Annotated in this window: 103 protein-coding genes (1 of these 103 only partly in view); 41 read left to right on the top strand and 62 right to left on the bottom strand. The window is 63.5% G+C overall.

The window, feature by feature from the left end; genetic code table 11:
- Positions 1-338, bottom strand: partial view of an aminotransferase class I/II-fold pyridoxal phosphate-dependent enzyme gene (locus tag P3T16_RS09985; RefSeq protein WP_429342279.1) — the beginning only. Its footprint begins 928 nt before the window's first position; only the first 338 of its 1,266 coding nucleotides appear in the window; its start codon is at positions 336-338; its stop codon lies off the left edge, out of view.
- 68 nt (positions 339-406) lie between these two features.
- Between P3T16_RS09985 and P3T16_RS09980 the strand changes: the two genes are divergently transcribed.
- Entirely contained in the window at positions 407-1,258 is an 852-nt protein-coding gene (locus P3T16_RS09980) for a LysR substrate-binding domain-containing protein (protein ID WP_429342132.1), read from the top strand.
- A 15-nt stretch (positions 1,259-1,273) separates the two neighbouring features.
- On the opposite strand, the gene P3T16_RS09975 is transcribed toward P3T16_RS09980, so the two are convergent.
- From P3T16_RS09975 to hutH, 8 genes are all read right to left on the bottom strand, one after another.
- On the bottom strand, positions 1,274-1,942 hold the full coding sequence (locus tag P3T16_RS09975) for a hypothetical protein (protein WP_429257225.1): 669 nt from the start codon (positions 1,940-1,942) through the stop codon (positions 1,274-1,276).
- Positions 1,943-2,256: 314 nt separating this feature from the next.
- A complete protein-coding gene (gene hutG, locus P3T16_RS09970; RefSeq protein WP_429257080.1) occupies positions 2,257-3,072 on the bottom strand; it encodes an N-formylglutamate deformylase in 816 nt (271 codons plus the stop codon).
- Between the two features lie 80 nt (positions 3,073-3,152).
- Positions 3,153-4,547 (bottom strand): formimidoylglutamate deiminase, encoded by a 1,395-nt coding sequence (locus P3T16_RS09965; protein WP_429342131.1) that lies wholly within the window; start codon positions 4,545-4,547, stop codon positions 3,153-3,155.
- 37 nt (positions 4,548-4,584) lie between these two features.
- Positions 4,585-5,805, bottom strand: coding sequence for an imidazolonepropionase (gene hutI, locus P3T16_RS09960; protein WP_429342130.1), 1,221 nt, complete (start codon positions 5,803-5,805; stop codon positions 4,585-4,587).
- Positions 5,806-5,867: 62 nt separating this feature from the next.
- Positions 5,868-6,518, bottom strand: a complete 651-nt coding sequence (locus P3T16_RS09955; protein WP_429342129.1) for a HutD/Ves family protein — start codon at positions 6,516-6,518, stop codon at positions 5,868-5,870.
- A gap of 3 nt (positions 6,519-6,521) precedes the next feature.
- Positions 6,522-8,210: a urocanate hydratase gene (gene hutU, locus P3T16_RS09950; RefSeq protein ID WP_429257084.1), complete on the bottom strand. Its 1,689-nt coding sequence runs from the start codon at positions 8,208-8,210 to the stop codon at positions 6,522-6,524.
- A 32-nt stretch (positions 8,211-8,242) separates the two neighbouring features.
- Complete coding sequence (hutC, locus tag P3T16_RS09945; RefSeq protein WP_429342128.1) at positions 8,243-8,938, bottom strand: histidine utilization repressor; 696 nt, start codon at positions 8,936-8,938, stop codon at positions 8,243-8,245.
- Positions 8,939-8,950: 12 nt separating this feature from the next.
- Positions 8,951-10,471, bottom strand: a complete 1,521-nt coding sequence (gene hutH / locus P3T16_RS09940; protein ID WP_429257086.1) for a histidine ammonia-lyase — start codon at positions 10,469-10,471, stop codon at positions 8,951-8,953.
- A gap of 375 nt (positions 10,472-10,846) precedes the next feature.
- On the opposite strand from hutH, the gene P3T16_RS09935 reads away from it, so the two are divergent.
- The gene (locus P3T16_RS09935) at positions 10,847-11,749 is read left to right on the top strand and encodes an NAD-dependent epimerase/dehydratase family protein (RefSeq protein ID WP_429342127.1); all 903 of its coding nucleotides are present in this window, start codon (positions 10,847-10,849) and stop codon (positions 11,747-11,749) included.
- 136 nt (positions 11,750-11,885) lie between these two features.
- A complete protein-coding gene (locus tag P3T16_RS09930) occupies positions 11,886-12,068 on the top strand; it encodes a hypothetical protein (protein WP_429257088.1) in 183 nt (60 codons plus the stop codon).
- 135 nt (positions 12,069-12,203) lie between these two features.
- Here P3T16_RS09930 and P3T16_RS09925 read toward each other — a convergent pair whose 3' ends face one another.
- The 4 genes from P3T16_RS09925 to P3T16_RS09910 form a co-directional block, all read right to left on the bottom strand.
- On the bottom strand, positions 12,204-12,917 hold the full coding sequence (locus tag P3T16_RS09925; RefSeq protein ID WP_429342126.1) for a DUF899 domain-containing protein: 714 nt from the start codon (positions 12,915-12,917) through the stop codon (positions 12,204-12,206).
- Between the two features lie 21 nt (positions 12,918-12,938).
- Complete coding sequence (locus P3T16_RS09920; protein ID WP_429342125.1) at positions 12,939-13,367, bottom strand: SRPBCC family protein; 429 nt, start codon at positions 13,365-13,367, stop codon at positions 12,939-12,941.
- On the bottom strand, positions 13,277-13,696 hold the full coding sequence (locus P3T16_RS09915; protein ID WP_429257091.1) for an ArsR/SmtB family transcription factor: 420 nt from the start codon (positions 13,694-13,696) through the stop codon (positions 13,277-13,279). Before P3T16_RS09915 ends, P3T16_RS09920 begins: the two co-directional genes overlap by 91 nt.
- A 140-nt stretch (positions 13,697-13,836) precedes the next feature.
- Entirely contained in the window at positions 13,837-15,219 is a 1,383-nt protein-coding gene (locus P3T16_RS09910) for an NCS2 family permease (protein ID WP_429257092.1), read from the bottom strand.
- A gap of 566 nt (positions 15,220-15,785) precedes the next feature.
- On the opposite strand from P3T16_RS09910, the gene P3T16_RS09905 reads away from it, so the two are divergent.
- On the top strand, positions 15,786-16,856 hold the full coding sequence (locus P3T16_RS09905) for a PRC-barrel domain containing protein (RefSeq protein ID WP_429342124.1): 1,071 nt from the start codon (positions 15,786-15,788) through the stop codon (positions 16,854-16,856).
- On the top strand, positions 16,853-18,097 hold the full coding sequence (locus P3T16_RS09900) for an MFS transporter (RefSeq protein ID WP_429257094.1): 1,245 nt from the start codon (positions 16,853-16,855) through the stop codon (positions 18,095-18,097). Before P3T16_RS09905 ends, P3T16_RS09900 begins: the two co-directional genes overlap by 4 nt.
- A gap of 46 nt (positions 18,098-18,143) precedes the next feature.
- Here the strand turns inward: P3T16_RS09900 and P3T16_RS09895 are convergent, their stop codons facing one another.
- Entirely contained in the window at positions 18,144-19,037 is an 894-nt protein-coding gene (locus tag P3T16_RS09895; RefSeq protein ID WP_429342123.1) for a LysR family transcriptional regulator ArgP, read from the bottom strand.
- 98 nt (positions 19,038-19,135) lie between these two features.
- On the opposite strand from P3T16_RS09895, the gene P3T16_RS09890 reads away from it, so the two are divergent.
- On the top strand, positions 19,136-19,756 hold the full coding sequence (locus P3T16_RS09890; protein ID WP_429342122.1) for a LysE/ArgO family amino acid transporter: 621 nt from the start codon (positions 19,136-19,138) through the stop codon (positions 19,754-19,756).
- A 12-nt stretch (positions 19,757-19,768) separates the two neighbouring features.
- Here the strand turns inward: P3T16_RS09890 and P3T16_RS09885 are convergent, their stop codons facing one another.
- The 9 genes from P3T16_RS09885 to bcsB are packed head-to-tail and all read right to left on the bottom strand — an operon-like array spanning position 19,769 to position 34,636.
- Positions 19,769-19,966 carry a hypothetical protein gene (locus P3T16_RS09885; RefSeq protein ID WP_429342121.1) on the bottom strand — a complete coding sequence of 66 codons (198 nt, stop codon included), beginning with the start codon at positions 19,964-19,966 and terminating at the stop codon, positions 19,769-19,771.
- Positions 19,963-21,513 (bottom strand): cellulose biosynthesis protein BcsG, encoded by a 1,551-nt coding sequence (gene bcsG / locus P3T16_RS09880; protein WP_429342120.1) that lies wholly within the window; start codon positions 21,511-21,513, stop codon positions 19,963-19,965. The genes P3T16_RS09885 and bcsG overlap by 4 nt, the downstream gene beginning before the upstream one ends.
- Positions 21,514-21,566: 53 nt before the next feature.
- A complete protein-coding gene (gene bcsA, locus P3T16_RS09875) occupies positions 21,567-24,131 on the bottom strand; it encodes a UDP-forming cellulose synthase catalytic subunit (RefSeq protein ID WP_429342119.1) in 2,565 nt (854 codons plus the stop codon).
- Positions 24,128-24,898 carry a cellulose biosynthesis protein BcsQ gene (gene bcsQ, locus P3T16_RS09870; protein ID WP_429342118.1) on the bottom strand — a complete coding sequence of 257 codons (771 nt, stop codon included), beginning with the start codon at positions 24,896-24,898 and terminating at the stop codon, positions 24,128-24,130. Before bcsQ ends, bcsA begins: the two co-directional genes overlap by 4 nt.
- Positions 24,895-25,101, bottom strand: a complete 207-nt coding sequence (locus tag P3T16_RS09865) for a hypothetical protein (protein ID WP_429342117.1) — start codon at positions 25,099-25,101, stop codon at positions 24,895-24,897. Before P3T16_RS09865 ends, bcsQ begins: the two co-directional genes overlap by 4 nt.
- Positions 25,101-27,056: a cellulose biosynthesis protein BcsE gene (gene bcsE, locus P3T16_RS09860; RefSeq protein WP_429342116.1), complete on the bottom strand. Its 1,956-nt coding sequence runs from the start codon at positions 27,054-27,056 to the stop codon at positions 25,101-25,103. Before bcsE ends, P3T16_RS09865 begins: the two co-directional genes overlap by 1 nt.
- 57 nt (positions 27,057-27,113) lie before the next feature.
- Positions 27,114-31,016 (bottom strand): cellulose synthase subunit BcsC-related outer membrane protein, encoded by a 3,903-nt coding sequence (locus P3T16_RS09855; RefSeq protein WP_429342278.1) that lies wholly within the window; start codon positions 31,014-31,016, stop codon positions 27,114-27,116.
- Positions 31,016-32,209 (bottom strand): cellulose synthase complex periplasmic endoglucanase BcsZ, encoded by a 1,194-nt coding sequence (gene bcsZ, locus P3T16_RS09850; RefSeq protein ID WP_429342277.1) that lies wholly within the window; start codon positions 32,207-32,209, stop codon positions 31,016-31,018. The genes P3T16_RS09855 and bcsZ overlap by 1 nt, the downstream gene beginning before the upstream one ends.
- 36 nt (positions 32,210-32,245) lie before the next feature.
- On the bottom strand, positions 32,246-34,636 hold the full coding sequence (gene bcsB / locus P3T16_RS09845; RefSeq protein WP_429342115.1) for a cellulose biosynthesis cyclic di-GMP-binding regulatory protein BcsB: 2,391 nt from the start codon (positions 34,634-34,636) through the stop codon (positions 32,246-32,248).
- 392 nt (positions 34,637-35,028) lie between these two features.
- Here bcsB and P3T16_RS09840 point away from each other — a divergent pair, with 392 nt between their 5' ends.
- The 3 genes from P3T16_RS09840 (at position 35,029) to P3T16_RS09830 (ending at position 36,516) form a co-directional block, all read left to right on the top strand.
- A complete protein-coding gene (locus P3T16_RS09840; RefSeq protein WP_429257105.1) occupies positions 35,029-35,442 on the top strand; it encodes a diacylglycerol kinase in 414 nt (137 codons plus the stop codon).
- 246 nt (positions 35,443-35,688) lie between these two features.
- A complete protein-coding gene (locus P3T16_RS09835; protein ID WP_429257106.1) occupies positions 35,689-35,850 on the top strand; it encodes a DUF1328 family protein in 162 nt (53 codons plus the stop codon).
- A 279-nt stretch (positions 35,851-36,129) separates the two neighbouring features.
- Positions 36,130-36,516: an SgcJ/EcaC family oxidoreductase gene (locus tag P3T16_RS09830; RefSeq protein WP_429342114.1), complete on the top strand. Its 387-nt coding sequence runs from the start codon at positions 36,130-36,132 to the stop codon at positions 36,514-36,516.
- Between the two features lie 107 nt (positions 36,517-36,623).
- On the opposite strand, the gene mctP is transcribed toward P3T16_RS09830, so the two are convergent.
- Positions 36,624-38,117 carry a monocarboxylate uptake permease MctP gene (mctP, locus tag P3T16_RS09825; RefSeq protein ID WP_429257108.1) on the bottom strand — a complete coding sequence of 498 codons (1,494 nt, stop codon included), beginning with the start codon at positions 38,115-38,117 and terminating at the stop codon, positions 36,624-36,626.
- Entirely contained in the window at positions 38,114-38,311 is a 198-nt protein-coding gene (locus P3T16_RS09820) for a DUF3311 domain-containing protein (protein ID WP_429257109.1), read from the bottom strand. The genes mctP and P3T16_RS09820 overlap by 4 nt, the downstream gene beginning before the upstream one ends.
- 491 nt (positions 38,312-38,802) lie before the next feature.
- On the opposite strand from P3T16_RS09820, the gene P3T16_RS09815 reads away from it, so the two are divergent.
- From P3T16_RS09815 to P3T16_RS09805, 3 genes are read left to right on the top strand one after another with little or no spacing between them, the layout of a single operon-like run.
- Positions 38,803-39,207, top strand: coding sequence for a heme-binding protein (locus P3T16_RS09815; protein ID WP_429342113.1), 405 nt, complete (start codon positions 38,803-38,805; stop codon positions 39,205-39,207).
- 38 nt (positions 39,208-39,245) lie between these two features.
- The gene (locus P3T16_RS09810) at positions 39,246-41,423 is read left to right on the top strand and encodes a malate synthase G (RefSeq protein ID WP_429342112.1); all 2,178 of its coding nucleotides are present in this window, start codon (positions 39,246-39,248) and stop codon (positions 41,421-41,423) included.
- A 23-nt stretch (positions 41,424-41,446) separates the two neighbouring features.
- Positions 41,447-42,184 carry an SDR family oxidoreductase gene (locus P3T16_RS09805; protein ID WP_429342111.1) on the top strand — a complete coding sequence of 246 codons (738 nt, stop codon included), beginning with the start codon at positions 41,447-41,449 and terminating at the stop codon, positions 42,182-42,184.
- Between the two features lie 121 nt (positions 42,185-42,305).
- Here the strand turns inward: P3T16_RS09805 and P3T16_RS09800 are convergent, their stop codons facing one another.
- From P3T16_RS09800 to P3T16_RS09790, 3 genes are all read right to left on the bottom strand, one after another.
- On the bottom strand, positions 42,306-42,614 hold the full coding sequence (locus tag P3T16_RS09800) for a hypothetical protein (protein WP_429257113.1): 309 nt from the start codon (positions 42,612-42,614) through the stop codon (positions 42,306-42,308).
- Between the two features lie 75 nt (positions 42,615-42,689).
- Entirely contained in the window at positions 42,690-43,070 is a 381-nt protein-coding gene (locus P3T16_RS09795) for a DUF5594 family protein (RefSeq protein WP_429342110.1), read from the bottom strand.
- A gap of 46 nt (positions 43,071-43,116) precedes the next feature.
- Positions 43,117-43,509: a hypothetical protein gene (locus P3T16_RS09790; protein WP_429257115.1), complete on the bottom strand. Its 393-nt coding sequence runs from the start codon at positions 43,507-43,509 to the stop codon at positions 43,117-43,119.
- Positions 43,510-43,707: 198 nt separating this feature from the next.
- Between P3T16_RS09790 and P3T16_RS09785 the strand changes: the two genes are divergently transcribed.
- Complete coding sequence (locus tag P3T16_RS09785) at positions 43,708-44,610, top strand: LysR family transcriptional regulator (RefSeq protein WP_429342109.1); 903 nt, start codon at positions 43,708-43,710, stop codon at positions 44,608-44,610.
- Positions 44,611-44,827: 217 nt separating this feature from the next.
- Positions 44,828-46,921 carry a pyridoxamine 5'-phosphate oxidase family protein gene (locus P3T16_RS09780; protein WP_429342108.1) on the top strand — a complete coding sequence of 698 codons (2,094 nt, stop codon included), beginning with the start codon at positions 44,828-44,830 and terminating at the stop codon, positions 46,919-46,921.
- A gap of 149 nt (positions 46,922-47,070) precedes the next feature.
- On the opposite strand, the gene P3T16_RS09775 is transcribed toward P3T16_RS09780, so the two are convergent.
- The 3 genes from P3T16_RS09775 to P3T16_RS09765 are packed head-to-tail and all read right to left on the bottom strand — an operon-like array spanning position 47,071 to position 49,663.
- Positions 47,071-47,508: a nuclear transport factor 2 family protein gene (locus tag P3T16_RS09775; protein WP_429342107.1), complete on the bottom strand. Its 438-nt coding sequence runs from the start codon at positions 47,506-47,508 to the stop codon at positions 47,071-47,073.
- A 15-nt stretch (positions 47,509-47,523) separates the two neighbouring features.
- Complete coding sequence (locus P3T16_RS09770) at positions 47,524-47,910, bottom strand: c-type cytochrome (protein WP_429342106.1); 387 nt, start codon at positions 47,908-47,910, stop codon at positions 47,524-47,526.
- 16 nt (positions 47,911-47,926) lie between these two features.
- Positions 47,927-49,663: an FAD-dependent oxidoreductase gene (locus tag P3T16_RS09765; RefSeq protein ID WP_429342105.1), complete on the bottom strand. Its 1,737-nt coding sequence runs from the start codon at positions 49,661-49,663 to the stop codon at positions 47,927-47,929.
- 400 nt (positions 49,664-50,063) lie between these two features.
- On the opposite strand from P3T16_RS09765, the gene P3T16_RS09760 reads away from it, so the two are divergent.
- A complete protein-coding gene (locus tag P3T16_RS09760; protein WP_429257121.1) occupies positions 50,064-50,921 on the top strand; it encodes a helix-turn-helix transcriptional regulator in 858 nt (285 codons plus the stop codon).
- Positions 50,918-51,775, top strand: coding sequence for a 3-keto-5-aminohexanoate cleavage protein (locus P3T16_RS09755; RefSeq protein WP_429257122.1), 858 nt, complete (start codon positions 50,918-50,920; stop codon positions 51,773-51,775). The genes P3T16_RS09760 and P3T16_RS09755 overlap by 4 nt, the downstream gene beginning before the upstream one ends.
- Positions 51,776-51,938: 163 nt before the next feature.
- Here the strand turns inward: P3T16_RS09755 and ahpF are convergent, their stop codons facing one another.
- On the bottom strand, positions 51,939-53,534 hold the full coding sequence (gene ahpF, locus P3T16_RS09750) for an alkyl hydroperoxide reductase subunit F (RefSeq protein ID WP_429342104.1): 1,596 nt from the start codon (positions 53,532-53,534) through the stop codon (positions 51,939-51,941).
- A 156-nt stretch (positions 53,535-53,690) separates the two neighbouring features.
- Positions 53,691-54,254, bottom strand: a complete 564-nt coding sequence (gene ahpC / locus P3T16_RS09745) for an alkyl hydroperoxide reductase subunit C (protein WP_429342103.1) — start codon at positions 54,252-54,254, stop codon at positions 53,691-53,693.
- Between the two features lie 258 nt (positions 54,255-54,512).
- Here ahpC and P3T16_RS09740 point away from each other — a divergent pair, with 258 nt between their 5' ends.
- Complete coding sequence (locus P3T16_RS09740) at positions 54,513-54,935, top strand: cupin domain-containing protein (protein WP_429342102.1); 423 nt, start codon at positions 54,513-54,515, stop codon at positions 54,933-54,935.
- Positions 54,936-54,954: 19 nt separating this feature from the next.
- Positions 54,955-55,917 (top strand): aldo/keto reductase, encoded by a 963-nt coding sequence (locus P3T16_RS09735; RefSeq protein WP_429342276.1) that lies wholly within the window; start codon positions 54,955-54,957, stop codon positions 55,915-55,917.
- Between the two features lie 49 nt (positions 55,918-55,966).
- Here the strand turns inward: P3T16_RS09735 and P3T16_RS09730 are convergent, their stop codons facing one another.
- The 3 genes from P3T16_RS09730 to P3T16_RS09720 form a co-directional block, all read right to left on the bottom strand.
- Positions 55,967-56,911 (bottom strand): recombination-associated protein RdgC, encoded by a 945-nt coding sequence (locus P3T16_RS09730; RefSeq protein WP_429342101.1) that lies wholly within the window; start codon positions 56,909-56,911, stop codon positions 55,967-55,969.
- Positions 56,912-57,054: 143 nt separating this feature from the next.
- Positions 57,055-58,308, bottom strand: coding sequence for a YbfB/YjiJ family MFS transporter (locus P3T16_RS09725; RefSeq protein ID WP_429342100.1), 1,254 nt, complete (start codon positions 58,306-58,308; stop codon positions 57,055-57,057).
- Between the two features lie 351 nt (positions 58,309-58,659).
- Positions 58,660-59,517 carry a PA4780 family RIO1-like protein kinase gene (locus P3T16_RS09720; protein WP_429342099.1) on the bottom strand — a complete coding sequence of 286 codons (858 nt, stop codon included), beginning with the start codon at positions 59,515-59,517 and terminating at the stop codon, positions 58,660-58,662.
- Positions 59,518-59,952: 435 nt separating this feature from the next.
- On the opposite strand from P3T16_RS09720, the gene P3T16_RS09715 reads away from it, so the two are divergent.
- From P3T16_RS09715 to P3T16_RS09695, 5 genes are all read left to right on the top strand, one after another.
- Complete coding sequence (locus tag P3T16_RS09715; RefSeq protein WP_429257129.1) at positions 59,953-60,663, top strand: SDR family NAD(P)-dependent oxidoreductase; 711 nt, start codon at positions 59,953-59,955, stop codon at positions 60,661-60,663.
- A 59-nt stretch (positions 60,664-60,722) separates the two neighbouring features.
- Positions 60,723-60,959: a tautomerase family protein gene (locus tag P3T16_RS09710; protein WP_429257130.1), complete on the top strand. Its 237-nt coding sequence runs from the start codon at positions 60,723-60,725 to the stop codon at positions 60,957-60,959.
- Positions 60,960-61,377: 418 nt separating this feature from the next.
- The gene (locus P3T16_RS09705; RefSeq protein WP_429257131.1) at positions 61,378-62,481 is read left to right on the top strand and encodes a mandelate racemase/muconate lactonizing enzyme family protein; all 1,104 of its coding nucleotides are present in this window, start codon (positions 61,378-61,380) and stop codon (positions 62,479-62,481) included.
- 117 nt (positions 62,482-62,598) lie between these two features.
- Positions 62,599-63,540 (top strand): AEC family transporter, encoded by a 942-nt coding sequence (locus tag P3T16_RS09700; RefSeq protein ID WP_429342098.1) that lies wholly within the window; start codon positions 62,599-62,601, stop codon positions 63,538-63,540.
- A 133-nt stretch (positions 63,541-63,673) separates the two neighbouring features.
- Entirely contained in the window at positions 63,674-64,690 is a 1,017-nt protein-coding gene (locus tag P3T16_RS09695) for a D-cysteine desulfhydrase family protein (RefSeq protein WP_429342097.1), read from the top strand.
- 224 nt (positions 64,691-64,914) lie between these two features.
- On the opposite strand, the gene P3T16_RS09690 is transcribed toward P3T16_RS09695, so the two are convergent.
- A complete protein-coding gene (locus tag P3T16_RS09690) occupies positions 64,915-65,547 on the bottom strand; it encodes a DsbA family protein (RefSeq protein WP_429257134.1) in 633 nt (210 codons plus the stop codon).
- A 482-nt stretch (positions 65,548-66,029) separates the two neighbouring features.
- Here P3T16_RS09690 and P3T16_RS09685 point away from each other — a divergent pair, with 482 nt between their 5' ends.
- From P3T16_RS09685 to P3T16_RS09675, 3 genes are all read left to right on the top strand, one after another.
- On the top strand, positions 66,030-66,590 hold the full coding sequence (locus tag P3T16_RS09685; protein WP_429342096.1) for a thioredoxin family protein: 561 nt from the start codon (positions 66,030-66,032) through the stop codon (positions 66,588-66,590).
- A gap of 209 nt (positions 66,591-66,799) precedes the next feature.
- The gene (locus P3T16_RS09680) at positions 66,800-67,072 is read left to right on the top strand and encodes a hypothetical protein (RefSeq protein WP_429342095.1); all 273 of its coding nucleotides are present in this window, start codon (positions 66,800-66,802) and stop codon (positions 67,070-67,072) included.
- A 175-nt stretch (positions 67,073-67,247) separates the two neighbouring features.
- A complete protein-coding gene (locus tag P3T16_RS09675; RefSeq protein WP_429342094.1) occupies positions 67,248-68,582 on the top strand; it encodes an acetamidase/formamidase family protein in 1,335 nt (444 codons plus the stop codon).
- Positions 68,583-68,674: 92 nt separating this feature from the next.
- Here the strand turns inward: P3T16_RS09675 and P3T16_RS09670 are convergent, their stop codons facing one another.
- The 3 genes from P3T16_RS09670 to P3T16_RS09660 all read right to left on the bottom strand — a co-directional run bounded on the left by P3T16_RS09670 (position 68,675) and on the right by P3T16_RS09660 (position 71,869).
- Positions 68,675-69,133 carry a MarR family winged helix-turn-helix transcriptional regulator gene (locus P3T16_RS09670; RefSeq protein WP_429342093.1) on the bottom strand — a complete coding sequence of 153 codons (459 nt, stop codon included), beginning with the start codon at positions 69,131-69,133 and terminating at the stop codon, positions 68,675-68,677.
- Between the two features lie 130 nt (positions 69,134-69,263).
- Positions 69,264-70,040, bottom strand: coding sequence for a hypothetical protein (locus P3T16_RS09665; RefSeq protein WP_429342092.1), 777 nt, complete (start codon positions 70,038-70,040; stop codon positions 69,264-69,266).
- A 191-nt stretch (positions 70,041-70,231) separates the two neighbouring features.
- Entirely contained in the window at positions 70,232-71,869 is a 1,638-nt protein-coding gene (locus tag P3T16_RS09660) for a peptidoglycan-binding domain-containing protein (RefSeq protein WP_429342091.1), read from the bottom strand.
- Between P3T16_RS09660 and P3T16_RS09655 the strand changes: the two genes are divergently transcribed.
- Entirely contained in the window at positions 71,868-72,344 is a 477-nt protein-coding gene (locus P3T16_RS09655) for a lysozyme (protein WP_429342090.1), read from the top strand. The genes P3T16_RS09660 and P3T16_RS09655 overlap by 2 nt on opposite strands.
- Positions 72,345-72,391: 47 nt before the next feature.
- Positions 72,392-72,778, top strand: coding sequence for a lysozyme inhibitor LprI family protein (locus tag P3T16_RS09650; protein WP_429257142.1), 387 nt, complete (start codon positions 72,392-72,394; stop codon positions 72,776-72,778).
- A 24-nt stretch (positions 72,779-72,802) separates the two neighbouring features.
- Here P3T16_RS09650 and P3T16_RS09645 read toward each other — a convergent pair whose 3' ends face one another.
- The 17 genes from P3T16_RS09645 to P3T16_RS09565 form a co-directional block, all read right to left on the bottom strand.
- Positions 72,803-74,971, bottom strand: a complete 2,169-nt coding sequence (locus P3T16_RS09645) for an ATP-binding protein (RefSeq protein ID WP_429342089.1) — start codon at positions 74,969-74,971, stop codon at positions 72,803-72,805.
- 10 nt (positions 74,972-74,981) lie between these two features.
- Positions 74,982-76,001 carry a hypothetical protein gene (locus tag P3T16_RS09640; RefSeq protein WP_429342088.1) on the bottom strand — a complete coding sequence of 340 codons (1,020 nt, stop codon included), beginning with the start codon at positions 75,999-76,001 and terminating at the stop codon, positions 74,982-74,984.
- The gene (locus P3T16_RS09635) at positions 75,976-76,638 is read right to left on the bottom strand and encodes a phage tail protein (RefSeq protein WP_429342087.1); all 663 of its coding nucleotides are present in this window, start codon (positions 76,636-76,638) and stop codon (positions 75,976-75,978) included. The genes P3T16_RS09640 and P3T16_RS09635 overlap by 26 nt, the downstream gene beginning before the upstream one ends.
- Complete coding sequence (locus P3T16_RS09630) at positions 76,631-77,719, bottom strand: hypothetical protein (protein WP_429342086.1); 1,089 nt, start codon at positions 77,717-77,719, stop codon at positions 76,631-76,633. The genes P3T16_RS09635 and P3T16_RS09630 overlap by 8 nt, the downstream gene beginning before the upstream one ends.
- 5 nt (positions 77,720-77,724) lie before the next feature.
- Positions 77,725-80,634: a putative baseplate assembly protein gene (locus P3T16_RS09625; protein WP_429342085.1), complete on the bottom strand. Its 2,910-nt coding sequence runs from the start codon at positions 80,632-80,634 to the stop codon at positions 77,725-77,727.
- The gene (locus tag P3T16_RS09620) at positions 80,631-81,041 is read right to left on the bottom strand and encodes a GPW/gp25 family protein (protein ID WP_429257148.1); all 411 of its coding nucleotides are present in this window, start codon (positions 81,039-81,041) and stop codon (positions 80,631-80,633) included. Before P3T16_RS09620 ends, P3T16_RS09625 begins: the two co-directional genes overlap by 4 nt.
- Before the next feature lie 67 nt (positions 81,042-81,108).
- On the bottom strand, positions 81,109-81,756 hold the full coding sequence (locus P3T16_RS09615) for a phage baseplate assembly protein V (protein WP_429342084.1): 648 nt from the start codon (positions 81,754-81,756) through the stop codon (positions 81,109-81,111).
- On the bottom strand, positions 81,753-82,823 hold the full coding sequence (locus P3T16_RS09610) for a phage late control D family protein (protein WP_429342083.1): 1,071 nt from the start codon (positions 82,821-82,823) through the stop codon (positions 81,753-81,755). The genes P3T16_RS09615 and P3T16_RS09610 overlap by 4 nt, the downstream gene beginning before the upstream one ends.
- Positions 82,820-83,524, bottom strand: coding sequence for a CIS tube protein (locus P3T16_RS09605; protein ID WP_429257151.1), 705 nt, complete (start codon positions 83,522-83,524; stop codon positions 82,820-82,822). The genes P3T16_RS09610 and P3T16_RS09605 overlap by 4 nt, the downstream gene beginning before the upstream one ends.
- Complete coding sequence (locus P3T16_RS09600) at positions 83,515-86,283, bottom strand: hypothetical protein (protein ID WP_429342082.1); 2,769 nt, start codon at positions 86,281-86,283, stop codon at positions 83,515-83,517. Before P3T16_RS09600 ends, P3T16_RS09605 begins: the two co-directional genes overlap by 10 nt.
- A complete protein-coding gene (locus tag P3T16_RS09595) occupies positions 86,280-86,735 on the bottom strand; it encodes a phage tail protein (protein ID WP_429257153.1) in 456 nt (151 codons plus the stop codon). Before P3T16_RS09595 ends, P3T16_RS09600 begins: the two co-directional genes overlap by 4 nt.
- Positions 86,736-86,738: 3 nt before the next feature.
- On the bottom strand, positions 86,739-86,966 hold the full coding sequence (locus tag P3T16_RS09590; RefSeq protein ID WP_429257154.1) for a DUF6760 family protein: 228 nt from the start codon (positions 86,964-86,966) through the stop codon (positions 86,739-86,741).
- The gene (locus P3T16_RS09585; protein ID WP_429257155.1) at positions 86,909-87,277 is read right to left on the bottom strand and encodes a phage tail assembly protein; all 369 of its coding nucleotides are present in this window, start codon (positions 87,275-87,277) and stop codon (positions 86,909-86,911) included. The genes P3T16_RS09590 and P3T16_RS09585 overlap by 58 nt, the downstream gene beginning before the upstream one ends.
- Positions 87,274-87,720, bottom strand: a complete 447-nt coding sequence (locus tag P3T16_RS09580) for a phage tail protein (RefSeq protein ID WP_429257156.1) — start codon at positions 87,718-87,720, stop codon at positions 87,274-87,276. The genes P3T16_RS09585 and P3T16_RS09580 overlap by 4 nt, the downstream gene beginning before the upstream one ends.
- Positions 87,721-87,736: 16 nt before the next feature.
- Complete coding sequence (locus P3T16_RS09575) at positions 87,737-89,029, bottom strand: phage tail sheath family protein (RefSeq protein WP_429342081.1); 1,293 nt, start codon at positions 89,027-89,029, stop codon at positions 87,737-87,739.
- Positions 89,030-89,049: 20 nt separating this feature from the next.
- A complete protein-coding gene (locus P3T16_RS09570; protein ID WP_429342080.1) occupies positions 89,050-91,014 on the bottom strand; it encodes a phage tail sheath C-terminal domain-containing protein in 1,965 nt (654 codons plus the stop codon).
- Between the two features lie 62 nt (positions 91,015-91,076).
- On the bottom strand, positions 91,077-91,676 hold the full coding sequence (locus tag P3T16_RS09565; protein WP_429342079.1) for a DUF4255 domain-containing protein: 600 nt from the start codon (positions 91,674-91,676) through the stop codon (positions 91,077-91,079).
- A 748-nt stretch (positions 91,677-92,424) separates the two neighbouring features.
- Here P3T16_RS09565 and P3T16_RS09560 point away from each other — a divergent pair.
- From P3T16_RS09560 to P3T16_RS09520, 9 genes are all read left to right on the top strand, one after another.
- Positions 92,425-94,035: an FHA domain-containing protein gene (locus P3T16_RS09560; protein WP_429342078.1), complete on the top strand. Its 1,611-nt coding sequence runs from the start codon at positions 92,425-92,427 to the stop codon at positions 94,033-94,035.
- Positions 94,036-94,134: 99 nt separating this feature from the next.
- Positions 94,135-95,364, top strand: a complete 1,230-nt coding sequence (locus P3T16_RS09555) for a protein phosphatase 2C domain-containing protein (RefSeq protein ID WP_429342077.1) — start codon at positions 94,135-94,137, stop codon at positions 95,362-95,364.
- Between the two features lie 217 nt (positions 95,365-95,581).
- Entirely contained in the window at positions 95,582-96,229 is a 648-nt protein-coding gene (locus P3T16_RS09550) for an FHA domain-containing protein (protein WP_429257162.1), read from the top strand.
- A gap of 6 nt (positions 96,230-96,235) precedes the next feature.
- Complete coding sequence (locus tag P3T16_RS09545) at positions 96,236-97,180, top strand: serine/threonine-protein kinase (protein ID WP_429342076.1); 945 nt, start codon at positions 96,236-96,238, stop codon at positions 97,178-97,180.
- Positions 97,181-97,231: 51 nt separating this feature from the next.
- Positions 97,232-97,849: a hypothetical protein gene (locus P3T16_RS09540; protein WP_429342075.1), complete on the top strand. Its 618-nt coding sequence runs from the start codon at positions 97,232-97,234 to the stop codon at positions 97,847-97,849.
- Positions 97,850-97,883: 34 nt separating this feature from the next.
- On the top strand, positions 97,884-98,336 hold the full coding sequence (locus tag P3T16_RS09535; protein WP_429257165.1) for a hypothetical protein: 453 nt from the start codon (positions 97,884-97,886) through the stop codon (positions 98,334-98,336).
- Positions 98,337-98,361: 25 nt separating this feature from the next.
- Positions 98,362-99,492, top strand: a complete 1,131-nt coding sequence (locus P3T16_RS09530; RefSeq protein WP_429342074.1) for a S41 family peptidase — start codon at positions 98,362-98,364, stop codon at positions 99,490-99,492.
- Positions 99,493-99,495: 3 nt separating this feature from the next.
- Complete coding sequence (locus tag P3T16_RS09525; protein WP_429342073.1) at positions 99,496-100,830, top strand: serine/threonine-protein kinase; 1,335 nt, start codon at positions 99,496-99,498, stop codon at positions 100,828-100,830.
- Between the two features lie 35 nt (positions 100,831-100,865).
- The gene (locus tag P3T16_RS09520) at positions 100,866-101,255 is read left to right on the top strand and encodes a DUF4280 domain-containing protein (RefSeq protein WP_429257168.1); all 390 of its coding nucleotides are present in this window, start codon (positions 100,866-100,868) and stop codon (positions 101,253-101,255) included.
- A 14-nt stretch (positions 101,256-101,269) separates the two neighbouring features.
- Here P3T16_RS09520 and P3T16_RS09515 read toward each other — a convergent pair whose 3' ends face one another.
- The 4 genes from P3T16_RS09515 to P3T16_RS09500 all read right to left on the bottom strand — a co-directional run bounded on the left by P3T16_RS09515 (position 101,270) and on the right by P3T16_RS09500 (position 106,254).
- Positions 101,270-101,878, bottom strand: coding sequence for a hypothetical protein (locus tag P3T16_RS09515; RefSeq protein ID WP_429342072.1), 609 nt, complete (start codon positions 101,876-101,878; stop codon positions 101,270-101,272).
- A 7-nt stretch (positions 101,879-101,885) separates the two neighbouring features.
- Positions 101,886-102,602, bottom strand: a complete 717-nt coding sequence (locus P3T16_RS09510) for a PASTA domain-containing protein (RefSeq protein ID WP_429342071.1) — start codon at positions 102,600-102,602, stop codon at positions 101,886-101,888.
- A gap of 550 nt (positions 102,603-103,152) precedes the next feature.
- The gene (locus P3T16_RS09505; RefSeq protein ID WP_429342070.1) at positions 103,153-104,037 is read right to left on the bottom strand and encodes a DUF4157 domain-containing protein; all 885 of its coding nucleotides are present in this window, start codon (positions 104,035-104,037) and stop codon (positions 103,153-103,155) included.
- A 180-nt stretch (positions 104,038-104,217) separates the two neighbouring features.
- Positions 104,218-106,254, bottom strand: a complete 2,037-nt coding sequence (locus P3T16_RS09500) for a hypothetical protein (RefSeq protein WP_429342069.1) — start codon at positions 106,252-106,254, stop codon at positions 104,218-104,220.
- A gap of 560 nt (positions 106,255-106,814) precedes the next feature.
- Between P3T16_RS09500 and P3T16_RS09495 the strand changes: the two genes are divergently transcribed.
- Together P3T16_RS09495 and P3T16_RS09490 are read left to right on the top strand one after the other, a co-directional pair.
- Positions 106,815-107,957: a porin gene (locus tag P3T16_RS09495; RefSeq protein ID WP_429342068.1), complete on the top strand. Its 1,143-nt coding sequence runs from the start codon at positions 106,815-106,817 to the stop codon at positions 107,955-107,957.
- A gap of 265 nt (positions 107,958-108,222) precedes the next feature.
- Positions 108,223-108,951 carry a hypothetical protein gene (locus P3T16_RS09490; RefSeq protein ID WP_429342067.1) on the top strand — a complete coding sequence of 243 codons (729 nt, stop codon included), beginning with the start codon at positions 108,223-108,225 and terminating at the stop codon, positions 108,949-108,951.
- A gap of 163 nt (positions 108,952-109,114) precedes the next feature.
- Here the strand turns inward: P3T16_RS09490 and P3T16_RS09485 are convergent, their stop codons facing one another.
- Complete coding sequence (locus tag P3T16_RS09485) at positions 109,115-110,404, bottom strand: hypothetical protein (protein ID WP_429342066.1); 1,290 nt, start codon at positions 110,402-110,404, stop codon at positions 109,115-109,117.
- A gap of 594 nt (positions 110,405-110,998) precedes the next feature.
- Here P3T16_RS09485 and P3T16_RS09480 point away from each other — a divergent pair.
- Both P3T16_RS09480 and P3T16_RS09475 read left to right on the top strand, forming a co-directional pair.
- A complete protein-coding gene (locus P3T16_RS09480) occupies positions 110,999-113,890 on the top strand; it encodes a hypothetical protein (protein WP_429342065.1) in 2,892 nt (963 codons plus the stop codon).
- Positions 113,891-113,986: 96 nt separating this feature from the next.
- Positions 113,987-114,529 carry a hypothetical protein gene (locus P3T16_RS09475; RefSeq protein ID WP_429342064.1) on the top strand — a complete coding sequence of 181 codons (543 nt, stop codon included), beginning with the start codon at positions 113,987-113,989 and terminating at the stop codon, positions 114,527-114,529.
- Positions 114,530-114,774: the final 245 nt, after the last annotated feature.

The raw sequence follows: 114,774 nt of genomic DNA, 5'->3' as shown, positions 1-114,774 counted from the left end.
AACATCGCGAAGGCCAGCGCATCGTGCATCAGTTCGAGACTGGAGTTGCCGCCCGCGACGACCTGCGCAGCCGGCACGTCCAGCAGTTCCGCGCCGAACTCGCGCGCCTCGGGCAAGCCCAGACCGTGTCCGTAGTTACGGCAATCGATGCCGTCACGCGATAAAAATCCCACCGTGCCCGCTTCATCGAGCAATGCGCGCGACAGATCCAGTTGCTCAGGCGCTGGTTTGCCGCGCGACATGTCGAGGCGCATTCCCAGTTTTTTGAAGTCGTCGTAAGTCATCGGCATGACGTCGGTCTCCGGCCGCGCAGCGGCACGTGGTTGAAGTGTCGCCAGTATGCCGACCACCCTGCGTTCAGACAAACGCGTTATATTGAACGTTTCGATCAGATTTTCTGATACCGATGAAAGCACTCGATCTCGATGTTCTCTCGATGGTAGTCGCGATCGCCGACGCCGGCAGCTTCGTGCGCGGTGCGGCGCTCGTGCATCGCTCGCAGTCGGCCTTGAGCATGCAGATCCGTTCGCTTGAAGAAGCGCTTGGCAAGCCGCTCTTCGTACGTGGCCCACGTAACGTCACGCCGACGCAGGACGGCCTCGTGCTGATCGCGTACGCGCGTCAGATGCTCGCATTGCGCGACGAAGCGTGGGCTTCAATGGTTCATCCCGAGGTGAAGGGCCGCGTATCGATCGGCGTGCCGGATGACTATGCTGCGTCGCTGCTGCCTGCGGTGCTGCGGAAATTTTCGGCTACGTATCCGAAGGTCGAGATTCAGGTGATGGGTCTGCCGAGCAGCGCGCTCGCGCCACTGGTACGCGACAACAAGATCGATCTTGCGTGCATGACGCGTGTGAAAGGCCTGAACGGCGATTTCATCCGCTTCGAGCCGATGGTGTGGGCAGGCGCCGCGAGTGGACGCGAGATCTGGAAGGAACGGCCGTTGCCGATTGCGGTATTTGGTGTGGGCAGCGTGGCGCGCGCCAATGCGATCCACGCATTGCAGCGCGCGAAAATCGCCTATCGCACGTCGTATGAAAGTCCGAGTCTGATGGGGCTTTTCAGCATGGTCGAAGCCGGCCTTGCGGTCGCACCGCTTGCGCGCTGCGCGGTGCCGCAGCATCTCGTGCAGCTAGGGCGACTGCACGGCTTGCCGAAGCTGCCCGACCTCGAAATCGTGCTGGCGCGCAGCGCACGTTCGAACAGACCGCCCTGCGACTTTCTCGCTGGGCAGATCCTGACTGAACTGCACAGGTAGCACCCAGCCCGGCGTTTATTCACCCCCTTCGCCCAGCAGCGCCAGCAATTCCTGCAGTTTTTCGACATGCCGCAGCAACAGATGCCGATGCTTCTCGATCTGTTCGAGCCGCCCTGCGAGATCGGCATGCACGTGGCCATCGATATCGGTCGCGGCCAGTACGTCTTCCACTTTCGCGCGGACAGCGGCCAGTTCAATGGGCGGATGGCTCAGGTAACGCTCGAAACGCCGTACGTCCTGCATCGCCAGATCACGCACCTTGCGAAAATGCGCCTGGCGACGATGCACTTCCGCGTCGAGCGCTTCCTCTTCGACGCGTTTCGAAGGCGCCGGTTGCCCGAAGATCGGTTCGGGTGGACGCAGCACCGACTTCTTGCGTACCGGATGCGCGGTGCCGCGAAAGCGCGCGAGCGGCGATTCGTTGTCGATCGCCGAGCGCGCGCCGGCAGGAATATCGCCTGCCGCGTGCGGCGAATCCATCCAGCCGGATGGCAGGCCAGTCACGGCTTCGACACCGCGCACGAATTCCTCGCTGAATTCGCGCTGGCCGGCCAGCATCAGTTTCAGATAGCTCGCGGAAAAGGTCATCATCCGCGCGAGACGCGACGCTGCGCCCACTTCGCGGGTCAACAGAACCAGGTTGGCCCGCCAGACCGTGAGCTGAGCTTCGTCAGAATCTTCCATCGCCGGGTCATCCATCTTTTCTCCCCCGATGTCGTCGTCACGCCACCGCGCGGCCAGTGCCGCGCGCGTCATCTTCCTGAAGGGTAGTCGCTTCGCCGTGCTGCGCGCAACCCGCGTGCGGGCGGGCGTTGCACTTATGCATTGCATCCCGACCCGGGACGCATGACGTTTTGTGTTGACCCACGCGATGGGACGGCGTTCCTTGCGCGTGAAAATGAAGCCTCGAGGAACCGCGCGAACGCGCACGAGGCCTGACAGCGCCAGGCGTAGATGCCTGGCGCGTTATATGCTTGATTTTTAACTGTAGAGAGCGCTCAGGTCGCGGCCAGCACACGCGCCAATGCGGCTTTCATCAGCGTTTCAAGCAGGGGTTCGACCTTTGCGGCAAGTGCTTCGTCATACGAATACGGCATCTCTTCCTGCATGTACGTGATCTGCGTCAGTTCAAGCTGGATCGCGTGCACACCCTTCTCGGGCTGCCCGTAGTGACGGGTAATGTAGCCGCCCTTGAACCGCCCATTTGCAATGCCTGTATAGCCCCCGTGCTTCCCGACGATGGCAGCCAGTTCATCAGCCAGCCCCGGTGCCGCACTTGCGCCGTTCGACGTGCCAAAGTTGAAATCCGGCAGACGTCCCTCAAAAAAACGCGGCACGTGCGAGCGGATCGAGTGCGCCTCCCACAGCAGCACCTTGCCGTGTTTTGCCTTGAGCGCCGCGAGTTCGCTCACGATGGTGTCGTGATACGGTTTCCAGTAGGCATCGCGACGACGTGCGATTTCGGCCTCGTCCGGAAGGTGACCGTCGCGATATAACGGCTCCTTGTCGAACGTATCGACAGGCAACAGTCCCGTCGTGTCCTGGCCCGGATACAGGTTGGCGCCATCGGGCGGACGGTTCAGGTCGATCACATAGCGCGCGTAAGCCGGCATCAGGATCGATGCGCCAAGGCGCTTCGCGAATGCATACAGACGGTCGAGATGCCAGTCGCAATCGTCGGTGCGCGCGGCGACCGGCGTCATCGTCGCGGCGATGTCGTCGGGGATGCGCGTGCCGACGTGCGGAATCGAGATCAGTAGCGGCAGGCTTCCCTGATGCAGCGAGAAAACCGGCGTGGAGTTCGATGCAGTCATGTCAGTCCAGGGTCAGTTCGGTTCTGGGCCGTATTCGGGTTCGTTGTTCGGGTCCGTGAACCGGCCCTGCGATTCGCGGATCATTTCAGCAGTTCAGCGAGCGCAATACGGTACTGCGAATATGCGCGCTCCTCGTCACGATGCCTGCGGTTGTCGACGACTTTTTCGCCGCCTGCATACACATCGAGAATCGGCGTTTCGCCATGTTCACAGAATACGACACCTGAGAGCCATGCGTCAGGCGCGTGCTCCGCGACGCTCGAATGGTCGGCATCGAGCACGAGCCAGTCCGCACGGTGGCCGGTCTGCAACGCGCCGACCGCGCGACCGGTTGCGCGCGCACCGCCATCGAGTGACGCGGCAAAGAGACGATCGGCCACATGCGTCGCATCTGCCGACGCCAGCACGTTGCGCTGGCGCCGCGACAGACGCTGCCCGTATTCGAGCAGCCGCAATTCCGAACGCCAGTCGACGCCAATGTGGCTATCCGATCCGATGCCGAAGCGCCCACCTGCTTCAAGGTATTCCTGCGCGGGGAAAATGCCATCGCCAAGATTGGCTTCGGTCGTGAGGCACAAGCCGGCGACCGCACCGCTCTTCGCAAGTGCCGCGGTTTCCGCAGCATCGACGTGCGTCGCATGCACGAGGCACCAGCGTGCGTCGACGTCGAAGCGGTCGAGGAGCCACTGCACCGGCCGCGCACCTTCGGTTTCGAGGCACGCGTCGACTTCGGCGGTTTGCTCTGCGATATGGATATGCACCGGCGCGCCCGGCAGCATCGTATCGAGGCCGCTGATCAATGCGCGCAACGAATCCCCGGATACCGCGCGCAGCGAATGCGGCGCGACGCCATAACGCAACGATGCGTCTTCGGCACGCGCGGTCCGCAAGCGGTCGAGCAGATCGAGCAGGCTCTCGGGCGTGTTGATGAAGCGCTGCTGGTCGTCACGCGGCGCGCGTGCACCGAAGCCGCTGTACTGATACAACACCGGCAGCATCGTCATGCCGATGCCGCTCGCTTTCGCCGCATCGACGACGCGTTCGGCCAGTTCCGCGGTGTTCGCGTAGCGGCTGCCATCAGGCGTGTGATGCACGTAGTGAAATTCGCACACGGACGTGTAGCCCGCTTTCAGCATTTCGATGTACAGCCACTGCGCGATTGCAGCGAGCCCTTCGGGCGAGATGCGCGCGGCGAAACGGTACATCAGGTCGCGCCAGCTCCAGAAGGTATCGGTGGCGTTGGCGCGGTATTCCGTGAGACCCGCCATCGCGCGCTGGAACGCGTGTGAATGGAGATTCGGCATGCCGGGCACAACGGGCCCTGCGGCACGGGCAACACCGGGCGTCGCCGCGGTGCTGTCGGGCGTCACTGTGGTCAAGGTGCCTTCGGCGTTCCATTCGAGCAGCACGTTGCGACGCCAGCCGCCTGGCAGATACGCGTGTTCGGCGAACAGCGATTGACTGGATTGTGTCATCTTCGAACCTTGTGAGGGATGCTTGCGCTCTGCAGCGTCAGGCGCTGCGTCGTGTGTAGACCGTCTCGCCCGCGCGCACGACACGCGCGCACAAGGGACGGCCGATCCAGTACGCGAGTTCCGCGAGCGTATCGACGGACCACACTGCGAAATCCGCCGGACGTCCCACCGCCAATATGCCATGTCGCTCTGCCTTGCCCAGCGCACGCGCTGCATGAGTCGTCACGCCTTGCAGTACCTCCGGTACGGTCATGCGGAAAAGCGTCGTCGCCATATTCATCATCAACAGCAGTGAGGTGGCGGGCGACGTGCCGGGATTACTGTCGGTGGAAATCGCGATCGGCACCTCGTAACGGCGCAGCAGATCGATCGGCGGCAGTTGCGTCTCGCGGATGAAGTAGTACGCGCCCGGCAACAGCACGGCGACCGTGCCGGACGCCTTCATCGCGGCAACGCCCGCTTCGTCGAGAAACTCCAGGTGATCGGCGGAGAGCGCGCGATGCCGCGAGGCAAGCGCCGTACCACCACTGTTTGACAGCTGCTCAGCGTGCATTTTCACTGGCAGCCTGCGACGCTCCGCCGCCTCGAACACGCGCTCGCTTTGCGCAAGCGAAAAGCCGATGCGCTCGCAGAACACGTCGACTGCATCGACGAGGCCTTCGTCGGCGAGCGCCGGCAGCATGCGTTCGCAGACTTCGGTGATGTACTCGTCGGCACGGCCGGCAAATTCCGGCGGCAACGCGTGCGCGCCGAGAAACGTCGTGTACACCGATACCGGATAACGCTCGCCAAGACGTCGCGCGACGCGCAGCATCTTGCGCTCACTGGCCAGATCGAGGCCATAGCCGGATTTGATTTCGACGGCTGTGACGCCTTCAGCCAGCAGCGGTTCGAGACGCGCGGCCGATTGCTGGAACAGCGCGTCTTCGTCGGCGGCGCGCGTTGCGCGTACCGTCGAGACGATGCCGCCGCCCTGCTTCGCGATCTCTTCGTAGCTCACGCCCGCAAGCCGTTGCGCGAATTCGTCAGCACGCTGTCCGCCATACACGAGATGCGTGTGGCAATCGACAAGGCCCGGCGTCACCCACGCGCCGCCCAGGTCTTCGCGCGGCCAGGATTCGTATTCTTTCGGGAGTTCATGCGACGCGCCAAGCCAGGCGATCTGGCCGTCGCGCACGGCGATCGCCGCGTCGTCGAGGGTCTGATTCGGATCGCCCTGCGCGCAGAGCTTCAGGTGATGCCAGACGGTTTGCTTCATCGCTTGCTCATTGCAATGTAAATGCGAAAAAAACGCGGCCCCGATATATCGAGGCGCGTCCGTCATGTGTAGCGAATGCCGATCGCGAGCACGGCGCCCGCGTTTGCAGCTTTCGTTGCGCAGCGCAACCCTCGTGGGGCGTCGATGCGCAACGTGTCGTTGTCCGCGAGATGAACCGGGGCGTTCTGATCCAGCGTGATTTCAACCGGCCCCGCCGCGCAGAACAGCAACACGACGTCCGCCGTCAACGTGTGCTCTGTTTCGCCGCGCCAGACCTCGACGTCGCCTGCGGCGGCCCCACGACGCACCATCAGGTTGAAGTCGCGTGTCGCGCCGTCGACGAGCCGCGCGTCGATCGACGCTTCACCCTTGAAGTGTGCGATGTCGAGCGGCTGCGTCAACGCATGCGTGTGACCTTCGGCGTCGTCGAGCAGCATGCCCGCGCCCGACAGCAGCACAAGCGTCCGGTCGACGCCCTCGAAGCGCGAGAACGGGCCGGGCTGCGCCACGTCGGCGACACTCACGCGCCAGAGGAAAGTATCGAGCGCGGCGCCTTCGGGGCGCCCCGGAGGAAGCCCCCTTGGGGGACGCCCCGAAGGAAGCCCCCTTGGGGGGAACGCCGCAACTTCACGCGTGACGCCGCCGCCGTTCTTCCACGGCGACGCCACGAGTTCGACGCCACGAATCAGCGTCGCGTTGACTGCATCGGCCATCGATCAGCGGCCCAGCATCGGCAGATTGAGACCGGCCTCGCGCGCCGTTTCCTGCGCGAGTTCGTAGCCGGCATCCGCATGACGCATGACGCCCGTCGCCGGATCGTTGAACAGCACACGGCCAAGACGCTTCGACGCTTCGTCCGTGCCGTCGGCGACGATCACGACGCCCGAGTGCTGGCTGAAACCCATGCCGACGCCGCCACCGTGATGCAGCGAGACCCACGATGCGCCGCCTGCCGTGTTCAGCAGTGCGTTGAGCAACGGCCAGTCGCTGACAGCATCCGAGCCGTCCTTCATCGATTCCGTTTCGCGATTCGGACTTGCGACCGAACCCGTATCGAGGTGATCGCGACCGATCACGATCGGTGCTTTCAGCTCACCGTTCCTGACCATTTCGTTGAACGCCTGACCCAGACGATAACGATCCTTCACGCCAACCCAGCAGATCCGCGCCGGCAGGCCCTGGAACGCGATACGTTCGCGCGCCATGTCGAGCCAGTTGTGCAGATGCGGATCGTCCGGAATCAGTTCCTTGACCTTCGCATCGGTCTTGTAGATATCTTCCGGATCGCCCGACAGCGCGACCCAGCGGAACGGCCCCTTGCCTTCGCAGAACAACGGACGGATATACGCCGGCACGAAGCCCGGAAAATCGAACGCGTTCTCGACGCCCATTTCCAGCGCCATCTGACGGATGTTGTTGCCGTAATCGAGCGTGGCGGCGCCACGTTCCTGCAGCGTGAGCATGGCCTGCACCTGCTTCGCCATCGATTGCTTCGCGGGAAGCACGATGCTGTCCGGCACCGTCTTCTGACGCTCACGCCAGTCTTCGACGTTCCAGCCCTGCGGCAGGTAGCCGTGGATCGGATCGTGCGCGCTGGTCTGGTCGGTCACGCAGTCCGGTGTAATGCCGCGCGTCACGCATTCCGCGAACACGTCGGCCGCATTGCCGAGCAGGCCGATCGACACCGGCTTGCCGGCCTTCTTCGCCTCGTCGAGCATCGCGAGCGCTTCGTCGAGCGTCGCTGCCTTTTTGTCGACGTAGCGCGTCTTCAGACGGAAGTCGATACGCGTCTCATCGCATTCGACGGCGATCATCGAGAAGCCTGCCATCGTCGCGGCCAGCGGCTGCGCGCCGCCCATGCCACCGAGGCCACCCGTCAGGATCCAGCGGCCCGACGGATCGCCGTTGAAATGCTGGTTCGCCACCGAAAAGAACGTTTCGTACGTGCCCTGCACGATGCCCTGGCTACCGATGTAGATCCAGCTACCGGCCGTCATCTGGCCGTACATCATCAGACCCTTGCGGTCGAGTTCGTGGAAGTGTTCCCACGTCGCCCAGTGCGGCACGAGGTTCGAGTTCGCGAGCAGCACGCGCGGCGCATCAGCATGCGTGCGGAACACGCCGACCGGCTTGCCCGATTGAATCAGCAGCGTTTCGTCTTCGTTCAGGTCCTTGAGCGACGTGAGGATCTGGTCGAAGCAATCCCAGTTACGCGCGGCGCGCCCGATACCACCGTACACCACGAGCGCGTGCGGATGCTCGGCGACTTCCGGATCCAGATTGTTCTGGATCATGCGGTACGCGGCTTCCGCGATCCACGTCTTGCAGGTCTTTTCGCTGCCGCGCGGCGCGCGGATCGTGCGGGTCGGGTCGAGACGCGGATCGATATGTTTCGGGTTGTTCATGGTGGTGGCCCTCAAATGCCCAGAGAGAAAGTTCAGAAGTGTCCGGTGAAGCGATAACGGTTGCCGGGGTGCCATAAGTTGGCCACCGAAGCGACCAGGCCCTGCGACCACGTGCGTCGATGCAGCACGAGACAGGGCTCCATTTCATCCATCGTCAGGAGCGTGCGCGTATCGGCGTCGGCGGCGAGCGCCTCGATCCGGTACTCGACACGCTGTAGCGGCGCGACGCGTACGAGATACTGGTTCGGCGTCGTGCTGGTGAAATCCTGCAATGCGTATTCGGGCGCGACAGACGGATTGACCCAGCGCTCTTCGAGCTGCACCGGCTCATCGTTTTCGAAATGCAGCACGCGCGAATGAAAGAGCGGATTGCCTGCCTTGACCTGCATCTCTTCGGCAAGCATCTCGTCCGCAATCGTCGCACCGACGTTCAGCACGCTCGCGTGATAACGATGACCGCGTGCGACGATTTCGTCGGAGATGCTGCGGATCGCGACCAGCGTCGATTCGTACTTCGGCCGCGCGACGAACGTGCCCGAACCCTGCACGCGCGTCAGCACCTGCTCCGACGTGAGTTCGCGCAACGCGCGGTTCACCGTCATGCGTGCGACGTTGAATTCGCGCGCAAGTTCGTTTTCCGATGGGACCTGGTCGCCTTCAGCCCATTCGCCCGCGTGAATGCGGCCGAGGATGAAGTCCTTGATCCCCTGATAAGCCGGTGCGTTCATGTCGCGTCGGCTTTACTGTTCGGATGCGAACGAGAGCGGCGCGTGCGCTGCGATCGTGCCGTTCTGCACGAGGCGCGTAATCGCCACGATGTCCGGCGAGAAGTAGTGATCCAGCTCGTAATGCGCGACTTCGCTGCGCACGGTCTGCATCACACGTTGCAGGCTCGGGCTCGTCTTGTGCGGTGCGCGCAGGTCGATACCCTGCGCAGCAGCGAGCAGTTCGATCGACAGGATGTTCGCCGTGTTCTCCGCCATGTCGGCGAGCTTGCGTGCGGCGAACGTGGCCATCGAAACGTGATCTTCCTGATTCGCGGACGTCGGCAGCGAATCGACCGAAGCCGGATGCGCCAGCGTCTTGTTTTCCGATGCCAGTGCAGCGGCTGTGACGTGCGCAATCATGAAGCCGGAGTTCACGCCGCCATCGCGGACGAGGAACGGCGGCAGACCCGACAGCGTCGCGTCGATCAGCAACGCGATGCGGCGCTCAGCCAGCGCGCCGATTTCGGCGACAGCGAGCGCGAGGTTGTCGGCGGCGAATGCGACCGGTTCAGCGTGGAAGTTACCGCCCGACAGCACTTCGCCCGTGTCCGGGAAAATCAGCGGGTTATCGGAGACGGCGTTCGCTTCGATCAGCAGCACGTCGGCAGCGTGGCGCATCTGGTCGAGACACGCGCCCATCACCTGCGGCTGGCAGCGCAGGCTATACGGATCCTGCACCTTGTCGCAATCGGCGTGCGAGACGTTGATTGCCGAGTCTTCCAGCAGCGAGCGATACGCCGCCGCTGCGTCGATCTGACCTTGATGGCCGCGCAATGCGTGAATGCGATGGTCGAACGGCTTGACCGAACCCATCGCCGCATCGACCGACAGCGCGCCGGACACGAGCGCCGTGCGGAACAGGTCTTCGATCGCGAACATGTTGTAGAGCGCGAGCGCGGTGGATGCCTGCGTGCCGTTCAGCAGCGCGAGGCCTTCCTTCGCCTGCAGCGTGAGCGGCTTCAGACCGGCGACGCGCAGGCCTTCGGTTGCCGCAGCGCGTTCGCCGCGGATGAACACTTCGCCGATGCCGAGCAGCACGCCCGACATATGGGCGAGCGGCGCGAGGTCGCCCGATGCGCCGACCGAGCCCTTCACCGGGATCACCGGCAGCACGTCGGCGTTGAAGAGCGTGATCAGCGCGTTCATCACTTCGCGGCGGATGCCCGAGTGACCGCGGCCGAGGCTCGACAGCTTCAGCGCGATCAGGAGACGCACGACCGGGCGCGACATCGGCTCGCCCACGCCGACCGCGTGCGACAGCACGAGGTTACGTTGCAGCAGTTCGAGCTGGTCGGCCGGAATGTGCGTGCTGGCGAGACGGCCGAAGCCGGTGTTGATGCCATACGCCGGCTCGCCCTTCGCGGCGATATCCGCGACGGCTTGCGCGCCGGCGTCGATGGCCGCGAAGCTGGCCGGGTCGAGTTCGAGCGTGACCTGCTCGCGGGCAATTTCGCGCAGTTGCGGAAGGGTGAGGCTGCCGGGCGTAAGAATCATGATGAAGAATCCTGTCTATACAATTGAGGTTGAAGTTTAGCGTCGCGTTCTTGTCTATACAACTTGTTTTTTAAAGATTGGGATTAGGGGTTTCCAGTAGAGGCGCACTGATACCCGATCTAGAGGCTCCCAATGTCACCGGCGAGTGCGGTGGCATCGGCCGGTTACCTCATGAGACGACACCATAACTTGTATATACACGCCAGAAACCTCTCCTCGCAACCGGACAAAAAGGTCTTCGGCGCGCGCTCACCTCGAAAAGACAGTGATTATTGACTTCACATCAACATTCATTTGATACCCGCCCACTTTTTGAGAAAGTCACGCCCACGGATACTGAGCGCCTCTTATCGAATCAACCAGCAGGAGGACGTCATGAAAGTTTTCGTCACAGGCGCAGCCGGTTTTATCGGTGGATCCATTGCAGCGGGCCTCGTGCGCGCCGGACATCAGGTGACCGGCCTCGTACGCCGCCCCGAGCAGGCCGACGCGCTGAAGCGTCTCGGCGTCGAGCCCGTCATGGGCGATCTCGACGACCGCGCGTTGCTGATCGCGCAGGCGCAGGCCGCCGACGGCGTCATCAACGCAGCCAGTAGCGACCACCGCGGCGCCGTCGAAGCGCTGATCGAAGGCCTCGCCGGCTCCGGCAAGCCGTTTCTGCATACGAGCGGATCGAGCATCGTCGGCGACGCGTCCGGCGGCGAAGGCACCGACGCCATCTATTACGAAGACCGTCTGCCCGAGCCGACCGCCGACAAGGCGCCGCGCGTCGCGATCGACAACCTCGTGCTCGACGCCGCGAACAGGGGCATCCGCGCGAGCGTGCTGTGCAACACGCTGATCTATGGACATGGCGCCGTACCTGGCGCCGAGAGCGTGCAACTGCCGCGTCTCTTGCGTCAGGCGAAGAAAAGCGGCGTTGTGCGTCATGTGGGTAGCGGCGGCAACATCTGGTCGAATGTGCATATCGACGACGTCGTCGAGCTCTATCGCCTCGCGCTGGAAAAGTCGCCGGCCGGCACGTTCTATTTCGTCGAAAGCGGCGAAGCGATGTTCCGCGACATGACGGCCGCCATCGCCGACGCGCTCAACATGGGCAAGCCGCAGGACTGGCCGCTCGAAGAAGCGAAACAGGAATGGGGCTACGAAATGGCGTCGTATGGACTCGGCTCGAACAGCCGCGTACGCGGCCAGCGCTCGCGCACGCGGCTGGGCTGGAAGCCGCAGCGCACGTCGGTGATCGACTGGATCCGTAAGGAAATGGTGCGACCGTCGTAAGCCGGATGCGGCGTGAAATGAAAGATGTCGTGACGTGTGTGCAACAACGCACATTCATGTAGCGGATCCGTAAGCTCGGCTCGATAGAATCGCGCCCAATAGATGGCGCATTGTGTTCGCCGGGCCCGGATCCCTGATGTTTCTCGCACTCAATTTCGACTGGCTGACCAACCTGCTCGCGATCCTGTTCGTCGTCGCGTGTCTTTATGACGTGCGCCATGACGAATACGGCACGCTGACGCTCTCAGCCGCCGCAATGGGTCTCATCGTGATGGCCATCGAATTCTTTCTCAAGCCCGCTTTCGAAATGTCGCTGTAAAAAGCGGCGCGGTGTAACGCGCCGCTTCTCCTTCTTCTCCCGCGTATTCCCGGCGTCTTCCTGACCCGTCAGCGCACTCACTTCCCGCGCGACGTCTCCGGACAGCATCAGCCCGCTTCACGCACGGCCCGCCTTCTACTGCCGGCCGTCGTCTTCGTATCGATCGTGATGGCGCATCCAGTCCATCATGCTGCTCGTTTCGTTACGCCCCTTCGGCGCAATATCGAGGAGCGCGTATGCGCCCATCAGCGGCTCGTCACCGCGCGCATATCGCGAGAACGTGTGATAGACCGTGCCGTTCTCGTCCTTGTAGAACGCGCTCATGCCATGCATCTCGTCGCACTCGAAATCATGCGTGTCGAAGTTATAGAAGACCTTGCCGTCCCTGATCTGGTCTTCGGTGAACGACACGTGGTAGTCAAAATTGAAATCGCTATCCGCCGACGATACCCATCTGAACTGCCAGCCCATCCTCTTCCTGAACGCATCGAGTTTTGCGAGCGGTGCACGCGACACCGCGACAAACGACACATCGTGGTGCTCGATATGTTGTAGCGCACCGTCCACGTGATCCATGCCGAACGAGCAGCCGGGGCAGCCCTCTTCCCAGTCGGGCCCGAACATAAAGTGATAGACGAGCAGCTGGCTGCGTCCATCGAACAGATCTGCAAGTGTCTTGCGACCCTGCGACGTATCGAACGTATAGGTCTTCTCGACCTTCACCCACGGCAGCGCGAGCCGCTTGCGGTTCAGTTCATCGCGTGCGCGCGTATAGGCCTTTTCGTCTGCGAGATGCGCACGATGTGCGCCCATCCACTCTTCCCTTGAGACGATCGTGTGCGGTTCCATCTGCACTACCTCCATGTCAGGTCAGGCATACAGGCGTTCGAGGCAGTCGAGCGCGTCCGTCCAGCCGGACCGGTGATTGTCACGCGCGGCTTCGTCGAAGAACTGCTCGTGCGTGAGCGTGAGAACGGTTGCATCGCCATCGCGTCGCAGCGCAACCGTAACGAGCGATTCGCGTTCAGGCGTGCTGTGCCACGCCCATGTAAAGACCAGCCTTTCGCCGGGCACGACCTCGCGATACACACCGCTGACGTCGTGCTTTTCGCCATCCGGCGCGTGCAAGATCACGCGGAACCGGCCACCCACGCGCACGTCCATTTCGGCGTGAACGACATCGTTGCCCGCGGGGTGCATCCACTTCGCTATTTGCGCCGGTTCCGTCCAGGCACCGTAGACTTTTTCGGGCGAGGCGTTGAGGCGACGCTGGAGCGTGAGACTGGGTCGGGTGGGCATGCGTCTTCCTCCACAAAGGCAGCAAGGCGATCGAGCTGTTCAGTCCAGAAGCGCTGATAGCGGGTGAGCCATTGCATCGCTTCCTCCATCGGCGCGGGCGCGAGCCGGCACGCAACGGTGCGTCCGGTTTTCGTCCGTGTGACGAGACCCGCCTCCGACAGCACGTCGAGGTGCTTCATCACCGCCGGTAGCGACATCTCGAACGGCTCTGCGAGTTCGCTCACCGACAGGTCGTGCTGACCGGAAAGACGCGCGAGCAGCGCGCGCCGTGTCGGGTCCGCAAGCGCGGAAAATGTGCGGTCCAGAGCCGCGTCCTGATACTTAACCATGAAGTTAAGGATAGGCGATCGACAGGGCATGTCAAGAGAAGTTGTCACGCACGCAAACAAAAGGCGCTTCACGGCGAAATGCCGTGAAGCGCCTTGCATAGCGGGTTGAAACGTCGGGCGATCAGCCCTTCATGCGTGCATCAGATCGCCCAGCCGCCGAGATAGAACACGGCCAGCACGACCGCGATCGCCACCGTGCCGACGTTGAGCTTGCGGAATTCACCGCTCACGACGCGGCCGATCACCAGCGTGCAGAAACCGAGCATGATGCCAGTGACGATGTTCGCGGTCAGCACGATGAACACCGCGCACACGAGACCGGACATCGAGTCAATCATGTCTTTCATATCCAGCTTGCTGACGCTGCTTAACATGAGCAGGCCGACATACATCAGTGCGGGCGCGGTCGCATACGAAGGCACGAGGCCCGCGAGCGGAGAGAAGAACATCACGACGAGAAATGCGAGGCCCACCACTGCTGCGGCCAGACCCGTTTTCGCACCGGCCGCGACACCGACGGTCGATTCGATATACGCCGCCGCCGGCGCGCCGCCCATGAAACCGGAGAAGATCGAGCTGAGCGAATCCGCCGTCAACGCGCGACCGCCGTTGATGATGCGGCCATTCGCATCGAGTTGACCGGCCTGCCCCGCGACGGCGCGAATCGTGCCGGTCGCATCGAACACGGCGGTCATCACGAGCGCGAGCACGCTAGGCAACACGGCGAGCGACAACGCGCCCTTGATATCCATCGAACCGATCAGCGAAGCATGGCCCGGTGCGGAAAGCGAAGGCACGGCAAAGACGCCATGAAACGCGACAGCCGGATCGATCATCAGCGCTATCGCGGAGATCGCAACGATCACGAGCAGGATCGAACCCGGCACGCGACGGCGCACGAGACCGAAGATCGCCGCAAGCCCCGCCACCGACATGATCACCGGCAACGACGTGATATGCCCCAGCTGCACGGGCAATCCCGGTCCCGGATTCTTCACGACGAGACCCACGTCGTTCGCCGCGATCAGCAGGAGGAAAAGGCCGATGCCGATCCCGGTGCCGTGCGCGATGCCCGACGGCAGATTGCGCAGGATCCACGAGCGCACGCCCGTCACCGAGATGCCGGTGAACACCAGACCCATCAGGAAGACCGCGCCGAGCGCGACAGTGGGTTGCAGGCCTTTACCGAGCACGAGGCCAAACGCGGTGAATGCGGTGAGCGAGATCGCGCAGCCGATGGCGATCGGCAGCTTTGCCCAGACGCCCATCAGCAGCGAGCCGAATGCAGTCGTCAGGCACACGGCGACGAACACCGCGCTCGTATCGAAGCCCGCCTTGCCGAACATGCCCGGCACGACGAACACGGAATAGACCATCGCGAGAAATGTCGTGATGCCCGCAATGATTTCCTGACGCTGCGTGCTGCCGCGCGAGGTGATTTCGAAGTAGCGGTCGAGTATGCCCTTTCCGTCGAAAGACTGGGCACCGACTTCGCCAATCGGCTGGGCCTGGGGTTCCATCATGGTAAGCGACTCCTTTATCAGCATGCTGAAACGGTCCGAACGCCGGCCGTCATCAGGTTTGTCTCGTTACGTTTTTGTGTGCCCGCTGGTGCGCCAGGGGCTTCGTTTGCAGGGTCGAACGCACATCCGTTTTGCGGGCCTGTCACGCGGTCGAACCCTTGCTGACGATCTGCCTGCAACCGGCCATCCACGCGTGACGCTCTGTTCTTTCCTGTGTTGTCCCGAAATGTAGGCGAACACAAACATATCTCCCATCGCATGCGCGGCATGCCGGACATGTCGCGGTCCTTATATCGTTAAGGGGACGGTCTGGCAGCACCGCGGGCCGCGTGTTTACACCTACGGTTTTGGGGGCCTGGAAGAGCGCGGCGGGCCGCGTCACGAACGCGGATTCGCTGCGAAAAAGTCTGGTGGTCGCATGGCGACTGGCCGACGCAACCTGCGTGCAACGGGAATCCAACCCGGGCGCGACTGGCCGCGCGGGTTAAACTCTCGCCCTGACACGCGACCAACTGTATCGATGGCGCACGGCAACGTGCCCGTCTGCGCCCATGGAGTTCTTCTAGATGAGTGGCGGTTTCCGACGTCCAGCCTTCCGTCTCGCGATCCTGATCGTCCTTGCGGCGTGGTTTCTGTCGGGCTGCAGCCTGTTGCAACTGCAATCGCCCGCGCCGATCCGGGACGCCGAAGCGATCCCCGTCGTGCCCGAACCGCCGCCCGTCGCCGAAGAGTACGAGCCCGAGCAGACCGACAACACCGGCCATCCGCTGCCGAAGAAGCCGAAGCGCCCCGTCGTGAAACCGCACAAGGTGGAGGAACCGCCGCCGCCCGCGCCTGCGCCCCCGCCGCCCCCGCCGCCGCCCCCGCCGATCATCACGACGCGCACCCTCGACCGCAACGCGGCGCACGGTCTGCTCGACAGCGAAGTGCAGCGGCCCGACGGCAAGGTCGTCGGCCGCGCGGTCGATCTGATCACCGACGCGAGCGGCACGCCGCGCGAAATGGTCGTGAATCTGCTGGGCTTTCTCGGCATCGGCGACCGCAAGGCCAACTTCCCGTGGTCCGCGTTCCGCTTCGCGCCCGCCGCGAAGGGCGCGCCGATCACGATCAACATGCCGCAGGGCAAGCTGCCCTTCTCGATCCGGCCGAAGCTGGCCGGGCCGCTCGCGGGCACGTCGCCGACGCCCGTCAGTCCGGGACAGTTGCAGCTGCTCGATACCGACGTCGAGCGCGCGAATGGCGGCAAGGTCGGACGCATCATCGACGTGCTGATCGACGGCAGCGCGCAGCCGCAGGCCGTCGTGCTGGACGTCAGCGGCATCATCAGCCCGGACCGGCGCACGATTGCGGCGAACTGGTCGGCGATGCATTTCGTCACGAAGAACAAGGAATTGACGCCGCTGATCGAGCTGAACGATGCGCAGATCAAGGCTTCGCCTTCGTATACGACGGACGGGCCGATTCGCGCGGTCTCGCCTGCTCCGCCCGCGCCACCTGCTCCGACTGCTGCGTCCGCTACACCACCTGCTCCCGCGGCACCGCCTGCTCCCGCGGCACCGCCTGCAGCCGCTGCTCCGGCAGCCGCTGGCGCATCGTCATCCACGGCTACGGCCTCTTCTGTACGGCCTGCCCGATGACGAACCGACTTAAAGTTGACGCGCGAAGTCTGCTCGCCCTCGACTGGCTGAATTTTTTCGTCGCGAATGTGCAGACGGGCTTTGGGCCGTTCATTGCGTCCTACCTCGCTTCGCACAAGTGGACCCAGGGCGAAATCGGCCTCGCGCTGTCGGTCGGCACGATCAGCGCGATGGTGAGCCAGGTACCCGGCGGCGCAGCCGTCGACGCGTTGCGCAACAAGAAAGGCGCAGCCGCCTGGGCGATCATCGCGATCATCGTGAGCGCGGTGCTGCTGGCAAGCAGCCCGACCGTGCTGCCGGTGATGATCGCGGAAGTCTTCCACGGTTTCGCGAGCTGCATGCTCGTGCCGGCGATGGCGGCGATCTCGATCACGCTCGTCGGACGCCACGATCTCGGCGACCGGCTCGGCCGCAATGCGCGCTGGGCGTCGATTGGCAGCGCGGTCGCGGCGGGCCTGATGGGCCTCTTCGGCGAATACTATTCGCCGCGCGCGGTCTTCTGGCTGACGGGCGCGCTGGCGCTGCCCGCGCTCTTCGCGCTCAGCATGATTCACACGAATCCGAACCCGACGCCGGTCGCGGTCAAACACAAGACCAAACCGGAGAAGGAAGAACGCGAAACGCTGCGTGAACTGCTACGCGACAGGCGGATGCTGATTTTTGCAGCATGTATTGTGCTGTTCCACCTGTCGAATGCCGCGATGCTCAACCTGGCCGCGGGCGAAGTCACCGCCGGCATGGGCGACTACGTGCAGCTCGTGATTGCGGCTTGCATCATCGTGCCGCAGGCGATCGTCGCGATGCTCTCGCCGTGGGTCGGACGCTCGGCCGAACGCTGGGGGCGCCGGCCGATCCTGCTGTTCGGCTTTTCCGCGTTGCCGCTGCGCGCGCTGCTGTTTGCTGGCGTGAGCAGCCCGTATCTGCTGGTGCCAGTGCAGATGCTCGACGGGCTGAGCGCCGCCGTGTTCGGCGTGATGCTGCCGCTGATCGCCGCCGACGTCGCCGGCGGCAAGGGACGCTACAACCTGTGCATCGGGCTCTTCGGTCTCGCGGCCGGCATCGGCGCGACGTTGAGCACGGCGGTCGCGGGTTTTGTCGCCGATCGCTTCGGCAACACGTTCAGCTTCTTCGGACTGGCCGCGGCGGGCGCGCTCGCTGTGCTGCTGGTGTGGGCGGCGATGCCTGAGACGCGCGACACCGCGGCGAACGGCGAAACGGCGGGCGTGCCGGAGGTGCGTTAGGGTGTGATGCGCTGTGGCCGGGCCATGGCCGACGGCCCGGGCCGCCTCAGTCGAGGAACTCCGTCGCACGCTTGCGCAGCACGGCGCTGAAATCGTCGAGCCAGCCGATCGAAAGGCGCCAGCTCTGCCAGTAAAGATCAATGTCGAGATGCTTGCCCGGCGTCATCTCGACCAGCTCGCCGCTCGCCAGATGCTGCGCGACCATCCGCTCCGGGCACATCCCCCACCCCATCCCCGTGACGCACGCACGTAGAAAACCCGCGACGTGCGGAATCCAGTGCAGCGGCGGATCGATCTCCGCGCGCGTCACGCGCCGCATGAAGCGCTTCTGCAACTGATCCTTCGGATTGAAGTCGACGCACGGCGCGCCGCGCAGCGATTCGCGCGTGACGCCTTCTGCGAAATACCGCTCGAAATACTGCGGCGCGCAGACGGCCAGATAGCGCATGCGACCCAGCCGCGTCGAACGGCAGCCTTGCACCGGTTCGGCCTGGGTTGTCACGGCGCCCTGCACGCTGCCGTCGCGGATGCGCTGCGCCGTGTGGTCCTGGTCGTCGATCACGAGGTCGAGCAGCATTTCACGCTCGACACAGAAACCCGCGACGGCGTCGATGAACCACGTGCCAACGCTGTCGTCGTTCACGGCGACGCGTAACGTGGGCCACGACTCGACAAGCGCGCCGGGCAGCGTCGGCAGGCGGCCTCCCAGCTGCGCCTCGAGCAGTTGCACGCGTTCGGTGTGACGGCACAGCAGCGCACCGGATGTCGTCGCGACGCATGGCTGGCCGCGCTTCACCAGCACGCTGCCGACGCGCTCTTCCAGCAGCTTCACGCGTTGCGATACCGCTGATGGCGTGACGTTGAGTTCGCTCGCGGCGCGGTCGAATGAGCCGTGGCGCACGACGGCCGCGAGCGCATCCAGCAAGGCATAGTCGAGCATTAGCGTTCCTTAATCCGCATTACGTGAATTAGCTTCTCTTATGATCGTCGAAACCGCAGACTAGCGCTGTTCGTTTCAACCGTCTACTGGATCAGGCTATGGACTGGCTCGCTTTTTCGCACGGCGCGGCGTTGTGTGCGTCGCTTATCGTCACCATCGGTGCGCAGAATGCCTTTGTTTTGCGGCAGGGGATCATGCGCTCGCACGTCGGGAAGATCGTTGTGCTGTGCATGCTGTCGGATTTCATTTTGATCGCCGCTGGCGTGGGTGGTGCGTCGGCGCTCGTTGAGCGGTTTCCGGCTTTTGTGCACGCGATGTTGTATGTCGGGCTGGCCTATCTCGTGTGGTTCGGGATCGGCGCGCTGCGGCGGGCGGTGAAGCCTGGGCACGCTGTGATGGATACCTCGTCGGGCGAAGTTTCTGTGCCGAGGCAACGCGCCTTGCCGGTTTTGCTCATGACGCTCGCCTTGACCTGGCTAAATCCCCACGTCTATCTGGATACCTTTTTACTCATCGGCACTGCTGGTGCGCGTGAAGTGCCCTCCGGCCGCGTCGCTTTTGCGCTCGGCGCAATGGCTGTCAGTGCCGTCTGGTTCGTTCTGCTCGGGTATGGGGCCCGCGCGCTCGCGCCGCTCTTTCGGCGTGCCGCCGCCTGGCGCGTGCTCGATGGCGCTATCGGCGGGATGGTCTTGTTGATTGCCTTCGTGCAGGTGCGGTGACGCACCGCCCGTTTATTCCGCGGGCTCCGCCTTCCCCGTCGTCAGTCCCATCAGCTTCGCCAGCACCGGCCACTTCGTCAGCGCGCTCTCGTACGCTTCGCTCGCCTGGCCATCAAGGTACGCCGCCGGATCGAGCTCCGGCAGGCGGCGTGCCAGCCCGGTGATGTCGTTCACCGGCCAGCCGCCCGTCTCGATGTTCGATGTCGTCATTTCTCGTCCACCCACACGCCATCCGGTGTCTTCACGACGTAGCCAGACGCAGTCTGCATCGTCACCGTGCCCTCGTTCTCACCGACCATCTGCGTCTGCGGCAGATTCGCCGCGTACTGTGACAACGTCACGCCCGGCTTGAACGGGCTGTTCGACACCAGATTCGACAGCAATTGCGACACTGCCAGAAAGCTCGTCGGGCTGTCGATTACCGTCGTCGGGCCGTGATTGCCCTGGAAGCCCACCAGCCGGATACCAACCGGTCCATGCACGACGTTCGGCGTCGGAATCTCACGCAAACCCGCTACCTGGTTGCTGTCGCCCCGCAACGCCGCGCCATGCTCCGGCACGAATACGATCACCGCGCGCCGCCCCGATGCCTGGATCAGATCCGCGAAGCGATCGAAGTCGCTCATCAATTTGTTGACGCGCAACGGATAGGAATCGAGGCTCGACAGCTTGCTGTCCGGCAAGCGGTTGCCATCGTGCAGGCTGATCGTGTTGTAGTACAGCGCAACCGGTCCCGGCGTCTGCGCACGCTGCGCATACCAGCCCGCCAGCGTCGCGTAGTCGTCGTGAATCGGCGAGCCGTCGAATGCGTGCATCGCGACGGGCGCCGCCAGGTTCGACATCATCGGTACGCCCGGTACGCCGACGTTGTCCTTGATCAGCTGCAGGAAGTTGTCGAAGTGGCCGTCGTGATTGAGCATCGTCTGCGGCGTATAACCGGCCTGTGCGAGGTCCGCCATCAGATGACACTGCTGCGGCGCGTCTTTGTACAGATCCGAATGTGCTTCCTGTCCGCACGTCGCGCGCAGCACACGGATCGCCGCCGGTCCGCTATAGCTCGCCGCCGTACTGAAGTTCGTGAACAGATAATCGAAGTGGCTCAGCATCGGATGATTGCGCGCCTTCGCCACGTCGAGGTCGTCCCACGACAGCGAACAGATATGCAGCACGATCACGTCGAACTGCTGGCTCGCATCGGACGCAAGACGGCCGAATGTGACCTGCCGTTGCGATTCCTGCGAGCGGAACGCGGCCAGCGCCGCGTTGTGGTCCTGCGGCTGCGCGACGATCGTATCGGCTGTCGCGGCAACCGGGACCGCCGTCTCGACGCGCGAGAGCACCGCACTGCCCGCCTGCCATACCGGCAATGCAATCAGCGCGATCATCACGAAGGTCGCCACGCGCAGCCAGCGGTTCACGATCAGATACGCGATCACGGCGCCGAGCATGGCAAGCAGCAACATGGGCGGCACGAAACGCTGCGCGAGCTCGAGCCAGTACCCAAAGCTGAACGTTCGCAGATTGCCGAACTCCTCGACAAGCCGCGCAAACGGCGGCACGTTCGCTTCGTAATACATCAGCGGCAACCCGATCGCGAGCCCCGTCACCAGACGCAGCACCCGCAGCCCGCGATGACGCAATGTCGCGCTTGCGGCGAGCACCACCGCGAACGCGATGTTGGCGATCCACAACGGCTTCAGATGCCCTGCCGCGAACAGATACAGCTTGCCGATGAAGTAGAGATTCCAGAGTGTCATGAACAATATTCCTTCGTTGCGCGGCGGACCGCGCGGCCGGTCTCAACCGGCATTCAAAAACGTGTCCGGTCCAGCGCGAGCAACGCCTGCAACGATCGCGATGCACCCTTCAAAATGCGTGAATAACCTTCGACGCCCGTCGACAGCACGTCCTTCATGCCGCGTAGCGGCGCATCTTCGATCGTGCGCTCGCCCCATTTGAGCCAGGCATCGGCGCGTCCGAACGTGCATTGCACGAGTTGTCGCTCCTGTTCCAGCGTCAGGCCGTCGAACTGCACCCCGAGATGACGTCCCGCACGACGGCTCACGCGCACCGGGAAGTGAAACTGCCTGTCGCCACGACTGACGACGACACCCAGCGTATCGCCCGTATTCAGATCGAGTCCCGGCTCGACGTCGAGCCCGAGACCGCCCGTCGAATAGTCGCCGGTTTGGCAGGCGACGGTCGTGCCGTCGGCGAGCAGCAGCGTCGCGGGCATCTCCATCGCAATACGATGGGTCACGCGCACCTGCTTCGCCTCGCGCGCCACGCTCACCGCGGCGCCCAGCATCACCAGGTTGTAGAGCGTCCAGAACACGTTCATCAGGATCGTCGGTGTTTCGTCGCCGGCGTTGAACACAAGCCGGTAAATGCCGGCCAGCATCGCAGCCGCATTGAGCACGAGCAGCACGATATAAGGCTTCGACACGGCCCAGTCGAGATGACTCTCGTCGGTCCTGCCGCCCTTGTCGGTGACGTTGAACTTGCCGTGCTTCGGGCTGAAAAAGGCGATGGTCGTCGGCAGCGCGATGTACCACGCCAGCACTGATTCGTACACTTCGGCCCAGAACGAATGACGGTACTTGCCCTGCATCCGCGAGTTCGCGATGCTCGCGAGCACGAGATACGGCAGCACGAAACCGGCGATGGTCGTCGCCGATGCGTTGATGAAGTAAAGCTGGAAAAAGAGGTACGCCATCGGCATCGTCAGGAAGATGAGCCGCGGAATGCCGTAGAAAAAATGCAGCATCGCGTTGCCGTAGCACAGACGCTGGAAGAAACCGAGGCCACGTCCAAGGAACGGATTGTCGACGCGGAAAATCTGCGCCATGCCGCGCGCCCAGCGCGTACGCTGACGAATGTGGCTCGCGAGACTTTCGGTCGCAAGTCCGGCCGCCTGTACCGTCGGCAGATACGCAGTGGTGTAGCCGCGACGGTGCAGCCTGAGCGCGGTGTGGGCGTCTTCGGTGACGGTCTCCACCGCAATGCCGCCGATCTCCTCGAGCGGCGCGCGCTTGATGACCGCGCACGAGCCACAGAAAAACGAAGCGTTCCACAGATCGTTGCCCGACTGCACGAGACCGTAGAACAGGTTGCCTTCGTTCGGCACGCGACCGAAGGTATCGAGGTTGCGCTCAAACGGATCGGGCGAGAAAAAGTGATGCGGCGTCTGCACCATCGCGCATCGGGCGTCGCGCAGAAACGTACCCATCGTGGTTTGCAGAAACGAGCGCGTGGGAACGTGGTCGCAGTCGAAAATCGCGATGTAGTCGCCTTGTGTCAGCGCCAGTGCGTGATTGATATTGCCGGCCTTCGCGTGCCGGTTATCGTCGCGCGTGATGTAGCCGATGCCGGCCTCGCGCGCGAATGCTTCGAACTCGGGGCGGCAGCCGTCGTCGAGCAGGTAGACGCGCAGTTTGCCCGCGGGCCAGTCGACGCCCTGCGAGGCGAATACCGTCGGCTTCACGATGGAAAGCGACTCGTTGTACGTTGGGATATAGATATCGACCGTGGGCCACGCCGCAGGATCGTCCGGCAGTTCGGCGACCGTCCGGTTGAGCGGCCACGCGGTCTGCACGAAGCCCAGCAGCAGAATGATCCATGTGTACGCTTCGGCGGCGAACAGCGCATAGCCGACGACGCCCTCGCCCGGTGTGCGGAAATCGAGCGTCTGCGTCGTGCGCCACCAGACATAGCGCGCCATCGCGAGCAGTGAGAGCGTCGCGAGCATGAGCACCGGCAGACGCCCCGGAAAACGGCGGATGATCAGCGCGACGACCACCAGCACCGCAAAGAATTCGAACTGTCCATCCGGCGACAGGGGCGACGTGCCCACCGTCATCCACAGCACCGCGCCCGTCACAACGATGAGCGGCAGCAGCCAGCGGATATGGCCAACGCGGGTCGTGCCGCGCTCGATCCGATCGCCCCAGCGCGCCCACGGCAGCATCGCCAGCATCGCATCGATTCGTCGCAGCATACGCTGCACGGCGACGGCCACCGGCACAAGCCAGCGATCGACCCACGCAAACGCTTCACTCGCGCACGAAACGCCGCGCCGCGACGCGACGCGAGGCGGTTTCACGAATGCGCGCCACAGCCATTCACGCAGGCTGCGCGGTTCGAGAACGCCCCACCGCGCGGCCAGATGCAACACGGCCGCGCGGATCCAGTCACGCACGACATCCCGCTTGCCAGCCGCCGGCGGCTGGAAGAAGAGCCGCACACACCAGTCGAGCGCCGAGCGTCGGGCAGGCAAACCGAGGCCGCGCGCGAGCCAGTCAATCGCGCGCGCGCGGAAAGTACGCGGGTTGCGCGGCGAGGGGTGACGGTCGTGACCGCTTGCAGGCTGTGTCATGTCCGCTCACCGGTTCTGCGCGGATCGAGCCACGCGTCCATCCAGTTGGCAAGGCCCTGCAGATCGTGCGATGCCTGCGAATGCGGCGCATCGTCGAAAAACCACGTGCCGCGCGCGAGCGACTCGGGTAATGCGGCGTCCAGATGCACCCGCTGCGCAAGCGACACCGAATCGCCGAGCGCTGCACGCAGCATCGCCAGCGCGTCGCGCTGCATGTCGCGCGCGGGGTTCATCCGGTTGACGATGACCTTGACGTTCGCACACGCCGCGCGCAGGTCGCCCAGCCGCGCGATCAGCGTCGCGCACGCGGCCGGTTCGGGCGGCGTCACGCACAGCACGAGATCCGCACAACGCACTGCGTGGTCCGCCTGTTGCGACGGATAACGCGCCGTATCGATCAGCACGACGCCGTTCTCGGGCAGATCGATCTGCGCGATTGCGTCCGCGAGCCATCGCGGCGCGGACGCGAGCCGCGCTTCGCACGCCGCGAGCTGCGTGAGCGTCAGCTGGCCGTGCGGCACGAACAGCACACCTTCGCTGTTGCGCCATGTACCCGCATGCCAGGCAAACGTACTATCGGCAATTGCGCTCGCGATGCCGGTTTGCGACAGCGTATCGAGGCCCAGATGCGCGCCGAGCAGATTCTGCGGATCGAAATCGATTGCGACGACCGGGCGCCGACGCCGCGCAAGCAGAATGGCGAGCGCGGCCGTCAGGGTTGTGCGTCCGGTACCGCCCGCCGTCGACACCACCGCGATCGTCTTCATGACGACACCTCGTCAGTCCGTGCCGGGTCCGGTAGCAGCCGCGCCCGCAGCGCAACGGGTTCGATTTCGCACGGCACGGCATCGTTTGGATCGAAGTGTCGCGCCGCAACGAAACCGCGCCGTGCGCCACTGCGTTGCCAGACGATCCATGCCGGAATTGCGAGGATCAGACCGGCCACAAAGTACGTCAGAAAAAATTCCACTAGTGGTCCTCCGTTGTACGCAGCGGCATCGCACAGGGCTCGGCGTGACGCACGCGCGGCGTATCGTCTGCGCCGTCGATCGCGCCCGTGCGCGTGCTCTCGCCTCGTGCATCCGCGAGCGCGCGCTCGATCGCGTCAAGTTGCGCGGCGGCGATCGTTTGCAGCAGTTCGCCCGCGTTCGATGCGTTCTCCCCGTTCGATGCGTTCGGCGATTCGGGCACCGCGGCCGTAACGACGGCAGCGGCCGCAGCGGTCGCCGGAAACAGATCGCTGTAGTCCGCCACCGGCGCGCGACGTTGCGCGGCTTCGAGTGACTTCAGTTCTTCGGCGATTCCCTCTTCGGCCAGATACACGACACGGTCCGAGAGGCGCGCGACCGGCACATCGAAGACGTGTGCGAGCGCCGCGCCCGCATCCGCGAGCCGGCACGCGAAAAGGAACACGTAAATATGCGAGGCGTCCATCGTGAACACGTCGCCCGCGCGGCGCGGCGTGCAGTGCCGCAGCGCGTCGACATGCGAAAGCGACGGCAGCAGCGTGAGCTTCACGAGCGCATGCGGCAGACGCAGCGCGGCACTGCGTTCGAGCACGGCACGCGTTCGCTCGCTGAATAGAGTGACCGGCAGATAACCGAGCACATCGTCGCTGAGCGCAGCGGCCAGTGCCGTGCGGTAATCGTCGGCGACAGGCCGTGTATGCAGTTGTCCCTGCAACGATTGCAGCAGCGACTGGATACGAGAAAACGGCAGATGCCGCCCGATCACGAGATTCGCACCCAGGTTCAGCACCAGCAGTTCGTATTGATGCCGCAGCACTTCGCCGCGTTCGACGACCACGATCTTTAGCGCCCGGCCACAGCGGCGGCGCAACGTATGCACCGCGGCGCACAGTGCTTCGAGTTGCGCGCCGCCCGTGTATTCGAGCAGGACGGTGGCCGCCTGCGCCCCTTCGCATGCTGCGAGTGCCGCGCGCTGGTCGGCGACGATGTCCCATTCGCGCGGCACCCACGCTTCGTTGCCCACCACGGCGCGGCTCGCCACCACGCGGTCTTCGTCGCGTGCGAGATACGCGCCGACCCCCGCACCCAACGCGTCCGGCGAATCGGGCGCGACCGTCAGACGACCGCCGTCGGTGAAGCGTAGCGAGCGCACGGCGCCCGTGACGAGCGCCCGACCCGCGCGCCAGAAATCGACGTGCCACAGCAGTTCGCCGTGCGTGCGCTGCAGGCGCGCGACGCCCGCGCATGCGCCATGAAATTCGAGGCGTCCCGATGGCGTCGCCTGGCCGTCAAGCGTTTCGTCGGCGAAGCGTTCATCGTCGCTATCGGGATCATCATCGACGCGCGAGGTCGGGCCGAACATCAGGACCAGCGTGATGTTGCGCGCCTTGCACCAGTCGGCGAGCATGCGCCCTTCGCGTGCCAGCGCAACCGGATCGGCCACACTGAACCAGCGCTCCGCGCCTTCGATGAAATACAGCGCGTTCGAATGAAAGCCAAACCGCTTGAGCGCACGCAGGCCACCGAAGAGCCGCGCGAACGCGACTGGTTGAGACGCGTCGCCATCCGCGCCGAAGAAATCGGCGGCGGGCATCGCCAGCACGTTCAGGCCACGCGGCCAGCCGCGCGCGGGACCGTCGCCGGCAAAGCCGAGTTCACGCAGCCGCTTTGCCACTTCGGCACGTGGCCGCGCCAGCACGACGGTGACGTGCTTCGTCCGCGCTTCGCGCGCGCTGGTCCAGATCAGCGCGTCGCTCGCGGGCGTGCGCGCCGTCATGTAGATCGCGTACAGCTTGCCCGGCGCCAGCGTCACCCATTCGTCGGGCAGACAGTCGACCGCGAGTCGCTCCGGCTGACGCGTGCGGCCGCCGGCTCCCCGCCATCCGGCGACGCGCAGCCACCGGCGCAGCCCGGAGGCGACAGGTGCGATGCTGGTTCGGTTCGAATCGGTACTCACGCGTCGTTGTCCTGAAAGGGTTGTATCGCTGGATGGAATCGCTGGCTGGCGGCCCGCTCAATAGCTCGAATAAAGTCGCACCGGCGTCGGCGACAGGCTGGTGTCGGGCTTGCGGCCGTCGAACGCATAGCGCACGTACACCATCGCTGAACTCGGCGCGTAATCGTGCGAGCGGTCGATGTTGATCCGCGCGCCCGCAACGAGCTTCGAATTGAAGCGGTACTGCACGATGCCCGAGACTCCATACGAAAAGCTGACGCCGCGCGTCGAACTTCCGCCGAACACGTCGCCCGCCAGTTGCGCCGCCGTCGCCGGATTCGACACGTTCGGCACGCCATCAGGGAAATACGGCGAGTCTTTCTCGTACGCGTTCGACACGCCGACCGTCGCTGTCAGATCCCACGTCAGGTTGTCGCGTCGGCCTGCCCATTCGACCGGCACCCCGATCGACAGATACCGTTGCGGGCTGTAATAGCCGCCCTGCCCAAACGTGTAAAAGCGCAGGTTCTGCGTGTAGTGCCACGCGTTGCCGACGAGGCCCGTGCTGACGCGTGTGTTCGTCCGTTCATAGACCGGCACGGTAAAACCCGTGCGCAGGATGAATTCCTGATTGCTCGCGACGTTGCGTCCAGTCAGCTCACCTGCGCCGACGTCCGCAAACGCGCTGACCTGACCGATATCGACTGCCGAATGAAGGTCGATGCCGTCGCGCCGCACGCCGCCCCAGACGGCATTCGTCCATGGATCGCGCAGACCTGCATACGACAGTTCACTGCTCGTTTCCGGCCGGCGCGACGCGCTTGCCGAAAAACTTGCCGGGCCCGCGTCGAAGCGATATCGCACGCCGCCGACGAGGTAATGCACTGGAAAACCCAGCGGCGTCGTGCCGATATCGAAACGCCACGCGTCCGATGTAAAGCCGGTGCCCAGCGCCACGCCCGTCGCCGATTGATGCAGATCGCCGTGCGCCTGCGGCCCCGGATCGGCGAATGCCGCGAACGTGCCGAACGTCTTCACGACGAAGGAATTGGATGGACTGGTATCGAGCGTGCCCGCGTCGACGTGAACCGCATCGAGATGGACGAAGAAGTGGCCGTCATAGCGATAGGGAATCTGCACATACACCGGCACCTGCTGCGCGTGATAGTCGGACACGCCTGCGTCGCCCGATTTGTATTCGGGAATCCACGCGCTTTCGATTTCCGGATTGCGACGTTGCTGCAGATCGTCGAGCGCGGATTGCGCGGGTGTTCCATCGCGGCCCGGCGTGACGCCCGCAGCGCTTTCCTGCGTTAGCGAAAGACGATAAAGCGACGCAGCGCTTTCGTACTCGCCGCGATTTTCGGCGATGCGTCCGGCCTGCACGGTCACATCCGGCCGTCCCGGATACGCGACGCGCAATGCCGACGTCACCTGCGCGGCATCATCGAGACGCCGCAATGCCGCGAGCCGGCGCGCCGCCGACAGACGCGTATCGACATCGTCGGGCGATGCCGTGTCGAGCACGTGCCGTACGATGGCGAGCGCCGCGCGACGGTCGCCGCTCTGCTCCAGCACGCGCGCGAGCGCGAGCTGCGCGTCGGCGTCATCGGGCGACTTCGCGATGAGCGGCGCGAGCGTCGCGCGCGCCGCTGCGTAGTGTCCCTGCACCCGTTCAAGATCGGCGACTTCGAGTGCGTAACGCGTGTCTCGCCTGCCCGCCGCGCTCACGTGATCGAGCAGCCTGCGCGCCTGCGCATAGTCCTGCTGGTCGATTGCCGCGTCGGTTTCGCGCAGGATGAGACGCAGCGACTGGTCTTCCAGACGCGCGCTCTGCCGTGCTGTCAGATCCTTCTCGCGACGCAGCGACGCGAGCCAGCCGCCGAGTTCATCGTCGCGATGCGCGCTCCCGAGCAGATCGCCATAGCGCAGACGCACGTCGGCATCGTTCCCCTGCGGATGCGCCGACATCCAGTCCTGCAGCAGGGCGAGCCCGCGCTCAGGCTGCCCGTGGTCGATCCATAACGACCCGATGGACGCGAGGATATTCGGATCGTCAGCGCCGAGGGTGCGCGCCGTTTCCAGCGAGTGCGATGCGCTGGCCGCATCGCCGCGCGCAAACGCATCGCGCGCCTGTGCAAGCGACTGTTGCGCTTTGAGGTTTTGCGCCAGTGCGCGCATGCTGCCGGTCTGATCGTGCTCCGGGATCGCGCCGAGCACGTTTTGCGCGCCGGTCACGTCGTCGATCGAGTTGCGATAGATCGCGGCCGCGTAACGCATTTCCGGCGACGCGGAAACAGCAAGACCATCGTCCATCACCACGCGGCCTGTTTGCGGCAAACCGAGATCGCGATACAGACGCGCCAGCGCAAAACGCGTCCACGGCGCGTCGGGTGCGAGGCGCAACGCGGCTTCGTAGCGTTGGGCGGCGGGTCCATTTTTGCCGGCCGCGACGAGTTTCCCGGCCTGAGCCACCAGAATGCCGGCGCGAAGTTGCGCGAGGCCCTGTTTGTCGTCTGCGGCGGTGAAGCGGCTTTGCAATGCGTCGAGGAACGGTCCGACCTGATCCGCGCGACCGGTGTTCTCGAGGAGCGTCTGCGTGCTGCGCACGGCCGGCAGGCTCGGCTCGCGCGCCGTCGTCAGTTCGCGCAGCAGCGGTTCGGCTGCGCTCCAGTTCTGCTGCGCGAGCAACGCGTCGGCGAGCAGCAGCTTCGCATCGGCGTTGCCCGGCTCCATTGCGAGCGCCGCGCGCGCGGCGCGCCCGGCGTCCTGCGGACGGCCGGCGGCGGCCGCGTCGCGGCCCTCTGCGAGCGTGCCCCAGAACTGCGCCGTGCGCGCGAGGCTGTCCCATTTGCCGCGATTGTCGGGCGCGAGCGCGGCCGCGCGCTGGAACAACGCGCGGGCTTCGTCGCGGCGTCCTTCACGCATGCGCAGCACGCCCAGGCCGCCGACCGCCTCGGCATCGTCGGGGCGTGCCTGCGCCGCGCGCGTGAGCAACGGCGCGGCGGCGGCGAGATCATTACGCGCCAGCGCCCGCAAGCCGCGTTGCTGCGCGATGTAGTCGGGATCGCGTTCGAGCTTGCGTTGTGCGTCGATCTGCGCTTCGATCACGCCGACGCGTTCCTTGAATTCGGTGTCGTCAGGCACGAGCACGAGATACGCGCGCAGCGCGTCGAGATACGCCGGGTCCGCACCGGCAGACTGCAGCACATGACGCCACGTATCCATCGACGCGCCGTGGTCCGCATCGGGCCGCGTCGCCAGATTCCACGCAATGCGGTTCGCTTCGGCGCGTGTCTCGCCGCGCGCGTTCAGCAGCCCGGCCAGCACGAGCGCGGAATTGACGTCGCCAGGGTCGGCGGCGATGCGCTGATGCAGCGCGCCGATCGCCAGACCGCGCCCTTCCGGCGTGCCGGCGATGATCTGGTAATACTCCGCGCCAGGCGAGCCCGCTGGCGCGCCATGCGGAAACAGCGCGACCAGCCGGCGCGACGCTTCCGCGGACTGGCCGCTGCGCGCAAGCAACCGGATCGTCGCCATTTCCTGGCGGCCGCTCGTCGCCACGCGAAATTCGTCTTCGATCTGCTGCGTCGCGATCGCACCGGGCGCTTTCGATTGCAGGCGCGTGAGCGTCGCCTGCGCAGCCTGCGCCTGACCGAGACTCAACTGGATACGCACGAGACTCGCGAGCAACGCGGGATCGTCGGGCGCGATCAGGAGCGCTTTCTGGATCGCCTGCAATGCAAGATCGTCGCGATGTTTCGTCGACCACGTGCGCGCGGTTTCGTAGAGACGTCGCGCAGCTTCGTTCTGTTGCTGCATCGCTGGCGCCGTGCGCGAGCCGGCGACAGGCGGCGTGGCGTGGGCAGCCGTCGCCGCGTGCGCGTTGCCCGGCAGGGTCAGCGAAGTCAGCGAAGTCAGCGAGGTCAGCGACGCGGCGCCGACGACGAGCGACGCCAGCCCACGCCCGAGCGGTTGCATCACTGCGCGGCGGAACACGGCGAACTCCAGCGCAGGTTGAGTGTGCCATCGGCGGCGAAGCGGTAGTACCCATCGCGCCAGCCAAGACCGAACAGCGTCAGCACGCCGGTGTAGTACCCGGGCGGCGTCTCACGGTCGAGTTGCGCAACGCGTGCGACCTGCGCATCCGCGAGCGCCGTCTGTCCGCCTGCATCGAGGAACGGCACAGCGGCCGCCGAAAAGCCCGCGTTGCCCATATTGGCGCCGACCACGCCCGTCGTCGCATCGACGGTTTCTGGCGGCGCACCGTGCGTGGCGATAAAACCGGCGAACGGCGCGAAGCGCGTCAGCAATGTCTGCGCGAGCGGGTCCTGCGCGTTCGACGTACCGGCCCACAGATACACGCGGATCGCGTTGTATGCGCTGACTGCGTGCGTATCGGCATCGGGCACGAAGCCGCGGCCGGTCTGGTACAGCGCCCAGTCCGGCGAAAAACCGTGCGGTGCGGTGTCGGTCAGCATGCGTCCCGTCGAAGCGAGCAGCCGCGGCCAGCGCGCATCGTCAGGCAGGTGCGCGGCGATACCGCGAATGACCTGCACAGGCGAATAGCTCGGGTTCACGCGCCACGTGTCCGGCGCGGGATGAAAACCGCTGGGGCCGGGCAGCAGCGTGAGGCCGAGGCCCGGCATCGTCGCGCTTTCCTCGTCGAGCACACGCCGCGCGAGCAGCGCGCCACGCGCGGTGTAACTGCGTTCGTTCCACACGCGGCCTGCTTCGAGCAGCGCGTATGCGATCCATAGATCGGCGTCGGAAGCCGCGTTCGTGTCGAGCACGCCCCACTGCCCGTTCTCGCCCCGCCCCCACAGCCATGACGGCAAATGCGAAGTCAGATCGCCGCGCGCGAGATTGACCTCGGTCCATTGCAGAATCGCGTCGAATGTCACGCGGTCGTTTGCGACGAGCGCGAAGAAAAGACCGTACGACTGCCCTTCGGACACGGTGCGCGAATCGGCGGAGCCGGCATCGATCACGCGACCGTCCTTCGAGACGAAGTCGCGTTTGAACTGCTCCCAGCGCGGCCACCCGGCAGCCAGCGCAGACGGACACGCAGGCGCCTGTGCGCCGCTGCCCGTCACGGGCGAAGCGGCCCGCGCGTTCGCTGCAACAGCCGTCACGCTACCCGCCAGCAGACTGCACAATGTCCAGCCGAGCACCCGCCTGCGCGCAGTCCGGTTCACCGCCGCCATCCGTCAGATCCCCCGACGGCGTGCGGCAAGCTCCTGCAATGCAGTGAACGCGCCGATCGCGAGCAACAGGCCGGCGAGCGTGCCGAGCACCCCGAGCAGCACTGGATGCTGGATTGCCTTGGTCCAGATGCGCGCATACCACGGCACATAGCCGACGAGATACGATTCGCCCACGCGCATGCTCTCGACTTCGCCGTGCCGCACGAGCGCGACATCGCCCTGCACCTGCGAGACGAGGTCCGCCTTTTCCAGTATGTCCAGCACGTCAGCAAGCTGGTGACGATCCGTCGACGCCAGCGCGACCACGCTGCGCCCCTTGCTGCCAGGCATCTGGAAGCCGAGCAGCGCGGCGAGCGGCCCGCTTTCGTCGAGCCTCGCACTGCCGTCGGTCAACTGGGTGCCGTTGCGCCAACGCTCCTTGACCGAAAACGAAGCGTGCGTGATGCCGTCGGCCGCGCCGATCGTCAGCGGCAACGCGTGACGCCAGCCGTCGAGTACCGGTGATGTCGCCGCGCCGCCGATCATGAGCAAATCCCTGTCCGCGAGCTGCGGCACTTCGGACGGACGCGCGATCTGCACGCGCAACGCCGGGAAGCCGGTCCACTGTCCCATGTGGCCCATCATCGTCAGCATCGCTTCGAGTTCCTCGGGCGGCGGATGGTCGGAGATCACGACCGCGGTCTGGGCAAGGTCGGCGTAACGCGTAAACGGGAAGCCGCTGTTCGCGAAGTACGCGAGATTCGGCATCTGCGCGTAATGGACAAAATTCGAAAAGTCGATCGTCGAATCCGGATCGACCGCGGCCTGTGCGGGGTTCGACGCGACGGCTGCGCACAATCCGGTCTTCTGTGAATCGAGATTGAAGCGCAGTTGCAACTGGTTCGAACTGCCGACGCGGAACGCGGGAATATCGAGCGCATTGCTCGAACGGCTGCCTGTGCCGGACAGGAGCGGCAACTGCAGGCGGCCATGTGCGTCTTCAGCGCCCGCAGGCTGCAGACGGTATGACTTCACCAGCTGCTCGTTGATCTGGACGGCGAGCGCCGAATTGTTCGCGACCGTCGGCGCGGTATACCGGTAACGCAGGTTGAGCGGCACGCCTGCCCCGCTCCACGAATACAGATCGGCGGGCACGCGCAGATTCACGCGGATCGCGTCAGGCGAACCGCCGCTCACCTGCAGCTGGTTCGGATTGTCGACGAGTTCCTTGAAAGCGACCGGACGGTCCACCGGTATCCAGCGCGGCGCGTCGTAGGGCTTGCGCGGCACGCCGATATCGACGCGCGTGACCTGCGCCGATGAGCCGGACATCGCGGCCTTGCCGAGCACGAGCGCGTAGGCCGCGTCATCGACTTCGGCGCCGGTGCGGCCGGTCACAACCAGCAGCTTGCGATCCGCCGACGCCGGATTGTCCGCGACGATCAACATCGGCCCGGTCACAGGCGGCAACTGCAGGCTCGCCGGCAGATGCAGTTGCTGGATCTGGGCAATCGTACCGACGACCACAGCCTGATCGTCCGCCGGTAGCGTCGACATCGCGGGGAACCGAGCCTGCCGGTAATCCGCAAGCGATCCAAACCACGACGCCAGCACGCTGGCGCTTTTCAGCGTAGCGTTGTCGGGCGTTGCGGACATGACGAACGGCAGGCGCAGCCGGCTCACGTCGCGCCGGTCGAAGAACGGCGCGGGCAGCAATGCGAGATCGTTGGGCAAGCGGATCGGCGCGGTGTCGAGGATGAATTCGCTTTTCGGGCTGACGTCGGCCCACAGTGCCGAACTGCCCGGGTCTTCGCAGTGATCGAGCGTGTAATGCGCGATCAGGCGCAGGTCGAACTGGTTGTAGTCGGCAAAGAAACGCGGATCGAGCGGCACGTCCTGCGTGACCATCTGTCCGGCGTGATCGGCGGCGAACGGCACGGTCGCGACGACTTCGTTGTTGATCGACACCTTGATGTGCGAGACCGGAAACACCAGCGCCGGCGAGTAGGTGTAGCGAAGGCGCAGCCGCGCGCCCGTCACGATCCGGTCGAGCCGCACGCCGACGTTGACCGTGCGCGCATCTTCGACACCGCGCAGATTCAGCGGCAGATACGCGCCGAGCGCGGAGAACGGGACATGGACAGTGGACAGGCGGCCGAGGCCCGTCGCGGAGGCGTCGCTGGCAGCCGCAGCGGGCGCGGCCGCGGGCGCGTTGCCAGCGAGGACGGCAGCGGCTGGGGCGAGAGTCGCGCGGGCCGCGGCAACCGGAGCCGAAGCTGGCTTTGCCGACAAGGCAGCGCCGGCAGCGGATCGCTCAGCACCTTGTGCCGCAAGCGAAGCAACCGGCAACGTGGCTGCGTAGAGGACGCCGGCTGTGGCCGCCAGCGAGAGACAAAACGATACGACAGGTTTCATTTGCGGATCAGCTCGTGAACACTGGCCGTCCATTCCGTCGCTGCCAGTGGCATCTTCGCGAATCCGGCCCGCCGCATTTCACTGCGGTAACACTGGAGAAAACAGATGACGACGCGGTCGCGCACGCAACCCCTGTACGGGTTTACGGCCGTCTACGGAAATCTTTGAGCGATGGGATGCCTGTAGCGACAAGGCTTCGATACAAGGCTTTGAGGAAAACTGGCGCGCGACGTCTTTATGTTGCTCAGCCGCGGGGCGGACTGCTCTCTTTTTTGCGTTTTTTTGTTTGATCGCGCCGGTCGTCCCGCGTATCGCGGACGAACGATAGCACGTTTCTGTGACTTTTTGTAACCATTCGGGCATGCTGTGCCCATCTCGACGATCGAACGCCCATGAGCCATTCCACCGAGTCCCCTCCCGCCGTGCCACCCAGGCGCACCGGTCCTTTGCGCGCCCTGTTCGCCTTGCGCCATTCCTGGAACGGCATCGTCGCGACGTTGCGCGTCGAAAGCGCCTTCCGGCAGGAAGTCGCGCTGGCGGCGATCCTGCTGCCCGCCGCGCTCTTCGTGCCGGTCAGTCCCGTCGGGCGCGTGCTGCTGATCGTCTCGGTGCTGCTGGTGCTGCTCGTGGAACTGCTGAATTCGGGTATCGAGGCCGCCATCGACCGTATCTCGCTCGACCGGCACGAACTCTCGGGGCGCGCAAAGGATTGCGGGAGCGCCGCCGTCATGATTGCCCTGCTGATCTGCGCCGTGACGTGGGGCGTGCTGTGCGGCCCGCTCGTGCTGCGATGGATCCGTGCGTGAATATCAGGCACCGGATCGGGCGTGGCGACGTACGCGGGTCCCACTGCTGGATGGCGCGCGGCGAATCTGTCGATGACAGCCGCTGCCTGTAGTTGCCGGTAGCTGCCTGTAGCTGCCAGTCGGGGCGCATTCGGAGACTGGGCACAGGTGTTGCTGTTTCCCATGCGGCGCCGGCCTCACCGGCCTGCGAGACGACGCCGTCCAACGACTTTAATCAATCCGGCAATTCAACGGTGGGAGGCCCTCATGCTTCGTTATGCTGCCATTTTCTTCATCATCGCCATCATCGCCGCCGTCTTCGGTTTCGGCGGGATCGCCGCTGGCGCGGCTGAAATCGCAAAGGTTCTGTTCTTCATCTTCATCGTGATCTTCCTTGTGACCCTGTTGATGAGCGTCATCAGGCGATAAAGACGCGTCGAGGTCCCCTGGGTCGCCCCGCAGCGAACCACTCATGACGGCGGATTGCGTCACTGCGCCTGCAGTGACGCGCAATCCGCCTGTTTGCATCTGTTTTTATGGAGCGGTTTGATCAACGCCGGTTTGCCTCCCGGTCGCTGACCAGAAGGCCTCTTCGCTGTTGCAAGAATTGCCCGCTGGCTTGCAAGAATTGCCGCGCCCGCGGTGGATTGCCAACACGACACCGGGCCAGACCCGCTGTAACGCCTCTTCCACTTGAGGAACCCTGACATGAGCGACGACGAACGCGCTATCCGCACTCTGATTGACGCGTGGATGTCCGCCAGCAAAAACGGCGACACGGCGACCGTGCTGAGCCTGATGACCGACGACGTGGTTTTCATGACACCGGGGCAGGAGCCCTTCGGTAAAGAAGCCTTCGCGGCGATGTCCGAAGGGATGAAGAACGTTGGGATCGAAGGCACGGCGAACATCGAGGAGCTTCAGGTCCAGGGCAACTGGGCCTTCGTGCGCAACCATCTGGACATGACGATCAGACCGCCCGGCAACGCGGCGCCTGTTCATCGCGCCGGCTACACGCTGACGATCCTGCGCAAGGAAGCCGACGGTCGATGGCTGCTTGCGCGAGATGCGAATCTTCTGACCGTGAAGAACTGAAGCTGCGCGCGGAAAACAGAAAAGCCGGCACGTAGCCGGCTTTTCCGCAAAACGAGGGTGGCCATCAAAGGCCGCCCCTGAACATCCCGCACTAACCGCTCACCACCCTACCCGCGTGCAACCGCACCCGCCTGCGCGCGCTTCGGCGAAATCGCCGACACAACAAACGTGATGATGATATTCGCCACCAGCGCGATCAGGCCGATATACAGCGGCCACGTCGCGCCGCCGATATGCAGCGGATACACCGGCTTCAGCCCCTGCGCGATTGCAAGGCTGGTGCCAGTCACGAGACCCACCGCCCAGCCGGCGAGCAGCCCTGCCGTCGACATGCGTCGCGTATAAAGCGTGAACACGATTGCCGGGAAGATCTGCAGAATCCACACGCCGCCAAGCAGTTGAAGATCGATTGCGTACTGCGTCGGCAGGAACACGATAAAGAGCAGCGCGCCGAACTTCACGACGAGCGAAACAACCTTCGCCGTCGAGGCTTCCTTCTCCGGCGTGATGTTCGGGTTCACCACCGGACGCCACAGGTTACGCGTGAACAGGTTCGCCGCGCCGATCGACATGATCGCCGCCGGCACCAGCGCGCTGATCGCGATCGCCGCCGCGGCAAAGCCCACGAACCACGACGGGAAGATCGTGCCGAACAGCGCCGGCACGACATCCGACGCCGACTTCACGTGAATGCCCGCTGCAATCGCCATATAACCGAGCAGCGCGATCAGACCCAGCAGCAGCGTGTACGCCGGCAGGAAAATCGCGTTCTTGCGCACCGTCTTCGCCGACGACGAGGACAGCACCGCCGTCATCGTGTGCGGATACATGAACGCGGCCAGTGCCGAACCGAGCGCAAGCGACGCATACGCGGTGAATTGCGACGGCTTCAGGATAATACCGGTCGCGCCGCCCTTCGCCTGAAAGAACTTGTCGGCCGAATCGAACACCGCGCCGTAGCCGCCGAGCTTGGCCGGAATCAACCACACCGCCGCGATCACGACGATGTAGATCATGATGTCCTTGACGAACGCGATCATCGCCGGCGCCCGCAAGCCGCTCGAATACGTGTACACCGCGAGGATCACGAACGCGACGATCAGCGGCAGTTCACCGTCCACGCCAAGTCCCTTGATCACCACCTGCATGCCGACGAGCTGCAGCGCGATATACGGCATCGTGGCCACGATACCGGTCAGCGCAACGGCCGCCGGCAGCAGCTTGCCGCCGTATTCGCCGTGCACGTAGTCGGCCGCGGTGATGTGATTTTTCGCTTTCGCGATCTGCCAGAGCTTCGGCATCACGGCGAACACGAACGGATACACGATGATCGTGTAAGGCAGCGCGAAAAAGCCATACGCGCCAACCGAATACACGAGCGCGGGCACCGCGATCACGGTGTACGCGGTGTAGAAGTCACCCCCCACGAGGAACCACGAAATCACCGTGCCGAACTGCCGCCCCCCGAGACCCCACTCGTGCAACTGTGTCAGGTCGCCCCGCTTCCAGCGCGCCGCGACGAAGCCCAGCACCGTGACCAGCGCGAAGAACGCGATGAACACGCCCATCGCCACGCCATCGATTGGTTTCACATCATTCATTTGAAGCTCCTGTAGACGACGTACAGCAGGAGCGACGTCACCGGCACCCACAGCAGCTGATACCAGTAAAAGAATGGAAAACCGAGGAGCGATGGTCGGACATCGTTATAGAACGGCAGCCAGAGCAGCGCAATGTAGGGGATCACAAGGAGAACCTTGGTCCAGGATCGACTTGTTTGGTCGGATGAGGTCATGGTCGTTATGTTGTAAAACTGAAAGGAACTTCCAGGCGCGACGGAACGAAACCGCCGCTGCACGCCGCTTGTGACGCCGTGTCGCGAGGAAATGGATATGAAGGTTCCTGCGCGGCGGGATGTCTTCCGGTCCCGACGCCGGGGAATTATCGGCGAATCTCGTCGGGTTTGCTCGGAGGCCGGCATGGCCCGGTCGCACGTCGGTCGCACGCACGATGCAAACCCGTGGCCGTCAGCGTTCGCCTCGCGCGCCGCGACCCGCGCGCCTGCGGGTGCGCCGACGCACGCGCCGCAAGCCGCATTTCTGGTTTCTGGACGACGCCCGCATGACGCTGCACACTCATGGCTGATGCGTCCGCCGCTTTTCGCCCCTCCACCTCCGCGCCAGCCCGCGCCCCCGGAAGGTGCACCCGATGCGCATGGATGCACACGTATGTCACTGGATCGGCCCTCTACATCAACGCTTCCCTCTCTCAAGGAAAATATCGATCATGCTGAGCAAACCCATGCTGGGCGTCGCTGAAGCGACACAGATCCTCGATGCGGCGCGCGTAGAGGCCGAGAAGAACCAGTGGGCGGTCGCGATCGCGGTCGTCGACGATGGCGGCCATCCGCTCGCGCTGCTGCGCCTCGACGGCTGCGCGCCGATCGGCGCGTATATCGCCACCGATAAGGCCCGCACCGCCGCGCTCGGTCGTCGTGAATCGAAGCAGTACGAGGACATGATCAACGGCGGACGCACCGCTTTCCTCAGCGCACCGCTTTCCGGTACGCTCGAAGGCGGCGTGCCGGTGGTGGTCGACGGTCAGGTGATCGGCGCCGTCGGCGTGTCGGGCGTGAAGGCGGACCAGGATGCCCAGGTGGCGCGTGCCGGCGCACACAGTATCAACGCTTGAACGGGCGAGAGGCCCAATACAGACAGACGGAGCAGTTCATGACCCAGATGACCGACCAAGGCGGGCTGCGCATTGCAGCCACACTCAAGAATTTTATCGACAGCGAGGCGCTTCCCGGCACCGGCGTCGATAACACCCAGTTCTGGGCGGGTTTCGATGCGCTCGTGCACGACCTTGCACCGAAAAACCGCGCGCTGCTCGCCGAACGCGACCGCCTGCAGACCGAACTCGATAACTGGCATCGCGCGAATCCGGGCCCGGTCCGCGACCTGGCCGCGTATCGCACGTTCCTCGAAGGCATCGGCTACATCGTGCCCGCGCCCGCAGCATTCAAGGCGACCACGAGCAACGTCGACAGCGAGATTTCCACGCAGGCCGGTCCGCAACTCGTTGTGCCGCTGTCGAACCAGCGCTATGCGCTCAACGCCGCGAACGCGCGCTGGGGCAGCCTGTATGACGCGCTCTATGGCACGGATGCGATTCCGGAAACCGATGGCGCCGAAAAGCAGAAGACGTTCAATCCCGCGCGCGGCGCACGTGTAATTGCCTTTGCACGCGCGTTTCTGGATGAGGCCGCACCGCTCGCAAGCGGCTCGCATGGGGATGCAACGCGTTACAGCGTCGAAGGGAATGAACTCGTCGTCACGCTGAAGAACGGCGCGACCGCGCTCAAGACACCGGCGCAATTCATCGGCTTTCAGGGCGAGGCGAATGCGCCTTCGGCTGTACTGCTGAAGCACAACGGCCTGCACTTCGAAATCCAGATCGACGCCACGCATCCGATCGGCAAGACCGACGCGGCGCATGTCAAAGACGTGCTGATGGAAGCTGCGGTGAGCACGATCATCGATTGCGAAGATTCGGTTGCCGCCGTCGACGCCGATGACAAGGTCCAGCTGTATCGCAACTGGATCGGCCTGATGAAGGGCACGCTCACCGAGGAAGTCACGAAGAACGGCAAGACGTTCACGCGCAGCCTGAACGCCGACCGTGAATACCGCAAGACCGATGGTTCGACGTTCAAGCTGCACGGCCGCTCGCTGCTGTTCGTGCGCAACGTCGGGCATCTGATGACGAACCCGGCCATCACCGATCGCGACGGCCGTGAAATTCCCGAGGGCATTCTCGATGCCGTCGTCACGACGCTCTGCGCGATCCACGATCTGCAGAACAGGCTGAATTCGCGCACCGGCTCGATCTATATCGTGAAGCCGAAGATGCACGGTCCGGCGGAAGTCGCGTTTGCCGCCGAACTGTTTGCGCGCGTCGAGCAGCTGCTCGGCCTGCCGCATAACACGATCAAGATGGGCATCATGGACGAAGAGCGCCGCACGAGCGTGAACCTGCTGGCGTGTATCGCTGCAGCCGCTGAGCGTGTCGCGTTCATCAACACGGGCTTCCTCGATCGCACCGGCGACGAAATGCATTCGTCGATGGAAGCCGGCGCCATGATGCGCAAGGGCGACATGAAGTCGTCGAGCTGGATCACGGCGTATGAACGCAATAACGTGCTCGCCGGTCTTGACGCCGGCCTGCGTGGCCGCGCGCAGATCGGCAAGGGCATGTGGGCGATCCCCGATCTGATGCACGCGATGCTCGAACAGAAGATCGCGCATCCGAAGGCCGGCGCGAATACCGCGTGGGTGCCCTCGCCGACCGCCGCCACGCTGCACGCGCTGCACTATCACAAGGTCGACGTAGAAGCCGTTCAGCAGGAGATGGAACGCACCGCCTACGCCACCGCACGCGACGCACTGCTCGAGGGCCTGCTGACGATTCCGGTCGTCGAAAAGGCGCAGTGGCCGGATGACGAAATCCGCAGCGAAGTCGAGAACAACGCGCAGGGCATTCTCGGTTACGTCGTGCGCTGGGTCGATCAGGGTGTCGGGTGTTCGAAGGTGCCGGACATTCATGATGTCGGTCTGATGGAAGATCGTGCGACGCTGCGCATTTCCAGCCAGCACATCGCGAACTGGCTGCGTCACGGTGTGGTGACGCGCGAACTCGTGCAGGAAACCCTGCAGCGGATGGCGAAGGTCGTCGACCAGCAAAACGCTGGCGATCCGCTCTATCAGCCGATGGCGCCGGACTTCGATCGATTGCTGGCATTCAAGGCCGCGTGCGCGCTCGTCTTCGAAGGGCGCGCGCAGCCGAACGGTTACACCGAACCGCTGCTGCACAAGTTCCGTCTCGAAGCGAAGAAGGCTCACGCATGACGGCATCGGCAATGAAGTCCGGGATGTCTGTTACCCGCGCCATCGTCACAGGCCACACGCGTGGCCTCGGCGATGCGCTCGCGGCGGAACTGCTCAGCCGCGGCATCGACGTGCTGGGCGTCTCGCGCTCGCTGAACCCTTCGCTCGCACAACGCTTTCCTGAAGCGCTCACGCAGGTCGAACTCGATCTTGCCGACACCGCGCGTGTCGGCGCATGGATCGCGGGCGATGCGTTGCGCAGCTTTGTTGCAGGTGCGGATCGCGTCGTGCTGGTCAACAATGCGGGCATGGTGCAGCCGATCGGTCCGCTCGAAGGACAGGATGCTGCCGCGATTGCGAGCGCGGTGAGCCTGAATGCGGCGACGCCGCTGATGATGGCGAGCGCGGTCGCAGCGGCTGCCACGGACGCGACCGATCGCCGGATCGTGCATGTCTCGAGCGGCGCGGCGCGCAATGCGTATGCGGGCTGGAGTATCTATTGCGCGACCAAGGCGGCGCTCGATCATCATGCGCGCGCCGTCGCGCTCGATGAGAACCGCGCACTGCGCATCTGCAGTCTCGCGCCGGGCGTCGTCGATACGGGTATGCAGGCGGAAATCCGCGACGTGGATACGGAGAAGTTTCCGTTGCGCGGCAAGTTCGAAGACCTCAAACGCAACGGACAGCTCGCGTCGCCGGAAGCTTCGGCGACGAAACTGGTCGACTACGTATTGAGCGAGGCGTTCGGGCAGGAACCGACCGCCGACATCCGCGCGCTTTAATCAGCTCGACGGGCGGTTCGACGGGCGGCTAAACAGGCGGTTGGCAACGATCCAGTGCAGGATGGACCCTCGCGGACGCCCAACGCCCGCGATGGCCAGCCAGATCGTCAAACCGGAAGGATCAGACCCGCGGCAGATCGTCGATCGATTTTTCGACATGGCCGCCAGGGATGTCAGTATCGATGCCGTCATGGCCGTCCGTGTGCGAAACGGTCTTGATCTTCGGCCCGAGCAACCGCATGCCGCCGAGCGTGTAGAGCGACCAGACGAGGTTGCCGGCGCGGATCGCACTGACGACTTCGTCCAGCTCCACGATCTCATGCTGTGACAGCCATTCGTTCGTTTTCGGGTTGATGAGCGCCCAGCGCACATGCGTGACGCGGTCGTTAGCAGGGTTGATGCGTACGGCATCAACAGCGTACGTAGCCATAGCCACCTCCATCGTCCTGACCACGAAATCGTAGCATGACGGCCACGCCGCCGGGCTGCGCGAAACATCCGGCCGTCACGCCTCGAAATCGAGGCCGCCAATCAGTATGGACGGTTCTGCCTGCGAGCGTGACCCGAAATCGATCGCGCGTCCACCCTGCCAGTTTCCGAGTTTGCACGACAACGCGTCGAGATAGCGCGCAAAACGGGCTTCGCCGTCCGGTTCTAGCAGCCCCTGAATGGCGTCGCTATCCCACGTCAACGAGATATTCAACGGATACGTATAACCGTGGCCGGCCGAAAGCAGGTCGGCGGTGATACGCACCCGCGTCGGATGCCGCGCGCCGCCGTACGGAATCACTTCGAGGTGTACGCGTTCACTGAAAAAGCGCGCGAGTGCGGCGGTGATGCGCGGCACGAATTCGCGTTCGAAGCGCGCCGCTGTCTCCTGGTTCATTTGCGTTCACTCATGGCGTCAGGCAGGCAGTGTCGTTCATCGGGACTCAGGGCGCAACGTGCTTCGCCCAGTCGAGCCAGCCGAGGTTGAGCGCCGCATTGACAACGACACCGAGCAGCGACGCGAGCGCCGCGATCATCGTCCAGAACGCGGACCAGCGCGCGACCGTCGCAGAACGCTGCGACGCCTCGGCCGCCGAATGAGACGCCCGCGCGGATTCGCGCGCCGCTTCGCTCGAATGTTCGGACGCGCTCAGTGAGCGGAACGACAGTTCGCGCTGCTCGCTGTCTTTTGCCTGCTGTTGCGCCTCGATTTTCCGGTACATCCATTCGCGGGCCCAGTCGCGCGATTCGGGGCTCGCCGCGGCAGATTCGATATGCGCACGGGCGGCGGGCGCGCCTTCGGCGTCCCACTGCTTCCATAAGTCGTCTTTCGTCACGACGGCCCTCCGGCATTGCGCGATGGTCGGGAAATCGTAGCATGACGTTTATGCTGCACCGCCACGATGGCGCCGGATTGCCGCAATCGCGCCGCTGGAAGCCGTGGCTCGCGGATCTGGCACCGCCTGCGATATCCTTTGCGAAATTCGAATCGGGCGCCCTGCCAACCCTCTTCGCCGCGCTGCCACAGGAACCCTATGGACCGTCTGCAAGCCATGACTGCCTTTCTGACCGTGCTGGACACCGGTGGCTTCGCGTCGGCGGCCCGCAAGCTGAAGGTGTCGCCTTCCGTGGTGACGCGCATGGTGGGCGAACTCGAGGACGCGATGGGCGTGCGCCTCCTGACGCGCACGACGCGCATGGTGCGCGTGACCGACACCGGCGCCGATTACGCCGACCGTTGCCGGCGCATTCTTGCCGACATCGAGGAAGCCGAGCAGTCGGCCACCAGCATGCACGGCACTACGCGCGGCCTGCTGTCGATCACATCCTCGATGCTGTTCGGCAAGATCTACGTGACGCCCATCGTCACCGAATATCTCAGCCGTTATCAGGAGGTCGATATCAGCTGCTGGTTTCTCGACCGCATCGTGAATCTCGTCGACGAAGGTATCGACGTAGCGATCCGGCTTGGCGAACTGCCGGATTCGTCGATGCAGGCGGTGCGTGTGGGGCAGGTTCGCCGCGTCGTGTGTGCGTCGCCGGCGTATCTGGCGCAGCACGGCGTGCCGCAGCATCCCGACGAACTGGCCGGGCGCGCGATCGTATCGGCGAGTGGCCTGTCGGCTCTTTCAGAATGGCGTTTTGGCGCCGACGAGCGCCGGCAGTCAGTGCGCGTCAAACCACGCATGACCACGACGACCAACGATTCGGCGATCGGCGCTGTCGTCGCCGGTCTCGGGCTGACGCAGCTGCTTTCGTATCAGGTCGCGCAGCAACTGCGCGAAGGCACGCTCCAGATCGTGCTGGAGGACTTCGAGCCGCCGCCGCTGCCGATCCACGTCATGCATCGCGAAGGACGGCACGTCACGCGCAAGGTCCGGACTTTTCTCGACCTGGCGATCGAAACGCTGCGGGCGGATCGCTCGCTGAACACGTAGGCGCGTCGACCGCTTCCCCCGCCCCACCGCCCGCAGCGCCAGCGCCAGCGGGGCTGCGCACACTCTTCTCGTTTCGCGAATAATCAATTCTCCGCGCGACGGATTCAAACCCGCGGTCACGCCGCCTAGACTGCAATCGCTACCAGACACGTTCGACACATCCAGCATGGGCGCGGCGCGCGCCCATGCAACGCCCCCCTTGCCGGGACCCGACATCATGACTGAAACAGCCCAGACGCAGCATCGCTCGCCGTGGCACGCCGGTGAGCTTGCGATCCAGCGCAAGGTCGGTGTCGACAAACGGATGGACGATGTCGGCCGGCGTGTTCTGCGCAACTTTCTGCCGGAGCAGCATCGCGCGTTCTATCCGCTCCTGCCGTTCATCGTGCTCGGTGCGGTCGATCCCGCGGGAGACGTCTGGGCGACATTGCGTGCCGGCAAGCCGGGCTTCATGCATTCGCCTGACGAAGGCAGTCTGCACATCGGCAGCGCCCGCGACGCGATGGACCCGGCGGATAGCGGCATGGAAGACGGCCACGCCATCGCGCTGCTCGGCATCGACCTCGCGACGCGGCGACGTAACCGTCTGAACGGCACGGTGCAGCGTGACAATGCGGCTGCGTTCGATCTGCTCGTCGGCCAGAGTTTTGGCAACTGTCCGCAATACATCACGCTGCGCGATTTCGAGTTCGCGCGTGACACAGGCGTCCCGGCTGCGGTCGCGCCTGATTACGCCGATGGTCTCGATGACCGCGCCCGCGCCCTGATTCGCGGCGCCGATTCGTTCTTCGTCGCCTCGTATGTCGATCGCGATGAAGACGGCGTGAAGCAACGGCAGATCGACGTGTCGCATCGCGGCGGCAGGGCGGGTTTCGTGCGCATCGGCGACGACGGCGTGCTGACGATTCCTGATTTCGCCGGCAATCTGTTCTTCAACACGCTCGGCAATTTTCTGGTCAATCCGAAGGCGGGACTCGTCTTTGCCGACTTCGAAACCGGCGATCTGCTGCAACTGACGGGCGATGCCGAAGTCATGCTCGACTCGCCGGAAATCGCCGCATTTCAGGGCGCCGAACGCCTGTGGCGTTTCACGACGCGGCGCGCGGTGTTTCGCAGCGGCGCGCTGCCGGTGCGCTGGAAAAAGCGGCGCGACGGCGCTTCGCCGAATTCGCTGTTGACGGGCAACTGGGACGAAGCCGCGAGCCGTCTGAAGGCCGCATCGCTCGCCGATGCGTGGCGGCCGATGAAGATCGCGCGCATCGTCGACGAAAGTACGACGATCCGTTCGTTTCATCTGGAACCGGTGGATGGCGCGGGGCTCGTGCCGCACGCAGCGGGTCAACATCTGCCGGTACGCGTGACGCTGCCAGGTGAAACAACGCCCGCTCGGCGCACCTATACGCTTTCGGTTGCGCCTTCCGATGGCATCTATCGCATCAGCGTGAAGCGCGAGGGACGCGTGTCGTCGCATCTGCACGACGCGCTTTCTATCGGCGACGTCATCGAAGCACGCACCCCCGCCGGCAGGTTCACGATCGACGCCGCCGAACGGCGGCCGGCCGTGCTGCTTGCGGCGGGCGTCGGTATTACGCCGATGCTCGCGATGCTGCGGCAGATCGTCTACGAAGGCATCCGCACGCGACGCATCCGGACGACGTACCTGTTTTATGCCGCACGCTCAAAAGCCGAACGCGCATTCGAGCGCGAGATCGCGGCGCTCGAACATGCTGCCAACGGCGCGGTTCGCGTGATCCGCGTGTTGAGCCAGACCGGCGATGCGGTCGAAACACAGGATTACGACGAAGCCGGTCGCATCGACATGGCGATGTTGAGCCGCACGCTTGGGTTCAACGACTACGACTTTTACCTGTGCGGACCGTCGCCGTTCATGCAGGCTGTGTATGACGGCTTGCGCGGATTGAACGTTGCGGATGCACGCGTTCATGCGGAAGCGTTCGGGGCCGCTTCGCTACTGCGCAAGCCCGATGCGGGTGCGCCGGTTGCACCCGCGGCGCGGCCGGCCCAGGTCGCCGTGCCGGTCGCGTTCATGAAGTCGGGCAAGGAAGCGCGCTGGACACCTGAATCGGGGACGTTGCTGGAACTAGCGGAAGCGCGTGGTCTCGCGCCGGAATTCAGCTGCCGTGTCGGCAGTTGCGGAACGTGCGCGACGCGCATTCTGGAAGGTGCGGTCGCGTACCCCGTGACGCCGTCCGCGGAAGTGGCCAGCGATGAAGCGCTGATCTGCTGTGCCGTGCCCGCAGCGGCCGAACCCGGGTCAGGTGAACCGGTTCGTCTTCAACTCGATCTTTGACCCGGGGCTCTGGCAGACGGGTTTTGGTGAACGGAGCGGTCGATGCTGTGTGACCGCTCCCCTGTTCGTCGCCGCCCGAAGGCGGGCGCTTGCCCAGGTAGACAGTTAGTTGCCTTTTTGTGCGGGAGCCGACAACCCGGAAAACACGCCTACTGCCCGCCCGCGAGCCACGGATATCGTCCCGTGTCGGCGTCTTCGTAATCCGGGTCGAGGTATATAAAGCAGCGCTGGATTCTAAAATCGCGGATTTCGAACACGTCGCACCAGCGACCTGCGTGCGTGACGCCCGCGCGCCAGTCGACGCCGCCTTTGCTCGTTCCGTAGCTGGTACCTTCGACAACCACGGTGTCCCCTTGCTGGATCACGTTCAGATAGGCAAGATCGTGCTTGAATTTCGCTACGATCGCGCCCAGGTCCATAAACAGTTTTTCGAACGCCGCCCTGCCCGTGGCGATTCCCCACTTAGGGAAAAACACCTCGGCATGATCGTCGAACAGATCGAACACGGATTGCCCGCGGTCGAGTCTGCGCAGGTATTCGAGTGCGATTGCCTTGCGTTGCTCGTCTGTCATCGTCCTGATTTCCATGATTACCTCACCCGGTTAATGCAATGTACGCAGATAAGCAATGATCTTCGTGCGTCTTGCTTCGTCGCCTTCAAAATAAGTCATCGCGTTGCCCGGCGCGACCGCCTGCGTGTCCGTGAGCCACTGGTCAAGTAGCCTGTCGTCCCACACCCTGCCCGCTGCAGCAGCTTTCATCCCCGCCGAATACTTGAACCCGGGCGCCGCTGCGAGCGGCCTGCCGATGATCCCGAACAGGTTGGGTCCCTGACCGTTCGGCTCGCCCTGACCGAACGTATGGCACACGGCGCAGTTGTTCGTCGTCAGTGTTTTGCCCAGCGCGATCTCATCTTGTGAACGCGCGGTGACCGTGGCGAGCGAAAGGCATGCCGCCAGCGCAATTGACATGATTCGAATATGACGCATGGTTCGTCTCCCGTCGTTACGTCGATGCAGATTCGGTATGGGCGCTGTTGGCGGCCCGGTACGCGAATGCGAGGATCGGGCCCAGGGTGCCGCCGCCAGCCCAATAGGCGCGCGCTGAGGCCGACGCGACGCAGTTGCCGATCCCGTAGAGCCCCTTGATCGGCACGCCGCTGACGTCCAGCACCTGCCCGTTCGAATTGGTCTTCGGCCCCCCTTTGGTATCGAGATTGCCGGCGACGATCAGCGCCGCGTAGTACGGTCCTTTCGCGCTGATGGGCCACATCGTTTCGCTTCCCTGATTCGGCTTCTTTTTGACGGGGCCGTTGAAAAGCTTCTCGACGACGCGTTCGCCGCGGTGAAAGTCCATATCTTTGCCGGCCTGCGCAAAGCCGTTGAATCGCTTGAGCGTTACCTGCAGGTTTTCGACGAAGGCGTCGCTCAGGTTCAGTCCGCCGAGCGCGCCCCGGTACTTCGCGAGTCGCTCACGAATCGCCGTGGCAAGCTCCGCCAGTGTGTTGCCGCGGATCACGTGACGATCGTTCGAGCCGGGTGGCACGATCAGGCTGCCGTAGTCGTCGCTCGCGCAGTTGTCCTGCGCCTGCTGGTCCCAGATCGAAATCAGCGCAAGGTTCGGGTACTCGCCCTTTGCACCATCCCATTCGGAAAAGGTCGCGCAGACCTCGTTGTACGCGAGCTTTTCGTTGACCACGCGTTTGCCATGCCTGTTCACATAGATCATCGAATCGCCCGTCGGCGTGAAGATGCCTGACAGCGACCCGTCCTTCGCGATGGCCTTCTCGAGCGAGATCGGCGCCATCCACGAATAGTTCATGTTGCGCAACTGCACATCGAGCGCGCTGGAGATGCGCACGAAGTCGCCCTCGTTGGTCGGCGCCGCACAGCCGCCGTACACTGCGCCGTGCAGGAAGTTCTTTCGCAGCTCGGGATCGTGCGTAAAGCCGCCGGTCGCGAAGACAACGGCCTTCTTCGCCCGGGCACGAAACGTCGTGCCCTCTTCCGTCAATGCCTCGACACCGATGACGGCGCCCGCGCTGTTCAGCAGCACCTTCTGGACGCGGTAGCCGGTGCGGATCTCGACGCCGTCCCGTCTCGCCGCGGTACTCATCGTCCGGATCGCGACGCGGCCGCCGTCGGACATGCTCGGCAGCCCGTCTTTCGGAAACAGCACACGGCCGCGAGGCGCCTTGTCCTCCGGCAGTTCGGCCCAGTAGTCGGGGACCGCCGCCTCATGGCGGTACGGCAGCGCGCCCTTGCTCGCGAGCAGTTCCGCTGCCGGCGACGCGCTGTCGTAAATGGCCTCGCACATCTCATACTCCCAGTCCGAGAGGCCCAGCTTCGGTAGCGACGGGTCGTACTGTTCCGGCCGCGACAGCCGCGCGACATACCTGAGGAAGTCCGGCTTCGGGTCGGCGATGCCGGCGCGCTTCATCGCCTCGTTGTTCGGCACCCAGTACCAGAAAGCAGCCTTCGCCGCGGTACCGCCGACGCTGCCCGCCTTCTCGAGGATCGCGACGCGGTTGCCGAGCCAGCGTGAAAAGAGTGCACAAGGCAGGCCGCCGCCACCTCCACCGCACACGACGACGTCGTATTCGGCATCGAACCTGAGGTCGGCCGCGGCGCTGGCAGGCAGCGTGACGGCGCCGAATGCCGCCGCTACCGTGCCAGCGCCCGCGGCCTTGATGAAGGTGCGGCGCGAGTGGGCGCGTTGTTCTGAGCGGTTGTCCTGGGTCATGATTGTCTCCGGGGATCTGTTTTGCGGCGATCGACCGTGCATCGCTCGCGTGAGCGCGGGATCTTGTCCGCCGCTATGGCCTTGCTGTGCAGACTAGCCGTGTGCCACGGGCCGGTCTTTCAGATTTCGGGGATTTCAGATTCCTGCCACAACGAATGAAGCGGCTGTGCGCGGGCGTGACCGGCGGCGCGCGTCACGGTGCCCGCAGGCCCGCTGGGGAGGCCATGTAGGTGTTTCTACTATCGTTGCTTTGGCGTACGCCGCGTTCGCGAATTCCGACCCTCGGCTGGTTTGCCGCCGACCCGCGCGCCTGCGGTCTCTCATATACTTCAAGCGGGCGGCATCATCAAACATCGTCCCGGCAGATCGAGGACGGGCGGCTCAATCGCAGGAGACAACGATGAGTCACAACGCACACCAGGCAGACCGTCGCGGGATGGAGCAATTCGGCATGGTCGCCAGCGCACCGGGCCTCGACTATTGCGTCTCGGGCGCACAACCCTATTCGCTCGAGTTCGAGCATTCGTCCGACGTGATCTGCCTCGTCCTTGGCGAGATCGTCTCGCAGACCCAATACGATGACGGTCCAGCGAACCCGCTCACCTTCCGTTCGGAAACCGCAGCGTTTCATCCCCGATATAGCCGCATGCGCATCGACGCCGAAACCGTCCGGCATGGGTTCATCGCGTTCAGTTACTCCGACGAATTCCAGCGCGGCATCTCGGACAAGGACGTCGGCGCGCTGCGTTGCGCGGGAAGCCGCGAGAACATCGGTGGGGACGGCATCAAGCATCTGGTCCGCTATGCACGCGGACGGGCACTACCCGCCGGCGGCGTTAGCCCTTGGGAAATGCAATGCCTCGCAACGCTTACCTATCTCGAGGCGACCCGCCATCTGAAGGGCCCGGGTGGGCAACGCAAGCTCAAGATGTCGGATGCGGAGTTCGAGCGACTCAACGAATACCTCTCCGAGAACCTCGAGTGCAGCGTGACGTGCGCGGATATTGCGGCAGCGCTCGGTCTGCCGGTGCGTGTCGTGTTCGACGGAGTAAAGGCGCGAACCGGCTATTCGCTGTATCGGCTTGTTCTGGAACGGCGCATCAGCCTCGCGCAGCGACTGCTGCGTGACACCAGTCTTTCGATTTGCGACGTGGCGGTTTCCTGTGGATTTTCATCGCAGCAACACATGACGGCGCTGTTCTCTGAACGGCTGGGCATGACGCCGCTGCGCGTCCGGAAAGCGAGGTATCAATCATGACCACACCCTGCATTATTTCAGTCGCTATCACCGGTTCGCTGCCGCGCAAGAAAGACAATCAGGCCGTGCCGGTCAGCGTGGCCGAACAGATCGAGTCCACCCAGGCCGCCTTCGAAGCCGGCGCGACGCTCGTGCATCTGCACGTGCGCAACGACGACGAGACGCCGACCTCCGATCCGGAGCGGTTCGCGCGCGTACTCGAAGGCATCCGCAAACACGCGCCGGGGATCATTACGCAGGTATCCACGGGCGGCCGCTCGGGAGCGGGCCATGAACGCGGCGGGATGCTGTCGCTGCGCCCGGACATGGCGTCTCTCGCAACCGGCTCGGTCAATTTCCCCACGCGCGTCTACGAAAATTCGCCCGACCTGATCGACTGGCTCGCGGCAGAGATGAAGACGTACGGCATCAAGCCGGAGATCGAGGCGTTCGACCTGTCGATGATTTTTCAGGCAGTTTCGATGCAGCAAGCCGGCAAGATCGTCGGCCCGTTGCACCTGCAATTTGTGATGGGCATCAAGAACGCCATGCCTGTGGATCGCGACGTGTTCGAGTTCTATGTGCGCACGCTACACCGGCTCGCGCCTGATGCCACCTGGACCGGCGCGGGCATTGGACGCGATCAGCTCACGCTCGTGCGCTGGTCGCTCGAACTCGGCGGGCACTGCCGGACGGGTCTCGAGGACAATGTGCGGCTCGACAAACATACACTCGCACCATCCAATGCTGCGCTTGTGCAGCAGGTCGCTGAACTTTTACCGGAACATGGGCGCACCGTCGCGACCGTAGCGCAGGCTCGCGCGCTGCTAGGGCTGGCTGCGCATCAGGCATCCGCTGCCTCGGGCGCCAGGTGAGAGGGACGCTCGCCGGTTTCGCTCGCGTCAACGTCCGCGCGGCCGCATGAAGGTGTATCCCATGAAAAAAGGCGTCTGACATGCAATGGTTGTTCACCACCGCATGTCAGACGCCCTGGTTACGGCACGCCGAAGCCCGCCGCGTTCTTCATATGCTTCGCGATCAATCGACGAGCGCGACCTCTTCGCCTTGCACCACCACTTCATCGTCGACCGTGTTGCGGATCAGATGGTCGAACGCGCCGAGCGATGCCTTCGCGCCCTCGCCGACCGCGATCACGATCTGCTTGAACGGCACGGTCGTCACATCGCCGGCGGCGAATACGCCCGGCACCGATGTTGCACCCTTCGCGTCCACCACGATCTCGCCGTGCTTCGACAGGTCGACCGTGCCCTTCAGCCATTCGGTATTCGGCACAAGGCCGATCTGCACGAAGACGCCTTCGAGTTCGACGCGCGCCGGTTCGCCCGAACGCAGATCCTTATAGACGAGGCCGTTGACCTTCTTGCCGTCGCCCGTGATTTCGATGGTGTGTGCCTGCGTCACGATCGTGACGTTGGCGAGGCTGCGCAGCTTGCGTTGCAGCACTTCGTCGGCGCGCAACTGCGTGCCGAATTCGATCAGCGTGACTTCACGCACGATGCCAGCCAGATCGATCGCCGCTTCGACGCCTGAATTGCCGCCGCCGATCACCGCCACGCGCTTGCCCTTGAAGAGCGGACCATCGCAGTGCGGGCAGTACGCCACGCCATGATTGCGATATTCGCGCTCGCCCGGCACGTTGATTTCGCGCCAGCGCGCGCCGGTGGCCAGCACGATCGTCTTCGCTTTCAACACCGCGCCGTTCGCCAGACGCACCTCGTGAATGCGTCCCGGCACGAGCGCTTCGGCACGCTGTACGTCCATGATGTCGACTTCGTAGCTTTTCACGTGCTGTTCGAGCGCGGTCGCGAATTGCGGTCCTTCCGTTTCCTTCACCGACACAAAATTTTCGATCGCGAGCGTGTCGAGCACCTGACCGCCAAAGCGCTCCGCGACGACGCCCGTCACGATGCCCTTACGCGCCGAGTAGATCGCGGCCGCTGCGCCCGCCGGGCCACCGCCGACGATCAGCGTGTCGAATACCGGCTTCTTTTCCAGTTCTTTCGCGGCGCGTGCGCCTGCGCCGCTATCGAGCTTCGCGAGGATTTCCTTCACGCCGCTGCGGCCCTGACCAAACACTTCGCCGTTCATGAACATCGTCGGCACGGCCATGATCTGGCGCGCTTCGACTTCGTTCTGGAACAGCGCGCCGTCGATCGCGACGTGACGGATGCGCGGATTGATCAGCGCCATCACGTTCAGCGCCTGCACGACTTCCGGGCAGTTCTGGCATGACAGCGAGAAATAGGTTTCGAATTGATAGTCGCCATCGAGATTGCGGATCTGCTCGATCACGGGTTCATCGAGCTTCACCGGATGGCCGCCAACCTGCAGCAGCGCCAGCACCAGCGACGTGAACTCATGACCCATCGGAATGCCGGCAAAGCGGATGCCCGTGTCCTTGCCCGGTTCGCCGATCGAAAACGACGGCTTGCGTTCAGCATCGCCGCGACGTTCGATCACCGTGACACGAGCCGACAGCGCAGCGATGTCGCTCAGCAACGCAATCAGTTCCTGCGACCTGGCGCTGTCGTCGAGCGAGGCAATGATCTCGATCGGCCGGCTGACCTTTTCGAGGTACGTTTTCAACTGGGTCTTGAGATTGGCGTCGAGCATGGTTCTACGAATTCCGTGACAGGAGTGGCTGGCGGTGTCCGCTTGCGCGGAGCAAGGCGAAGATGGGCGGGCCGCTTCGTAACACAGCGCGAAGCGGCCCGCGCAGGCACGCACCGTTCATTGAACGGCGCGTGCTGCGTTACAACACAGGCGGCCTTAGATCTTGCCGATCAGGTCGAGCGACGGGGTCAGCGTTTCAGCGCCCGGCGTCCATTTGGCCGGGCAGACTTCACCCGGATGCGCCGCGATGTATTGCGCGGCCTGCACCTTGCGCAGCAGTTCGCCTGCGTCGCGGCCGATGCCGTTGTCATGGATTTCGCACAGCTTGATCTCGCCTTCCGGGTTGATCACGAACGTGCCGCGCAGCGCCATGCCTTCTTCTTCGATCAGCACGTCGAAGTTGCGCGAGATAGCCAGCGTCGGGTCAGCGATCATCGGATAGTTGATCTTTTCGATCGTGTCCGACGTGTCGTGCCATGCCTTGTGCGTGAAGTGCGTATCGGTCGACACGCTGTAGATTTCGACGCCGAGCTTCTGGAATTCGGCGTAACGATCGGCCAGATCGCCCAGTTCGGTCGGGCACACAAACGTGAAGTCAGCCGGGTAGAACACGACGACGGACCACTTGCCCCTGAACGTTTCTTCCGTGACGGGGACGAAATCGCCCTTGTGATATGCGGTTGCCTTGAACGGTTTGACCTGGCTGTTGATGATCGGCATTGTTGCGTCCTCTTTTTTGCGTGGTGGAGAAAGTGAGGTGATTATGTCGGGAGTCGCTACATAGTTAAAATTGATTGTTTATATGCGAACGATTTGCATTTGCTATCACACGAGATAAACCGGCGGCGGGCGTAGAATTTCCTGCTGGCGCGCGCCTTCGGCTTCGGTTTCGGCCAGGGTTCGGTGCGCTCTGACCGGCCATTCGGCGCTACACAGGCTCTAAACGCGCCGCCCACTCTGCTTTTAGCAGGAGCACCCATGAGCGACGCCTTACAGGGCACGGACACCCAACAGTCCGTCGTCAAGGTTCGGCCCGACCGGGAAATTGCAACCCGGCAGCGGCTTCCCTACTTTGTCGGCCTGTCGGCCCAGTCCGCCGGCACGCGTGGACTATCGATGTATCTCATCGTCGTGCCGCCGGGCGGCCATGCGGAACCGCACGCGCATCGCGGCTACGAGACGGGCATTTATGTGCTGGAAGGCAGCGTCGAGACGCGCTACGGCCCTGGATTGCGCGAATCCGTGGTCACGGAAGCCGGCGACTTCCTGTTCATCCCGCCGGGCGTGCCACATCAACCGTTCAATCTAAGCGACACGACGCCTGCAAAAGCGATCGTCGCGCGCACGCTCGCGGACGAAAACGAGCAGGTCGTCCCCTACGATCCGGCTGACGATGCCTGAGCGCGGCCGCGCGTTTGTGATGTCGCCCCTCAGGAAAGCCGGTACACGCGGTGATCGACGAGCATTTCTGCGCGCGGCGGCGGGTGGAACGCTGGCGCTTGGCCTGTCGCCCTTCCCGGCCGCTCTCGCATGGGCGCAAACCCCGGTCACGCCGCAAACCATGAACAGGCGCGCGATCCCGGGCACTGGCGAACAGCTGGCCGTCGTGGGATGCGGCACGTGGCGCACCTTCGACGTGGGCGACGATGCCGCCGCGCAGGCAAAGCTCGCCGACGTGCTGCGCGTGCTGTTCGATGCGGGCGGCTCGGTGATCGATTCGTCGCCGATGTACGGCTCTTCCGAAGCCGTGACGGGCGCGCTGTTGACGCGGATGTCCGCGCATCACAAGGCGTTTGTCGCGACCAAGGTCTGGACGACGGGTCGCGAAGCGGGCATCAAACAGATGGAAGAATCGATGCGGCTGCTCCAGCAGCCGCGTATCGACCTCATGCAGATTCATAATCTGGTCGACTGGCAAACGCAGCTCGCGACGCTGCGTGACTGGAAAGCGCGTGGCCGGATCCGCTATATCGGCATCACGCACTACACGTCGAGCGCGTTCGACCAGGTCGAAGCCATCATGCGCGCCGAGCAAATCGACTTCGTGCAGATCGATTATTCCGCCGACGATCGCGAGGCTGAACAGCGACTCCTGCCGCTCGCGGCTGAACGTGGCATCGGTGTGTTGATCAACCAGCCTTTTGGTGGCGGCAGTCTTTTCGCGCGTCTGCGAAACCGTCCTCTGCCAGGATGGGCACTGGATATCGGTTGTACTTCGTGGGCACAGGTGCTGCTCAAGTTCGTGCTGGCGAATCCGGCGGTCACCTGCGTGATTCCGGGCACGGGCCACCCGGAATACATGATCGACAACGTGCACGCCGGGCTCGGTCACTATCCGGACGACGCGCTACGCAAACAGATCGTCGCCGCCGTAGCGGCGTGACGTTAGCGATCGCGTCGGTGCAGGTGAGCGTGCCAGCCGCCTGAAACACTCAGGCCGCCACCGCCTGTGGCGTCGCCATGTCGCTGTGCTCGCCGCCCAGCGCGTCGACGAGGTCGCCAAACATCTGCGCCAGTTCGCCTGTCATCAACGCGAAGTCCGAATCGAAGCGTTCGTCGTCGTTCTGTGCGGTCGGGTCGGACGCTTCCTTCACGATGTCGAGCGGCGTGACGCGCTTGATCACCAGCGATGGCGTCATCACGAACGAGATGCGGTCGTTCCATGTCATCGCGAGGCGCATGCACTGTTTGCCGGCTTCGATGTGGCGTCGCATGTCGTCGGCTTCGAGCGCGTGGCCGACGTAACGCACGGTTGCGTTGCCTTCGCCGGCGGAACGCAACTCGGCATCCTGATCGACCGTGAAACCACCGGGCGCGTCGCCCGAAAGCAGCCAGTCGGTCATCGCCGCAACGGGTGACTGCGCGACGCGCACGCTCGCGAGCGGCAACTGATCGATCGATTTGACGAGCAGGCTGCGCACGTCGTCGGCGAGCGCCTGCGCGGCGGCATCGATGACGAGCCAGCCGTTGGCCGTATCGATCCACACGCGCGTGTCGCGACGGATGCTGAACGCGCGCGGCAACAGTTCATCGGTGACCTGTTCCTTGAGTTCGCGCATCTGCTTGCGGCCAGGCTTGTAGCCCTGCTGCTCTTCGATTTCGAGCGCACGCGCTTTCGTGACCTGATTCACAACCGACGCCGGCAGCAGCTTCTTTTCCGAGCGGAACGTGAGTAGCATCTGGCGGTGGTTTGCATAGACGAGCGCGCCGCCATTTTCGCTGTTGTCGGTATTGCGCGGCGGCGCCCAGCCTTGACGCTGCATCTCGACGCTGCTGCCGGGCTGGAACGCGTGCGGCCTGAGCGCGTCTTCGAGCGCTTCAGCAGTGATGGACCACGGGGACGAAAGACGGTGAAGCTGAAGGTTCTTGAACCACATGTGGAGACGCCCGGCAAAGGGCAAGATTCTATACGACCGCGCGATGCGCGTAGTGCGCGTTATCGTTTCAAGAAGTTAATGACGTTGCTGGTCCATCCGAACGGGGCAGGTGCGTGACCGACACGCCCCCGCCCCGCTCCCCGTTATTGATGCGCACCGGCCTGCGCGCGTGAATCGCGGAATTCACGCGAGAACAGCGGCACGACGAAATCGACGACCAGCGCGATCCCAAGCGCCGCCGCACCGATGGCGAACAGCAGACGATGATTACCGCCGCTGCCGTTGAAAATCGCCGAGTAGCTGTAGCCAGCCACCGCCTGGAACGCGGCGAAAACCGTTGTCGCACGACTCCAGATCACATTCTGCTTCGCCGCATTGCCCGGCACGGTTTCGTGCACGCGGGCCAGCACCAGCGGAACGATGCCAGGCGGAAAGCTGCCGATCACGACCGTCAACAGGCCGATCACCACGTGATCGCTCGATGCAGCGAGCCACGCAACCGCGACCGCCTGCACCAGCAGGATCACGCGCAACGCGAGGCGCGAGCCCATGCGGTCCGCGAAGAGGCCATACACCGGCGGCCCGAAGATCGCGCCCACACCGTACAGGATCCAGAACAGCGACCCGAGATGCGCTCCGGCTCCCAGCCCGCGCGCGATAAAGTCGACGAGGAAGACCATCGCAGGAACCAGGCCGACCGCCATCAGCGCATATTCGGCGTACAGGATCCGGATCGCGGAGCCGGTCGTGGCCGGCGCGTCGGCGACGGCCTTCACATCGGCCGGCTTCGCGGCCGGCGCTTCCTTCGTGGGCCAGCCGGTCCAGCTTGCCGCGGTCAGCACGGCGGACAGCACCGCGAGGCCGATCCACGCTTCACGCAGACCGAGCTTCAGCAGCAGCGGCACGACCGTGCCGGACGCCGCGATGCCGAGCCCAAGCCCGAGAAACACTGCGCCGCTCGCCAACCCCTTGCGATCGCCCGGCACGTGCGGCAAGACGGTTGCCGCCACCAGCACCATGATCGCGCCGCCCGCGACACCGGACAGCAGGCGCCAGGCAAAGAACCAGCCTACCGAGACCGGAAACGCGCACGCAAGAAACGCCAGCGTGACGAGGACCTTCATGCCGCGCAGCGTATGCGCATTCGTCACGCGGCTCGCAATCGGACGACCGACGAGCGCGCCAATCAGATAGCCCGCCAGGTTCGCGGCGCCGAGATAGACGACATCCGACGCCGAAAACCAGTGCGCCTGGATCAATGAAGGAATCAACGGTGTGTACGCAAAGCGAGCAAGTCCAATGCTGATGAGACTGGCGGAGAGGCCGGCAAAGATATGCCGCCAGATCGCGGCATTACTTGTCGGGAGCGGCGCTTCAAGGAGGGCTGAACTGGACATGGAACGAGTTTCCGCAAAAAAACTGCACGACGTGCAGACGCTTTGAGAAGGCGGAAATTCGCCCCGCCGCGATCTTTGACACGAGTGACAACGTCGCCATCCTGGCAATCATTGACATATATGTCAATGATCGTGCTTGAAAACTGTGTTCACAAAAACACGCAAGTGGTGTTCCGCGAGCCTGGATCTGCGTCCGGGCGGCATTGTTCGCTTCGAATGTACAGCCGCTGATGGCGCGAACCGGATATGAACGGGTGATCGGGACGGCGCGCGATCTGCTGCGATGCACTCAATGCGTCACGGGGCGTACTGAGCGTACCGGATATCAGCACGACATCACCGTCATGCCCGTCATCCGGCTGCGCCCAACTCCAGCTGGCGCCGTACCCGCGCGTCTTCCGCGAGACGCGTCTCTTCGATCACCTCGAGCACGCTGTCGAGGTCGACAGGTCGGGTGTCGGCCTCGACACGGCCAGACAGCTCGGTCGCGACATGCAGGCTGCCTGCTTCGAAGCATGCCCAGATCTCTGTTCCATAATCCGCGCTGAGGATTTGCGGAGCAAACCGTCCGAAGTACGAAGCCAGGTTGTCGACATCACGTTTGAGCATCGCGGCGGCTTCATTGTTGCCGGCTGCATCGACCGCCTGAGGCAGATCGATGATGACCGGACCGTCTGCCGCCAGCAGAATATTGTATTCGGACAGGTCGCCGTGGATCATGCCCGCGCAGAGCATGCGGACAACCTGGTTGAGCAGCACCGCGTGCAGTTCGAGCGCGCGCGCTTCGGTCAGTTCGACATCGTTGAGACGCGGCGCGACATCGCCCATGGCATCGACAACCAGTTCCATCAACAGCACGCCATCGGTGCAGATATGAGGCTGCGGCACGCGCACGCCGGCGTCGGCGAGCCGGAACAGCGCATCGACTTCGGCGTTCTGCCACATCTCTTCCTGCATCTGGCGTCCGTAGCGTGAGCCCTTCTCCATCGCACGGGCCTGCCGGCTGTTCTTGACCTTGCGGCCGTCGCGATATGACGCGGCCTGCCGGAAACTGCGTTGTTTCGCGTCCTTGTAGACCTTTGCGCAACGCGTCGAGTTGCCGCTGCGTACGACATAGACGGTCGCTTCCTTGCCGCTCATCAGCTGGCTGATCACTTCGTCGATCAGCCCTTCTTCGAGAAGCGGTACGAGGCGTTTGGGAATTTTCATGCGACCGCCTCGCGCGAACCGTCAGCGGCACATCTGACGGGTGCGAAAGGCGTATTGTCGGATGAGGTGAGCGCCGTCAGAAAATCGGGGGGGCGTATGCGCATGGCCGCCCGGAAGGGCGTGGCGCAGGAGAGAGTGAGGATCATGCCGGATTATACGGGGGCTGCGAGGCGGGCCGGTGCAAAACGGCCACGGGGCGCACCGTCACAACGCCACCGCTGGAAATAATACGGGGCGCGACCTCCGCCTTGCGCCTTCGCGGCGATCCGGCAACCCGCCTGAAAACGCCCGGGACAAGCGATTTGTTCCCGCCACGCATTACTGTTTGTCCATGGCGGGTATTCGAACTCCGGGCAAATGCGCATAGATTGCTCTCCATCGGCACCACCGGTCCAACCGGCAGGCAAGCCGGATCAACTTATCTGGAGATTAACCATGAGCACGTCACAAAAGGTCGTTGTCGTTACTGGCGCGTCGCAAGGCATTGGCGCAGAAGTGGTCAAGGCTTTCCGCAAGCTGGATTACCGCGTCGTCGCAACGGCTCGAAGCATCAAGCCGTCGGACGATCCGAACATCGCGACGGTGGCAGGCGATATCGGCGATCCTTCTACCGCCCAGCGCGTGATCGCCGAAGCCGTGACACGCTTCGGCCGCGTCGATACGCTGGTCAACAACGCCGGCATCTTCATCGCGAAGCCCTTTACCGCCTACACAGCCGAAGATTACGCAGCTGTGTTAAGCGTGAACCTCAACGGCTTCTTCCATATCACGCAGCTCGCGATCGCTGAAATGGAGAAGCATTCGAGCGGCCACGTGGTCAGCGTCACGACCAGTCTCGTCGACCACGCCATCGACGGCGTCCCTTCAGTACTGGCATCGCTGACGAAAGGCGGCCTGAACGCGGCCACGAAGTCGCTTGCGATCGAGTACGCGAAGCGCGGTATCCGCGCGAACGCGGTTTCGCCCGGTATCATGAAGTCGCCGATGCACGCGCCTGAAACACACGCGGCGCTCGGCGCGCTGCATCCGGTCGGCCACATGGGCGAGATGAGCGATATCGTGGGAGCCATCCTGTATCTGGACTCGGCGCCGTTCGTAACGGGCGAGATCCTGCACGTCGACGGCGGCCAGAGCGCCGGTCACTAGGCGTCAGGGCGCCGCCTGCCGGCGCCCCGCTATCGCCAATCACTGTAAGCGAGAAAGACATGCCTATTGTCACGATCCAGGTGACCCGCGAGGGCACAAAGCCCGGCGCGACGTCGGTCACCGCAGAAGAAAAGGCCCAGCTGATCAAGGGCGTCAGTCACCTGCTGCTCGACGTGCTGAACAAGCCTCTCGAATCGACTTATGTCGTCATCGAAGAGGTCGAAATGGAAAACTGGGGCTGGGGCGGTCTACCGACGCTCGAGTATCGCAAGCAACGCGGACTCAAACCAGGCTGACCACGCGATCGTGCCCGACGCCCTACGCCTCTGCTATCAATGCGCGGAACTCCGAAGACGCCGCATGAGGAGCGTCTCGCGACGCACTCTGTCGGACGCGATCTCATGAAGCACGATCGCAGCTGATGCGCCGCTGCCGCAATGGCAGTGGCGCACTGCTCTTCACAGGCGTGGCCGTTGCCATCAGGACGGGTGAGACCCGACAAGTAGCGGCGGCACCTATCTGATTCTTGACTCGACGTATCAAGTGTTGTTCGCGCACCTGGGTTTTTCCCGGGCAGACAAGAACGTACTCTACGTCCCAAGGGCATTGCGATCCGTGGACCCAGACGCGCACCGGGATGCGGGAACCACAAATCACGTGCTGGGACACAGCCACCGGCGGCATCAGTCGAGTCAACGAGGAGAGAGAAACGCCATGAAGATTGCAAGCATAGAGTCCATTCCACTTCGAATTCCCTTTACGGCGGGTGGCCGATCGGATGCGGCAGCGTGGGGCCGAGCTGATCTCCAGACGGTCGACTCGCTGATCGTCAAGGTAACAACCGATACAGGGGTAGTCGGCTGGGGCGAAACGTTTGGCTTCACGGCGATTCCTGCTGCACGGGTCGTGATCGATTCCATCCTCGCACCCGAACTTGTCGGTCGGGATGCAACCCAGCTTGAAAAGCTGATGCTCGATATGCAGAAGAAATTCCACATCTTCGGGCGTAGCGGGGTCTTTATCTACGGACTCTCGGCCATCGACATCGCGCTGTGGGATATCGCCGGCAAGGTAGCGCAAAAGCCGGTCTATCAACTCCTCGGGGGCAGCGACGCCAGCTCGCTTCGCACCTACGCCAGCCTTATCCGGTATTCCGACCCCGAACTTGTCAGAGAAAACGTCAGGCGTGCAGTAGCCGATGGCTATCGCCATCTCAAGTTGCACGAGATCGATGTCGACTGCGTGCGTGCCGCTCGCGAAGCAGCAGGCGACGACATCGAGATAACACTCGACGTCAATTGCCCGTGGACTGTGCGCGAAGCGCTCGACATGACAGACAGGCTGCGCCCGTTCAACCTCCGGTGGCTCGAGGAACCTGTCTGGCCGCCCGAAAACTATTCAGGGCTTGCACGGGTCCGGCGGGAGGGAGGCATTCCAGTCGCGGCCGGAGAGAACGCGTCGACGTTGATGGATTTTCAGCATCTTCTCGAGGCGAATGCCGTCGACTTCATTCAACCGAGCCCCGCGAAAATGGGTGGTCTTACCGAACTGAAGAAAGTGTTCGCGATGGCGAACGCCAATAACGTCACGGTGATGGTTCACACCTTTTACGATGGCCCGGGTCTGCTTGCCAGCGTGCATGCGAGCGCGGCCCTGGGCGGGCCTGGCGCACTCGTCGAGTGGCGCTATTTCAATCTCGAGGCACAACTGTATGGTGACGCGATCGTCCCGAAAAATGGGGCAATCGCAGTGCCTCAAGGCGCGGGACTCGGCCTTGAGCCGGACGCAGATGTCATCCGCAAATATCGGGTGCCCTGAACGCGCACGATGCATGAGCGTCAGCGGCAGCCATGAAGCGCTGCGCAGAATCGAGGGTAAGGTGCCGGACGGGAAACGTGACGGGCACCCAGGTCAATTCCAGGGAGTGTCATCGTCATGCTGAATCGTATCTTGGGGCCTATCCTGCCCGTTGCCTTTGTCATCATTCTCGGGTTTGTAGCAGGAAAACGAGGCAAGCTTAATCATTCAGACAGTCTTCTGATTAGCAGACTGGTTCTCAACTGGATCTTCCCCGCCCTTCTGCTCGTCGGCATGGCCAGCACGCCCCGGTCACAGTTGCTCGATTTCCGGTTCGTTGTCGCGACGTTCATTGGAATCATGGGGATGTACGTCCTGGCCTTCGCGATCGGATGGTACCGCTATCGCGAACTGAAGGCCGCAACGCTGAAGGGATTCGTGAACGGATACCCCGATGCGGCATTTATGGGAATCCCCATTCTGCAGGCCATGTTCGGACCCGGAAGCCTGTATTCGGTGTTAGTGCTCAACCTGGTCGCCAGCCTCGTCATGATTCCACTGACGACTATGCTTCTCGCGATAGCCAGTGGTGAAGGAAGTGGCGCGAAGGCTTTCGTCTCGAGCATTTCAGCTGCCGTTCGCCGGCCGCTGATGTGGGCTCCGGCGATCGGTATCCTGTGCTCCCTGCTCGCGATCAAGCTTCCGCCCGTGGTCGCTGACTCCTTTAACCTCCTTGGTAAGGCGACGCCTGGTGTTTCGCTGTTCTGTCTCGGACTCATCATGTCGTCTGTGAAGTTGAAGTTGTCAGGCGAGGTCTGGATGAACATGGGACTCAAGTTGGTGCTGCACCCCGCGCTGATGGTCGCAGCAGCCCTCATCCTCTCGGTCAAAGGCGTCTACGCACAACAGATGATCCTGCTTTGTGCGCTGCCGTCCGCAACGATTCCGGCAATGTTTGCCAACGAAGCGGGCGCATACCGGAGTGAGGCAACCACTTCCATTCTCATCAGCACGGTTCTGTCGGTTGTCACTTTCTCCTTCGCCATCTATCTGATTGATGGCGGTCTTGCGGCAGCATAAAGAACGCGATTCGCCAGGGCGGCCGTCACTCGCCGGATCAACCTGTTTCGACGCTTGCCATGCGCACATCACAAAAAGTCGTATCGTTACGGGTGCGGCGCGAGGTACCCGACCACCATTAGGAGAGACGCCAATGTCCCAGACACCCACGCTCGATTTGACCGCGTTTCCCCGCTATCGTCTGATCGAAAATGCAACGCCTGTCCAGCATCTGCCCCGCCTGAGCAGGCAACTGGGCGACGTAGACATCTATGTCAAGCGCGACGACGTCATGGGCCTGGGCGGTGGCGGCGGCAACAAGCTCAGGAAGCTCGAATTCCTGCTGGGTGAAGCGTTGGCGCAAGGCGCCGACACGATCATGACGGTTGGCGCACGGCAGTCGAACCACGCCCGGCTCACGGCTGCCGCGGCGGCGAAGGCCGGCCTCGCCTGCGAACTGGTACTGACGCGCGCCGTACCGCGCTACGACGACGATTACATCCACAATGGCAATGTGCTGCTCGATGCGTTGCTGGGCGCGCGCGTGCACGATCTGCCCGGCAGCGCCGACGCAATGGCCTTCGCGCTGAACCGCGCCGACGAGCTGCGCAAGGCCGGGCACAACGTCTATCTGGCTCCGCTCGGCGGCTCCTCCGCGGTGGGTTGCCTTGGCTACGCGGCGGGTGCCGCAGAGATCGTCGCCCAGGCGCACGAGGCCGGACTAGCATTCGACCGCATCTCGCTGCCCAACGGCAGTGGCGGCACCCAGGCGGGTCTCATCGCCGGGCTGCTGGCCATGGGGCAAGACGCTACGCGCGTTGTCGCCCATACGGTGCTGGCGCCGCTGGAAAATGCGCTAGCCACCACGCAGGCAAAGACGAAGGCAACACTGGCATTGCTGCGGCCCGAGGCAGTCGTGCCGGAGGGTGTCGTTGTCGTCAAGGGCGGCCAGCTCGGTGAAGGCTACGGCCTGCCGACCGATGCGATGCGCGAAGCTGTGCGGTTGCTGGCTTCGACCGAAGGGCTGATCATCGACCCGGTGTACGGCGGAAAGGCCTTTGCAGGCCTGCTGGATGACATCAGGAACAGGCAGCTCGCGCCTCGCGCAAAGGTCCTGTTCCTGATGACGGGCGGTCTGCCTGGACTGTTCGCGTACCGCAGCGCGTTCTGACGGTGCGCGCCCGCAACCAGCAGTCGTTACGCTGATACAGAAGCCGCGCACTTCCTTTACCAGGCTCCGGGCCCGCTACATGACGATCAAGGTTTCCTTGCAACGGTCAACGCTGGCGAAATCGCAGCGTCGATTGCGCTCGTCAAGCGCATTCACCGATGACGGACACAATAAAAGCCACCGATTCCGAATGAAATGGTGGCTCTTCAAGTCCCGACGGGTGATCACGCTGCAAGCGATCTCAGCGCCTGCGTCACTTGCCCGGCCGTTGCATAGCCGGAGCTGAGCTGACCGATCTGGCCGTCGAGTTCGACGAAGAGCGTCGGAAATCCCCTCACGCCCATGCGCTGTGTCAGCGCAAAGTCTGCCTGCGCGGCGTCGATTGCCTCCTCTGACGACCAGACTTTGAAAAACGCTTCTGCGGTGCCCTCAAAACCTTGTGCCGCCAAAGCCTGTGCGCCTACGTCCGCGAGCACCTTGCCATCGGTCGTATCGAGTCCGTCGACGTAGAACGCACGCTGCAACGCACGAAACACTTTCAGCAGGTCGCCGGCAGGTGCAACCATCCGCGCGGCCACCACGGCGCGGCAAACAGGCTCAGTATCGTAGACGAAGTTCTTGCGCGCCATCAGCGCTTCGCGGTTGAATTCCGCCCCGCTCATCTGTTCGACGCGGGCCCAGTGCGTGAGCCGGAACTGCTTTCCGGCGTCGTCCAGTACCGTGGTCGACCCCGCCGCCATGCCGCCGACTACGATCTGCACTTCAAGCTCCGGCATGCTCTCGACAATCGAGGCCATTTCCTTGCTAAAACCGTAGCACCACGAGCACATCGGGTCACCAACAAATATCAGCTTCATATCCTCTTCCATCTTCATATATTGGACGCGCGACCATCAGGACGCACAACGCTTTGACGCCGCGCGTGTGGACCTCTTATCGCCCGGTTGCTCCACCATCCAGCTCCAGACAAGCACTCGATGAGTGCGACGCCAACCGGCTCGAGTTTCTGGCGACTTAAGCCGCCATCCGGCAACGCGCTTCGGGACTGACTATATGTTCGAACCACACGATCATGAATAGCCCGTGCTGCAATTCACTTTTAACACGGTGTAAGCAGACGGTGGACTGCACAGTGGGTTGACGCGGCGCATGCCTAAAAGAGGAACGTCTGCTTTATGGCGCAAACCGCGCGGCCGTTTGTATCGCAATGTATTCGGATGCCGTCCCGACACAAAACATTGCATACGCACAGCACGCCCGACACAAGCCAGATACGCGCACGCGTTCCAATTGAGTCATGCCAGTCCCGGCTTTTTCTTCCAGTTCCAAGGACCCAGAAATGCTCGCCCGATTCAAGACCATAACTGCCGCAGCCGCGATAGCCGTGATAGCCGCGATGGCGGCGATAGGCGGGATGACCGCCAACAGCGGCGCGGCCACCGCGCTTCCGATCGACAGAAACAGTCCCGCACCGGAATTCGTCGGCATCGAAAGATGGCTCAACAGCGCGCCGCTGACGATGCAACAGCTCCGAGGGAAAGTGGTGCTGGTCGATTTCTGGACCTACTCCTGCATCAACTGCGTCAATACCCTGTCGCATGTCGAGGACTGGCATGAGAAGTACAAAGACCAGGGCCTCGTGGTCGTCGGCGTGCACACGCCGGAGTACCCGTACGAGCGCAAGACCGCCAAGGTCAGCGCGGCCATCCAGCAATATGGCCTGCGCTACCCCGTCGCGCAGGACAATGAATATGCGACATGGAACGCATACGGCAACCAGTATTGGCCGGCGCTCTACTTGATCGACAAGAAAGGGCGGATCGTCTATAGCCACTTCGGCGAAGGCAACTATGCGAAGACCGAGGCGGCCATCCGGGAACAGCTGGCGCGATCGGAATAATGACGGCGCACGGGTTTGCGAAGCTTGAAGCCGGGACCTGGACCCAGCTCCTGCATTCAACGTCGGATATTTCTTCTATCCCATATATATCGCACCCGATGCAATCGATTGCGCTTGACATTACAGACTGACTTCTTCACTATTAATCCAGCGCGATTCAATCGCATACGATATGAATGCGTATCCACTCATCTTTTAAGGAATCCATCATGAAGACCAAACTCATCGTTGCACTGCTCGTCGCACTGTCCTCTTCCGTCGCTGCTCCCGCGTTCGCCAGTGGCTACGGTCCCGCCCCCTTCTACCAGCCATCGGTTGGCGCACCGGCGTCGCAACGCGGTCAGAGCGCGCAAACCCTCGCCGCCGCACGCGACGACGCCACCGGCTCACAAGAGGCGTACGGCGGCACACTCGCCGGCCACTCCGAATCAGCGGGCCGTGCCGCCGTGACACCGCTCGACAGCCTCTACGCACGTCACTGAATCGCGCGCATCCTCCCTCACCGGGCCATTTAGCGTCTTCGCCATTGAATGCGTGTCGTAGCGGCGTGTGCCGCTAACGGCATCGATCGCAATGCGAATCCTGTCGACCCTGGCCACCTCGCCAAGCCAGTCATTTATAAGCGGCCGCATTCCGTGCGGCACATGGAGATAGACAATGACGACCCTTCTGCATGACGCAACCACCGAACAGCCGCCTGTGACGCGGCTGCGTGTCGACTCCTACACGAATGGACTATTGGGACCCAGCCAGCCGATGCTGGGCCCTCTCGCCGACGGCGGCACGCTGATCGCCGGCACGCCGCCGGGCTGTTGGGGGCCGATGATCACGCCCGCCTTTGAGGGTGGCCACGAAGTGACGCAACCGGTCGCGATCGCCGGCGCCGAAATCGGCGACGCTGTCGCACTCAAGCTTCGGCGCATGCGCGTCAGGTCGGCTGCGACGTCCTCCGGCGTCATGAAGTTCGTCGAGGGCCGCTATCACGGCGACCCGTTTGTCGCCAAGTTCTGCCACGCGTGCGGCACCGCGCAGCCCGCGAGCCGCATCGAAGGCATTGGCGAAGAAGCGATTCACTGCGATCACTGCGGCGCCGAAGTCAGCGCATTCCGGTTCAAGCACGGCTATACGATCGTGCTCGATCAGGAAAACCACGTCAGCCTCACCGTCAACCAGGAGGTGGCCGACCGTTTGGCACATCAAGCGTCGGAGATGTCGGCACTCCCCGAGCGCGCGGCCCAGCATTCAATCCTGTCGCTCGCGCGCGCCGATATCCCCGGCGTCGCGGCGCACATGCGGCCGTTCCTCGGCAACATCGGCACGACGCCGGCTCGCGATCTGCCGGACTCGCACAATTGCGCCGATTTCGGCCAGTACCTGGTCGGCGCGCCGCACCGCTATGCGTTGACCCACGAAGCGTTGCATGCCGCCAAGACCGACGGTCACATGGACACCAATTCGGTGCGCGAGGGCTGCATCGTGATTTGTCCGGTCAAGGTTCCCGGCGCTGGCGTGTACCTCGGCGACATGCATGCGCAGCAGGGCAACGGCGAAATCGCCGGGCATGCCACCGACGTGTCCGGCGAAACCGAGCTGACGGTCGAGGTGATCAAGCACCTCAAACTCGATGGCCCGATCCTGTTGCAAAACGTCGACGACTTGCCGCCGATGGCGCGTCCGATGAACGCCGCTCAACGGCAAAAGGTCGCTGAACTCGGCGCGCGATGGGGGCAGCATGAGATCGAGCAGAGTGGTCCGGTCACCTTCATCGGCAGCGGCGTCAACCTCAACGAAGCGACCGAAAACGGCCTGCGGCGGGCCGCCGCTGTCACCGGCCTGGCATACGAAGAAGTGCTCAATCGCGCCACCATCACCGGATCGATCGACATCAGCCGGCTGCCCGGCACCGTCCGCGTGACCTTCCTGTGCCCGCTGGAGATTCTCGATCGCATCGGGATCGGTCATCTGGTGCGCGAAAAGTATCAGCTGCCATAAGCGGCGCGATGATGGGTCGACGCGGATCGACGCGCCGCGCTATTGACACGCGACGGCGCGAAAGGGATTGCGTCAATCCGGCCGGTCAGCGCTCACGCCTCGGTTTGCACCGACTGGACGAGATTGTTGCGCAGCGTGACCATCGCCTTCTGCACTTTTGCGAACTCGTCCGGTGCCAGGCCAGTCTCCTTGATGAGGTCCATGTTCAGGCCTTTTTCGCGCAGCCGTCGACCGCTTTTCGTGAGGCTGACCCGCACCTGGCGCTCGTCTTCGGGATCGCGCTGCCTCTCCAGATAACCCATCACCTCAAGCTTCTTCAGGATCGGCGTGAGCGTGTTGGATTCGAGAAACAGTTTCTCGCCCAGGCTGCCGACGGTCTGGTTGTCCTCCTCCCATAGCGCAATGATCGTGATGTATTGCGTATACGTGAGCCCAAGCTCCTCGAGGATCGGCTTGTATGCCTTGCCGAACGCCAGGTTCGCGGAATAGACCGCAAAGCACAGGAAGTCGGAGAGCGGAACGGCCGCGGAGGCCTTGTCGGTAGATTTCATCTGCATCCTCTTTGGCAAAAAGCCAGATGTTTAGCATGAGGACAATTATATATCGGATGCGATTTTATCGGAAGTGTTACGTGTTGGAAAGCGCAAAACTCCTGAAAAACGACTGGCTTCCGCGCACCGGTCAGCCGGCAGCGGTCCTTCTTGCCGGGCCGAAAAAGAAGTAGCTTGAAGTTTTGCAATCAGCCGTTGGCGTGGCGGTGTCAATCACCATGCCCGGCAATCCCAACCTCCCCGAAGTCTTTTTGTCCTTATCGCTTGGACCTACGGCCAGCTTCCTGCACCCCGGGTTGGCGGGCGGATGGGTATGGAACCAGCCCACCGGGAACAGAGGCGGCCTGTCAGCGGGAAAAACCAGATCTATGTGAGCGCGGGTGCTACAGCCGACGGTGGGGTCGCCAATGGCTGTCGGACCGGCAAACGATGTGTTGGTCCGTTCGTTCCACATCGTTACAAAGCCGCGCTCCCGTCGGTCTTCGCACGTCAGGCCGTACAGACTGCCAGCATCGTCGAACACGTCGAACGCCCACTCAGATACGCTCGGGAATGCCGGCGGCGGTGGAGGGATGTCCTGTCCGTCAGGCGCGCGCTGGACCAGAACAGGCGGGCCGCTGGCTGCGGCCACTCCGTCGTTATCCTGACCGTCCTCGACAAACAGGTCTTCGTCCAGAGAGACGTAGGACGAAGCGGGAGACTGACTGTTCTCGTCTGCGCCGTCGTCTTGCCGCTGAACCATCCGTGCCGATGGACTCGCTGCCAGGGACGCTTCCGCCAGATTGATCACACGCTGCACGTAACCGTTGCCGCACTGCCGCTGCAACTGGACCAGGTAGAGGCCAACGGACGCCGGCGAGCCTGAGAGACCGTTCAGGGCGCGGGCGTCGCGTCGCGCGCTGGACACGGGCTTGCTATTGGCGGACGTCGTCCTGAACGTGTTCGATGACGGAACCGATACCTTGCGAGCCGGCGCGGCGATTTTTGCGGGGGTCGATCCGGTGCCCTTGCGTTCAGACTCAATTGCCGCTAGAAATGGCATGGCGCTCCCTCACATTCCTTCGCTTCCACGTTTGCTGTCGGCCGATCCCCGGTGCGCTACTTGCCCTTGATGAAATTCTGGAAAAGCTGACGGATTTCAGCCTTCCCTGGCGGTTGGGCAGGAATCCCACATTCTTCTACGAGCAATTGAAATCCGCCGTTGACAACGCAGTTCTCAACGAATAAAGGATCGTCGAACTGCTTGCAATCATTTGAGACCTGCTGGCACAAAAGCTTTTCGACACCGCGTTCGGTCTCGCAAGCTTCACGGGCCTGCGTAAAGAAGGCAGGCCAGTCGATCTTGTCAAAGCACTTTCCAGTACTCGGTGGTTTGGGCGTTGGGCCGGGTTTGGGTTTCGCGCACAGTTCGTCGAGCCTGGCCATCGTACCCGGTCCGACATCCGGAAAGCGCTCGAAGCCAAGGTGATATTTGGCCTTGAACGCCATGACCGCCTGTCCGGTGGCGGCCCCATAGACGCCATCTGCGCCATCGGGGCCGAGATCCTGGCCGTCGCTTTGAAGCGCGGCTTGAACCTTCGCAACCGTGGGTCCCCTTTCGTGCGGACGAAGCCGGTCCTCATCGTTCAGACACGCCTCCAGCTTCGGATCGCCGGCGAACGCCGCACAGTCGAATGCCTTGCGCCCTTTGGCATCGACATGGACGCGTTGAATAACCGTTGCTCCGACGACCGAACGGTCCAGGCGCCGATCGAGGTCGCCGCACGCCCTGTACACGGTTTCGCGAGTATTTGCCGAAACAGCTCGCTGCATGCCTTGGCCGCACTCTTCACATTTTTCCTGCGAAGGGGCGCGCGCGCCACATGCACATCGACGTTGCAAGCGTCGGAAATACGAGTTAAGCCTGACCGCTGGCGTCACACCTCGCGCGAGTCTGCCCGTGCCCTGGCTAGCCACGCGACGCGTTTGCGGTTCGCCTGCATGACGCGACGGACCGATAAACAGCTTGCGCTGACCGTCGTCGCTTTTGCGTTGCAGCACACCCCAGCGCACACGATCGATTGCGCGCTCGGGGTGCGTGCCGCCGTTCGAGCGCTCATCCGCCCTGGCTTCGCGAAACAGCCGGCTGACAAACCGGTTGCCGTACTGCCGCTGCAATTGCAGTACCGGGTGATGGATCGATGTCCACGGCGCATTCGCCGCACGGCTAGCGCTGAAGGCATCTACCGGCTGACGGGAAATAGCAGGCGTGGCCTCGCGGCCAGCCGACAGCCTGGCAATCACGGCGGACCTGACGCTTTCTTTGAGCTCGTGATACGGCATGCTGCCTCCGACCGGCCGCAGGGCCGCCTCGCCACAGATCACCTTAAAGCATAGTACTTTCGATTGCGGGGCGCCGGTCGGTTGCGTGGTCAGCGACTCCCGAGCGCCGCCGCGTATTTGTGCATCCCGAACCACCGACACCACGGCCGCTTGTATAAGGTTCAGCGCTGTCCTATCTTCATTAAGGCAACGCGTTCTGCGGATGCTACGTGACCAGCACTGGGCCCCGCACCCGTACCCCCGAGCTTCAAATTCGCGTTCATGAAATCGTTTATCGAAAGCGCTGTATGGACCACGGTTCCAGGCGCGCCGCGTCAGCGCGATTGCTGGAGCGGCCAGGGTTGGCGCGCGCAGGATATCTCGCTGGTATCGCTCGCGTCGGGTATGTCTTGTTCGGAGAGCGATGATGGCCATGCAAATGAGTGAACATGGGTGCGGCTTGCTGACCCAGTGGGAGGGCTTCGAGACCAAAGCCTACGATGACGGCGTCGGCGTGCTGACGATCGGCGTGGGTCACGCGCTCACGCCAGCCGAAAAAAGTTCGGGCACGGTGAATATCGGCGGAACGGCAGTGCCTTATGCGCAAGGTCTCACGCTCGCTCAGGTGCAGGCCCTGCTCGCGTCCGACCTGCCTGCCTATGAAAATACGCTCAACGATTCGATCGCCGTCGACCTGAATCAGAACCAGTTCGATGCACTCGTATCGTTCTGTTTCAACATCGGCATCGCGGGCTTTCATGGCAGCTCGGCCCTGAAGGACGTCAACAACAGCGCGTTCGATGAGGTACCCGACGACCTGCGCAAATGGAACAAGGCCGGGGGGGTCTTCAACCAGGGACTCGCCAATCGCCGCGAAAACGAGATCAAGCTTTGGCTCGGGCAAATCTAACCATTGCCCGCGCGGCAGACGCAGCACGGCGGCGTAGTCGTGCATCCGTGTGGCTGTTACTGTTGCTGTGCGCTGCCTGCACGGCGCCGGGCGCACCGCCGTCCGCCGGGCCGAGCATGGTGCAGACGCAGCAGAGCGAAGCGGAGCACCTTGCGGATTCTCAGCGCAAGCTTCAGGCACTGCTCGGCGAACTCGACCATTCGCTTCCCGCCCAGCCGGCGCGCGACCTCCATGACACGCAAGCCCAGTGGGATGCACTGGCGCGCCGCGAATGCGCGTGGCAGCGCGGTCTGTCGGGCGGAGGCTCGATGTCGTCGCTGGTCTATGCCACGTGCCTCGACCAGCGCGTTCAGGAGAGAATCAACTGGCTCAAGCTGTTTTTATGCGAGGGCTACGGCAGCACCGGAGAATGTGCCGCTTCGAAGCGCTATTGACGCAGCGCGGGCGCGCCGCGCTGTTCAGGACGACGCGTCGTCGAATTCGCCGTCCGACACCAGTTTTCCCATCTTCTGATACTCCCGCTGCGTGGCCGCGATCAGGTGCGTCATGCGCACGATGTCGCGATCGTCGGCCGCCAGAAATGCCGCGGCGACCGCGATGTTGCGGATATTGCCGCCCGTCAGATCGAAACGGCACGCCAGCTGGCCGAGGTCGATAGCCGGGTCGCGCGGCGTCTGCTCAGGCAGAATGCGCTGCCACATCCGGTAGCGGTCCGCTTCGCCGGGCAACGCGAAATCCACCGTAAACTGAAGGCGCCGCACGAAGGCCTCGTCCATGTTGCGACGGAAATTCGTCGCGAGGATGGCGACACCCTCGTACTCCTCGATGCGCTGCAGCAGGTAGCCGACTTCGATGTTCGCGTAGCGGTCATGCGAGTCCTTCACTTCGCTGCGCCGGCCGAACAGCGCGTCGGCCTCGTCGAAGAACAGCACCGCGTTGGCCGTTTCCGCTTCGTCGAAAATTCGGGCGAGGTTCTTTTCGGTCTCGCCGATGAACTTGCTGATCACCGACGACAGATCGATCTTGTACAGATCGAGGCCGAGTTCCCCCGCGATGATTTCAGCGGCCATCGTCTTGCCAGTGCCGGACGGTCCCGCGAACAGCGCCATCAACCCCTTGCTCGAGATGAGCTTGCGCTCGAAGCCCCACTCGCTGAAAACCTGGTGGCGGTATTTCATGTGATTGCAGATCTCACGCAGCTGGAGCAGACGGGCCGGTGGCAGCACGATATCGTCCCATCCAACGCGCGGCGTGATCTTGCGCGCGAGCGTCGACAGCATGCGGTTCGAATGGAACCGGCACGCGTCGTAGAGATCCTGTACCGAGATGCCTGCCTCAGCGGGATTGCGCCAGCTTGCGAGACTGGCCGCGGTGTCCATCGATTCGCGAATCTGCCGCGGCGTGAACTTGAAGCGTGCTGCGACACCCGACAGGTCGATCGCATCGATCGCCAGCACCTGGCCGTCGACTGCCCTGCGCCACAGTTCCAGACGCTGGGCGGCGGAAAGCGGCGCGAGCGTCACGTTGACGTGCCGCACGTCAGGGAAGGCGCTCGACGGCAGCGGTGAAGTTTCGCTCGCAACGAACGCGAGCGCAGGCCCGCGACCGATCATGCGCAGCAACGTCGCCAGCAGCGGCCGCTGCTCCGGTGGCGACAGCGTATCGAATCCGTCCCAGTACAACGCTGCGCCCGCGAGGCGCGCTTCCCGGTCGATCGATGCGAGAGAGGCCGCGAAATCCGCTGCCGCCAGTAGCCGCTCGAGGTCGATCTCGATCAACGGCACGCAGCGCCCGGCGCACAACGCTCGCGCGATCGTGCGCCGTCCCGAGCCGCGGCGGCCCTGTAAATGCACGACGACGCGCCGCGTGCTGGACGGCGCGTGAGCGAGCCCCTGCAGACCGCGCTTCACGTTGTCGTCGACGACGAGCGCATCGAGCGGCGGTCCCGGCTCCGCGCGGCACATATACGGCGCGACCGTCTCGTCGGCCGCGTCGGACCCGAGCAGGAACGACACGACGCGGTCATCCAGTTTCAGAAACCGGCCGATCAGGAGCGGCATCGGCCGCGACGGATCGTCGAAGAGCGACACCAGCCGGTAGCGCAGCAGCGGTGCGTCCGCTTCGAAGCGCGTGCGCGCGGCGAACCGTTTGAGCGGGTCCGCTTCCAGCAGGTTAAGCACGAGATCGATGCCAGGCCGTGTCTTCGTGATATCGTCCTGCAAATACGCGTAAAGCCTTTCGTAACGCGTATCGAGGCCGGCCGCGATGCAGACCAGCAACACGCTGACATCGAAATCGCTCAGGTCCAGCAGCAAGCGCAGGCGCTCCAGCCGCAAGTCGATGCCGGCGTCGAGACTCAACCGGCGACGAGCGTCGAGTTGCTCGCGCAGCGCGGCGAGTTGCGCGCCGCGCGCGTCATTGTGCGCGGCGCTGTAAGTCAGCCAGGAAGGCATACCGAGCGGAGCGGCAAGTAGCGCATCCACGTGCTGCTCGGACAGATAGAGACCGCGGAACGGGTCGTCCTCGGCCTGCTCGGCCCGCACGCGCGCGACGAGCGCGCGAATCAGCACATCCACCCACTCGATTTCGGCAAGCAGATGCTCGAGCGAGTTCTCAAATGCGTGCATGGCTGTCTGCTCAGGACGCCGGCATCGATGCCTGCAGCGCGCGCGGATCGCAGGTCACCTGGATGGCGACGAGTGACACGCGGGCGTACCCTTCGCAGCGTATTTCCAGCGCAAGCGTAGAGGTTTCCGTGTGCAGTTCGCCCCTGTCTATCTGCCAGGTGTTATCGAACGAGCCGCCTTTCAGATCGACCTTCAGCAGATTGCGCAGGACATGCTTGCGCTTCTCCGGGTCCCAGCCGCCGATCATCAGTTCGATCTGCATGCGGGCATCGTTTTCCTCGCCCGCGATACGCAGGCGCAGTACGCGCGTCACGCCGGGTGGCAACGCGATCGCCATGCTGCCCGCCGCGCCGCGCGTATTGGCCCGCCCGTCATAGTCGCGGTGTGCGCGCGCTTCGGTGGGGCCAACCCGAAACGGCGGCGGCGGTTCTTCGTCTCCCTCCCGCGGAATGGGCATCGGCCGGAACGGCATTCTGAGCCAGCCGACGCGCAAATGCTCATCGAGTGCCGCAGCCGTCACAGAACCCGGCTCCAGCGGCGTTCTCAGCAGGCGCCGGTTCGCGAGGCCGATCGCGTGGTGATCGACGACATGCCCTCTCTCGTTCAATTGCACGGTGGCGAGCACGACCGCCGCCTCGGCCACGCCAACGGAAGCCGACAGCACGCCATAACAGTTGCGCACGCGCTGCCCCGCTTCATCAGCCGCCTCGGCCGCGCCCTCCTCCGCATAGACGAGGCTGATCGCCACCAGTGATTGTGCTGCGATCGCCGCGAGACTCAATCTTTCTTCATGCAGCAGTTCGATTTCATGGCCGTGTCCGTCGACTGCGATGCCTGGGCTCACCGCGATCGTCGTTTCGTCGATGCGCACCACTTCCAGCCCGCGCACGACGCCCCAGCCATGCATATTGAGCGCATGGCGATAGCGCGCGTGTGAATGGTAGCGTTGCTCGGCGATAAAGTCGTCTTCGAGCAGCAACTGGCCGCGGAAGTACCCCGGCTTCTTATGGAGTAGCTGTTTCTTTTGCATTTGTTGTGCCTCTTCTCAACACGAGGTCGTACACGGTGTGTGCCGGCTTCGCGAAGTCCACCACGGCGCGCACGCGCTGTTCAAGCGACTGCCAGGGCTCGTGCTGCAACTCGCTGGAAGCGCTGCCTAGCGCGATCTCGATCCTGAAACAATACGGCGCTTCGCGGATCAGCACCGAATCCTGACCGAGCCGCGCGAGTCCGATCGTGAATCCGTGCACGGGGTTTTCGTCGATGCGGATTTCGTCGATGCCGTCGAAACAGAGCTTTAGCAACTCGATCAGATAGCGGCGCGTGCCACGGCGGCCGTGCAGAACAACCATGCCGCCAATGATCGTTCGCAGACGGTCGCCCGAAAACAGCCGGTACGGTTCGAACGCGACCCACTGCGCAAGCCACAGCAAGAAGCGGTCGGGCGTGCGCGCGTGCGGATGGCCGGGTAAGCCGGCTCCTAGCGGCGCGAACAGCGCGGGAAGCGCATCGATCTGCTGCGCGATTGCCGGCGCTTTCGGATCGTCGCTTTCGAGCAGGATCGCTTCGAACGCGCCGAGCAGCGCGCACAACTGCCCCGATTCGTCCGCTGCGCGATAGATCGCGGGCAGGCTGTTCAGCAAACGGGTGCCGCGCTCCTCATCCATCGCGGCCTCCCCGACGGGCGGCTTCATCGAACTTCGCGGCAGCGATCGGCTCGACGCCGTCGTGCGCGATCGCAAGCCGCAGCAGTTCCCACGGCTTGAGTCTGACCGACGCCAGCACACCTTCGCTGTCGCGCACGAGCCGCTCTTCGTCCAGCGCTACGCCGCCGATCCGCGTGTCCACCCCGAGCGTCGAGCGCCGGCCCACCTGCACGCCAACACTTGCGTCCACACGCATCGCCGCGTGGCGCATCGTGCTCAACTGCAGCACGGTGACGTCTTCGACATAGTCGACGCCCGGCACGTCGTCGATGATGCGCGCGACCTCGGCGAGATGGAGCGTGGCGCCGAACAGGGACGCCATGTCAGGCGGTGCGCCGCCCGTTTCGAAGCGTTCCTGCAGCGCGGCGCCGATCTGCTGCGTGGTGGCCTGCAATGAAACGCCAGGACGCAGCGCCACGCGAAAGCCGATCCCGATGTACAGGTAGTCCGGCGAAATGACATGCAGCCGTGTCGTCAGCAGGCACTTCGGCAGCAGGTAGCGCCGCACTCTCGCCCGCAATTTCGCAGCGTCGTCCGCGGAGATTTCGTCAAGCGCGGCGATCACCACGCTGACGTGCCCGGGGCTTTGCAGATCGACCCCGCGCCGCCCGCCGCCGCTCAAATTCGCATTCATCACGCAGTGCGTGGCGTAGCGCTGTCCGGGCGGCGCCTGACGCTGCGCGGCGGCCAGTGCGAGCTGCTCGAAATCGCCGGCCGTGACCGCGCACTGCACGTGAGCGAGCTCGCTCACGGCGGCGTCGATCGAGCGCTGCAATTCATCCGCGTCCGCTATGTCGAGCCGCACCCAGTCCTGCCATGCAGCACCTCTGAGCAGGCGCAGAAACTGCAGCTTCGCTGCGGGCGTAATGCGCCCGGTCCGATACAGAAGGATGTCCGACAGGTACGCCAGCAGTTCGACCAGCGTGACGCCTGGATCGGACGGATTGTGGTCGGTCCACTGCGGCGCATGGACGGGCAGCAGCGCGATGCCCTCGCGGACCAGGTCTTCGAAATCGCGTTCGCCGGTGACAGAGTTCGTCATGATCGTCACTCCGCGCGCAGCGCGTGGCGACCGGCAGCCACGAGCGGGCGCGCCGCGCCGGGCGCATCGGCGAACGCCGTCTCGAACAGGAGCCGCAACGATTGCACATGGTCCAGCCCGTCTACGCCGTCGAGTACCTGATGAAAATCCGACGCATGCGGACGCTCACCGGCTTTCCAGCCGCGCCCGTCACTGCCCCCCGTGAGCGGATGCAGGAAAGTGTCGAGGCGCTGCTCGCAGAGCGCAACGACGCGCGTCGCGAGTGCTTCCGGCCGGAGCGCCAGTACCGCGCTCACGCCGACGAGCAGATAGCTGGGGCCGAACAGCACCAGTTCAGCGCCGGGCGAACGGCACGCATCGAGATATTGCCTGACGGTGCGCAGCAGCGTCGCGGATGGCTGCGGCCTGGGCGCTGCGCTGCGCGGCACGATCGACACGCCGACGATACCGGGCGGCAACGGCGCCGCCAGCGTACCGGCTTTCAGTTCACCGGCGGCGAACGCATCGGCGCGCGCCACTTCGGGCGACGCGCGGTGCGCGAGCACAGCGTAGTCGTCGACGCACACGGCGCGGTCGCGATGCCTGAGCCACGCGAGCGCCGACTGCCGCGCCGACGACTCGTCCTGCGCGTCCTGGCCACCGCTTGCCGCATCGACGTTGGTCGCCGACTCGATATAAGGGATCGTTGTACGCAACTGCTTGACCGTGAGCGCGGGACAATTGCCGCGTGCGCCCCCGCCGGAGGCGTAGCTTATCCGCAGGTTGTTGCCGCCCGCCGGCGGAATACGCCCGCGCCGGCCGTCACCAAAATGCACACTCGACGCGAGCCGGTCGACGACGTAATGCGGTGACGCCGGTGTCGATGCGTCGAAGTCGTCGACGCAGATCCAGCGCACCCATTCCTGATCCGGCAACGCGGGACCTTCCCGCACATCGACTTCGACCGCGCCGATGAAGGGACTGCGTGCCGCATGAAACGCCTGCGCGGGGCGGCCGTTGCTCGAGCCGAGCAGTTCGTGCTCAAGACGGAGAGTCTGTACGGCCGGCACGGCGTTCAGCACGACACGGCCAATTGCGCCAACACGCGGCGCGGACCCGTTGTCCCCGCCCGGCAAAAGTCGCAACCACCATAGCGTACGATCGCTCTCTCCGATCGCGGTGTCCCACGTCGCGACGTCATCGCCCGTGCTGACCGCGATGAAACCCGAATGCCGCAACCCGTCCGTTTCATCGACGGCCGTACAGTCATGCCAGCCCGTAGCGCCGCGCGCTTGCCAGCGCAACGGCGCCGCGCGCTGACCGGTCTCGCGGCAAACGGGCGGCCCGTCGTCCGGCTTCACCCTCACGTAGAAATGCAGCGTGCACCCCGCAACGTCGTCACGTGCCGCCTGCAAGCCGAGATACAGCGCCGCGCCTTGCACATCGAACGGGGGAAACGGACAGAACGGCGCGAGCCGCGCGTCCGCTCCCCGGCTCACTACCGCCTGTTCGAAGCTGTTGTCGAGAATCACATGTTCCGGTTCGAGTGGCCCGCGCGTGATCGACATGTCGACTGCGATGCTCGCAATCGAAGGCGCGCTGACGGGCGGCAGCACTGCGGCGTCCGGGACCGTGCGGCCAGCACCGTAGTTGCCGGAGACAAGGCGCGCCCGCAACCATCCGCTCGTCACGTTGCCGAGCGTGGCCGGCGACGCGTCCGCCGGCACCGTGAACGAAAGCGTGCCGCTCACCGTGAGCGCCTCGGTGCGATCGTCGACAGCTAACGCGACCCAGCCTGCCGCCGTATGAATGTCCCAGCGCACGCGCGGGTCGCCGTCGCGGCTCACCGGCGGCAGCGGCGTGGCGGCAGGGTCGCCGTCGGCGGGATTGGTCAATGCGATGCGCAACTCGATCGTCGCGCCGGCCACCGTGAACTGCTTCGATGCCACATAGAACACATCGCCGAAGCGCGGCCGTTCACCGAACGGATAGCAGTCACGCGTCACGTCGAGCGGTATGCGCCCATACATTGCGGCTTGCGGTGGAAGCGCGGCCGTTGCGTGACGGGTGGTCACGCGCAATTGACGGATCGGCGCGCAAGGCACCGCTTCCTCCGCGTCGCCGTCTCCGGGCGGCAGAGGCGTCGGGCGCGTGCGCGCGCTCAGCCAGAAGCTTTCCGCGCCACGCACGACAGCCTTCGGCCAGTCCGGCAGCGCGCCAAATTCGACCGTGCCGCTGACCGTCAGATTCGCCGTCGTATCGCGCTGCGGCGTCAGCGGCACGAAGCCGGTTGGCGCTGTGATGCCCCATTCGATCGCCGTGCCGGGACGCGGGTTCTGCGTTGCGTCGATCGCGACATTCACCTGCAATCCCACGAGGCAGGCGTGATCGCCGAACGCCAGTGCGCCGATATGCGCTGTGCGGATCAACGGGGCAGCCGTCGAGAACAGATCCGCATCGACGGCAGGCGTGTCCGACAGGATGACGGCTGCGTTGGCAACCGCGGCGCGCCGGAAATCGACGGCCATCGCGCGCACCGGCTCCGCGCGCAGTACCTGCAGGTCGCGGGTGGTCTGGAACACCACGGGCCCGGCGCTGCCCTGCGCCGCGGCAGCGACCTCGGTATAGCGCGGTACAACGGGACCTTCCTGCGCAGCCGGTGTGCGCGTCGCCTTGAACGACAGCGGGACGACGGCCGGCACCGGCGGCATGCGCCCGGCGCGCAGCAACGACACAAAGGCTGCGAGATGCGCGTCCGGCGCGCGGTTCAGGCTCACGGTCAGGACGCGGCAATAGTGGGCGAGCACCGCTTCGAGCGCATGCCGGAGCGGATCGGCACTTCCTGCACCGCGCGCGAGCGAACGGTCCACCACCTCGGCGACCTGCGCTGCCGTCCAGTCCTTTGTGCTCAGCACCGGCACGTTGTCGGGATTCATACGATCGGCCTGTCAAGGTAGAACGGATACACGAGGTTGAAACGGCCGTCCGTGAGCCGTACCCGATAATCCAGATCGATCAGCAACTGTTCGCCATGCTCGCCTCCGCTCGACGCGTCCACGCGCAGCACGTCGATGCGCGGTTCCCACTCACGCAACGCCTCGCGCACGTGGAACGCCGCCATGCCGCGCGTCGCACTATTGTTGACCGCAAACACCAGTTCGTGGAGCCCGCAACCAAACGTCGGTCGCATCACACGTTCACCTCTGGCCGTGGATAGGATGATCACAACCGACTGCCGCACGCTCTCTTCATAGCGCGCAAGCGCAAAACGCGGCCCGCCGGTGCCGTCGTCGACCAGTTCGACCGGAAAACCCCATCCGACTCCAAGTACCTCTGCGGGCATGGCCGCTTCTCCTGCGCGTTCACCGGCCCGCAGCGCCTGCCGCCGCTGACGCCCGGACGCGCTCGCATCAGTTAAGGTTGATCAGCGCAGCCTTCAGGTTCATCTGCGCGGTGGCTGTCACGTCGACGGTCTCTGCCGCCTTGATCTGAACACCTGCCTTCGAATCGATCTCGACGCCGACGGCTTCGATGGTCAGCTTCCCGGTCTGCGAACGAATCGCAATGTCGCCTTGTGCTTCGATCGAAATCGTGTTGCCGGACGCCTGAATCACGATCCGGTTATGACCGGTCTTGTCGATGATCTCGATGCTTTCCTGACCCGAGCGGTCGCACAGCCGCACGACATGACCGCTACGCGACTTGATGCTGCGATTGTCGTTATTGCCGTCCGCGTTCGACTCGTGCGCCACGTCCTTGCCGTTCCATACGGAACCGATCACGAAGGGATGTTCGACGCTACCGTGCTCGAACGCGACCAGCACTTCATCGTCGACCTCAGGCAGGAAATAAGCGCCGCGGCCGTTGCCCGCCATCATCGTCGCGACGCGTGCCCAGTTGCTCTCGTCGTCCTGGTTGAGCCACGGGAAGCGGACCTTGACGCGGTGCATGCCGTCCGGATCGCGATTGCCGGTGACAACGCCGACCACCACGCCGTAGTACCGCCCATCCGTATCCGGGCGCGCGAGCAGGCCGCGCAGCAGATCGTCGTGCATCATGTCGCATTCCTCCTCGCCGCGAAGCGGGTCCGATAGCCGTTGCGTATCGAGAACCGCTGTTCGGTCGCCGTCACATAGTAAAGACCGCTAAAGCGCGCGCCGAGCCCTTCGATCTTGACCACGATGCCGGCACGCAGGTGCGGCTCGCCGATGCACACGCCGTCCGCGCGGATATAGCCGAGCGCCATTTCCGCGAAGCGCTGCTTTGCGACCAGATCGGCTTCCTCCTGGCTTTGCACGGGTGCGCGCACCATCATGCTGCCGGTGCGGCCGAACACGCGCTGAACGCTCGCCGGGCCCGACGACTGGCCGCTCATCAATGAGGGCTCGTCGCCGACGCCCGAGCGTGACACGATCTCGCGTTTGTCCTTCGGGCTCCAGCCGCGCACCACGAGCTCCTGCGCCTGGCCCATCGTCGACATGCGAGGGCGAAATTCGAGCAGCTCGATTTCGCGCCTGAGCGTGAGCGTTGCGCTGTCCTTGACCTTGCGCGGCCGGTAGATCAGCGAGTGGCCGTCCACCACCACTTCGTGGTCGATGCGTTGCGCGCGGCCCAGCAGGAATTCCAGGTCGGTCTGACTGTGCTGCAGCACATACGGCAGCACGACCCGGGTGTCTTCGATTTCGGGCTTGAGTCCCGCGCCGCCCGCGAGCTGATTCGCAATATCGCTGTCCTTCACGTTGGTGTACGAGCGCGTCTTGCGCTCACGCATCAGCCGATGCCGGCGGTCGTAGCCGCGCACCGTCAGTGTGGGTGGGCTGTCTTCCAGGAACGCAGGTTCGAGCCCTGTAATCTCGCCGCTGAAAAGAATGCGCCGGTTGTCGCGGTAACCGAGTTCAATCTCGACCGGATTGCCTTCGCGAAAGAGGTCGTCGTCGATCCATTTGACCTTCATGTCCACGGTGTCCATGCAGGTCAGCGAAAACGTGAACATGCCCATCGCGTCGACGTCGTCGAGCACGTTGATCGAAATCAGATCGGCCGCGGCGGCAAGCGGCAGCGCCGCGCCGTTCACCTTCAGCGCGTACTCCGGCGCCAGCGTGTCGAAATCGCTGCGTGCGTTCATCGTGTGCCCGCCTTCGCCGAGACGCGCAGTGCAGGCAGCAGCAGCGTCATGCCGGGCCGCAACGCGAGCGGGTCGTCGATACCATTCGCGTCTGCGATGTAGCGCCAGTTGCGCGGATCGCGATACTCCGCGGCGGCGATGCTCGCCAGCGTCTGCCCGCGCCTGACTGTCCAGGTCTTGACCACGTCCGAGGACATCAGCTTCTGCTTCTGCAGGTCGCTCTCGTTGCTGCGCCATTGGGTGAACGTGCATTTCGCGGTCGCGCGCACGGGCTTGCCGTCGTCCATAAACATCGTGTACTGCTGGTCCAGCTGCTGCAACACCCCCTGGAAGAAGATGCCCTGGCTGCCCCACTTGAGCCGGCAGACGGGCGGCCGGTGCTTGTCGCCGCGCACGGTCGTCAGTGCGAGCAGCTTGCTCATGTACGCGGTGAACACACTGTCCTTACGGTCGGCGCTCCTGTCGTTGTCGTAAGTGTCGAAAAACAGTTCGACGCTGAGCGTAGCCGGCTGGCCGCTCGTGTACTGCAGCTCAGGGCTGTCGTGCTTCGTCGCCGGCTGCGTCTGCCACTGCACCTGGCGGGTGATGCCGAGGCTCTTCGGATTGAACAGCGCGACGATCTGGAAGTTTTCGTCGTTTTCGCTGAATTGCATGTTCTCGCCGGGCAGCTCGATGAGGATCACCAGCTTGTTCAGGGCCATGGTGCGTATCCTCGCCGTTCACGCTCGTATAGGAGCTTGTCCTGAATGATCTGCCATGCGCGCTCGGCCAGTTCATTCACGTCGTCCTTGCCCGCCTGCGCGTGTGGCGCGGTCGACATGGCGCCCGGCGTAGCGGCGTGCGGGCCCGGCAATGGAGAAGCTGCCTGCGCGGTCTGGATCGCGGCGGGCACGACACCGTATGTCTCGGCAACCCGGTCAATCGCGGTGGACGTCGCAGTTCCGCCGCCCGGCATGCCTGCATCGAGCCCGACGCGCTGACTCAATGGACCTTCGTGGCGCGCGTAATACGCCGGCTGCCCCTGGGCGGCGCCCGCCGTAACGACCGCCCGTGCCGCCCACAGCGCGCCCGGTGCGAATACACGCAGCAGTTCGGGCATGCGTGCGCCGGGGTACTGCGCGGCTGGGCGCGGCGCGGCCGATGTGACAGGTAGCGCGGTCAGCGCCGGATCGTGCCGTTGAGGATTGAACAACGGGTCGGGCTCGAAAGGACGGTCGACGCGCACCGGCGCGGTTACGGTTTCGCCGGACTCCTGGATGGCCGCTCGGGCAAGCACGCTCAATTGCGGTGGCGTTGGGGCAGCGCTGACATGGGCTTGAGTGCCAGTTGCGGTCGTGACCGTGAGTTCTCCGGCCGGTGGTGGCTTCGTCGCGCCAGTGTTGTCACCGGCCGGGCTGAGGGACGGCAGATCGTGGCGCGCATTCGTGGCCGTTGCCAACGGCTGCGCGAGACGGGCGCGTAACGTGGCACCGGGCGCTCGCGTCACGTCGGACACGGGCGCTGCGCGCTCCCCGGTTGGGGCAGCCGCGGGCTGCATCGGCATCGGCATCGGCATCGGCAGCAGATCGTCGGTGGATTCGTGCGCCGTAGCCGCAGACGCAGACAGCGCATCCAGTGATTCAGACCGGGTGATGTCTCGTGGATGCGAAGAAGCAATTCGTGTGTCAGCAATGATGGGCGCGCTTGCGGCTGCGGCGTCGAGCGGCCTGTCCGGGCGCTCCGTGTTTCGCCTCCCGTCGCGGTCCAAAGCAGCTCCATGACCACCACCGCCGATGCTCGCCGCAGCCTCGCCGCGCACCTCCCCCGCTATTCGCGCGCTGCGCAGCAACCGCACGACCGAGTGCGCATTCGCGTCGGTCACGCGGACGATGGTGCGGTCGATCTCCGGTTCATGCACCGCCAGACGGGACGTGACGGGCAGACCAGTCGAACGGGCTCCTGCCCCGGCATCGGTGTGCATCGCGACGTCTGGCGTCGCCGGGGCATTCGAATCGACCGCTGTGCCCGCCTGCACGGCCGGCACGTCGGGCGCGCGCTCACTGACGGCCCCGGTGTTTTCGAACGGCCGCGCGCCGCCGGATCTCGTCTGCGTGGCCGAGCCGGCCGTCTCGCCATGCGAACGGGCCTGCGCCACCACGGCGCCGGCCGCAGCGCGATGGCTGGCCTGTGCGTGCGTCGACAGCAGCCGCTGCGCGGGCGTTGTAGTCCGCGAAGTCGCACTAGCGGTGACGGTGGTCGAGGCCGCAGCCGCAGCCGGATAGTCAGGCGAATGGGCGATCACTGTTGCCAGCGGCCGCGGCATTGGCGATGCGGTTGCGTCCAGGCCGGCTCGTTGCCTCACGCCGTGAGAAGAGACCGCATACGTGTGTGCCGGAGCGATGTCCTGCGTTTTCGCTGGCTTTGTGCCGGCTCGCTGGCTCTGTCCGAGGTCGATCGCTGCCGGCAGCGCGCTCATCGGCTTGCGCATTGCAACAGAGTGAAGCGCGTCGGGCCACCACCGAGGTCGTGGCCCACCTGCGTTCGAGGCGTCCGACGTGATCATCGCACCCGTAATCAAGGCTGCGACATGCTGAGTGTCTTTCGGGCCTGCAATCGAACGACGCGTAAGTTCCGGCGCACCAGAATGCGTGTCGCTTTGCGAGGGCGCTGAATCGCGGGTGCTGAAGGCTCCCGCTGACGCTACACCCTGCACCACGGCGCGACGATGTGAAGCGATCTGCCGTGCCAGGGGCGAGCGCGCGTCGCTCGAAGCGCTCGCCATCGCCGGCCATGTGCGAGCGACAGGTGTTGCTTCGTGCGCTCGAATGGTCGGCGCGGCTGCCGCATGGGTCACGACTGGAGGCGCGGGCGTGCCGCCGCCTGGCGAATCAATGTGCGCGATGCGCGCCGCTTTCGCGTCTCGCACATCCTCAAGCGGAACGTTCATCGCACGTTGAATGGACGCGGCATTGTCGTGCGCCGAAGCGCCGGACGCCGGAGCGACAGACGTGGAATGATCAGGCGACGCTGCGGAAGACGCGAACGCGAAAGACGCGTCAGTACCGCCTGGATCGCGCTGCGGTTCAGCCGTGCCGGCCGGCACGCCCGGATCGCGCTCCGTTTCGCGCGGACTGACCGTGGCACGCTGAACCACATGGGTTCGAGGCAACGGTTGCGCGGGCTGCGCGGCGAAGTCGGGCGCAGACGGATCGAAATGAACGCGCTGTCCGGTCACGACGGGTCGCGCGTCGTCCGGGCCGCCCGCCGCGCTACCGCCCGCGATGCGGCGCGCAGCGGCGGCGACGAAGTCCGCATGCCGCTCGTAGACCGACGTGCCGATGTCGCTGCTCCAACCGGTACGCAAGCCCGCATTGAGCGCGGTATGGGTGTGACGTCGCCAGAGCGAATCGCCGAGCGCGCCACTCAGCCTGTCGCTGCGCGGGGGCTGCGCCGCCCGCGAATCCGGGCCGCCCGGGTTCACGGTAGCACTCCCCGATGCACCAGCTCGACCGATTCGAACGCAACCGCAGAATTGGCCGCATGCAGGTCCGGGCCCGTCCACTTGACCGGGCACGCGGCATGGAAAGTCCAGCGACGGTTTTTCTTGTGCGTCGGGTCGTTAAGAACGACGGTCACGTCCCGCCGCTCGATCTCCCCTTGCATCACTTTCAGATACCAGGACCACAGGTAGTACGAGTCTCCGAGCCCGCGCTTGAGCACGAGCCGCGACGAATATTTCGCCGGCCCCGCGATCTGATGTTCGAAGCGGTTCTCTCCGCCTTCACGCAACGTTTCGACCTCGACTTCGACAGCCAGCCCCGACACCTCGCTAAAGCCCGCGACCACACCGTGGTCCCCGCTTCCGGCATCCTTGATCTCAATCGAGTACACGAAAGCGGCGAACGGATACTCTGCGCTGGTTGCCCCGGCCATCTGCTACTCCCTCGTGTCTGTCTGCGCGTCATTGATTCGTCGATTGATCCTCGCAACCTCTTCGACCCAGCGATGCCGTTCGAGGTGATCGAGCGTCATCAATTGCGAGCGCGGCCAGTGAAAGTGATATGCGACATAGGCTACCTCCTCGAACAGCTGGTCGAGGGGGTAGCCTATGGCTCCCCCGCCTCTTCGACCTCGACTTCGAACTTCGTTTCGCAATGCGGGCACTTGACCTGCACCCTGTTGTGGCCGTTCAGGTTAATGCGCCGGTACAGTTCTTCCAGGTGCGCGAAGTCCGCGGCGAACATGTCCTCGATCACGCGCGGATTGACCTGCGGCAGATCGCCGAGACGCGTCACCACCCGCGAAAGCAGAATGATCGCCAGATAACCTGGATTGGACTGCACGCGCGGATCCTTCATCGGCGCAATTTCGTCGTTCGCTGTAGCGAGCCGCATCACGCCTTCGCGGTGAAGCGTGCCTTGCGCGTCAACATAGCCGTGCGGCAGCGTGAAGCTGTATTCGGTCGTGAGAGTCATTTCGTCCGGTCCAGACCTTCGTGCACCAGTTCGAGCGTGTCGATCGCCACTTCATTGGCGGTGGCATTGAACGTGGGTCCGGTCCATTTGGTCGGCCACGCGTCCACGAAATCCCATTGCGCGACATCATTGCCTTCGTCATCCATCAGGATGATCGATCCGTTCTTGCGGCAATCCTTGATCTTGCCGTCCATCACCTGTTTGCGCCATTTCCACAGGTCCTGGTCGTCGGTAATGCCGCGCTTTAGCGTGATGTTCGAAAACTTTTTCAGGCCTGGGAGCTTGTGCGTCGTCAGCGTCTTGTCATCGCCCTCGCGATAGTCGATCGGGTCGGTAGATGCGTCGAGACCCGACACCTCGCGAAAGCCCGCGCGCTGAATGCCGCCGATCGACACCCTGAACTTGAACCCGCGAAACGGATCGCTGCGCTTGCCAGTTGCCATGATTGTTTCTCCTCGTTTACCAGGCTGTCGGTACGGTGAAGTTCACGCCGCTCGCACTCTGCGTGACTCTGACAATGACGAATTCGCTCGGCGCCGCGGGCGCCACGCCGACTTCCGCCACAACCACACCACTGTCACGGCTGAATTGAGCGTTGGTTTCGGCGTCGCACTTTACGAAGTAGGCTTCGGCCGCGCTGCTCCCTTTAAGCGCGCCCCGGCGAAACAGATCGCTGCAGTATCGTTCGAAGCGCTCTTCGATCGATGCCCATAGCGACGCGCCGTTCGGTTCGAATACCAGATCGCGCATGTCATATTCGAGCCAGCGTTTCAAGGCCAGCATGACCCGCGTCACGTTGACATACATCCACGCCGGGCGGTCGCTCAGGGTCCGCGCGCCCCATACGCGGATGCCCCAGCCGCGCATTTCGCGCAGGCAATTGACACCGGCTTCGTTGAGGGCCGCCTCGTCGCGGTTGGCGACCGCGAAGCCAAGATCGAGCACGCCTTCCAGCAGTTCGTTCGCCGGCGGCTTGTGCACGCCCACCCGGCGGTCGCTGCGCGCATACACGCCCGCGACATGCCCGCACGGCGGCACGAGCACGAAGTCGAGTGGCGCGCCCTTCGTCGGCCGATGCGCGCTCACGCGTATCCACGGAAAGTAGATCGCGCCGTATTCGGGCGGCAGTGCCTGCCACTGATTGATGGCGCCCAGCACCGCCGCATCGGCGCGCTGGTCTGCTGCGTCGTTCAGGCCGCCTTCAAGCGCATCGAGAATCGCGAAGCGGTCGCCCTTGCGTGCGCAATAGTCGACGATGCGAGCCTGAAGATCGAACACGCGCGCGGGCGATCCGGCGATCACAGGCGTCATGATGTCCGGCGCGCAAACAAGATCGATGTCGTCGAATTCCTCGAGGATGCCGCCAGCTTCGAACGGTGTGCCGATCGCGTTGGCGAGCGCGTCGGCATACGGCGTGTCCGCTGCGTAGCCAGCCGGCTCTTCGGGATCGAAAGGCAGTGGCATGACGTAGCACAGCCGGCCGCCGTTTTCGAAGAAGCCGCGCACCGAGCAGGCGAGGAGGCTGCTCACGCCTTCTCCGCGAAAGGCTTGATCGAATTGTTGCCAGCGTGTGAAGCGGTGCAGCGGCGGCGCGTCGACGTGGACACTGCCCGCGCCCGTCAAGCCCGCGAAAAGCGGCACGCCGCTCTGAACCGTCGACTGCGCGGTGCCCTCGCCTGCATACCAGTCGAAATAGAGACCGGGCGTCCGGCGGGCGCCCGGTTTGCTGGTCGGCGACGTGCGCGCACGCATCGCTTGCTCCGCGAATCCGCTCAGGTCCGGATGGGACCTGTGGCCTGGGTAATACGGAAGACCACGAACTCGGCGGGCCGCACGATCGCGACACCGATTTCCGTAATCACGAGGCCCTGATCGCGCACTTCGGGCGGATTGAGCTCGGCGTCGCATTTCACGTAGAACGCCTCTTGCGGCGTGGCGCCGAACAACGCGCCGCTGCGCCACACGTTGGTCAGGAACGCCGACACGTTCAGGCGGATCTTGGCCCACAACGCTTCGTCATTGGGTTCGAAGACGATCCATTGTGTCCCTTCCTCAATCGACTTCTGCAAAAACAGGAACAGACGCCGCACACTGATGTATTTCCATTCGCTGTTGCGGTCACCGCCGATCGTGCGCGCGCCCCACACGGTCACCGCGCCGTTCATGATCCGGATCGCGTTGACGCCCTGCGGATTGAGCATCTCCTGGATCGGCTTGCTGACGTAGTACTTGACCTCGATCGCACCGCGCACCACGCAGTTCGCCGGCGCCTTGTGCACGCCGCGCTCGGTGTCGGTGCGCGCATAGATGCCCGCGACATGGCCGCTCGGCGCCACATAGGTCCGGCCGCGATATTTCGGATCGACCTTGCGTGTCAGATCGCTATCCTGCAGTTGTTTAGCCGGGTCAATCACTTCCACGTGCGGGAAATAGAACGCGGCGTTCTTGCATGGGCGCGGCAACGCCTGGTTGTCGCTGCTGCTCGCGTAGTTCAACTGGTTCACGTCGAGGTCGTTGCTGTCCTCGTCATGCACAACCAGCGGACTGTCGAGAATCGCGAAACAGTTTTCGCGGTTTTCGACATGGGCCATCAGAAACTCCCAGTTGCCAGCGTCCCTCGGCACACCCGGAGCGGCGATGATCGCAAGCTCATCGATCGATGCGAATTTCGCCAGCGCGTCCTCCAGTTGACTTTCGTTCTCGATACGCGCGACGAACGCCTTCGTGCCACCATTCTGAAAGAAGCCGTTGACCGCGTGCGTCAGCGCATGATGGCCCGGATGCATCGGACTGAATGTCCAGGTCTCCGGCGGGTCATCCGGAAAATCTGCCTCCGGCTTGTACGCCGAAAAGGTGCCGAAGCGCTGCGTGTACTCGGTAAAGTTCGTGCATAGCTTCGTCTCGAAGCATGCAGGCTTCACCGTGAATTCCTGCAGCATGAACGGCTGCAGGACAGAGCGCGACCCGGACACGTCGACGCCCTCTGCGTCCTCGAAGGTGTCGTCCTCTTTTTCCAGCGAACGGGGCGGGCGCGCGGGTTTGGGAACGGGTTTGGATGCCGGCGTCGAATCCGTGGTGGATGGGGCTTCGGCTTCGCCCGGGGTCGTATCCGTTGGCGGCGTTGGCGGTGCAAGTTCCCCTTTGAGCGCAATCAGTCTGTCGTTAAGATTCTTTTGCTCTGTCTGCTTGTCACGAACGAGGCCTTTTAGTCGCTTTACCCCGTCTGCATCAGCCAGATTCTTGCTCATGGCTGGCTCGAGTTTTGCCTTGGCTGCCTCCAGCGCATCTGTCAGCTCGTCCCGGTTGGCGTCGGTTGCACCGGCGAGCGCGTCGGTGGCAGCCTTGGCGTCTCTGGACGCCGAGTCGAAAATGTCCTTCGACGCTTTGGCGTCCGTCGTGGCCTTCGCCAGCTGGTCGTTCAGATCTTTGAGATCCTTTTCGATGCCCTTGAGCGTAGCGTCAAGCAACGCAAGATCCCTGCTTTTAGCCTCCGCAGCGGCGATCGCCTGGCGCGGATCTTCCGGGCCGCCAGAAGGCGCATCGGCGAGATCCGAGAGCCGCGCCGCCGCGCGCGCGGCAACCGGGTTGTAGTCAGGATTCGGAACCGGAATATAGATCGTCGAAGGCACGATGCCGATAAACCCGACGACATTGGTTCCCACACCCGCGATAGGCTGCTGAGCGGAAGGAACCTCTTCCACATATACGCCAGGGGCAAGATAGGTAGCGCTTGACATAGACACGTCCCCTTACAGTCATATCTGCCAAAACGGTTAATCGATCCGACGTTTTCACTCCGTCATGCAGGTCTGCCCAGTACGGCGTCGAAATGGAAGATTCTTTCTGTCGCGAGCCGCACCTCTTCGGGCATGGCTACATCGACGGAAAGCGTGACGGTGTAGTTGATCGCGGCCTTGGGCTTGCCGCCCATTGCCTGCCAGAATTCGCCGAGACTCTGCAGCCGGCCTGGCTGCAATGCGCTGACGGGCAACGGCAGGTCGCCGGCGGCGAGACTGCCGCGCAGCAATTCCTGCGGAAGCGTCCGGTACCTCAGCAACGCGCGCATCACTTCGCCTAGCAGACGATGTTCGTCCTCGGCGGGGTTCGCAAGCCCTTCGCGCGGCCACGCAGTGATCAGATACGACGCGTCGACGCGAACCGGCATGCGTTGCCGATGCACAGAACCGTCCTCATCCCTGCCGAGGAAGACGTCGTTGCTGCGTAGATCGAGATTCTCGCGGACGTCATAGAGGAACAGATCGATCGCGGGCGTCGTGACGGATTGCGGAGGAAAGCGATCGTCCGGTGCTTCGAAGCTGACCTGAACCTGTTCGCTAAGACCCGGCGCCAACTCCCGCCTAAGCAGAGCCGCTAGCGTCTTGTCGAGGTCTTCAATCATAAGGCCCTCGTATTGCGTGGCGCGACACGCCACTGACTTTTCTTGCACGCGGACCGTGCTGGCCGACCACGGCCAATGCGATTGACGACTGGAACGGTTTGGCTCAGCGCGAAAGGAAATTCTGCTGCACGCCGTTAAAGCTTTAAGGCTGGCTTCGAGACGATTTATGGATAGAGCATGCCGTTGTGAATGTCAAGGTGACTCTCCGCGGCGCGATAAGGGCTTTATCGCGTCTCTCGCTCCGTGGTTTCGATTGCTTTAGCGTTGGCTTGCACTTCCTGCGACGACGAATCGAATCGCGAATCTCGCGCCCGGTTCACATACCTGACCCAATGTCACGCAACCGTCGGCATGCACAACGAAAGCGTCGAGATCCCGCACAGTGCCGCGCACCACTCAACACACAGCGCTACGCAGCACCATTGGGTTCCTCCGGCACATTGATTTACTAACGCGTGCAATGTGCGCCGCGATTGTTTCAATTATCTGCACGTCCGCGCCCGGACCTTAACGTGCACCACGTGAAACAAAACGATGCGGCACTTCATGCGAAATCCAGTCCAGAAACACGCTTGACAAACACATGAGGTACGCCTAAACCTAACTTAGCAATCCATATCGTATTTCTGTGTTTTTTGTGAAAACAATGATGTAGCAAACACTCAATAAATATATCTGGCATCGGTGCAACGTACGATGCCAGGTCGCCGCGCGTTATGCGTTGAGTGGAGACCAGAAAGGGTTGGCCATGCCCGTCGAACCCCATCCACATGCCATGCGCAATGCGGCATGGTGGCTGCACCATCTTCGTGCGGTAGTGACCGGGGTGTTGCTTGTCGCGAGCGGCGCTGTGCTGGCCGTCGACCCGCAAGTCGTTTCCATTGAACAGGTCAAGCCTGGCTCGGTCGTTGCGACGATTCGCACCGCCGATCCCAAACCGTCCACGACCGCTTTCCATCTGCTGTTTCCGGGAGCCGCACCCGACCAGCAGGATATCGTCGCCACGGACATCACGCCTGTCACCAACGCATCCGCCGACACGGCAACGACCGTGATCGTCTGTGTCGACCATAGCGGTTCGATGCAGCGCGCGTTGCCGGCGATCAAGAGCGCGCTACAGGATGCGTTTGCCGTTCAGAGGCCCGATCTCAACGCATCGCTGCTGTCCTTCGGATCGACGATTTCCGACAGGCTGCAGCCGCTTTCCGCTGCTCCCGAGGCCGTCTCGCGCGCGATCAGCGGAATCCGGGCCGACGTCGGCGCCGACGGAAAGACGCTGCTCTACAGCGCGGTCCTCGAGGCCGTGAAGCGCCTGAAAGACAATCCCGCAACGAAGTCCAGCATCGTGCTCGTCATTTCCGACGGTAAGGATGAAGGCAGTTGGGTATCGCTCGACAGCCTCATCAACGCCGCGAAAGTACCAGGGTTGCACATCGATTCGATCGGCTACGGCAAGCTCGCGCCGCAATGGTCGGTGTCGCTCAAAAATATGTCCGCTGCGACGGGTGGCACGTACGTACTTGCACATTCGGACCCGGAGCTATCCGAATTGATCAAAGCCGATCTCGGCACCGCCCCGCTCCCCGCGTTCAAGGTTCAGTTCGACTATCCCGCATCAAGCGCGACCGTAGCACCCGGCGCTGCCATATTGCGCTACGCGGTGCAGGGCGCGAGCGCAGCAAGCGTGCCCGTCAATGGGCCGATCGCCGCACCGGAGGCAAAGCACGAGGGGCCGGCGTCCCGTGTGACGCCGACGCCGCAGGAGACGTGGCTCGACAAGTTAAAAAACTGGAGCGACTCCTCGTCTCCTGTATTGAGAATCACCTTTGGCAGTCTGACCGCTGCGTTGCTCGCGCTCCTTGCCGCGCTTGCGTGGATGCTCCTGATCTTCAGGCGGCGCACCGTCGTCAAGGTCGAGACGGTCAGCGCGCCGCTGCCCGAGAACATACCCCGAGCACGCGCGCCGACACAGATCGGAGCGAGCTTTCCGCCGCCGCAGCGAGGCAAGCCCTCGGCGTGGCTGATCGGCCGCTCCGGCGACTGGCGTGGCAAACGGTTTCCGATCGAGCACGCGATGATCCATGTCGGTTCCGATGAGCAAAGCGAGCTGCCGTTGACGGGCGACGACTTCGTATCGCGGCGCCACGGGATCATCCGCTATGAATCAGGAACACTCTATCTCATCGATCTTGCGTCGACCAATGGCACCTTTCTGAACGGCGCGCGCGTGTCGCAAACACCACGGACGCTGTCGCCCGGCGACGAATTGCGTTTTGGGCGCACCGCCTTCGAGTTGCGCGGCACCGACGAAGGCGCACCGATCAGCCATCGCAGCGGCGACCGGAACCGCGTGCCCTGAGGTTGCGCATATGTGCGCTGAACGCAGCGGCGGCCAACCATGACGGCGTCACCCCGGATTAGCCGATGGTCGGTTGGGCAGCGTTCCGAGACAGGTTACGTGCGAACCGAAAATCAGGATCGCATGAGCTGGGTGCGCGCGCCGGCCGCGGACGTGTTCGTCGTCCTCGACGGTATGGGTGGACATGCGGGCGGTGGGATCGCCGCCGAGCTGGCAGTCGAGGTGTTGCAGCGGCATTTCGCGAATCTGACTTCGCTTGCGTCGGCGCAAGAGGCATTGCGCAACGCGTTCAGCGAAGCCAACGCGGAGGTTTATGCGCGCAGCCAGTCGGCCGACCCGACGACGCATGGGATGGGCACCACCGCGGTGGCGATGCTCGCCCGCGACGCGCGCATCATGCTCGCGCACGTCGGCGACAGCCGGGCTTATCTGTTTGGCCGCGACGGCAGGTTGCGCGGATTGACGAGGGATCATAGCCGTGTTCAGCGAATGATTGATGCGGGGCTGTTGACGCACACGCAGGCGGCGCACCACCCCGATGCAGGGATTCTGGAGCGCGCCCTCGGGCACACGGCGCAGGTCGATGTAGAAGTGAGTGGATGGATGCGCGTGCGTGCTGGCGAAACGTGCCTGTTGTGCTCCGACGGCCTGTGCGGCTATGTCGGCGACGCGGATATCGCGGCGGTCATGCAAGGCGGGCGCACACCGCAGGAGCTTGCCGACGAACTCGTCAGGCTCGCGCTGCAACGTGGAGGCGAAGACAACGTGACAGTTCAGGTGTTGCGCTACGAAGGCCGTCCAGGCTTGCTGCCGCGCAGCTGGTCTGGCGCAGTCGCACGTGCGGCAGGCGCGGTGTTCGCGCCCGCCATGCTGGTCGGCGCGCTCGCCCTGTACTGGCTGCCGGCGCCGACCCAGCTCGCACCGGAACACGCGTTCGACATCCGCATTGCGAAACTGGAAGACGTCATGCAACGCGACCGCGATCTGGCTAACGAGCGTTACGCTCGCATGAAGACCGAACTGGATGAGATAAACGCCCGGCTTGACCCGTTGGACCGCCGGGTCGCCCCGGCGAAAGCCGGCAGCACGCCGGCATCGCCGCACGCGCAAAAGCGGCCGCCGGAAAAGAGCAGGAAGATGGCTGCCGGGCAACGGCAGCAGGAACCACAGGAACGACCGCCAGGACCCTCTCAGGAATCCCGTCAGCCGCCGCGCACGGTCACCGGTGATGCGCCTGGTGGACCCGGCGCCGACAGACAGGGCCGTCCGGAAACGGTGCCGGTGCAGCCAGGCACCGACGGCGGTGAAAGTCAGGGAGTTGACCGATGACTGCAACCCGAATGAGACATCGTGCCGGAATCGATGATTCGATCGAGCGCACGCGCCTGCCACAAGCGTTCGGTGCGTGCTCGACACAGCGCGCGAAAGGCGGAATGTCATGAGCGAGAAATCGATCTGGTCCTCTGTCGCCAAACTATGGGGCCGCAGACAAAACCAGAGCACAGGAAGCAGCCGCGCGGAATTCACCTGCCCGAAAGGACATCCGATGGATCCAGGCTGGACGAGCTGTCCACGCTGCGAGGCGGAAAGCCGCGCGCAGGAACGCAGCGCGGCGGATGCGGGGTCGCAGTCCTTCAGCGAGAACGTCGAGAGGAGTCCCACCATGTCGCACAACACCATGATCTCGTCAGACGACCCATCACCGCACGGTCAACCCACACGGATCGACACGGGCCCGGAGAGCACGCCGCGCCCGCCGCGCGAGGGCTTGCCGCGCCGCAAGATCACGGGCGTGCTGGTCACCTTCACATGGGACCAACAGGGCGATCTGTTCGTGCTTTACGAAGGCCGCAATGTAATCGGCAAAGGGTATGTCGAGAGCGAAGGTGGCCGGCCATGCGACGTGCTGCTGCACGCGGACAACACGATGTCCAACGAACATGCGGTGCTGCTCTGCCGCCAGGGACGCTACGAGCTGTTCGACCGGCTCAGCACGAACGGCACCTTCGTCGATGGCGAGTTCGTCGAGAGCCGCGGCGTGGAGTTGAAGGACGGCGCGAGGATCAAGACCGGCGCAACGGTCTGGCTGCTGAGGAAGATCGAATCCGATTCGAGCGGCGCGGCGGCGGGCCCACGGCATCGCGATGAACCCTTCGACCGGCCCGGCGTGCGCGACCCGTCGAGCATTCGCTAGGCATGTATGAGCTTGCGGCCCGGACAGCGCGTCGGCCCGTATGTCGTCGAGCGTCAGTTGGGCGCAGGCGGTATGGCCACCGTCTGGCGCGCATGGGACGAGCGGCACCGGCAGTACGCGGCGATCAAGGTGATGGTCGAGATGATCGCCGACGACGCGCAGTTGACCGCGCGCTTCATTGACGAGGTCAGGCGGCACGCGCAAATGCACCATCCGCATATCGTTGCGGTGCGCGACGTATTCAGCATCGGAGGGAGTCCCTGCATGGTAATGGACCTCGTGCCCGGCGGATCGCTTGCGATGGCGCTCGATGCGAGTCCCGGCCATCGGCTCCCTTTCAGCGTCGCGCTGCCATTGATCAAGGACGTGCTGGACGCGCTCGATTACGCGCATCGCAAGGGCATCGTGCATCGCGACGTCAAGCCGTCGAACATCCTGCTCGACGAAGCGCATCAGCACGCATGGCTTTCCGATTTCGGCATCGCGCTCGCCGCGGGCGAGAAGCGGCGCACGCGCGCGGGCGTCTCTGTCGGCACCAACGCGTATATGAGCCCCGAGCAGATCCGTGCGGAAGCTATCGATTTCCGCTCCGATGTCTACAGCGTCGGCTGCGTGCTGTACGAAACGCTGACCGGCCGCCCGCCGTTCGAGGCGACAAGCGGCGGCGGCGAGACGGTGCGGGCTGCTGTGCTGGCGGCTCATCTGCGTGACGAGCCGGTCGCGCCGCGACGTCGCGAGCGTTCGGTTCCAGCGCATGTGAGCGCGCTGATCATGCGCGCGCTGGCGAAGGATCCCGCACGGCGCATCGCCGGCTGCGCGGAATTTGCGCGACTGCTGGAAGCCTCCGCGGGGCGTCCGGACTGGCAGCTCAGGCGGGTGCTGTCCACCGTGTCGATCGTGGTGGCCGTTGTGGCCGCCTTCGTTCTGATCGCGCTGCTGACCGCCGGATGAGTCACCGCGGCACGCCGCAGCGTGCCGATGACGTTTGCAGGAGGACTTGCGATGACCGGAAAATTCGCGGCAATGATACTGATGTTGCTGACCGCGGCATGTGCCACCCAGCAGCAGACCGCCTCGCTGGAATGCGGCGTCGCGGGTGCCGGCCTCGGCTTTCTCGCCTGCAAGCTCGCAGGCGGCAGCGATGCCACCTGCGCCGCGGTGGGCGGCGTGGCCGCGGCAGGGGGCGGCGTGCTCTGCTACAGCCTGTCCTCGAACCTCGAAAAGCATCGCAAGGAACTTGCGGGCCACGAGAACAACCTCGACGCGCGAATCGCCTATGTGAAGGCCGTGAACGAAGATTCCGCCCGCTATAACACCGGCATGAAGAAAGACCTCGTGGCGATCACGCAGCACACGGATACCGTGGTCCAGCAGATCGGGCAGAAAACGATCGACCAGCAGACGCTTGCGAAGGAGCGCTCGAAGCTCGACACGGATCTGAAGAACGCGAACGACTCGATCGCCGCGCAGGAGAAGTCCATCAACCTCATGCGCAAACTGCAGGCGGACAACAATCTGCAGGACCCGCGCCTCGCGCAGGAACTGCGCGATCAACAGATGCTGCTCGAGCAGACAAGGCAACAGACCGCCGCGCTGGCGAGCCAGCGCCAACGCATCTGACGGCGGCCGACCATTTCACCGAAAAGGTGCCGGGATGAAGCGCCACACCATGACAACCGTGCTGCTGACCCTCGCCACAGGCTGTGGCTCGGGCTGCACGGTGATCAGCCAGTACCAGGACGTGCAGGCGACGCAGACACGCGTGAACCAGAAGGAGGTCGAGCTCTCAAATGAAGAGGCGCTGCAGGCAGACTTGCACAACCAGATGCAGCAGCTGAGCGCCGACCTCGCGAACCGCAAGATGTCGAGCGATGAACTCGACCGCCGGCTCGCCGCCCTGCAGAAAAGAAACGATCAGCTGGCGGCAACCAATGCGCAGGAAAAGCAGAAGACGGCGGCGGCGCGGGCGCAGATCGCGCAATACCGCGCGCAACTGGACGCGCTTCAGCGCGACAAAAGCCTGAACGACGTACAGGCGAAGCAGCAAGCCGACGCGTTGCGCGAGCAGATCAGAAAAAAACTCGCGATTCTCGCGATCTCGGAATGAGCGTATTCCTGGCTCCTGCCGCCCCATGAACAAGGCCATGTTGCTCGCCATGCTGGTCACGCCGCTCGTCAGTTCGTCGGTTACGGTTCAGGCGCCGCCGCCCTGTCCGCCCGATTGTGCGACGCGCGCCGGCGCGAATGGCGACGCCGCGTTGCAGCTCTATGCGCAGGCACTCGCGCGCATCAGCGAGCAGGCGGTATTCGGCGCGGATGCCCCGGCGGTCATCGTCGGGCAGACACTCGCCGCCTATCTTGCGACGAAGGATCCCTACTCCGGCTTTCTGACACCCAGCGAATACGCGGCCTTCACGGCGCTGCAGAACAACACCTATGCGGGCATCGGCGCGGAACTGGAACGGCGCCGCGATGGCGAAACCCTGTGCTATCCGTTTCCGGGCAGCCCCGCTGAACGGGCAGGCATCAAGGCAGGCGACCGTTTGCTTTCGATCGGCGGCCAGCCCGTCAAAGGCAAGCCGCTCGCGGTCATCGCCGCGTGGACGGGCGGGTTGCCCGGCACGCAGGTGATGCTCGAAGTCGCCGGCGAAAATGCGTCCGCACGCCGCATCGGCGTGACGCGCGAACTCGTCAACCCGCCGGCGCTGTCCGAATACATCACGGGTGGCGCGCGCATCATCCGTCTTTCAGGCTTCACGAGCGCGACGCCTGGCGGTGTCGAAGCGATCCTCGCGCACTGGCCACGTGAATTGCCCGTGATCATCGACCTGCGCGGCTGCGGCGGTGGCGATTTCTATGCGGCCGTCGACACAGTGATGTTGTTTCTGAACAAGGGGCAACCGATTGTGACTGTCACCGGGCGCGACGGCGCGCAACCCTATATCAGCACGCGCGACGGAGTGCGGCTCGCAACGTCGGTGTTCCTCTGGCAGGACGAGCACACGGCGAGTGCCGCCGAACTGTTTATCGGCGCGCTGACTGACAACGCGCGGGCGACGTCGATCGGCCGCACAAGCGCCGGCAAAGGCAGCCGGCAGGACATCCTGCCGTTGAGCAATGGCGCCGCGTTGATCCTGACAACCGGTTATCTTTCCACACCGCATGGCGTTCGCATCGACGGACACGGCCTCGCGCCGCAGCGGCCGGTCGTGGCCGGCGCCGGCACCGCAGTCTACTTGCAGGCCACCGGCGCAAAGGGGTGATCAATGCGAGAAGACGATCTGATCGGCCAGACGCTGCGCAACGTCTATGTGATCAAGGCACGGCTGGGAGAAGGCGGCATGGGCCGCGTGTACCTCGCGACGAACGCGGAGCTTGAGGAAAAGCGCTATGCCGTCAAGGTCCTGAAACGCGAGTTCACCCACAACCCGGATTTCGCGCAGCACTTCTACGATGAAGCGCGTCATCAGGCGCAGATCGCCCACCCGAACGTCGTGCCGATGGTCGACTACTTCCACGTCAACGACGACTATTTTCTGGTGCAGGAGTATGTGGATGGACAGTCGCTCGGCGAACTGATCGCGAGCCTCGGCGGTAAAGGTTTGCCGGAAAAGCGGGCGCTCGCTATCGCAAAAGGCATGCTGGCTGGACTGGATCGCGCACACCGGCTGGCGATCGTCCATCGCGACGTAAAGCCGTCCAACGTGCTCGTCGACCACGACGGCCTCGCGCGGATCATCGACTTCGGCATCGCGACCCAGGTGGGCAGCAAGGTGCGGCAGAAGGAACGCCTGATCGGCACGCCGGCCTACATGAGCCCCGAGCAGTTGCGCGACAGTTCCACGGTCGATCATCGATCGGATGTCTACTCCGCAGGCGTCGTGCTGTTCGAGGCGCTGACGGGCAGGCTGCCGTTCGCCGGCGATACCTTCGACGCCGTTGCGGCGCAACAGATCGCCCATCCCGCGCCGGATCCGCGCGACGTCAATCCGAAGATCCGCAAGCGCGTTGCGGAAATGGTTCGCCGCGCGATGCGCAACGATCCCGACGAGCGTTTTCAGGGATGCGCGCAGTTTCTCAAGGCGATCGAAAAGCTGGATAGCGACGCGTGGAAATACATGCTCGTGTCCGCATGCGTGCTGGCTACGCTGAGTATCTACCTCGTCAAGGCAATGTATGTCGACAGACAGGCGATACGCAATGTGATGATCAGCGCAACGCACTCGTACAACTCGTTTTGCCGTGAAAACAACAACCGCAAGAACAATTCCAGGTACATGGGGATTGCGATCGCAGAGAACTTTACCGATGAAATCGACCTGTTCAGGAAACGTATAGCCGACAATGACAGGAACATGGTGAGCTTCGCGTACGACTATGGGTCCGCGCTTCATCGCCTCGGGGATTTCAATCCGTTCGCGGTACACAAGGTGTTCGGCGAACCGGCTCCCGGTCCGCAAAGCCGGCTTGTGCTGACGCAGACGGATGCCGACTACGGCCAGTTCCGCGAGACCGGACAGACGCCTTCGCCCGCGGACATGAGGCATCAATGCGAAGCGCTCCTCTGGACTCCGGCAGCGAACCAGCAGTCGCCCGGATAGAGATCACGCCATCAACACGGAGGCATGCATCTGCCATGGCACAACAAGTTTCGATGGGAGCACTGCTTCAGTGCACGTTTGGCGTCGCTCCCGCCAGCCTGACGGTGTTGCCGGTCAACCGCGTGACGGCGGAAGGGCCGCCTGCCGCAACGATCCAGGACCACGTGCCGCTCGTCAACATCGGCTCGTTCGGCATGTGCATGTCGATCGCGAATCCGGCGGTGGCGAGCGCAACAAGCGCAGCGCTCGGCGTGCTGACGCCGATGCCTTGTATCCCGGCTACAGTGAGCCCGTGGACGCCAGGCGCCACGACGGTGCTGATCGGCGGCATCCCGGCGCTCGACAATCTGTCTCAATGCATGTGCATGTGGGCCGGCATGATCACTATCGCCAACCCCGCGACTGTGCGCACCGACGTGCCTTGAGCGCGCGGCGCAAGTCAGTGGTGGCGGCCGGGGTCGCGTGCATCGGGCGCGTGGCGCGGGCCGATCGACATGCCCTCGCCTGCGAAGCGAATATGGCCGGGAAAGCGGGCCGAACCCAGTTCATAGCGATGCAGCGCGTGCCCGTATGCCGACAACGTCGCCTCGCCGTGGCAATCGCCGAGCGTGATCTCACGAATCCGCGCGTTGCGTATGCAAAGCAATGCGCCGCGGAGCTTCAGCGCGAGCTTCACTTCGAACACGACATCGAAGCTGCACACACCCTCGACGGTGATCTCCAGCTTGGGGTGATGCACGGACTCGATCGCATGCTCGACGAGCGGGACCGAGCGCGTCGTGTCGGGTGGCGTGCGTCGCGGGTCGGCCGCCGCGCGGATCTCGGCGAGGTCGCACCATGAGCGCACCAGAATCGCGCCGAGACTCACATCGAAGCCGGTCGCGACCTGGTCTTCAATCGCCTGCGCGAGTTCTTTCCATTGAAGCGCCGGCAGTCCGGCGACGTTGGCTGGCGCGTGGCGCTTGACGGCCTCGATCAGGGCCGCAGCGCCCTTGCCGGGCGAGTCGTTCCATAAAAGCGTGCCAAGCGTGACAGTCGCGTTGGACATGGTCTGTTCACCTGTGAGCCGGTTTGACCGAACTGACCATATGCGCGTCCCATGGATCGGAAGCGAGCCTCACGTCGACTGCCGGCAAGCGCATGCGCCGGCTCGACACGCGCGCCGTCTGCGAGCCGAAGTCCCCTTGCAGGCGGACGCGGTAGACGGGCGTCGCTTTGGGCCGCAGTTTGTGCTTTCTGCCGTAGACGAGCGCACCGGCAAGCGCGAACAATGAGAGTCCGCCAATGGCTAGAGGGGGAACGCTGGAGCTGACTTCGTGCTTTGGAGGCGTGGAAACGCTGGGGCTGACTTCGTGCTCTGGAGGCGGGGGACCTATGATCGGCTGCGAGGCAGGCAGCTCGACAGGAAACACAGACGGAGTCACGATCGGATCCGGGACATGAACGACGGATGGAGGCTTCCAGGGAACTGCCGGAGCGTGCACTGGAGGAGGCTTGAGCGTCACCGACACAACCGTGCCGGGAGGCACATGCTCGCCTGGCATGATGCTCTGGGTCGCGACCCGTTTTCCGTTTCGCGTTGCCTCGCTGGTCTCGATCGCAATTTGCAGGCCGTTTTGCGTGAGCGCCCTGCGCGCCGCAGGGACCGTGATGCCCGACAGCTTCGGCACGATGCCCCACTTTGCCGGCGCATCTTCGACGGACGAAGCCGCCAACGCCGGCGGTACTACCGGCTGTACCACCGGCGCCGGCACCGGCGGTGCCACCGGCACTTGTTCACTCGTGGTTGGCTCGTCAGGCTGAGGCGCGCTACCGGCGGATGGCGCGCTCGCTTCGTGTGAATGGGTCACGGCATAGGTCAAAAGGCCTGCCGCAAGCGCCGACAAACCGATGATGGCCGCCGTGGTGCCGGCGCTGCTCGATCCGGACGAGCCGCCGTGGCTGGCGGAAGGCGGATTGGATTGTGCCTGCGTCGTCGGCGCGGTGGGTTGAGGAGGCGTAGCGGTGCGTTGAGGAGGTGTAGCGGTGGACTGCGTTGACGTTCCCGATTGCGCTCCCGCAGATCCGCCGGAGCTCGACGCCGGATTCGGCGGGCAATAGCGGTACGCACCGCACGAACTCGCCGACTGTGCGAACCCATTTGTTACGCACATCACGCACGACAGAACACAACAAACGAGACGTCGCATGGCGACACCCCCTTCTGTTTACCTGAAGGCAGCGCAGGTTACCTAGAAGAACGATCAGCACCACGCGGTTTTGAATCGCTATTGGGGCGCGGTGGCCGATCTCATACTGGACGTGAACGGATGCACGTTCTGCTCAAGCGACTATCCGACGCCCCGAAGGCGACGCCACGGCCGGGTCGGCCTTCGTGTGCAACCGCTTCTTTTCTTCATCGTCTTCGTGCGCCGCCTCGGGCTGGCGCAGCAGCGTATCTCCGGTTGCCTTTCCGGCCAGGCGCCCCTCTTCCGGGTCGCGCCGGATCGCTTCACGATGGGTCGTCTGCGCATGCTCCTGCGCGATCACCGCGCGCGCCATCTGGTCGGCCTCGATCTCCTGCGCATCGCCAGGCTCGCTCACCGTCATCTTGCGCTGCAGGCCGTCTCCGTTCTGCTGCACGACATGTGTCAGTTCGTGTGCGAGCAGTTCACGGCCCGATGAGGTCCCGGGACTGTATTCGCCATGCCGGAAAAACACGTCGCGGCCGGTGGTGAAAGCGCGCGCACTGAGCGAACGGCTCAGGCCGTCGGCATGCGCGTCGGTGTGCAGACGCACCCCCGAAAAATCGGCGCCAAAGGCCGTCTCCATCCGCGTGCGCGTGCCGTGATCCATCGCTCGACCGCTACTGCGCGCCGCGTCGATCGAATGTTCGATACCGTCCATGTCGTTCACGGCTTCGCCGCCGCCGGCAACGCGGTGAAGAACCTGACCGACATAGCGATTGCCATAGCGCATCTGCAGGCGTAACAGCGAACGCTGCATCGACGGATCGACGCTGCGCTTCGAGCGATTCAACACCCTCGCATGAGCCGAAGCACACGATGCGTCGCCGATGCGGCAGGCTACGTTGTCCACACGGTCGCGCGAAACCAGGGCGCCATCCTCCAGCCGGTCGAGAGGATGAACGCCCGACTTCCATGCGTCGCTGCGCCGTTCAATCAACATCGTGGAGAGCGGCCTGTCGAATCCGTCTCTATCGCTCATTTGAGAGGCTCCTGTCACGTCTGGCCCGTGCCCCGACGGTATAGCCAGCCGATTGCGCTTTTGTTCTGGCGTTGCAGATTGATTCGCTGGTGCGGGGCGAGGTGGACCTGCTTACGGTCCGAGATTGACTAAAGGATATGCAATGTTCGAGGTTTTCGCGAGCCGGGAGTGACAACCCCATCACGGGCTGGTCGTTGCAACCGCTCCGCCTGCCTCGTCGGTTCTCTTCGTGACGTTTCGCCCGCCCTTCCCGGCAGCGCTGCCGACGTCTCCGGAACCCGCATCGGCGTGAGGGGATGCAGTTGAAGACGCCGTTGCAAACAACGCCAGCGGACCCAGCGCAGCCCGCATGACCGCTTTCATTTCCCTGATCCGCTCGTCGCCGGTCCATACAATCTTTGTCAGGAAATCGACGGTCGTCTGCCCGGAAATCGACTTCATCGCAAAGTAATCGACCAGCGGATACGAAACACCCACGCTCCGGTTCAAGCCTTCCAGTTCCACCTGGATCTGCTCCAGGCCTTTGTTGAATGCATTCACTACGTCGTCTGCAAGCGAGTGCGCGGTGTTTCCGATCTGATTCGCGAGGCCGCCTTGTGTCTCGCCATCGGCGCCTCCTTTCGTCGACTCGAGCGCTGGATCGAGAACGCGTTTCTTTTGCTGGTCTTTGGTTTCCCTCAACTGTGCGTTCCTGAAGAAGCTCGCCACACTCGATCCAAGCCCGGTAATCCCAAGCGCCCCAGCAGCTGCTTTCAACGCTTCCGGGGGGCCCGTGAACGCCACGACGACAAATCCTATCGACACCACCGCGGCGATCACGCCGATGGGCCATAGCAGGAAGGTGGCCTGTTTGAAGACAACCTCGATCGCATCACCTGCTTCACGTGCAAGGTTTGCCAGGGAACCGCGAGCCTGTTTCAGGCTTTGCGTGAAGTCATTTGCAATTCCGCTCTGCACGTCGTTCCAGACGCTTTCCATCAGACTCTGCGCCACGCTTTCCGTACTGAATGCCCGCAACGATTGCTGCCCGGTCAGCAATGTCTGCCAGATGTTTACCTGCTTCGTCAGCGCGATTCGCAGCGGACGAGACCACCCCGCAGAGTCCTGATACCGGTCGCGTTGCTCCGGATAGGTGGCCGAAAGCTCGTTCTCGACGGCCCGACGCCAGAACTCGATGCTCTGCTTGACCGCGCAAATCGACTCACTGGGCAGGTCAGGATCGCGGCCAACCGGCGCGGACGACCCGGCTGCCGGAGGCGTTCCGGAATGCGCATCGTGATAGGCGGCGTCGAGCGCCGCGCTTAATGCCACGACGTCGTGCTGCAGCCGGATAATGAACTCAGGTCTGAAAGCCGAAGCCCATGCGGTTCGGACCGCATTCTCCTTTGCGTCGTCGCGCTGCGGAGCTTGAGGTGGCGCGGCGGGTGTCGCCGGCACTGTGCCCGTTGCCTGCCTTGCACATAGCGCCCGCTGGTCTTCCCTCTCCTGCTCGAGGGTGCCGATGGTGACGTTCCACGAGAGCGAGGCCATCGAGCGGCCAGCCTCATACGCGACCAGCTCCAGTCCGTTGTTTGGAATCATTCCACCCACGTAGTACTGCTCGCGCAGATAGCCGTCCCAGGCGTTGAGAAACTTGCCGAGAAGCGTGGTGAGCTGGCTTTTCGCGTAAGACTGATCGGGTTTGTCCGCGGCGGTGGACGCATCCTCGCCGGGAGGTTGTTCAGGCGCCTGAACGGCCGGTGACGACGTTCCCTGAACGGCTTCGTCCTTGACGCGCCGCGCCAGTTCCCCTTGAAGCTGGCTGATTCGCCCCGGGTTAAGGCTCTCTTCCGGACTGACATAGAGCAACGACAGGCAATTGATCGCTCGACGAGTGACATCGTAGAGCTTGAAATCCGGCAGCATGTCCTGCTCGGTATTGGTCCCCGGAAGGATTCCGAATTTGGTGTAGTCGTCGCTCCCGTCAGCCGGGTAAAGATACTTCGGAATATCTTTTTCTGGCTCGTAGACCGTCTGCGCCGTCGTGCTGGTTTGAAAGACGCGTTGCTGAAGCGAGCTGATCTTGTAAAGGGAAACCCGCCAGAGACTGGCGACGCGCATTCCACGTTGCTCGGCCTCGCCGAGTTCGACGCATACGCGGCCCTGTAACTCGACAAGACTCCAGCCAAGGGTGAACGCATCTCGAACTGCCTGCTGCACTAGAGCACCGTCTGGCATCGTGCGCCTCCTCGTGCGAATCTCGTCGGTGCCTTAGCGGAGCGCGCAAGGCGACGGCCCCTTTCGATAGAGCCGGGAATGCAGAGTTGAGAACCACGCTCAGCCTGCCCCAGGTTCAATGTAGGCGACATACTTTGGAAGTCAAGAGTCGGTATGTTCCCGTAGAACAGACGGCGTGAAGGTGCTGGCACACCCTTTGATGATCCAGCTTCTCCTTGCTGTTCATTGAGCACGCCGCCTTCTCTCAGTCGATCCGGGGAAATTCAACAATCACGCCACACGGCGAAGAAATAAAACTGTGCTTTCGTCCCGGGTTGGCTTATTAATAGGCGTTAGAAACGCCCCGACGATCCCGTATCGATCAGGAGCGCGCGAAAGCGAGACGTCAGAGTCCCAACCCGACATGTCTTCCCACGACAACGGCTCTACAGTTACCCGTCCGGAAGCGAAGACGTCTGGGTCATCTACCGCTTCACATGAATTTCGGCTCTTGAGTGATCGCATGAAGTCTCCTTCAAGCCTCGGCTTCCAGGACCCATCCTGTTATCGGAGTTGCGAAGATGAAAAAGGCTCTCATGGTCGCGGCCCTGTCGGGCGTTTTCGCTACCGCCGCTCACGCACAAAGCAGCGTCACGCTGTACGGCCTGATCGACGCCGGTATCACCTACACGAACAACCAGCATGGCCACAGCAACTGGCAGGAAACCAGCGGCTCGGTGAACGGCAGCCGGTGGGGCCTGCGCGGCGCCGAAGATCTGGGCGACGGTCTGAAAGCCATCTTCACGTTGGAAAACGGTTTCGGCATCAACGACGGTACGCTGAAGCAAGGCGGCCGCGAGTTCGGCCGTCAGGCGTTCGTGGGTCTGGCAAGCGACCAGTTCGGCGGCGTGACTCTCGGACGTCAATACGACAGCATGGTTGACTACGTCGGCCCGCTGTCGCTGACGGGCACGCAATATGGCGGCACGCAGTTCGCCCATCCGTTCGACAACGACAACCTGACCAATTCGTTCCGCATCAACAATTCGGTCAAGTATCAGAGCCCGAACTTCGCCGGTTTCAAGTTCGGCGCGTTGTACGGCTTCTCGAACGCGGCGGGTCAATTCACGAACAACCGCGCATACAGCTTTGGCATGGCGTACAACTACGCTTGCCTGAATATCGCAGCCGCCTATCTTCAACTGAACAGCAACACGAATCCGGGCGCAACATTCAACGCGAGCGGTGCCGTTTCCGGCGACAACACATTCCTCGCTGGCCGCCAGCAAACGTGGGGCGCTGGCGCAAACTGCACGTTCGGCCCGATAACGGCAGGCCTTGCATACTCGCAAACAAACCTGAGAGATGACCCTGGCATCAGCGGCGGTCAGTCGGGGGTAACAGGTGGCGTCGACCTTGGCGGCGGCAGCAGTCGTTTTCAGAACATCGAAGCGAATGCCCGCTATTCCTTAACGCCGGCTCTCACCGTTGCCGGTTCGTACACGTACACACGGGGAAGCATCGAAGGCGTACACATGCATTGGAATCAATTCAACCTGCAGACTGCCTACGCATTATCCAGGCGCACGGACGTGTATCTGCAAGGCGAATATCAGCTTGTCAACGAAGGTTCTGGCATGGTTGCATACATTAACGGTCTCAGCGCCGCTTCGTCGAACAACGGTCAGATCGCTGTGACGGCTGGCCTGCGCCACCGCTTCTAGAAGTCGCCGACATTTGCTCATGCGCTGCTGTCGACGGGCTAGACTGAACACCGCGACAATCCGCACGCGAGGCGCGATGGTAAACAGAGCCACGTCAACGGGTGTGTGTGAGGGACCCTTCTCGAAAGGCCGCAGGGCACTCAAGTACGCCGCGTTGTTGAAAATGTCGATTCATCAATCGTTCAGGTAGAGTAAATCAAGCGTGCTGCCATAAAGCGGAACCAGGGCATAAGATCGAACCTGGAGACCTGACCTGGAGGCAGTCATGAGATGGACACAGCTAGTAGCCTTTGCGCTCGCCTTGATTGCAGCTTTAGGCCTGGCGTTGCCTCGACTCAAACGTCGAAATTCAGGCGCGCCACCACTGCGACCGGCAAGCCGCGCGCCTGACTCATTCGATACCCGCGTGGAAGTGGCGGCGTGTCCACCAGACTCATTCCGTGACGATGCGTCGCCAACGCCGCCATCCATTTTTTCTTCAGTCGACGAAGCGATCGCGAAGATGCCGCTTGGCGGCATCGCATTCAATTCGCCCAACCCCATCAACATCGACCATAGCGCCAGGGTAGAACTGGTTCTTGATCTACACCTGCCTTCGGCCGCACTAGCGAAATTGATCACCGCCCGTGGCGTAGTGGAATACGCGCAGGTCAGGATTTCGAATCGCATGAGCGCCCGTCTTACCGGCTCCGACTTCGATATCACCGCCAACTCTCTGGAAACACAGGCCATCAGTAGCAACGAGCCGACCATCTGGCTCTGGACCGTCAAGCCGAAGACGGTTGGCGAGTTCAATCTTTGCGTGAACCTGGACGCACTCGTCACCGTGGACGGCGCGCCCGCCCACCGAACCATTCGAACGTTCAGTCAGTCCATCCTCGTTACGGTGACGCCCGCTCAACGAGTAACGAAATTTGCTAAAGCAAACTGGCAGTGGTTGTCGGCAACGATCTTGATTCCTGTTGTCGGTTGGTGGTGGCAGCACCGACATTAGAACGCAGCCGTCGACACCACCTGACTCAAAGTGGCGCATCCAAAAGGCGCGATCGAACTCGGAATTCATGGGCAGGTCAGGAATCCAGCGTATTTCCGCCTCGCGGCTTACAACACCTCCCCGACTTTCGCCGCTAGCGAGGCCCCGCCGCGACACGTGCATTTCACCTGGTTGTCTGCGCCTTGTCGGGATGATCGAGGCTGAACACGCGCGTGACTATCGCGTCGATCATCCTGAAGAACCCGTCGGCACCATAGCCGGCGAGGAACGCAATCGCTGACGCCGACAACGTCAGCACGCCGGCCCCGGAGCTCACCTGGGCCGCGACTGACGCTGGCGTAAAGAACAGCCCGACCGCGAGCCCGGCAATCGCGCCGATAATCAGGCGGATGATGGCGAGCGTTTCGTCGCGTGGCGCGAGCAGGCTGCCGGTAATGCGGTTGCCGATGTCGCGCAGAAACGACGCCATTGTGCCCACCACGCCGAACATCACGGGCAACACGTAGCTCGCGTACGCGGAAAGCACCAGCGTGATCGACTGGATGTTCTCCTGCTTCGCGACATATCCGTCGTCGCCTTTTGCCTCCAGTCCTGGCGAAGTCGGGAATGGCTTCATCAGCCAGCTTGATGGCCATCGGTTCGCAAACATCGCAGCGTCGCTGATCGACTTGTCGTAGCGCGCCTGATAGTAGGACCACTGGTTGCACAACAGCTTGATCCGATTACTTTGCTGGTCGATCTTGTCCGCGTGGCACCGCGCTGGAACGCTGTCGTGCGTTTGCTGCGCGACAGGCGACGCTGCATTTTCCTTGTCAACTTCCACGTAGATCTGACTGGTCATGTCGGCCGCGCTCTTCTGGTCTTCCTCGAACCGCGAGGTCAACTGCACGCCGTACACGACCAGCCACAACAGTAACGCCGCGAACAGCGTAAGGAGAGCACCCATCCACGCGACGCTTTTATGGAAGTAGCGAAATCGCTTCGCGCTTGCAATCAAGCCGGGATACGCCGTTTCGGCGACGGAGCCGCGCGTCTGAGGGCTCCGGCGCAACGTGTTACCGCGTCTGGATTTATCGGTTTCTGCAAGAAAAATGTACGTATAAGCGATCGTCACGCCGGAAGCCGGATACGCGATCGCGTTCAATTTGTCTTTCACAGACAGAAGTAGCGCCGAATTGTCCGCCTTGTCTGTCGCGTCCTGCACAGCCTGTGGCGGATAACGCATTTCGCAGATACGTTTTATAAGCTGGTACGCCGACAGGAAAGCGCCGTTGGCACCATTGCGGTCCGGAAACCTGACGTCGCCGAGATCCGTGATATGGACATCGGGCCGACCGGAAATGAAATCCAATAGCAGATGCACTTCATTGAGATCGCGCTTGAAAATGAGCTCGTCGAAAGTGCCTGGCTCGGCTTCAATGACAGGCGCGTTAGTGATAGCAGGAGTGGCCATCGGGTTGGCTCCGCAATGCGGTCCGGTCGCCGGATGATTCCGGAATTAATGTGACTCCGCGCTGACATGCGTCTTCGCGGTCCTTGCGATTGTCGTAAAGATCAAACGGATGTCCAGACGGCGACCCTTCGCTAACCTGTTCGGAACACTCTGCCGCCGCGCGCATGGTGGAGCGCGCCATCAAGACCATCGGCTTGTGAGCCATCCGGTTGCTTGATGCTTCCAATCGGAGTGATTGCTGCAACGTCTTGACGTCATCGCCACGCTCGACCTGTTGAAGTGACCCATTCCGCATAGATTTCTCATCCTGTCAGCAAACCTGTCGCGCGCCGATGGTTGAAGCGCTTGATTTGGATAATGCAGACAATAGGCGATAGTGCGGGCTTCTCCAGACCGAGCCGGTACTGTATGTGGTCTAGCGCACAGTTGCGCATGCGTGGCTTCCCAGTCGTTGAAGTCCCAGGCACCGCTGACCAGGGACCCATTGCGAGAAACCGGACACCTCTTCATACTGCCGTAACGGGCATCACGGCCGATCACTGTGGCAGCCCGGCGCGAGGAGTCGAGATGCTCGGAGCGGCGCGAGTTTCGGTCATGGGAAAGGTTGGAACCGTCGGCGAGAACCGTCCGGCCAACCGCACGCCGGACGCGCGTTCGCAGCCGCGTACGTTGCAGGCAGAACTCGCGCGAAACGTGCAAACGCACAGCATGGATCGATCGCGCCTGACCGCTGGCGCGAGTTCCACCGGCAAAGGTCGCACTGCGGCCCGTATTGCCGAAATTCAGCGGCTGCAATCGACCAGCGGCAACCGCGCCGTCCTGAGACTGCTGTACAACTCCGAAGAGGCAGAGCCCGCCGCGCGGAACGCCGACGGTACGTCGGAGACCGCGCCCCCCGCTAGCCGCCCAGCAGTCGCGCATGCAACTCCCGCGCTGCCTTCTGATCAGCCGCGAGCCAGCGACGAGGCCCAGCCGCACACACGCGAACGCCACCAGGAGGAAGAAGCCACTGCTTTGGCAACCGTCGAGCGCCATCCTGTTCCCTCGTTCACCCCATCGGGCTTCCCCGACTCCTCCGAAAACAACGGTTCCGATGGCGGCGGAAGGGCCCCGGCCGATGCGGTAGTCGGACCCGCCGCAGCGAAAGCGGCAGCGAGCGCGCCTGCGGCGAACGCGCTCATCAATGGAAACGCAGTGGATCAGGCCAATCTGATCAAAGCGGACTCAGCCCGCAGTGAAGCGCAAATACTCAAGATCGCGGACACGAACCGCAAGAACGTTAGCGTGGTGCTCGGCGGCCTCCGCGGTCGATTTGCCAGTTTCTTTGGGCAGTCTTCCGCCGGCGTTCGGAGGTTGATCTCGGGCACACAGGCAGAGATTTCCGCCGCCGCTGCCGGCGTCGTGCAGTCCGCTCAGGTCGTGGTGGTGAATGCGGCCCGCACGGCCCGAACGCAGGCCGATCGCGTACGAGGGACAATCGAGGGTGCCGTCAAAACCACCATCGGTTCTGTGCAAGAGCGCGTGCGCGGCATTGCCGACGGGATCACCGGTGTGGTGAATCGGTTCCCGCTTCCTGACATTCCAGGCGTGGCGCAGATTCGTTCAGCAATTGGCGGTGTCTTGCGGCGCGGTGCGGACGTTGTCACTTCCGGGTTACCGCGCCTTCGGTCCCTCATCAGCTCCGCCCTGAGTCTTGGGCAGCAGCTGGTCACCTCCATGATCGGCGTCTTCGAGAGGCTTGCCGATGCCGCGCTGGCACAAGTCGGCAACGCCATTCAGCGAGTCATCCGCGTTGTCGCGCAAACCCTGCAGCGAGTGGCTACGCAGGTTATCTCGGCGCTGCAAAAGATCTTCAATGGCTCCGTACTGCCGATGATCGCCCGTCTGGAGCGTATGACTCACCAGGCGATTGGCCAGGCGCAGCAGCATGCGATCTCCGCCATCCATTCCAATCGCGACCAGCACCTTCAGTCGCTTGTCCCGCAGAGTCAGGCAAAGGGAGGCGCGGCGCCCGCACCCGCCGGCGCCGGCAATCCAGCGCCCGGGGGAGCAGCCGACGAAGCCGTTCAAAACAACAAGACCATCATCCAGATCTTTCAGGAGCGGTCTTCAGCGATTCTCGCTTCCGTTCTCGAGCGCATTTCCGCCACGGCATCGCAGATCGTGGATCACGTCAGCCGCTCCGTGGCGCAGGTTACCCAGCTGATCACGGGCAAGGTTCGCGAAGTGACTCAGGCCCTGACGCAGGCGGTGCAGGTCGTGCGCAGCTTCGTCCAGTCCGCCGTCGATGCGCTGACCAACGCGCTGGATCAGGTGATCACGCACGTCCATGCACTCATCGATAGTCCCGTGGACCAGCTGGTTCGGTTTGGTCAGGGTGTTCTGGACGGAATCAACAGTTTCGTCAGTCGCATCGTCAGCAATATCGTCAGCTTCATCACCGGCGGAACACCCGCGCACGAGGCGGGCACATTCAATCCCACGCCCACCCTCGCACCCAGCCCGGCGTATCTCGGCCCGGCTTTGCCAGCCCTGTTTGCCCTGCTGGCCGCGCTCGTTGCGCTGGTAGGCGGTTCGGTGATCGTCGTGGGCGGAACCGTCATCATCATCATTGGCGGCAGCGTTTTCTTCGTCAGCACCACCGTTGTCATCATCGTCGCTGTTGTCGTCGCGCTGCTGTTGCTGTTGTTGCTGATCTATGTGCTCTACCGCATTTTGAAGAAGCGCCCGCAACCTTCGGAAAAGATCATCAGCGAAACAGTGCAAACCTCTCCCGGTGCGCGGACGCGTACCGACATCGGTGTGGGTGAAGAGGTAGACCTCACTTACACCGGCGGTAGCACAACATGGACGACGACGGGCGGCAGCCTGTCTGCGGTTACGGGTCCCTCGGTAGTCCTCAAGGCCCCGGACACGGCGCAGGCAGTTATCGTGACTGCGGGAACTGCCGCCATAACGTTCCAGATCATAGCGCCCTCGCGTGTGTTCATGGCGCGCACGGGCGCCATGCAGCACGACAAGGGCTATCCCAATGTCGGCATACGGATGCGGCCGTATCTTCTGCCAGACAACGTAAACTTCTACAACGTCGTTTATCACGAGATGGATGTCAACGGCGTTCCCACTGCGGGTGAGTACTCGTGCAACCCGTTCAAGACCGGACACTGCGGTGCCGGTGGTGGTGGCGTGCCATGTCCCGATCTTCCAGTCACCAATACGGTAGTAGCGGGTCAGGGTACACAGACACTGAACGATGACTGTGCCTACTCCGGGTACTGCACAACAACGGGGCCCCCCTACGCACCGGGCAGTGTGTCTCTGAACATTCCGCACGAGTACAAGGTCGGCAGCGGAGGTGTACATCCTTTTGCGCCGGTTTCCCAGGTCCATACTCTGGAAGCCGACGCCGATACCCTGACGACCGTCAAAGGCGAGGCGAAAGGAAAGACCAGCGTGAACGCAACGTCAAGCTCGAACGGATGCTGAAACTCATCTGGATGATCTCTGCGCTTCGTTCGATCGGCGGAGCCTGTACGTGTCTGTCCGTGCCTGCGCAGAGAAGGGAATGAAAGGCAGACTGATATGGAAGCGCTCGAGAAAGAGATCCAGCAGAAATTTTCTGAGTTCAGCAGGCAGCAGGACCCGGGACTCATTCACCAGGCACTCGATCTGGTGGAAGCCGCCCAGCGCGATGCGGAACCTTCTCATGCAGCATCCTGCCGGGACGCGCTATCGGCGTCGCTGACGTTTCTTGCCGAACTGGATCAGCATATCGACCCTGCCTGGGATCAGGCGAAGGATCCGGTGAGAGGTGTCCCGTCGCCGGTCTCGGGGGTCAGGGTCTACGGGACGGGCGAGATCGATCCCGCAGATATCCCCGACCCTGCCCTCCGGGCACGCTATATCCAGGACTTGAGAGCGAACAAGGAATACCGGGCTTACTACAACACGCAGTTCCGACTCCGTCGCATTGACGAAAGTGCGATGCTGTTTCTCGAACGCTTCATCCAGCGGTGCTATACCGCTTCACCCCAGGAGCGCGCTGAGGTAGACGGATTGCTCGCCGCATCGTCCGTCACTGCCGAGCGCCGTAACAGGTTGCGTAACCTCGTTCCCCGGGGGTAGAGCGGCTGAAGTGTAAAGCTCCAGCGAGTTATCGGGTTGCTGGTAGATAGCGGGTTCAGGCTGAAATGATGCGCGCGCGACTTTGAAACGCGCCGCCAGAGCCTGCTGTGCAAATGTGAGGAGAAGTGTGGGCAGGAATCATGCGCCCACAAAAATGTATGGTCAGCCTTAGTTTTGCAACCTCAATGTGTGACCTAAGATAGAAGGGCCTGCGCAAATGTATCCGGGCTCGAAATGGGCGCGGA

This window comes from Paraburkholderia sp. GAS42 (genome assembly GCF_050436565.1).
Classification (GTDB): Bacteria; Pseudomonadota; Gammaproteobacteria; order Burkholderiales; family Burkholderiaceae; genus Paraburkholderia.
This window is presented reverse-complemented; position numbering and strand designations above follow the sequence as displayed.

Excerpts from the sequence above, each read along its gene's own strand:
- P3T16_RS09605 (WP_429257151.1), bottom strand. The coding sequence starts at position 83,524 with ATGGCCCTGAACAAGCTGGTGATCCTCATCGAGCTGCCCGGCGAGAAC.
- P3T16_RS09615 (WP_429342084.1), bottom strand. The coding sequence starts at position 81,756 with ATGATGCACGACGATCTGCTGCGCGGCCTGCTCGCGCGCCCGGATACG.
- P3T16_RS09640 (WP_429342088.1), bottom strand. The coding sequence starts at position 76,001 with ATGCAAAAGAAACAGCTACTCCATAAGAAGCCGGGGTACTTCCGCGGC.
- P3T16_RS09535 (WP_429257165.1), top strand. The coding sequence starts at position 97,884 with ATGAAGCGCCACACCATGACAACCGTGCTGCTGACCCTCGCCACAGGC.
- P3T16_RS09705 (WP_429257131.1), top strand. The coding sequence starts at position 61,378 with ATGAAGATTGCAAGCATAGAGTCCATTCCACTTCGAATTCCCTTTACG.
- P3T16_RS09680 (WP_429342095.1), top strand. The coding sequence starts at position 66,800 with ATGAAGACCAAACTCATCGTTGCACTGCTCGTCGCACTGTCCTCTTCC.
- P3T16_RS09485 (WP_429342066.1), bottom strand. The coding sequence starts at position 110,404 with ATGGCCACTCCTGCTATCACTAACGCGCCTGTCATTGAAGCCGAGCCA.
- bcsG (WP_429342120.1), bottom strand. The coding sequence starts at position 21,513 with ATGACACTCTGGAATCTCTACTTCATCGGCAAGCTGTATCTGTTCGCG.
- P3T16_RS09595 (WP_429257153.1), bottom strand. The coding sequence starts at position 86,735 with ATGGCCGGGGCAACCAGCGCAGAGTATCCGTTCGCCGCTTTCGTGTAC.
- P3T16_RS09915 (WP_429257091.1), bottom strand. The coding sequence starts at position 13,696 with ATGGTTAAGTATCAGGACGCGGCTCTGGACCGCACATTTTCCGCGCTT.
- hutU (WP_429257084.1), bottom strand. The coding sequence starts at position 8,210 with ATGAACAACCCGAAACATATCGATCCGCGTCTCGACCCGACCCGCACG.
- P3T16_RS09715 (WP_429257129.1), top strand. The coding sequence starts at position 59,953 with ATGAGCACGTCACAAAAGGTCGTTGTCGTTACTGGCGCGTCGCAAGGC.
- P3T16_RS09900 (WP_429257094.1), top strand. The coding sequence starts at position 16,853 with ATGACGAACCGACTTAAAGTTGACGCGCGAAGTCTGCTCGCCCTCGAC.
- P3T16_RS09495 (WP_429342068.1), top strand. The coding sequence starts at position 106,815 with ATGAAAAAGGCTCTCATGGTCGCGGCCCTGTCGGGCGTTTTCGCTACC.
- P3T16_RS09545 (WP_429342076.1), top strand. The coding sequence starts at position 96,236 with ATGAGCTTGCGGCCCGGACAGCGCGTCGGCCCGTATGTCGTCGAGCGT.
- P3T16_RS09885 (WP_429342121.1), bottom strand. The coding sequence starts at position 19,966 with ATGACGACATCGAACATCGAGACGGGCGGCTGGCCGGTGAACGACATC.
- P3T16_RS09695 (WP_429342097.1), top strand. The coding sequence starts at position 63,674 with ATGTCCCAGACACCCACGCTCGATTTGACCGCGTTTCCCCGCTATCGT.
- P3T16_RS09725 (WP_429342100.1), bottom strand. The coding sequence starts at position 58,308 with ATGTCCAGTTCAGCCCTCCTTGAAGCGCCGCTCCCGACAAGTAATGCC.
- P3T16_RS09815 (WP_429342113.1), top strand. The coding sequence starts at position 38,803 with ATGCTGAGCAAACCCATGCTGGGCGTCGCTGAAGCGACACAGATCCTC.
- bcsB (WP_429342115.1), bottom strand. The coding sequence starts at position 34,636 with ATGAAACCTGTCGTATCGTTTTGTCTCTCGCTGGCGGCCACAGCCGGC.
- P3T16_RS09780 (WP_429342108.1), top strand. The coding sequence starts at position 44,828 with ATGACTGAAACAGCCCAGACGCAGCATCGCTCGCCGTGGCACGCCGGT.
- P3T16_RS09475 (WP_429342064.1), top strand. The coding sequence starts at position 113,987 with ATGGAAGCGCTCGAGAAAGAGATCCAGCAGAAATTTTCTGAGTTCAGC.
- ahpC (WP_429342103.1), bottom strand. The coding sequence starts at position 54,254 with ATGCCGATCATCAACAGCCAGGTCAAACCGTTCAAGGCAACCGCATAT.
- P3T16_RS09735 (WP_429342276.1), top strand. The coding sequence starts at position 54,955 with ATGTCGCCCCTCAGGAAAGCCGGTACACGCGGTGATCGACGAGCATTT.
- bcsA (WP_429342119.1), bottom strand. The coding sequence starts at position 24,131 with ATGACACAGCCTGCAAGCGGTCACGACCGTCACCCCTCGCCGCGCAAC.
- P3T16_RS09575 (WP_429342081.1), bottom strand. The coding sequence starts at position 89,029 with ATGCGTGCGCGCACGTCGCCGACCAGCAAACCGGGCGCCCGCCGGACG.
- P3T16_RS09610 (WP_429342083.1), bottom strand. The coding sequence starts at position 82,823 with ATGAACGCACGCAGCGATTTCGACACGCTGGCGCCGGAGTACGCGCTG.
- ahpF (WP_429342104.1), bottom strand. The coding sequence starts at position 53,534 with ATGCTCGACGCCAATCTCAAGACCCAGTTGAAAACGTACCTCGAAAAG.
- P3T16_RS09920 (WP_429342125.1), bottom strand. The coding sequence starts at position 13,367 with ATGCCCACCCGACCCAGTCTCACGCTCCAGCGTCGCCTCAACGCCTCG.
- P3T16_RS09935 (WP_429342127.1), top strand. The coding sequence starts at position 10,847 with ATGAAAGTTTTCGTCACAGGCGCAGCCGGTTTTATCGGTGGATCCATT.
- P3T16_RS09905 (WP_429342124.1), top strand. The coding sequence starts at position 15,786 with ATGAGTGGCGGTTTCCGACGTCCAGCCTTCCGTCTCGCGATCCTGATC.
- P3T16_RS09515 (WP_429342072.1), bottom strand. The coding sequence starts at position 101,878 with ATGTCCAACGCGACTGTCACGCTTGGCACGCTTTTATGGAACGACTCG.
- bcsQ (WP_429342118.1), bottom strand. The coding sequence starts at position 24,898 with ATGAAGACGATCGCGGTGGTGTCGACGGCGGGCGGTACCGGACGCACA.
- P3T16_RS09540 (WP_429342075.1), top strand. The coding sequence starts at position 97,232 with ATGACCGGAAAATTCGCGGCAATGATACTGATGTTGCTGACCGCGGCA.
- P3T16_RS09965 (WP_429342131.1), bottom strand. The coding sequence starts at position 4,547 with ATGACACAATCCAGTCAATCGCTGTTCGCCGAACACGCGTATCTGCCA.
- P3T16_RS09685 (WP_429342096.1), top strand. The coding sequence starts at position 66,030 with ATGCTCGCCCGATTCAAGACCATAACTGCCGCAGCCGCGATAGCCGTG.
- P3T16_RS09805 (WP_429342111.1), top strand. The coding sequence starts at position 41,447 with ATGTCTGTTACCCGCGCCATCGTCACAGGCCACACGCGTGGCCTCGGC.
- P3T16_RS09670 (WP_429342093.1), bottom strand. The coding sequence starts at position 69,133 with ATGAAATCTACCGACAAGGCCTCCGCGGCCGTTCCGCTCTCCGACTTC.
- P3T16_RS09490 (WP_429342067.1), top strand. The coding sequence starts at position 108,223 with ATGAGATGGACACAGCTAGTAGCCTTTGCGCTCGCCTTGATTGCAGCT.
- P3T16_RS09500 (WP_429342069.1), bottom strand. The coding sequence starts at position 106,254 with ATGCCAGACGGTGCTCTAGTGCAGCAGGCAGTTCGAGATGCGTTCACC.
- P3T16_RS09890 (WP_429342122.1), top strand. The coding sequence starts at position 19,136 with ATGGACTGGCTCGCTTTTTCGCACGGCGCGGCGTTGTGTGCGTCGCTT.
- P3T16_RS09975 (WP_429257225.1), bottom strand. The coding sequence starts at position 1,942 with ATGGAAGATTCTGACGAAGCTCAGCTCACGGTCTGGCGGGCCAACCTG.
- P3T16_RS09480 (WP_429342065.1), top strand. The coding sequence starts at position 110,999 with ATGGGAAAGGTTGGAACCGTCGGCGAGAACCGTCCGGCCAACCGCACG.
- P3T16_RS09760 (WP_429257121.1), top strand. The coding sequence starts at position 50,064 with ATGAGTCACAACGCACACCAGGCAGACCGTCGCGGGATGGAGCAATTC.
- P3T16_RS09645 (WP_429342089.1), bottom strand. The coding sequence starts at position 74,971 with ATGCACGCATTTGAGAACTCGCTCGAGCATCTGCTTGCCGAAATCGAG.
- P3T16_RS09585 (WP_429257155.1), bottom strand. The coding sequence starts at position 87,277 with ATGACTCTCACGACCGAATACAGCTTCACGCTGCCGCACGGCTATGTT.
- P3T16_RS09675 (WP_429342094.1), top strand. The coding sequence starts at position 67,248 with ATGACGACCCTTCTGCATGACGCAACCACCGAACAGCCGCCTGTGACG.
- P3T16_RS09660 (WP_429342091.1), bottom strand. The coding sequence starts at position 71,869 with ATGGCCATCATCGCTCTCCGAACAAGACATACCCGACGCGAGCGATAC.
- P3T16_RS09630 (WP_429342086.1), bottom strand. The coding sequence starts at position 77,719 with ATGACGAACTCTGTCACCGGCGAACGCGATTTCGAAGACCTGGTCCGC.
- P3T16_RS09770 (WP_429342106.1), bottom strand. The coding sequence starts at position 47,910 with ATGCGTCATATTCGAATCATGTCAATTGCGCTGGCGGCATGCCTTTCG.
- P3T16_RS09505 (WP_429342070.1), bottom strand. The coding sequence starts at position 104,037 with ATGAGCGATAGAGACGGATTCGACAGGCCGCTCTCCACGATGTTGATT.
- P3T16_RS09785 (WP_429342109.1), top strand. The coding sequence starts at position 43,708 with ATGGACCGTCTGCAAGCCATGACTGCCTTTCTGACCGTGCTGGACACC.
- P3T16_RS09570 (WP_429342080.1), bottom strand. The coding sequence starts at position 91,014 with ATGTCAAGCGCTACCTATCTTGCCCCTGGCGTATATGTGGAAGAGGTT.
- P3T16_RS09700 (WP_429342098.1), top strand. The coding sequence starts at position 62,599 with ATGCTGAATCGTATCTTGGGGCCTATCCTGCCCGTTGCCTTTGTCATC.
- hutC (WP_429342128.1), bottom strand. The coding sequence starts at position 8,938 with ATGAACGCACCGGCTTATCAGGGGATCAAGGACTTCATCCTCGGCCGC.
- P3T16_RS09655 (WP_429342090.1), top strand. The coding sequence starts at position 71,868 with ATGCAAATGAGTGAACATGGGTGCGGCTTGCTGACCCAGTGGGAGGGC.
- P3T16_RS09855 (WP_429342278.1), bottom strand. The coding sequence starts at position 31,016 with ATGCAACCGCTCGGGCGTGGGCTGGCGTCGCTCGTCGTCGGCGCCGCG.
- P3T16_RS09565 (WP_429342079.1), bottom strand. The coding sequence starts at position 91,676 with ATGATTGAAGACCTCGACAAGACGCTAGCGGCTCTGCTTAGGCGGGAG.
- P3T16_RS09795 (WP_429342110.1), bottom strand. The coding sequence starts at position 43,070 with ATGAACCAGGAGACAGCGGCGCGCTTCGAACGCGAATTCGTGCCGCGC.
- P3T16_RS09830 (WP_429342114.1), top strand. The coding sequence starts at position 36,130 with ATGAGCGACGACGAACGCGCTATCCGCACTCTGATTGACGCGTGGATG.
- P3T16_RS09895 (WP_429342123.1), bottom strand. The coding sequence starts at position 19,037 with ATGCTCGACTATGCCTTGCTGGATGCGCTCGCGGCCGTCGTGCGCCAC.
- P3T16_RS09925 (WP_429342126.1), bottom strand. The coding sequence starts at position 12,917 with ATGGAACCGCACACGATCGTCTCAAGGGAAGAGTGGATGGGCGCACAT.
- P3T16_RS09765 (WP_429342105.1), bottom strand. The coding sequence starts at position 49,663 with ATGACCCAGGACAACCGCTCAGAACAACGCGCCCACTCGCGCCGCACC.
- hutH (WP_429257086.1), bottom strand. The coding sequence starts at position 10,471 with ATGATTCTTACGCCCGGCAGCCTCACCCTTCCGCAACTGCGCGAAATT.
- P3T16_RS09930 (WP_429257088.1), top strand. The coding sequence starts at position 11,886 with ATGTTTCTCGCACTCAATTTCGACTGGCTGACCAACCTGCTCGCGATC.
- P3T16_RS09525 (WP_429342073.1), top strand. The coding sequence starts at position 99,496 with ATGCGAGAAGACGATCTGATCGGCCAGACGCTGCGCAACGTCTATGTG.
- P3T16_RS09910 (WP_429257092.1), bottom strand. The coding sequence starts at position 15,219 with ATGATGGAACCCCAGGCCCAGCCGATTGGCGAAGTCGGTGCCCAGTCT.
- P3T16_RS09620 (WP_429257148.1), bottom strand. The coding sequence starts at position 81,041 with ATGCCCGCAGAGGTACTTGGAGTCGGATGGGGTTTTCCGGTCGAACTG.
- P3T16_RS09710 (WP_429257130.1), top strand. The coding sequence starts at position 60,723 with ATGCCTATTGTCACGATCCAGGTGACCCGCGAGGGCACAAAGCCCGGC.
- hutI (WP_429342130.1), bottom strand. The coding sequence starts at position 5,805 with ATGAAGCAAACCGTCTGGCATCACCTGAAGCTCTGCGCGCAGGGCGAT.
- P3T16_RS09810 (WP_429342112.1), top strand. The coding sequence starts at position 39,246 with ATGACCCAGATGACCGACCAAGGCGGGCTGCGCATTGCAGCCACACTC.
- hutG (WP_429257080.1), bottom strand. The coding sequence starts at position 3,072 with ATGACTGCATCGAACTCCACGCCGGTTTTCTCGCTGCATCAGGGAAGC.
- P3T16_RS09550 (WP_429257162.1), top strand. The coding sequence starts at position 95,582 with ATGGATCCAGGCTGGACGAGCTGTCCACGCTGCGAGGCGGAAAGCCGC.
- P3T16_RS09775 (WP_429342107.1), bottom strand. The coding sequence starts at position 47,508 with ATGGAAATCAGGACGATGACAGACGAGCAACGCAAGGCAATCGCACTC.
- P3T16_RS09635 (WP_429342087.1), bottom strand. The coding sequence starts at position 76,638 with ATGGATGAGGAGCGCGGCACCCGTTTGCTGAACAGCCTGCCCGCGATC.
- P3T16_RS09560 (WP_429342078.1), top strand. The coding sequence starts at position 92,425 with ATGCCCGTCGAACCCCATCCACATGCCATGCGCAATGCGGCATGGTGG.
- P3T16_RS09530 (WP_429342074.1), top strand. The coding sequence starts at position 98,362 with ATGAACAAGGCCATGTTGCTCGCCATGCTGGTCACGCCGCTCGTCAGT.
- P3T16_RS09740 (WP_429342102.1), top strand. The coding sequence starts at position 54,513 with ATGAGCGACGCCTTACAGGGCACGGACACCCAACAGTCCGTCGTCAAG.
- P3T16_RS09625 (WP_429342085.1), bottom strand. The coding sequence starts at position 80,634 with ATGAATCCCGACAACGTGCCGGTGCTGAGCACAAAGGACTGGACGGCA.
- P3T16_RS09720 (WP_429342099.1), bottom strand. The coding sequence starts at position 59,517 with ATGAAAATTCCCAAACGCCTCGTACCGCTTCTCGAAGAAGGGCTGATC.
- P3T16_RS09980 (WP_429342132.1), top strand. The coding sequence starts at position 407 with ATGAAAGCACTCGATCTCGATGTTCTCTCGATGGTAGTCGCGATCGCC.
- P3T16_RS09835 (WP_429257106.1), top strand. The coding sequence starts at position 35,689 with ATGCTTCGTTATGCTGCCATTTTCTTCATCATCGCCATCATCGCCGCC.
- P3T16_RS09690 (WP_429257134.1), bottom strand. The coding sequence starts at position 65,547 with ATGAAGCTGATATTTGTTGGTGACCCGATGTGCTCGTGGTGCTACGGT.
- P3T16_RS09755 (WP_429257122.1), top strand. The coding sequence starts at position 50,918 with ATGACCACACCCTGCATTATTTCAGTCGCTATCACCGGTTCGCTGCCG.
- P3T16_RS09730 (WP_429342101.1), bottom strand. The coding sequence starts at position 56,911 with ATGTGGTTCAAGAACCTTCAGCTTCACCGTCTTTCGTCCCCGTGGTCC.
- P3T16_RS09800 (WP_429257113.1), bottom strand. The coding sequence starts at position 42,614 with ATGGCTACGTACGCTGTTGATGCCGTACGCATCAACCCTGCTAACGAC.
- P3T16_RS09840 (WP_429257105.1), top strand. The coding sequence starts at position 35,029 with ATGAGCCATTCCACCGAGTCCCCTCCCGCCGTGCCACCCAGGCGCACC.
- mctP (WP_429257108.1), bottom strand. The coding sequence starts at position 38,117 with ATGAATGATGTGAAACCAATCGATGGCGTGGCGATGGGCGTGTTCATC.
- P3T16_RS09820 (WP_429257109.1), bottom strand. The coding sequence starts at position 38,311 with ATGACCTCATCCGACCAAACAAGTCGATCCTGGACCAAGGTTCTCCTT.
- P3T16_RS09520 (WP_429257168.1), top strand. The coding sequence starts at position 100,866 with ATGGCACAACAAGTTTCGATGGGAGCACTGCTTCAGTGCACGTTTGGC.
- P3T16_RS09955 (WP_429342129.1), bottom strand. The coding sequence starts at position 6,518 with ATGGCCGATGCAGTCAACGCGACGCTGATTCGTGGCGTCGAACTCGTG.
- P3T16_RS09580 (WP_429257156.1), bottom strand. The coding sequence starts at position 87,720 with ATGGCAACTGGCAAGCGCAGCGATCCGTTTCGCGGGTTCAAGTTCAGG.